This window comes from Lysobacter enzymogenes, assembly GCF_023617245.1.
GTDB lineage: Bacteria > Pseudomonadota > Gammaproteobacteria > Xanthomonadales > Xanthomonadaceae > Lysobacter > Lysobacter yananisis.
Genome location: NZ_CP067396.1, coordinates 3,877,627 through 3,992,969, shown reverse-complemented (window position 1 = coordinate 3,992,969; position 115,343 = coordinate 3,877,627). Strand labels below are relative to the sequence as shown.

The following is a 115,343-nucleotide window of genomic DNA, read 5'->3' as shown; positions in this document are numbered from 1 at the left end:
GGCGTTGCTTTTACTTTCGCTTTACGGCTGCCGGGACAGCGTCATGATAGTGTGAGTGGACTGGCCTATAACTATTATCGTGATTACGATCCTGCTTTAGGCCGATACGTACAGAGCGACCCAATTGGGCTGGCCGGCGGGCTGTCCACCTATGCTTATGCGCATGCGTCCCCCTTGACTAGAGTCGATCCATTAGGGCTCGAGGATTTTGATGAGTGTCGGTCGAGGCTTGAACTCGATGCAGCAATGGCACAGACGAGGATGCCTTACGATTTTTTCGGCGCCGCCAAGACCATTAATGTTCTGCGGAATCATCGTGCTGGCGGTAGGTTCGATTACAAGGTCAATAATCAGGATGATACCTTCGCGTTGAGTGGTGTTAAATATGCGGCCGATGCTTTTGGGAATTTTGTCGCCGGGTATATGTCTGCGTGGTACGGGCTCGGGGGCTATCAGGCCACGCGAGTGGTCGGAATTTATTTCGATTACTTGGATGAAGATGGGTTTGGCTGGGATTTGGATAGTGTGGATGATATAAATGATGGCTATCGATTGGGCGTTAAAGAGATTTTAACCGGAAGACGAGAAGATTGTGGCTGCGGAGGTTGATAATGGAAATTGCCATATCTGTGATCCTTGCTGTGGCGTCTCTCTTTGTTTCGACTAGAGTTCGTAGTGACTTGGGGCGCTTAGGCTTTGTGGGTGGAGTTGTATTATGGGCATTTTTTGTTGTTTTTATTTATGCTGATGGGGTTGTGCGCGCCGCTATCGCCTCCGAAGGAGTGGGGAAGAATGCGTCCACACCGTTTGTGGCTGGTATATTGAAGTTGTATGGAAACTTGGAAGGCGTTGGGGTGTGTTTGCTTCTTTGTGTGGCAACGCTTGCAGTGCTGGCGATTGTTCCCAGGCCGTCTAAAGCTTCTTGATTATCTTTGTTGCTTCATGTCCGGCGATGCTTGCTGGCAAAACGCAATCTTGATTGTTTGCTCTGATCACAATAAAACAGGTGAGGCCCCGGCAGCGGGGCCTTTCTTTGTCGCCGCTCATCGCATGCTGACCATCGCGTTGAGTCCGTTATGACGCGACTAAGCTTCTCTCGATCTGCCGCGCCCACAAGCGGAACACGCAAGCGAGCGCACGGCGACGGGACTGTTCGGGCTTGCGAACGTCGGGTGAGCGCGTGGCAGGATCGATGGTATCGGCGATGCACACCAGTTCATCGTGGAACTTCTGCAGTTCCAGATAAGCATCCAGAGGCAGCACAACGCTGTCCGCGCTGAGGGCGGACGGGGATTTGCGTGGCATAAGCGGCGCTCCATTCCATGAGCCATGCAGCCGCCTGCGCGGATTCGCAGGCGGGAAGTCGGGAGGCTAGAAACCGCGCGTAAGCGGCGGGCGTATTCCCCTTGCGGGTGTTGTATTGGCCGCCCTCCCGGCGCATGACGAATACGCCGGGCGCACCTGCGAGCTGCAGGCGCAAAAAAAACCACCGGTTCTAACGGGGGCGTCACACGAGGAATTTCTAGACTCCGCGTGCGGATTGGTTCTGCACGAGAGTTGCTGTCGATAGGACAGCGTCGCATTCAGCCGGTAGCGGAGCGGTACGTCTTCTTGGCGAACAAGAACCAAATCGTCGGCCACAGATAGAACGGCAACATGTGTCCGCTGAATCCCCGGGCCTGTCGCACCACCGCCTCGCGATACTGTTGCGCGGTGAGTTCCCGGATCACGCGTCCGTGTTCCTGCAACACATACCTGCCGTCGGAAACTTCGGGCGAGCCGTTGGATACGACACTCACAAGAAAGTTGAGCCCCGCATACACGAATACTGCGATGAGCACGGCGATCGCCCACCAGGGCAGTTCGCCGGGCAGGCCGACGATGTTGCGTTGCTCCGGCGGGGTGCGGTAGGTCTGGAGCACCAACGGTGCGAATACCACCGGCAGGGCCAGCGGCAGCAGATGTACGCCGCCGGGCAGGTCCAGGGTGTAACCCCAGAACGTTCGCAGGTGCACGATCAGGCTCGCTGCGAAGCCACACAAGGCCAGCGCACCGAAAAAAGCGTCCAGATGCTTTCTCACGCGCTGGCCTCCCCGGCGATCGATACGAGATGCGAAGCTAGCGCTGCGGCATTGCGCCGAGCAGCTCGCGGCTGGGCTGGGCCGGCGTGCCGGACCGGCCGCGCACTGACGCGGCCTTACTCGACCGCCAACCCTTCCACCTTCTGCCACCCGCGCGGCAACAACCCGCCGCGGGTCGCGCGTGCGCCCAGGTACGTATCGAGATCCTTGAACGACAAACTCATCGTCCGCGCCCCCGACTTCACGCTCAGGGTCTGCCCCGGCGCCACCACCGCCACCGCGACCACGCGCTCGGTGCCGAGCTTGGCCTTGGGGATGTCGATGATCTTGTTGCCCTTGCCCTTGTCGAGTTCCGGCAGCTCCGCGACCGGGAACGCGAGCAGGTGGCCGACGTTGGTCACCGCGACCACGCGGTCTTGCTCGACGTCGCCGATCTGCGCCGGTTGCAGGACCTTGGCGTTCGGGGTCAGCGACAGCATCGCCTTGCCGGCCTTGTTGCGGCCGGTGAGGTTCTCGAAGCGGGTGACGAAGCCGTAGCCATGGGAGCTGGAGAGCACGAAGCGGTGGTCGTTGTCGCCGGCGGCCAAGGCTTGGAACGACGCGCCGGCGGCAGGCGAGAACCGCCCGGTCAGCGGCTCGCCGTTGCCGCGCGCGGACGGCAGGCCGTGGATCAGGGTCGAATAAGCGCGGCCGGTCGAATCCAGGAACGCGACCTGCTGGGTGCTGCGCCCGCGCACCGCCGCGAGCAGGCTGTCGCCGTCGCGGTAGCTCAGCGTGGACGCGTCGATCTCGTGGCCCTTGGCCGCGCGCACCCAGCCCTTTTCGCTGACCACCACGGTCATCGGTTCGCTGGCGACCAGTTCGGTTTCCGACAGCGCCTGCGCGGCGTTGCGCGAGACCAGCGGCGAGCGGCGGGCGTCGCCGAACTTCTTGGCGTCGGCCAGCAGTTCGTCCTTGATCAGCTTCTTGAGCTTGGCCTTGCTGGCGAGGGTGGCGATCAGTTGCTCGCGTTCCTTCTCCAGCTCGGCCTGCTCGCCGCGGATCTTCATCTCTTCCAGCCGCGCCAGCTGGCGCAGGCGGGTTTCCAGGATGTAGTCGGTCTGCTCTTCGCTGAGGTCGAAGCGCTTCATCAGCACCGGACGCGGTTCGTCCTCGCTGCGGATGATGCGGATGACTTCGTCGAGGTTGAGGAACGCGACCAGCAAGCCCTGCAACAGGTGCAGGCGGCGCTCGACCTTCTCCAGCCGGTGGTTCAGGCGGCGGGTGACGGTGTCGGCGCGGAAGCTCAGCCATTCGCTCAGGAACGCCTTCAGGCCCTTGACCTGCGGTCGGCCGTCCAGGCCGATGACGTTGAAGTTGACGCGGAAGCTGCGTTCCAGGTCGGTGGTCGCGAACAGGTGGCCCATCAGCTGGTCGGCGTCGACGCGGTTGGAGCGCGGCACCAGCACGATCCGGGTCGGATTGGCGTGGTCGGACTCGTCGCGGATGTCTTCCAGCCACGGCAGCTTCTTGGCCCGCATCTGGGTGGCGATCTGCTCGATCACCTTGCCCGGCGAGGTCTGGTAGGGCAGGGCGGTGATCACCAGGTTGCTGCCGTCCTTCTCGAACACGGCGCGGGCGCGCACGCTGCCGAGGCCGGTTTCGTACATCTGCAGCAGGTCGGCGCGCGGCGTGATGATCTCGGCGGCGGTCGGATAGTCCGGGCCGAGCACGTGCTCGCACAGGTCGCGGGTGGTCGCGTCCGGGTCGTCGAGCAGGCGCACGCAGGCGCTGACGACTTCGTTCAAGTTGTGCGGCGGCACGTCGGTGGCCATGCCCACGGCGATGCCGGTGGTGCCGTTGAGCAGCAGGTGCGGCAGCCGCGCCGGCATCCAGGTCGGTTCTTCCAGGGTGCCGTCGAAGTTCGGGTCCCAGTCCACCGTGCCCTGGCCGAGCTCGCCCAGCAGCACTTCGGCCAGCGGGGTCAGCTTGGACTCGGTGTAGCGCATCGCCGCGAACGACTTGGGATCGTCGGTCGAGCCGAAGTTGCCCTGGCCCTCGACCAGCGGATAGCGGTAGGAGAACGGCTGCGCCATCAACACCATCGCTTCGTAGCAGGCGCTGTCGCCGTGCGGATGGTATTTGCCGATCACGTCGCCGACGGTGCGGGCCGACTTCTTCGGCTTGGACTGGGCGTTCAGGCCCAGCTCGCTCATGGCGTAGATGATGCGGCGCTGGACCGGCTTGAGGCCGTCGCCCAGGAACGGCAGGGCGCGATCCAGGACCACGTACATCGAGTAGTCCAGGTAGGCGCGTTCGGCGTATTCGCGCAGCGGGATCTGTTCGAAGCCGTGGAACGCCGTACGTACGGAATCTGTCATCTGAAGCTGGCAACCGGGTGGGGCAGAGCCCCGGATTCTACCCGGGGACAGGTCGCAGGAGGTGCGACGGGGGTGAAGGGAGCGGCGGCCCGAGGCTCGTGTGGGAGGGGCTTCAGCCCCGAGGCTGTGGTGCCGGATCGCCGCGACCTTAGCGCAAGGCGTCGGGGCTGAAGCCCCTCCCACAACAGCCCGGCCATGCCAACCGGCGGCCTGCGCAGGCGCTATCCTCAGCGCCTGACCACCGGAACCCGCCCATGCCCCAGCGCCGTCCGTCCCCGCGTCCGCTCGCCGTCGCCGCGTTCAGCGCCGTCCTCGCCGCCGCCTGCGCGCCGAGCCCGGCCGCGCCGCGCACCGACGCGCCGGTCTATTCCTACAAGGTGGTCGCGCGCTACCCGCACGACTCGCTGGCCTTCACCCAGGGGCTGATCTGGAAGGACGGGCACCTGTACGAGAGCACCGGCCTCAACGGCCGCTCCTCGCTGCGCAAGGTCAAGCTGGAGAACGGCCAGGTGCTGCAGCGCCGCGACCTGCCGGCCGAGGTGTTCGGCGAGGGCCTGACCGACCGCGGCGAGCAGTTGCTGATGCTGACCTGGACCAACGGCAGCGGTTACGTGTTCAACCGCGGCGACTTCTCGCCCGCGGGTACGTTCGCCTATGCCGGCGAGGGTTGGGGCCTGACCCGCTCGGCCGACACCGTCTACATGAGCGACGGCAGCGCGCAGCTGCGCCTGCTCGACCCGGCCACGCTGCGCGAGCGCTCGCGCATCCGGGTCACCGACAACGGCCGCGCGGTCGACCAGCTCAACGAGCTGGAGTGGGTCAAGGGCGAGATCTACGCCAACGTCTGGCAGACCGACCTGATCGCCCGCATCGATCCCAAGACCGGCCACGTGCGCGGCTGGATCGACCTGTCCGGCCTGCTGCAAGGGCACGGCACCAGCGTGCGCGGGTCCGACGTGCTCAACGGCATCGCCTACGACGCCAAGGGCGACCGCCTGTTCGTGACCGGCAAGCTGTGGCCGAACCTGTTCCAGATCGAGCTGGTGCCGCCGGCGAAACCCGCGCCCAGGCGCTGACGCCGCCGGCGCTCGCGCCTCAGCCGCGCAGGCGGTCGCCTTCGCGCACGTAGACCGAGCCGGCGAAGCGCGGATGCGCGGCTTGCACGTCCTGCAACAGCCGGTGTTCGACGCCGAAGAAGCGCAGTATCGAATTCCACGGCTGCGCCAGCAGCTCGATCCGGCCGTCGCGGAAGAAGCACAGCTCGTCCGCGCACAGTTCCGGATCGGTGGAATGCCAGTGGTTGAAGCCGGTGCGGCCGAGCAGATACGCGGTGTAGGCGGTGAATTCGCATACCTGCAGATCGTAGGTCTCGCCGTCGATCTGCGTCGCGGGCATCGCCTGCGCCGTTTCCAGTTCCAGGGTGCGGGCGATGCCGCTGCGCAGGAAGTCCTCGCTGCCCGCGCCGACCCGGATGCCGAAACCGAAGCCGAATCCGATCCGGTCGTAGCGACCGGCCAGCACCGGCGCGAGCGCGCGCCAGGTGGCGTCGGGCAGGCGCGCCCAGGCGCGCAGGCGGCCGTCGCCGTCGAACGCCGGGTCGACCACCAAGGTGGCGTCGACCTGCCAGGGCGCGCGCTGGGAAGCGCCGGAGGCTTCGCTCATGCGCATGCCGGCGCGCGTGTTGCGCGCAGCGGCCGCCGCCGCGGCGGCGCGGGCCGGTCGAACGAGGCGGGAGACGATGGCGGGCGCATGCCCGGATGCTAACCCAGCCCGGCGCGGCGAACGGCGGCGGCGACCCCGGCGCGATGTGCAGCCGCTAACCGCGTCGCAACGATCGCGCCCGCATCGGCGCCGGCAACGGCCGGCAGCTGACGAATTTGTCAGCGCGGCGACAGCGTGGCGTAGGCCCCGGGCGCCTACAGTCCGTGCATGGTCCGCGTTCTCCCCTCGCGGGCCATGGGCGGCGTTTCCCTCCAAGGGCGCCGCCTTCCTTCTTCGCGTTGCGGGCCGCCTGCCGCCGTGCCGGCGCCCGCCCGGACGGCGCCGGACGCGAGCCGGCCCGGACGGGGTTAGGATGCCCGCAGGTCCCCGTCCACCGCCATCGCCCATGAAGCCGCACCGTCCATGAAGTTGCTGATCGTCGAGGACGAAGCCAAGACCGCCGACTACCTGCGCGACGGACTGGCCGAACAGGGCTGGAGCGTGGACGTGGCCCGCGACGGCAACAGCGGCCTGCACCTGGCGCGCGAGTTCGACTACGACGTGATCGTGCTCGACGTGATGCTGCCGGGCCTGGACGGCTTCAGCGTGCTGCGCGAACTGCGCCTGCGCAAGCAGACCCCGGTGATCATGCTGACCGCGCGCGACCGCATCGACGACCGCGTGCACGGCCTAGGCGCCGGCGCCGACGACTATCTGGTGAAACCCTTTTCCTTCATCGAACTGCTGGCGCGGCTGCAGGCGCTGGTGCGTCGCGGGCGCCAGCAGGAATCCACCGAGCTCAACATCGGCGACCTGCAGATCAACCTGCTCGCGCGCCGCGCCTTCCGCGACGGCAACCGCCTGGACCTGACCGGCAAGGAGTTCGCGTTGCTGGCGCTGCTGGCCCAGCGCCGCGGCCAGATCCTGTCCAAGACGGTGATCGCCGCGCAGGTGTGGGACATCAACTTCGACAGCAACACCAACGTGGTGGAAGTGGCGATCAAGCGCTTGCGGGCGAAGATCGACGGGCCGTTCCGCAACAAGCTGCTGCATACCGTGCGCGGCATGGGCTACGTGCTGGAGACGCGCGAGGACGAGGACGCCGCCAACGCGAGGCCGCCGGCGTGACGCCCTGGCGCGAACTGCCGATCGCCCGGCGCCTGGCGGCGATGTTCGCCGGCGCCGCGCTGCTGGTGTTCGCCCTGGTCGGCATCGCCCTGTACCAGGTGTTGCAGACCCAGATCGTGCGTTACCAGCACGCGGAGCTGGAAACCAAGCTGCGCTACGTCGCCGGCAGCGTCAACGCCTGCGAGTTGCGCGAACGCTGGCACAAGGTCGAGGACAAGGTCGACAGCCTGGTGTCGAGCGATCGCAGCACCAAGGTGTGGGCCTGGAGCGACAGCGCCTTGTTCCGGATCGGTGCGGGCGCGCCGCCGGTCGAGGCGGCGCGCGGCGCGGCCGACCGCGGCATGGGCCGCTTGTGGCTGGCCGACAGCGACGCGCCGTACCGGGTGCTGGCGCAGACGATCCCGGCCAAGGGCGAACGGCCGCCGGTGCGGATCTGGGTGGCGATCGACTCGCAGCCCTACCGCGCCGCGCTGCGCAGCTTCGCTTTCGCCCTAGTCGCGCTGGGCCTGGGCGGCGCCGCGCTGGTCGCGCTGCTCGGCCACTGGATCGCCCAGGTCGGCCTGCGCCCGCTGCAGCGCCTGTCGTCGGACGCGCAACGGCTGAGCCCGAGCAACCTGTCGCAGCGCTTGCAGCCGACCGACCTGCCGCCGGAACTCGGCCGCGTGGCGGGCGCGTTCAACGGCGCGCTCGACCGACTGGAGGCGGCCTACACCCGGTTGGAGGCCTTCAACGCCGACGTCGCCCACGAACTGCGCACCCCGCTGACCAACCTGATGGGCCAGACCCAGGTCGCGTTGCAGCGCCCGCGCGAGGCGCAGCGGTTGACCGAGGTGCTGACTTCGAACCTGGAAGAACTCGAACGCATGCGCGGCATCGTCAACGACATGCTGTTCCTGTCGCGCGCGGGGCAGGGCGACATCGCCCTGGACCGGGTGTGCGTGCCGCTGGCGGCGGAAGTGGCCAAGACCGGCGAGTTCCTCGAATACCTGTTGGAAGAAGCGGGCATGCGCCTGCGCATCGACGGCGCCGCCGACGCCTGGATCGACACCTCGCTGTTCCGCCGGGCGATGACCAACCTGCTGCACAACGCGGTGCAGCACGCCACCCCGGGCTCGGAGATCGTGGTGGAAGTGCGTTGCGGCGAGGCCGTCCCCGGCGACTGCGGCAGCGGCGCCAGCGTGGCGGTGCGCAACGAGGGCAAGTGCGTGGAACCGCAGCACCTGGTGCGGATGTTCGACCGCTTCTACCGCGTCGACGAAGCGCGCGAACACCGCGGCGAACGCCATCACGGCCTGGGCCTGTCGATCGTCAAGGCGATCGCATCGCTGCATGGCGGCAACGTATTTGCCAACAGCGGCGAGGGCCGCACGACGGTGGGCTTCAGCCTCGCGGCGCCGTAGCCGCGTTCGAATCGGCAAGACTTCGCAAGAGCCCAACGGAACACTCATCCGGCCATTCCGGCGAAAGCCGGAATCCATTTCGATCTTGCTGTTGCTGTTACAACTGCCGTTGCTAGTGCTCGCCCCCGAGCTCGATGCAGTCGTCCCGCAGCCCCGGAGGGCGTGCGCATGGATGCGCACGCGCGCCATGGGGCAGGATGCCCCTTATGGCGCGGCCCCGCGCCCCTGTCGAGCCATAGTGGCTCTTGATCCGAAAAAACAAGGCCTTTTCTTTGGTTGCTGGTCTCTAACCTCAAGTGCATCACCTCAGTGAGGCACTGTGAATGGGTCAGCAGTATTCGCATCTGAGCGCAGAAGAGCGCGGGGCCATCATGGTCTTGATCGCCCAAGGGGCGAGCGGACGGCAAATCGCCCAGACGTTGGGTCGGGCGCAAAGCACAATTGCTCGCGAGTTGCGCCGTAATGGGTTTCGGTCCCATTCGGGGCCGCCGCTGCGCGGACGCCCTCGTTTCGACCCTGGCTACGATGCGACCCGGGCGGGCCGGCGGGCCCAGCGACTGCGGCGACGGGCGCGGGTGCGCCGCAAGCTGCGACGCGACACCGTGCTGTGGCGACGCGTGCGCTATTGGCTGGAACGGTGCTGGTCGCCGCAACAGATTGCCGACAAACTGCGGGATCTGTACCCGGACCGGCCCTGGCTGCGCGTGTCGCACGAAACGATCTATACCGCGATTTATGCGATGCCGCGCGGCGAATTGCGCCGCCAGGTGACCCGTCTGCTGCGGCAGGGGCGCAAGTCCGGCCGCCGCACGCGCCAGGGAAGCGACGCCCGCGGCCATCTGCCGGATCTGCCCAACATCCGCCTGCGGCCGCCGGCCGCGCATGAGCGCCTGATGCCGGGGCATTGGGAGGGCGACCTGATCGTGGGCGCGCACAACCGCTCGGCGATTGGGGTATTGGTCTGCCGCCGCACCTTGTACGTCAAGCTGGTCAAGCTCGCCGACGCGACCGCGCACACGGTGCTGGAGGCCTTCAGCTCGGCGTTCGAAGGCGTGCCGGAAAGTTTGAAGAAGACCTTGACCTACGACCAGGGCAAGGAAATGGCATCGCATCGGCAGTTGAGCGAACGCACTGGTTTAGCGATCTACTTCGCCGACCCCCATAGCCCGTGGCAACGCGGAACCTGCGAAAACACCAACGGCTTGTTGCGGCAATACTTTCCCAAGGGCACCGATCTGTCGGTGCATTCTGCGCAGCGCCTCAAAGAGGTGGCGTGGGAAATGAACAACCGCCCCCGCCGTAGCCTGGGCAGGCGCTCGCCCGTCGAGGTGCTCTATGAGGAACTCAAAAACCCGCGGGCGCAGGGTGATGCACTTGGACATTGACTCCGCCGTTACTTTCTTTGTGGCTTCAGACAAAGAAAGTGACCCGGCCGCTTGCGGACGGAAGCCCTTGATCTTCGCTTGTCGTCACAAGTAGGCACACGCAAAGACGAACCCCACCGCGGCACGCCCCCTGTAGGAGCGGCGCAAGCCGCGACCGCGCCATCGCATTTGCGGCGAAAGTTTCATCGTAGTTGCGTTGTCGCGGTCGCGGCTCGCGCCGCTCCTACAGTCGGATACGCATCCTCACGGCCGTCATTCCGGCGAAAGCCGGAACCCATGTTGACGTTGCTGCTGCTTTCGCCGTTACCGATATTTCGCGCGACGACAAGCGAACATCAAAAGCTTTCGTCCGCAAGCGGCCGAGCTACTTTCTTTTGTCAGCGCGACAAAAGAAAGTAGCCAAAGAAAAACGCTTGTTTAAGGGCAAAAGCCACCAAGTCCAGCGCCTTGCGCGGGGCTGCGCCATAAGGGACATCCTGTCCCATGGCGCACGCGCGCATTCATGCGCGCGCCCTTCGGGGCTGCGGAACGTGGGCCTCGGTTGGGGCTGCGTCCAAGCCAAGAGCAACGGCAACGGCAAACGCAACGGCAAAATGGATTCCGGCTTTCGCCGGAATGACGAGGTGCGAGGAGGCGGGAGAAAGGGCGGAACCAGGGGCGGAACCAGGCAGCGGAACCGCATCGCGTCGATCGGATCGCGGCGCGCGCGATCCGCAAACCGCCGCCCCACGCCTCAGCGATGCAGATCGCCCGACGCTTCCGGCTGATAGCGCAGCCCCAACACCCGCAAGGACGCGGTCCGGCCGCCCGGCAGCGGCCAATCGATCCGCGCGCCCACGCGCAGGCCGAGCAGGGCGGTGCCCACCGGGGCCAGGATCGAGATGCGTCCCGCGCCGCCGTCGGCGTCGCGCGGATAGACCAGCGCGGCTTCGTGTTCCTCGCCGCTGGCCTCGTCGATGAAGCGGATCACCGAGTTCATGGTGATCACGTCGTCCGGCATCTGCGCCGGCTCGCGCAGTTGCGCGCGTTCGAGTTCGCGGCGCAGGCCGCTGGTGTCCAGGCCGGCGGCCTGCGGGGTGTCCAACAGTTCTTCCAGTCGTTCGCAATCCAGGCGCGAGACGATCAGCGGCGGCGGCAGGCCGGAGGGGTGGGGCAGGTGGCGGTCGTTCATCGCAGGCTCCAAAGCAAGAGCGGGCGGCGCACGCGCGCCGCCCGCGAAGGATGTGGCCGGACCATAGCTCGCGGCCGCGCGCGCTTCAAGCCGCGCGCGCCGCGGCCGCGGCGCTGCATCCGCGGGCCGCGCCGGACCGTATCGATCTGCAACCCCGGCCGCGCCCGCCGCTCGACTCCGCCATGCCCCTTGTGTCCGCCGCCTGCCGCCCGTTGCCGAGCCCGAGCCCGTTCGCGGCCGGCTTCGGCGCGGCCGCGGCGGCGCCGGACGGTCGTGCGGATTTGCCGAATCCGCTGGCAAGCTGGCTAGAATCCCCGCATTCGCGCGCCGTTGCGGCGCGCATCACCGAGGCGCAGATGACCGAATCCACGGCCACGCAGTCCGGACTACCCGCTGCCGGCGACGACGCGGCCGCGCAATTGCTCGGCGCGATCGCGCGCGGCGACCGCGCCGCGTTCGAGCGGCTCTACCGCGACACCTCCGCGCGCCTGTTCGGCGTGTGCCTGCGCCTGCTGCCCGAGCGCGCCGAGGCCGAGGACGTGCTGCAGGAGGTCTACGCCACGGTCTGGCGCAAGGCCGGCCAGTTCGACGCCGGCCGCGCCAGCGCCGCGGTGTGGCTGGCGATGATCGCGCGCAACAAGGCCATCGACCGTCTGCGCGCGATGCCGGCGCTGCGGCGCGCGCCGCTGGAACTGTCGGAGGAACTCGCCGACGCCGCGCCCACGCCCGCGGCGCAGGCCGAGCGCCTGGACGAACGCGAACGCCTGCGGCGTTGCCTGGACGAGCTCGACGCGCGTCGCCGCGATCTGATCCGCACCGCGTTCTTCGAAGGCTGCACCTACGAGGAACTGGCCCAGCGCAGCGGCTCGCCGTTGGGCAGCGTCAAGAGCTGGATCAGGCGCGGCCTGATCCAGCTGCGCGCCTGCCTGGAGCGCTGAGCCATGGACATCCGCGAACACGATATCGACCGCGAGCCGCCCGGCGCCGATGTGCAGGCAGGCGAGTATGTGCTCGGCGTTTTGGACGAGCGCGAACGCCGGCTGGCGGAATTGCGCGTGGAAACCGATCCGGCGTTCGCCCGCCTGGTCGGCGACTGGCAGCGCCGCCTGGCCGCGCTGATCGAGGAGATCGAACCGGTCGCCGCGCCCGCGCAGCTGTGGCCGCGCCTGCGCGTGCGCCTGGGCTGGTCGCCGGTGCAGAGCGAACGGCCGCGCGGGCTGTGGCACAGCGCCGGTTTCTGGCGCGGCGCCGCCGCCGCGGCCGCGGCGGCGGCGGTGGTGGCGTGGTGGAGCGGCCGCGCGCCGGCGCCGGGCCCGGTCGCGCCGCCGGTCGCGGTCGCGCCGTCGCCGCAGGTGATCGAGCACCAGCCGGCGTTCCCGGTGACCCGCCTGGCCCGCGACGACGGCAGCGCCGGCTGGCTGGCCTCGATCGACCTGCGCCACGCCAAGGTCATGACCATGGCGGTGCCGACGCCGGAAGACCCGCAGGGCCGCGTCGCCGAGCTGTGGCTGATTCCGAAGGGCGAGGCGCCGCGTTCGCTGGGCCTGATCTCGACCGAGTGGGCCGATTCGCTGAAGGTCTCGCCGGAGGCGCTGTCCAAGCTCGCCGCCGGCGCGACCCTGGCGATCACCCTGGAGCCGCCGGGCGGCGCGCCGCACGGGGTGCCGACCGGGCCGATCGTGGCCAAGGGCAACATCGCGTTGTGATGCGCGCGGGCGCCCGGGCCCGCGCGCGTCGCCTGCGCGCCCGTCGGCGCGCGGGCGCGAGCGGCCCGCGAAGGGCGGCGCGACGGCGGTCCGGGGATGCGATGGCGTGCGCTGCGGGCTGCAAAAAAAATTTCAAATAACCGTTGACAGTCGAGTCGCCGCAACGCAACATACGCCTCCTCGCAGCGGCGCCGGTTCATCGGCAACGACGCGGAAGGCCCAGGTGGCGGAATTGGTAGACGCACTAGTTTCAGGTACTAGCGGGTAAAACCGTGGAGGTTCGAGTCCTCTCCTGGGCACCACTACATAGCTTCGACGCATCGCGACGAAGCGCAACGAGAACCCCGCGAAAGCGGGGTTTTTCGTTTCCGGCGCCGGCGGGTCCGACGCCGCGGGCCCAGCCTGAACGAGGCGGGCGCAACCAGTCAGGTCTCCGACTTCCGGCTGAAGCGGCGGCGCCGGCGAGCGGGTCAACTGTCGACGGGCGGGCAATACTTGACCGCTTAGCGCACGCTCCGGCCCCGGCCCGACCCGGTCCGGCCCCAGGGGCCGCAGCGCGAGGCGCGCCCGCGACGCGGGCGCGTCCGGACTCCCAGCTCCGTGGTTATGACCGACATCCTGCTCATCGAAGACGACGAACGCCTCGGCTCGCTGGTGGCCCATTACCTGGGCAAGCACGGCTACGACGTCGCCCTGGAAACCGACGGCGCGCGCGCGGTCGCCGCGATCCTGGAACTGCAACCGGCGGTGGTGCTGCTGGACGTGTCGCTGCCCGGCCAGGACGGGTTCGAGATCTGCCGGGCGGTGCGTTCGCGCTACGCCGGGGTGATCTGCATGCTCACCGCGCGCACCGACGACATCGACCAGGTGCTGGGGCTGGAACTGGGCGCGGACGACTACATCGGCAAGCCGATCGAACCGCGCGTGTTGTTGGCGCGGCTGCGCGCGCACCTGCGCCGCGACCACGCCGCGCGCCACGGCGGCAAGGTGATGCGCTTCGGCCAGTTGCGCATCGACTGCGAGACCCGCGAGGCGACCCTGCGCGAGAGCCGCATCGACCTGACCACGGCCGAGTTCGACTTGTTGGTGTTGCTGGCCGGCCGCGCCGGCCAGATCCTCAGCCGCGACGACCTGCTGCAGACCTTGCGCGGCATCCAGTTCGACGGCCTGGACCGCTCCATCGATGCGCGCATCTCGCGCCTGCGGCGCAAGCTCGGCGATCTCGCCGAGGAACCCGAGCGGATCAAGACCGTGCGCGGCAAGGGTTACCTGTTCAACCGGGCCGCGTGGGAATGAGCGCGCCGGGCTGGACCGCCACGCTGGTGCGGCGATGGTGGCCGCGCCGGCCGGCGCCGGCGCGGCACGGCCACTTCGGCCTGTTCGTGCGCTATTACCTGATCGTGGTGCTGATCTACGCGGTGGTCGTGGTCGGCGGCATCTCGGCGTGGCTGTGCATCACCGACGAGAACAGCCGCGCTTACGGCGAGGCGCAACTGCGCGGCACCCATTACCTGATCGAACAGCGCTACCTGGAGACGCCGCGCGAGGACTGGCCGGCGCTGGGGCGCGAGCTCAGCGAACGCTTCGCCTACCCGGTGCGGCTGGCGTCGCTGGCGGAACTGCGCGAGAGCCTGACCGCGCGCGAATGGCAGCGCCTGCAGCGCGGCGACGTGGTGATGGAGAGCGAGGACGAGGCCTACACCTACCAGCGCCTGCCCGGCACCGACCAGGCCGTGGCGCTGGGCGATTTCGACGATGTGATGGTGCAGGGCGTGCCGTGGAGCGAACTGGATCTGATCGATTCGATCGTGATCCTAGCGATGTACTTCCTCGCCATCGCGCTGCCGCTGTATTTCCTGGTCTACCGTTTCTGGCGCGACCTGCGCCGCCTGCGCACCACCGCCGAGGCGTTGAGCGCGGGCGAACTGGACGCGCGCGCGCCGGAGGTGACCACGCAGTTGGTCAACCCGCTGGGCCACGCGCTCAACCACATGGCCGGGCAGGTGCAGCAGGTGCTGGAGAGCCAGCGCATCCTGGCCCAGGCGGTGGCGCACGAGATCCGCACGCCGCTGGCGCGCATGCGCTTCGGCCTGGAGATGTTGGAACAGGCCGGCGGCGACGACGAACGCGCGCACCTGCGCGAGGGCCTGGAGACCGACATCCAGCGCCTGGAGCACCTGGCCGCGCACAGCGTGGCCTATGCGCGGATCGGGCGCATGGTCGGGATCGAACGCGAGCCGGTGCCGGTGGCCGCGTTGCTGGCCGACCTGGCCGATGTGTTCGAACCCGAGCCGCCGCTGATGCTGAGTTTCGACGGCGGCGGCGTGGACTGCCTGCCGGCCAACCGCGAAGCGCTGGAACTGGCCTTGCGCAATCTCATCGCCAACGCCCTGCGCCATGCGCGCATGCGCGTGGCGGTGAGCGTGGCGCGCGCCGGCGACGGCTACGCGCTGCAGGTCGACGACGACGGCGAGGGCGTGCCCGAAGCCGATCGCGAGCGCGTGTTCCAACCCTTCGCCCAGTTGCGCAAGCACCCGGAAGGCTTCGGCCTGGGGCTGGCGCTGGTGCGGGTGATCGCGGAAAAGCACGGCGGCCGCGCCAGCGTCGCCGATTCGGCGCTGGGCGGCGCGAGTTTCCGCATCGATCTGCCGGCGCAGTAAGCGCAGCGGAATGTTTCGACGGCATCCTGCGCTGCGCTGGCGAGTAGCGCCGGCGGGCTGCGGCCTGCGCGAGAACGCACGGATTCGGATAGTCTGGTCGCGCACAGGCTCGACGTCGATGTCGGCATCGGCATCGGCATCGGCCTCGGCTTCGCGCCAGCGCGTCCGGGCCGGAGCCGTACGACCCGCGCGCGAGTTCGATTGCGCCGTCGGTCGATCCTCGCTGCGGGCGTTCGCGCTTGCGGCCCCGATCCTCGATCGCCGCCGCCCCACGGCCCGGTAACACTCCGTTACCGAGCGTCGCCGGTGGTCACGCGCGCACCCAGATACTGCAACTGACGCCGCGCTTGCCTGCGCCGAACATGGCTCCGTCCCCACACGACGGAGTTCCACCCGCATGCAACGTACGCTGTCCGCGCTCGCCGCCGCCGCGATCGCCTTCACCCTGTCCACCGCCGCAAACGCCCAGGGCGCCGGCGAACGCGAGGGCTTCTACGCCTACGGCGGCGTCGGCGCCGCGACCACCCAATGGGACGCCAAGCGTTCCGCGCTGCCGGCAGGGCAGAAGCGCAGCCAGGACAAGGGCAGCACCAGCTTCGTGCTCGGCGGCGGCTATCGCTTCAACCGCTACTTCGCCGTGGAAGGCTCCTACCACGACCTGTTCGGCGAGGTCAGCCGCCGCGGCCTGGGCGACTACGACACCCGTTCGCTGCAGCTCAGCGCGCTCGGCATCCTGCCGATCGGCGAGCGTTTCGAGATCTTCGGCAAGGCCTCCGTCGGCCGCGCGCGCAACGAGTTCACCCCGGTGCGCGGCGCCGTCGGCCTGGGCAAGGCCAGCGAAACCGTCAACATCGCCGCGCTCGGCGTCGGCGCGAACTACCACTTCACCGACCAGTTCGCCCTGCGCCTGGACGTGACCGGGCTGAGCAAGGCCGACAGCGCGTTCCGCCGCAAGGCCGGCGCCGACGACATCAAGACCGGCGAAGCCACCTTGAGCGTGATGTACCGCTTCTGACCCGCCCCGTCGGCGCGAGCGGGCCGCCTCCGCTCGCGCCGCGACCGACCCTGCCGAGCCCACGACCATGACCACGACGCCGTCGATGCCGTTTCGCACTCGCGCCCGCCGCCTCGCGGGCAGGCCCGCATGAGCGGCCTGGCCGGACTCTGGCGCGCGCAGCCGGATTGGGAAGACGATCGCCTGCGCTATTGCATGCGCTCGATGATCCACGCGCTGCATCACCGCGGCCCGCGCGCGCATGCGCTGTGGAGCGACTGCGCCGCCGGCGTCGCCTTGGCCCATTGCCGCGAGCGCGACGGCCTGGCCCAGCCGGTGGCCAGCGCCGACGGCCGCTACCTGCTGAGCCTGGACGGCGCGCTGTACGCGCGCGAAGCGCTGCACCGCGAGCTGGTCGCGCTGGACGCGGTCGACGCGCACGCCGGCGACGCCGAACTGATGCTCGCCGCGATCGTGCGCTGGGGCCTGCGCCGCGCGCTGAGCCGCTGCGACGGCGCGTTCGCGCTGAGCCTGTGGGACCGGCAGGAACGCCAGCTGTGGCTGGCCCGCGACCGGATCGGCGAGCGGCCGCTGTACTACGGCTGGATCGACGGCGACTTCGCCTACGGCTCCGAACTCAAGGCGTTGCACCGCCATCCCGGCTTCGACGCGCCGGTCGACCGCGATGCGCTGAGCCTGCTGCTGCGCTACGACTACATTCCCGCGCCGTTCTCGATCCATCGCGGCGTGTTCAAGCTCGCTCCCGGCGGCGTGCTGCGCATGACCGCGCAGGCGCTGCGCGCCGGCGCCGGCGCGCACCGGCCCGCGCACGACGTCCAGACCTACTGGTGCGCGCGCCAGCGCATGACCGAGGCGGTCGAACTGCGCGGCGACATCGGCGCCGACGAAGCCGTCGACCAGCTGGAAATCCTGCTGCAACAGGCGGTGTCCGCGCGCATGCGCGCGCCGGCCGCGGTCGGCGCGTTCCTGTCCGGCGGCACCGATTCCTCGCTGGTGACGGCGATGATGCAGGCGCAGTCGTCCACGCCGGTCGACAGCTACGCGATCGGCTTCGACGACGACCGCCACGACGAGAGCGACTGGGCGCGCGCGGTGGCGCGCGCGCTGGGCACCCGCCACACCGAGCACCGCGTCGGCGGTCGCGAGGCGCTGGAGGCGATCGACCGGTTGCCGCAGGTGTGGTGCGAGCCGTTCGCCGATTCCTCGCAGGTGCCGACCCTGATCGCCAGCGAGCTGGTCGCGCGGCGCACGCCGGTGGCGCTGACCGGCGACGGCGGCGACGAACTGTTCTTCGGACACTCGGCCTATTGCCGCGCGTTGCGCAACGCGCGCTGGAACCAGCGCCTGCCGGCGTCGCTGCGGCGGCTGGCGCCGCGCCGCGGCGGCGATGAGGCCGAGCGCGCGCGCCTGGGCGGGTTCGGCGCGCTGTGGGCGGAGCTGCGCGCGCAGACGGTCGAGGACCACTACCTGCAGCGCGTTTCGCGCTGGCGCGACCCCGCCGCGGCGGTGCCGGGCGCGCGCGAGCCGGCGACGGCGTTCCTCGATCCGCAGGCCTACCTGCCGGTCGGCGACGCGGCCGACCGGGTGCAGTTCCTGGATTTCCGCATGGACCTGCCCAACGGCATCCTGACCAAGATCGACCGCGCCGGCAGCGCCTGCGGCCTGGAGACGCGCTCGCCGCTGCTGGACCGCAGCGTGATCGAGTTCGCCTGGTCGCTGCCGACCGCGCTCAAGCACCATCGCGGCGAGCAGAAGTACGTGCTCAAGCGCCTGCTCGAACGCTATCTGCCGCACAAGCTGATCTACCGGCCCAAGACCGGTTTCGGCGCGCCGGTCGCGCGCTGGCTGCGCGGGCCGCTGCGCGAGTGGGCCGAGGGCCTGCTGGACGAATCGCGCCTGCGCCGCGAAGGCCATTTCGACCCGCGCGCGATCCGCGCGGTGTGGACCGGGTTCCAGGCCGGCGAGCGCAAGTGGCACACCCATCTGTGGAACGTGCTGATGTTCCAGGCTTGGCTGGAGCGGCACCGCTTCGCCGCCGAGCCGATGCCGGCGGCGGTCGCGCTCGATGCGGTGGTCGAACAGGTCGCGCCGGCGCGGGCGCGGCTCGCGGCGCTGGAGAGCGCCGCCGGCTGACGCGGCGCTTTGCGCTTCGGCCGCGTGCTTCGGCCGCTTGCGGCGACGGCGCGCCGATAGCGGATCGCGCTTGCGACGAGGGTCGTATCGGCGTGCCGATGATCTATGCGTGCCGTCGGTTCTCACTGAGCGTGCCGATTCGGTGAGGATCGTTCGCACCCACTGATGTTCGAATCCGCATGCGCGCATCGCGCGCTTGTCGCGGCGATTTTTCCGGTGCTAGCGTTCGGGCGAAACCTCGCCGGACAGGCTGTGTTCGATCCCGGCGCGCGCGAAGGCGGGGCTCGCTCGGGGAGTCGGACATGAAGCAAATCCACTACGCCGCGTGGGCGCTGATGCTGCTGTTCGCGGCGGGCGCGCATGCGCAGGACTGCGCAGGCGCTCGCGCGCGGAACGATCCCGGCTGCGCGCGCAGCCCTGTCGCGCGCGTCGCGCATTGGGAAAGCCGCTGGGGCGCGTTCGCGCTCGACGAAGCCGCCGGACTGGGCGCGGCGAGCGGCGAACGCAGCAAGCCGTCGGCCGAACGCGCGGCGCTGGCGGCGTGCAAGCGCAAGGGCGGCCGCAAGTGCGCGCTGATGCTGAGCTTCGCCGACCAGTGCGGGGCGCTGATCGCGGCCGACCGGGGATCGAGCGTCGCGGTTTCGCCGACGGCGCAGGCGGCGACCGAACTGGGACTGTCGATCTGCAGGCGCGGCGGGCTCAGCGGTTGCCGGCCCTATCACGCGCAATGCAGCCCGGCGCAGTGGGTGGAGTGAGCGCGCCGGCGCCGCTCGCGCAGCGGCGGCGACGCGTGCGAGATCGCGCCGCCCGGCTGGCCGCGCCGGCCCGCCGGCGGCATCATGGCCGGCCCTCATCGCACGACCGCCGCCGCATGGACTCCCTCGCCCTGATGCGCAGTTTCCGCCGGGTGGTCGAACTCGGCAGCTTCGCCCGCGCCGCCGACGATCTGGCCCTGTCGGCGGCCGGCCTGAGCAAGCAGGTGCGGCAGCTGGAAGCGCGCCTGGGCACGGTGCTGCTGCAGCGGACCACCCGGCGCATGAGCCTGACCGACGGCGGCCGGCTGTATTACGCCGAATGCTGCCGCCTGCTCGACGAGATCGACGCGCTGGAACAGCGCATGCGTGCAGGCTCCGAACGCGTGGACGGCCTGCTGCGGATCAACGCGCCGCTGTCGTTCGGGCTGTGCGTGCTGTCGCCGCTGCTGAGCCGGTTCCTGGCCGCGCATCCGCACCTGCGCCTGGATCTGGCGCTGGACGACCGCGTCGTCGATCTGGTCGGCGAGGGCTTCGACGTGGCGGTGCGCTTGCGTTCGGAGCTGGAGGATTCCAGCCTGGTCGCGCGCCGCCTGGGCCAGGTCGAACAACTGCTGTGCGCGGCGCCGTCCTACCTGCAGCGCCACGGCGAGCCGCGCACGCCGCAGGAACTGTGCGGGCACGCGCTGCTGGGCTACAGCCTGTCGCAGTCGCCGCGCGCGTGGCAGCTGCAGGGCGCCGATGGCGCCAGCGAATTCACCCTGCCGGCGCCGCGGGTGGCGGCCAACAACAGCCTGTTGCTGCGCGACCTGCTGGTCGACGGTCACGGCGTGGGCAGCCTGCCGGCGTTCGTGGCCGCGCCGGCGATCGCCGCCGACCGCCTGCGCGAACTGTTGCCGCGCCATCGCCAGCCGCCGCGTCACGTGCACGCGGTCTACGCCACCGGCCGCCTGCTGCCGGCCAAGGTGCGCGCCTTCGTCGATTTCCTCGGCGACGAACTGCCGGCCGCGCTGGCCGCGGATTGCTGAGCGCCAGCGAACAGTCCCTGCACCCGGCGCGGCTGTTTCGCCCGCGCCGCGGCGCCCATGCTGTTTGCACGCGGCCAAGGCGCCGCCCGATCCGCGCCGCACCGGCGCGAACGCATGGAGATTCCCGATGAACGTCCCCCGCAGCCTCGCCGCCGTCGCGCTGGCGCTGGCCCTGTCCCCGCTCGCGTCCGCCTCCGCCGCCGAAGTCGGCCGCAGCCCCTGGGGCGCCGACGACCAGATCGGCCGGCTCAACCTGATCACCGAACAGTCGCGCGCGGCCGTGCTCGGCCGCCTGCGCGGCGGCAAGGTCTACGATCTGGCCACCGAGTACTTCATCGGCATGCCGAGCTGGCAAGCGGCCGGCGATCCGCACTACCAGTTCTGGATGACCCACACCCCGCGCGGCACCCGGGTCGACGATCCGATGCAGGTCGGCGCAGCGATGAACGCCCACACCAGCTACACCGGCAGCGCGTTCTCGATGTACAGCCACACCGGCACCCATATCGACGCGCTCAACCACTTCGGCGTCGGCGGGCGGATCTGGAACGGTTTCGAAGCCGACCGGCACCTCGGCGACCGCGGCTGGAACAAGGCCGGGATCGAGAAATTCCCGCCGCTGGTCGCGCGCGGGGTGATGCTCGACATCGCCGCGGCCAAGGGCGTGGACATGCTGCCCGACCAGTACCGCATCACCCGCCAGGACCTGCGCGAAGCGCTGGACAAGCAGAAGACCCAGTTGCAGCGCGGCGACATCGTGCTGATCCGCACCGGCCGGATGAAGCTGTTCGAGCGAGCCGACGCCTATATCGCCCAGCCGCCGGGCCTGGGCATCGACGCGGCGCGCTATCTGGTCGAAGAAGCTGGGGCGATGGTGCTCGGCGCCGACAATCTGAGCCTGGAAACCTTCCCGTCGGAAGTGCAGGGCGAGTACGTGCCGCTGCACACCTACCTGCTGGCGCAGCACGGCGTGCCGATCATCGAGCTGATCGCGCTGGACGAACTTTCGCGCGACCGCGTCTACGAGTTCGCCTTCATCGGCGGGCCGCTGAAGATCCGCGGCGGCGACGCGGCGCCGTTGCGGCCGATCGCGATCCCGCTGCGCTGAGCTTCGACGGCGCGGCGCGACATCGCGGGGCCGCCGTGGGCCCCGCGATGTCGTGTCCGCGCGAACGCTTACTGCGGGCAGGATTCCTGCAGCTCGTAGTACTGCAGTTCCGACGGCGCCACGCCCCAGCCGCTGCCCTGGACCAGGCCGGCGGCATCGGCGTAGGACAGGTTGATGCTCACGCCGGGAAAGTCGCCGACGCTGAGGGTGGCGGAGAGGCTCTTGGCGCCGGCGGTGGCGTTGTAGGCGTCCACCGCGGTCTTGAACCGCGACAGCGCCACCGAGTTGCTGGTGAAGGTGCGCAGCGAGCTCAGATCCAGCGCGAACGCGTACTGCACGTTGGTCGGGCCGTAGCGGTTGACCGCGCTCGGCACGACGATGGGCTTGCTGCTCCAGTAGTGGTTGATCACGCGCAGGTTGCAGGTGCCGGCCTGGGGGAACCCGGTCGGCGCGTTGAGGCGGCCGAGCGAGGTCCAGCCGGAGGCGAGGGCGCCGTGGCTGGCCAAGGCCAGCGCGCAGAACAGGGCGAAACGCTTGAGGTTCATGAGACTCCTTGTCGGAACTGGGGAAGGGCGCGCCGTGTCGCCGGCGACGCCCGCCGCGGTCGCGCAGCGATCCGTCGGCGCGCCCATTAACGCTTGCGCGCGTCTTGCAGGGTCGGACGCGATCGGAGTGCGGCGCGCCGGCGATCGGGCCGGGCGCGGCGTCCGTCGGCGCCGGCCAGGGCGGCGGCATCGGCGCTTGTGCGAAGCGAGCCTGGCCGCGGCGGCCAGCGGACATTGCAGAATCGGCGATGCGGGCGTCCGCCGCACGACCGCGCCGCGACACGCGGCCGCGGCATGGCGACGGTCGTCGCGATAACGCGCGCGGCCCCGCGTTTTCTGCGCCTGTCAGACCCGCGCGCGTCTCGCTCCCGACACGTCCCGGTAACGCCGGCGGCGCCAAGATGGCCCGCAGCAATGGCGCCCGCATTCGCGATGCGCCGGCACCCAACACGAGCCGGGATCGCGCCTGGGCCCGGCCGGGAGACGAAGATGCGCAGCGCACGGCGTTCCCAATCGCAACTGATCGCCATCGGCCAGCACGCGCCGTGGGTGATCGCCAGCCGGCTCGGCGCGATCTCGCGCGCGGCGTCGGCACCGAGCGCGCGCGATGTGCGCGAACTGCAGCGCATGGTCGACGAAAAATGGCTGGCGCTCGGCGACGCCTGGTGGCAGATGTCGATGCAGTGGTGGCAGTGGCAGGCCGGCTGGTGGTTGCGCCCGCAACCCTGGCTGGGCCCGGCCGGCGACGATCCGCTGCGCTGGTGGCGCGAGGCGGCGCGCGCCGGCGACGCGGTGTTGGCCAGCGGATTGCGGCCGGTCGCGCGAACGGTCGCACACAACCGGCGGCGGCTGGCGGCGCGGTCCTGACGCGGCTGCGCCGCGCGGATCGCGCCCGGCGCCGCGGCTTCACACTTCGACACGATTCGCTTGCCGTCGCGGCAACGCCGGCGGCGCTACCCTGCAGCTTCCGCGACCGCGGGTCGCGACGAAGCCGAGGCCGCGCCATGCCCGTCCAGGTCTGCCCGTTCCTGATGTTCGCCGGCCGATGCGAGGCCGCGATGAACCTCTATGTCTCGCTGATCCCCGACAGCCGCATTCTCGAGGTGCGCCGCTACGGCCCGGGCGAGCAGGGGCCCGAGGGCTCGGTGATGGTCGCCAGCTTCGCCCTCGGCGACCTGACCGTGATGTGCAGCGACAGCCCGGTCGAGCACGCCTTCGACTTCACTCCGTCGAGCTCGCTGTTCGTGACCTGCGAGTCGCGCGAACAGCTCGACGTCCTGGCGCAGGCGCTGGGCGAGGGCGGCAAGGTGCTGATGCCGCTGGACAATTACGGCTTCAGCCAGCGATTCGCCTGGGTACAGGACCGCTTCGGAGTGTCGTGGCAGCTCAACCTGGACTGATGCGCCCAGGCCAGTGCGGGTGCACGCGCGCGGCCGCCTGCGCGGCCGCGCGGCGCGGTCGGGCCTCAGAACTGGAAGTAGATGAACGGGTTGAACCCGCTTTCCACCACCGAGATGCAGGCCAGGAAGTACAACACCGCGCAGTAGACCGGCATCAGCGCCGGCGTCTTGAAGCTGAAGCTGCGCAGCTTGTCGAAGGTCGGGCGGCCGATCAGGCAGATCAACGCGGCCAGGGCCAGCAGGAACAGGATCTTGGGATTGGCCAGCATCCGGTTGGCCTCGACCCACAGCGGCACCGACGGTTCCAGCCCGAACATGGCCTTGAGCAGCTTGCCGGTGGTGGCCAGGTCCTTGGAGCGGAACGGCACCCACAACAGGGTCACCAGCGCGAACACCCACAGGTTCGCCGCCGGCAGGTTCTGCAGGCGCAGCAGCTTGGCGCGCTCCAGCACCAGCAGCAGGCCGTGGCCCAGGCCCCAGACCAGGAAGGTGTAGGCCGCGCCGTGCCACAGGCCGCACAGCACGAAGATCACCAGCAGGTTGAAGTAGGTGCGCTGGGCGCTGCCGCGATTGCCGCCGAGCGGGATGTAGAGGTAGTCGCGGAACCAGCGCGACAGGGTCATGTGCCAGCGCCGCCAGAACTCGGTCACGCTGTGCGAGGTGTAGGGGCGGTCGAAGTTCTGCGGGAAGCGGAAGCCCATCATCCGCGCCATGCCGATCGCCATGTCGGTGTAGCCGGAGAAGTCGAAGTAGATCTGGAAGGAGTAGCACAGCGCGGCCAGCCACGCCGAATAGGTCGACAGGTGCAGGTCGCCGGAGTGGACCACGTCGACCACCGAACCCAGCGGGTCGGCGATCAGGATCTTCTTGGCCAGGCCGACGATGAAGATCAGCAGGCCCCAGTACACGTCGCGGCCGACCAGGCCGCGGCGCTCGATGCCCAGCTGCGACTTGATCTCGGCGAAGCGCACGATCGGCCCGGCGACCAGATGCGGGAACAGGAAGATGTAGATCGCGAACTTGGCGACGCTGCGCTCGGCCGGGATGTGGCGCTGGTAGACGTCGACCAGGTAGGAAATGAAGTGGAAGCTGTAGAACGAGATGCCCAGCGGCAGGATCCAGCCGAGCTTGGCCGGATCGAACGCGGCCATCGGGCCGAGGAAGTCGGCGGCGATCTGGGCGAAGAACACCAGGTACTTGAACAGCAGCAGCGGGATCAGGTTCATCGCCACGCCCAGCCACAGCGCCAGCCGGTCGGCCGGCAGCGCGCCGATGCGGCGATCGCGCAAGCGCTCGATCAGGTGGCTCAGCGCCCAGTTGGCGGCGACCAGGCCCAGCGGCAGCAGCGTGAACGGGCCCGCGCCCAGCGCGTAGAACAGCACGCTCGACAGCAGGATCCAGGCGTTGCGCAGCGCGCGCGGCAACAGGAAATACAAGCCGAAGAACAGCGGGAAGAAAACGAACAGGAAAGCGGGAGACGAGAAGACCATCGGCGTTCGGCGGCTGGAAGACGGAAGAAGTGGCGGGTTACGAAGCGAACACCGACCACGCCGGAGAGATGTCGAGCAGCTGGATGATCAGGTACTTGCAGCCGCGCGCGCGGGCCGTTTCCGGCGCCTGCAGCACCGAGCCGTTGCGGTCGAAACGGGTGAAGGATTCGAAGTGGTCGCCCAGGCCGACCCGGACCATGCCGTCGGAGAAGCTGTTGCCGAACAGGCAGGTGTTGGGCAGCAGCCCCTTGCCCGGCAGGCTGTCGGTGTCGAACTCCAGCCCGGTCTCGGCGGTGCTGCGCGCGTTGTAGACGTGGAAGTCGGCCCAGTTCTTCTTGACCCCGGGCTCCACCAGCGGCTTGGCGTGCAGCAGCGCGGCGAAGCGCATGTCGCTGCCGACGTACGGCGTTTCCTCGACTTCCAGCGGGTAGGCCCATTGCTTGGGCGAACCCTCCAGCTTGGCGATGCGCGCGACCACGTCCATCGCCACCAGCCGCGCGCTCAGGTCGGTCCAGTGGAAATCCTGGCGGAAGAACAGCGGGAAGTTGGACTGCTCGGCGCGCATCAGCGCGTAGAGATCGACGAACTGCAGCTGCGGCGTCTGCTTGAGCCGGTTGTAGAACGCGAAGAAGCGCGAGGGCTGCGGCAGGCGCGGGGCGAAGAACGGCAGCCGGCTCTGGTCGAAGTGCGCGCGCTGCAGCGGCGCGATCCAGATCACGGTGACGCCCTGGGCGCGCGCGCGCTGGTCGAAGGCGGCCACGCCGTTGCGGGTCTTCTCGATCGCCTCGTCGGTGGCGAACAGGCGCTCGGCCGCCGGCAGCTCGTTGTCGAGCAGGTTGCGGCCGTAGATTTCGCGGCGCTTGCCGAAGTAGACCCGGCTGGAGGAGCGGAACAGCGAGTAATCGAGCTGGTTCTTCAGCCGGATCATCAGGCTGCGGTAGGCGAGGTTGTCGTTGAACCAGCGGTCGACGGCGACATAGTTCTTGTCGATCGCGAGCGCGCCGCCTTCCCAGGCGCTCGGGAACTCGGCGAGCTTGCGCAGTTCCTGCACCTTCTCCACATCCGGCGGCTGCTTGCGCAGGGTCAGCACGGCCGGGACCAGGCTGGCGGCGAAGATCGCCGCGCAGAACGCGAACTGCAGCGCCGTGCGAAGCTTGAGGCGGGAGGCCGAACGCAGCGGGCCGGCGGTTTCGGCGTTGTACGACATCGCCTTCCTAATGCATGGGGGAGCGCGCCGGGGCGCGGTGCTCCGTAGGTCCGTAAAGAGTGTTTTGCAGTCACACCCCGTGTGCCCGCGGTGCGCATCATAGCGCAGGGGCGGACCGGTCTAGGCGCGGTCCGGCCGAGCCGGCCGCGGCCAGCGGCCCGGAGCGGGTATGCGATCCATGGGAGAGGGCGTCGCCGGCGTTTCGCGGCGCTTTCGGCACCCCGGTCTCAGTTCCGTCCGGGCGCTACGCCGGCGCGACCGCGCGCGATGCCCGGCTGCGGCGCCGCGCGGGACGCGCGCAAACCGCGCAAACAAAAAGGCCGACGATCGCTCGTCGGCCTTTTCGTGAATCGAGTGGTGGAGCCAGGGAGGATCGAACTCCCGACCTCGTCATTGCGAACGACGCGCTCTCCCAGCTGAGCTATGGCCCCACATGAAACTGAGGCGGCAAGTTTAGCGGGCCTGCGGCGGGCGCGCTAGCCCCGAGGCGAAAATTCGCGCTGGCGCCCGGCTCGCCGCAACGGCCTCGCGGCTCAGGCGGCGCCGCCCGGCGCGGCCAGCAGCGGCGCCAGCGCCGGTTCCAGCGCGGCGCGGCGCCAGCCGGACAGGGCCTCGGGCCATTCGCCGTGGTCGAGCAATGCCTCCAGCCAGCGGCGCGAGGCCAGCACGCCGTCGGGCAGGCCGAGCGCGGCGCTGCGGCCGGCCACGGCCTCCTGCAACTGGCGCAGGCGCTGTTTGTCGCGGGTCTCGGCGACGCCGGCGTCGGGCGCCTGCGCTTCGTCGGCCAGCGGCGTGGACAGCGCGGTCCAGATCGCCTCGACCAGCTTGCGCGGAGCCTTGGGGTGGCTCTCGATCTGGCGCTGCAGCGCGTCGCGGTCGGCCGGCGCCTGGCGGGCGATGGCCACGGCCAATTCGTTGTCGAGGATCCAGCTGCGCGGCTTGTCGCTGTCGCGGGCATAGCCGTCGCGCCAGCGCAGCAGCCGCAGCAGGCGCCGCTGCGCGGCCGCGTCGAGGAACTGGGCGCTGCGCATCGACAGGTGCGGCCAGCGCTCGGGCGCCTCGTTCTCGGCGTTGACCACGGTGCGCGCGGCGTCCTCGGCCAGCCACTGCTGCCGGCCGAGCTGGGCGAGCAGGCCGTCGAGCGCGTCGTGCATGGCGAACAGGTGGCGCACGTCGTCGGCGGCGTAGTCCAGCTGCGACGGCGACAGCGGCCGGCGCATCCAGTCCGAGCGGGTCTCGCCCTTGGGCAGGGCCACGCCGGTGAGCTGTTCGACCAGTTTCTGGTAGCCCAGGCCGCCGCCGATGCCGGCCAGCGCCGCGGCCTGCTGGGTGTCGAACAAGGGCTTGGGCACCACGCCGCAGGCGTGCTTGAACGCGACCAGATCCTCGCTCGGGCTGTGCACCAGCTTGAGGATGGCGGTGTCGGCCAGGATCGGCGCCAGCGCCTGGGTCATGCCGGGGCGCAGCGGATCGACCAGCAGGATCGTCGGCTCGTCCTCGCCTTCGCGCTCGATCGCGATCTGCACCAGGGCCAGCTGCGGCCAGTAGGTGCGTTCGCGGATGAACTCGGTGTCGAGCCCGATGCGCGCGGGCCGGGTGTCGAAATGCGCTTGCAGCGCGGCGGGGGTGTTGATCCAGACGGGCATGGGCGGCGAGCGGGAAGCGGAGTCGGCCGGGTCGGGGCCCGGGCGGGCGACAATAGCTCAAATCGCGTGGGGAAGCCGGAACGGCCGGGAAAAAACCGCAAATCGCCTGCGAAATCGCGCGTCGCGGGCTTTGCCGATCCGGTCGCGGCCGCGCCCGCGGCCGGCCGCGGGCGCCGTCGATTCCCGGCGGCGGCCGCTGAGACGATATGCTGCGCGGGTCTTCGCATCCCCCGCAGAGGCCGCAGGTTTGCGCGCAACTCACTGGACCCGCACGCTGATCCTGGGCCTGGCCTGTGCCGGGCTGCTGTGCGGCTGCGGCGAGCGCGAGCGCCGCGCCGACGCGCAAACCGCGCCGCGCCAGCCGATCGTGACGGTCAGCGCCGACCAGGCGGTCTCGCCGGTGCCGCCGTGGCGGCCGCCGGCGGTGGCGGTCGACGAGGACAATCAAGCCGCGCTGCGCAAGCGCGCCGACGCCGCGCTCAAGGCCGGCGACCTCTACGCCAGCGCCGATTCGGCGATCCCGCTGTACCTGGCCCTGCGCGCCTTCGCCCCCGCCGACCGCGCCATCGCCATCGGCCTGGACCGGGCGGTGGCGCTGCTGCTGGCCGAGGGCGACGGTGCGCTCAAGCGCATCGACGAGGAACCGCTGGCGCTGCGCGACGCGCACCGGGCCGCGGCGGTGGCGCGCGCGGTGGCGCCGGAGCACCGCAAGGTCGAGGCGTTCCTGGAACGGCTCGACGCCGCCGACCAGGCCCAGGAGGCCGACCGCCTCGGCGAGGAAGCGCTCAACGCCGGCAACATCGGCGAGGACGGCCAGGCCGGCGGCGCGCTCGCGCATTTCCGCGCCGCGCTGGAGTCGCGCCCGCGCGATGCGCGCGCGCAGCAGGGCATCGCCGCTGCCGAAAGCGCGTTGATCCGCCGCGCCGAACTGGCCGCCGACCGCGACGACTACGCCGGCGCCGAGCGCTGGCTGGCCAAGGCCGCGCTGGTGCGGCCGAAGATGCAGACCGCTTCCGACGCCCAGGGCCGCATCGCCGAGCAGCGCCAGCAGCGCATCCGCCGCCTGCGCGACGAGGGCATCGCGTTGCTGCCCAAGCTGCGCGGCATCGACGACGCGCGCGGCGTGCTGGCGACCCTGCTGCGGATCGCGCCGCCCGGCGACCCGGCCGCGGCCGAGCTGCGCGAGCGGATCGAACTGGCCACCCACTACGGCCTGTTCCGCCCCGGCCAGGTGTTCACCGACGCCACCGACCAGGGCGGGCGCGGCCCGCAGATGGTGGTGATCCCGCACGGCGCGTTCCGCATGGGCGCCGAAGCGGGCGAGGCCGATTCCAGCGACGCCGAGCGGCCGCTGCGCAATATCCGCTTCGAGCGCGGCCTGGCGGTGTCGCGCTACGAGATCACCGTCGGCGAGTTCCGCCGCTTCATGAACGCCAGCAAGCATCGCGCCCGCGCCAGCCGCCGCGGTTACTCCATCGCCTACGACGAGCGCAGCGGCAACCTGGTGCGGCGCGGCGGCGTGGACTGGAGTTCCGACTACGCCGGCAAGCCCGCCGCCGACAACCTGCCGGTGGTCCACGTCAGCGCCAAGGACGCCACCGCCTACGCCGAGTGGCTGTCGGCCACCACCGGCCAGCGTTACCGCCTGCCCAGCGAGGCCGAGTACGAATTCGCGCTGCGCGCCGGCACCCAGGGCCGCTATCCCTGGGGCGACGGCGCGCCGCCGGCCAAGGCCGGCAACCTCACCGGCGCGCTCGACGTCTCGCCCAGCGGACGGCGCTGGCGCAACGCCTTCCCCGGCTACGGCGACGGCGCCTGGGGTCCGGCGCCGGTCGGCAGCTACGCGGCCAATGCATTCGGCCTTCACGACATGGGCGGCAATGTCAGCGAGTGGGTGGCCGACTGCTGGCACGACAACTACCGGCGCGCGCCGCGCGACGGCGCGGCATGGTTCAACCCCGGCTGCCGCACGCGGGTGTTCCGCGGCGGCGCCTGGTCGAGTTCGCCGGCGCAGTCGCGCGCGGCGTGGCGGCAGGGCAGCAGCGCCGACACCACCAACGGGCGCCTGGGCTTCCGCGTGGTGCGCGATATCTGATTTGATGTCCGCGCGCGCGGCGCGGCGGCGAAAGCGGAAGCGGCAGGGGCGGCGAGGCGCGGGCGGGCAGGCGGCACAATGTTGGCGAACGGCCACGGCGCGCGCCGGGGGCGGATTTCAAGCGACGGATCGAGGCGGCGACGCCCGGCATTTTCGGGAGCAGGCGGATGAGAGTGGACCCTTACGGCAACCAGGCCCGGGGCGGGCGGCGCGGGTTCGGCGGATTCCGCTGGTGGATCCTGTTGCTGTTCGGCCTGTACGCGGCGTGGTCGTGGTTCGGCAGCGCCAAGACCGATCCCTACACCGGCGAGACCGCGCACTACGGCACCAGCGCCGACGAGGAAGTGCAGCTCGGCGAGCAGGCCTTCGTGCAGGTGCTCAACGACGCCAACTCGCAGCGCGCGCTGCTGCCGTCGAGCGCGCCGCAGAGCCAGGCGGTCAGCCAGATCGCCCAGCGCCTGATCGACAAGGTGCCGCAGGTGACACAGGCGCTGGCGAAACAGAACAACCAGGAAGCGCCGACCGACTACCGCAGCTTCAAGTGGAGCGTGGCGGTGATCAACTCGCAGGAGGCCAACGCCTTCTGCCTGCCCGGCGGCAAGATGGCGGTCTACACCGGCCTGTTCCCGGTGACCCAGAACGACGACGCGCTGGCGGTGGTGATGGGCCACGAGATCGCCCACGCGCTGTTGCGCCACGGTTCGCAGCGCATGGCCCAGCAGAAGCTGGTGCAGCTCGGCCAGGTCGCCGCGGGCGCCGCGGTCGGCGGGATGGACCCGCAACAGCAGCAGATGATCATGGGCGCGCTCGGCGCCGGCGCGCAGTACGGGCTGGTGTTGCCGTACGGGCGCAACCACGAGACCCAGGCCGACAAGGTCGGGCTGATGCTGGCCGCGGCCGCGTGCTACGACCCGCGCCAGGCGGTGCCGCTGTGGCAGCGCATGTCCCAGCTCGGCGGCGGGCAGCGGCCGGCGGAATTCGCTTCGACCCATCCGGACCCGGCCAACCGCATCCAGGCGCTGCAGCAGCTGATGCCGGCGGCGCTGGAGTTCTATCAGGCCAATTGCGCGAACAAGCCGCTGGCTGCGCGCTGAGGCGGGGCGTCGCCGCGACGGCCGCCACAAGCACCAACGAGACAACCATCGCCGTCATTCCGGCGAAAGCCGGAACCCATTTTGATCTTGCGGTTGTTTTTGCTTGCCGCGATGGAGCCTGAAGCAACAGCAAAGTCAAAATGGGTTCCGGCTTTCGCCGGAATGACGGCAATGAGGCAACGGTGCGGTGAGGCAACGGTGCAAGGACGCGACGACGCAGGCGGCGGACGAGGCGAGTGAACGCGGCCGCGTCGAAGCGACTTCGCGACGGCGCCCGAATCCGGCCGCTCAAAAACTCATGAAGCTCAAAAACTCATGAACAAGCCGCCGTTGACCGGAATGTTCGCGCCGGTGATGAACCCGGCGTCGTCCGCGGTCAGGAACTCCACCGTGCGCGCGATCTCGCTCGGCTTGCCCAGCCGCCCGACCGGTATCGACTCGACGATCTTGCTGCGGATCTCTTCCGGCACCGCCGCCACCATCGCCGTCTCGCAATAGCCCGGCGACACCGAATTCACCGTCACGCCCTTGCGCGCGACCTCGCGCGCCAGCGCCATGGTGAAGCCGTGCATGCCGGCCTTGGCCGCGCAGTAGTTGGTCTGGCCGAACTGGCCGGTCTGGCCGTTGACCGAGCTGATGTTGACGATGCGGCCGAAGCCGCGCCCGGCCATCGCGTCCACCGTGTGCCGACACAGGTTGAACACGCCGTCGAGATTGACGTTGAGCACCTCGTCCCAGGCGCGCTTGTCCATCTTGCGCAGGCTGCCGTCGCGGGTGATGCCGGCGGCGTTGACCAGGATGTCGATGCCGCCGTCGCGTCCGGCGATGCGCTCCACCGCCGCGCCGCAGTCGTCGAAGTCGCCGACGTCGGCGGCTTCGAAGCGAATGTCGTGGCCTTGGGTCAGCTGTGCGAATTCGGCGATGCGCTGCGCGCGCGCGCCCAGGTCCAGCGCGATCACGCGGCGGCCGGCGCGGGCCAGGGCCAGGCAGATCTCGCTGCCGAGCCCGCCGATGCCGCCGCTGACCACGGCGATGCGTTTTTCCATGCGATTACCCCAAGCGAAGGCGCGCCCGCGATGAAGGCGCTTAGCGGTCGGACGATGCCGTCAGGGCCGGCGAAGCGGCGACGGCGCGCGGGCGCGGACGCGGATCTGCGCGAGCGCTGGCGAGTCGTGGAGCGCCGCTGTGCGCGCGGCGCGGCGGCAGCGGCGTCCTCCCCAGGACGCCGGCCCGCGCGCGCGCCGGCGCACGCGGACGCAGGCGCGGCTCAACGCTCGCGCTTGCCGGGTTCGGTGCCGCCGGGGCCGGGGCCGGGCTTGGGCTTGGGCGTGACCGGCTGGCCGACGCTGCCCGACAGGTTCTGCTGGAATTCCTTCCACATGTTGAGGTTGCGCTCGGTGAGCTGGTTCATCATCGCCCACGGCGTCTGCCCGAGCATGCCGCCCATCTGGTTGCGGAACTGCTGCTGCTGGTCGAGGAACAGCTGCATCGAGCGTTCCAGGTAGTTGCCCATGAAGCCCTGCAGCGAATCGCCGTAGAAACGGATGATCTGGCTCAGCAACTGGGTCGACAGCACCGGGTCGCCGTCCTGCTCGTGCTCGGCGATGATCTGCAGCAACACCTGCCGGGTCAGGTCGTCGCCGGAGCGGGCGTCGCGGACTTCGAACTCCTCGCCGTCCACGATCAGCTGGCGCACGTCTTCGATGGTGATGTAGCTGGAGATCTCGGTGTCGTAGAGACGACGGTTCGGATACTTCTTGATGACGCGAGTCGAGGCCATTGAGCTTTGGCTCTAAAAACGTGGTGCCTTGCAGCATGGCGCAGGGCGGCGGGCCTTGCAACAGTTGGCGGGAACGGCGCCCGGCGGGCGTCGCGGCGGCTCCGCCGGCGCTCGCGCGCGAGCCGGCGGAATTCCCTGAAAAACGCGGAAAAAGGCCGTGCGGCACGGTCGTGCGGACGCGTGCGCGGCGCGCGGGAGCGGGGATGTACGGTTCACGATGGCGGCCGTTGCGCGGCCTTCGCCGCGTCGGTTGCGCGGACGGCCGCTTGCGGCGCAAGACCTGAACGGGGCTGCGGCGCGGGCGGCCGAAGCGGGCGTGCGCTGCGCGCGCCTGGGATCGAAGTTCGCCGGAGCGAGTTACACGGCTCGGCGCCTGCGATCGAAGCGTGTCGCAGGCAGCGCGTGTCGCAGAGGAAGCGAGCGACCGGCCGCGGCGAGCGCGGCCGGTCCGCAGCGACGGCGGGCCGTCACCAACCCATGTACTGGCCGCCGTTGGCCGAGAGGTTGGCGCCGGTGATCCAGCCGGCTTCGTCGGGGATGAAGAAGCCCACCGCGTAGGCGATCTCTTCCGGCGAGCCGAGGCGGCCGGTCGGGATCTGGGCGATGATCTTGTTGCGCACGTCCTCGGGCACCGCCATGACCATGTCGGTGGCGATGTAGCCCGGCGACACGGTGTTCACGGTGATGCCGAACTTGGCGTTTTCCTGCGCCAGCGAAATGGTGAAGCCGTGCATGCCGGCCTTGGCCGCGGCGTAGTTGGCCTGGCCGTACTGGCCTTTCTGGCCGTTGATCGAGCTGATCTGCACGATCCGGCCCCACTTGCGCTCGCGCATGCCCTCGATCACCGGACGGGTGACGTTGAAGCAGGAGTTGAGGTTGGTGTCGATGACCTCGGTCCACTGCTGCGGCGTCATCCGGTGGAAGGTGGTGTCGCGGGTGATGCCGGCGTTGTTGACCAGGATGTCGACCGGGCCGAGCTGGCGTTCGACCTCGCGCACCAGCGCTTCGGCGTGCTCGGGCGAGGCCACGTCGCCGTGGGCGATGGCGACGTCGAACCCCTGTTCCTTCATCTGCGCCTGCCAGGCGCGCCCCTTGGCCTCGTCTCGATAATTGGTCGCGACCTTGTGCCCCAACTTGGCGAGGCGCTGGACGATCGAGGTGCCGATGCCACCGGTACCGCCGGTGACGAGTGCAACGCGTGACTGCATATGCTGAGCTCTCCATGGCCGCAAAAGGGCGGTCGCGTACCGATTCTAGACAGCATTGGCGTCGGGATCGTTGTGCATCGCGGCGAGACCTGAAGCGGCCTGCGGAATCTGTGCCGGATTGAACGAATCGCGCGCCGCGCGCAGCAGTTGCGTGACAGTTTCCACCGCAACCAGCGCCCGCGCGTCCTGTCCGAGCGCGGCCCAGGCGGCGCGCAGCGCCGGCAGCGGATCGGCCGGGTCCAGCGGATGGGCGGCCTCGGACTTCGACAGTTTGCGGCCGTGCGCGTCGAGCAGCAGCGGCAGGTGGGCGTAGCGCGGCGTCGGCAGGCGCAGCGCGCGTTGCAGCAGGATCTGGCGCGCGGTGGAATCGAGCAGGTCGGCGCCGCGCACCACGTCGGTGACGCCTTGTTCGGCGTCGTCGACCACCACCGCCAACTGGTAGGCCCAGTGGCCGTCGGCGCGGCGCAGGACGAAGTCGCCGACCTCGCGCGCCACGTCCTGGCGCTGGCGGCCGAGCAGCAGGTCGTCGAATTCGACGACCGCGCCGTCGGCGACGCGCAGGCGCACCGCCGGCTGCGGCGCGGCGTGGCCGGGGCGCGGGCCGTGGGCCACGCAGCGCCGGTGCACGCCGCCGCTGGCGGCCAGGTCGCTGCGGCTGCAGTGGCAGGCGAAGGCCAGGTCCTGCGCGAGCAGGCGATCCAGCGCGGCCTGGTATTGCGCATGGCGGCGGCTCTGGCGCAGCACCGGCAGGTCGCTGTCGAGGCCGAACGCGGCCAGCGCGTCGAGTTGGCGCTGCGCGGCGCCGGGAACTTCGCGCGGCGGGTCGAGGTCTTCGATACGCACCAGCCATTCGCCGCCGGCGCGCCGCGCCAGCAACCAACTGGCGAACGCGGCCAGCAGCGAACCGGCGTGCAGGTCGCCGGTGGGCGAGGGCGCGAAGCGGCCGCGATACGCGGGCGTCGCGGCTTCGCTGTCGCCGTTGTCGCCGTCGATGGAATGTTTATGTCCGGACAATGAACGAAAACCCGTGGCGCTGCGGTGGTCGTGCGGATTCTCGTTGAATTAACGCGCGCTTCGCCACATTTCCACATCAACGGCGTCGGCCAGACCGGCGCCATGCCCGCACAGGGCACGCCCGACAGGGATCGTCGAACACCAGGGCCGCGCGGGCGCGCGGCTCCGTCGCCAGGGCCGCGCGCAGCGGCTCCAGCGCCCAGACGAAGACGATAAGACCATGTTCAAACGCATAGCCCTGTTCCTCGCCACCAACCTGGCCGTCCTGGTCCTGCTCGGCATCGTCATGTCGGTGCTGCAGAACGTGTTCGGCATCCGCCTGGGCAACAACGGCGCGATCCTGGTCATGGCCGCGGTGTTCGGTTTCGGCGGTTCGCTGATCTCGCTGCTGATGTCCAAGTGGGTGGCCAAGAAATCCACCGGCGCCTACGTGATCGAGCAGCCGCGCAACGAGACCGAGCAGTGGCTGGTCGCCACCGTGCGTCGCCAGGCCCAGGCCGCCGGCATCGGCATGCCGGAAGTGGCGATCTACGACGCGCCGGAAATCAACGCCTTCGCCACCGGCGCCAACCGCAACAACTCGCTGGTCGCGGTGTCGACCGGCCTGATCCGGGCGATGACCCGCGACGAGGCCGAGGCAGTGCTGGCGCATGAGGTCAGCCACGTCGCCAACGGCGACATGGTCACCATGGCGCTGATCCAGGGCGTGCTCAACACCTTCGTGCTGGTCGCCGCGCGCATCGTCGGCGGCTGGATCGACGCGATGATGAGCGGCAACCGCGAAGGCGGCGGCCGCGGCCTGTTCTACTTCGTCACCGTGTTCGCGCTCGACATCGTGTTCGGCCTGCTCGCCAGCATGATCGCGATGGCGTTCTCGCGTTACCGCGAGTTCCGCGCCGACGCCGGCGGCGCGCGCCTGGCCGGCCGCGAGAAGATGATCGCCGCGCTCAAGCGCCTGTCGCTGACCTACGGCGAGAGCACCCTGCCGAACCAGGTCCAGGCCTTCGGCATCAGCGGCGCGGTCGGCCACGGCCTGTCCAAGCTGATGCGCAGCCATCCGCCGCTGGAGGAGCGCATCCAGGCCCTGATCGACGCTCCGCAGGAGCGCGCCAGCGGCTCGGCCGTGGTCCGCTGATCGCCGCGGCCCGCGCAACGAAAAAGCCCGCCGACCGGCGGGCTTTTTCTTGTTCGGCTTGCGGGCTTTTCGAAGGAAGCCGGCCCGGAGAGAGCGGATCGGCGAGCGCGGCCAACCGGGCCTTTCCGATTCCGCGCTCGCGGCCTTACTGGAAGTCGTAATCCATCTCCGGCCCCGCCGCGGCCAGGAAATGCCCCTGCGCGTAGTCGATCCCGGCCGCGAACAGCAGGCTCATGCTGGCCGCGTCCTGGACGAACTCGGCGATGGTCTGCCGGCCCAGTTCGCGCGCCTTCTCGGCGATCTCGCGCACGCGCTGCTGATGGTCGGGGTGGCTGGTCAGGTCTTCCATGTAGCCGCGGTCGATCTTGAGGAAGGCCGCGTCGAAATGGTTGAGCAACTGGAACGAATTGAGCCCGGCGCCGAACTGCTCCAGCCCCACGCGCACGCCGTAGTGGTAGACCCGCGACTGGAACTCCTGCGCCGCGCGCAGGTTGGTGAACACCTTCGACTCGGGCAACTGCAGCACCAGCAGCTTGCCGTCGGCGCCGTGCTTGGCCAGTTGTTCGACGATGTGCTGCTGCAGGCTCTCGTCCTGCAGCGAGGCCTGGGTGATCTTGACCAGCAAGGTCGTGCGCTTGCCCTGACGCATGCGCTCGCCGATCACCTGGATCGCCTTGCCGACGACCCAGCGGTCGATCTCCCACAGCAGGCCGTGTTCCTCGGCGATCTGCAGGAACGACAGCGGCTGGACCAGCTCGCTGCCGTCGTCCGGACCCGCGCTCTGCATGCGCAGGTAGGCCTCGTACATCTCGATCGGCTCGCCGTGCAGGTTGATCAGCGGCTGGTAGTTCATGACGAAGCGGTCGGCGTCGAGCGCGTCGCGGATGCGCGCGACCCAGGCGGCGATGCGCTCTTCCTCGGCGCGGTCGGCCGCGCCGGGGTCGAACAACTCGCTGCGGTTGCCGCCGATGTCGGCCGCCGACTGCAGGCATTGGCTGGCCTTGCCCAGCACCGCGGTGACGCTGGCGATCTTCTCGCCGATCTGCACGCCGCCGATGCTGGCGGTCGCGCTCAGGGCGAGCTGGCCGGCTTCGATCACGCGTTCGGAGAACGCCGCGCGCAGCCGCTCGGCCAGGTCGGAGGTGTGCTGGTGGTCGCTGCGCAGGGTCAGCACCGCGAACTGGTGCTCGCCGAAGCGCGCGGCCACGTCGTCGGCGCCGATCGCCTCGCGCAGGCGCTGGCCGCAGGCGGCGATCAGCTGGTCGGCCTGGTCCAGGCCGATTTCCTGCAGCAGCTGGTTGTAGTGGTCCGGCTCGACCAGCAGCAGGCCGTGGTGGGCGTCGCCGTGGGCGGCGTCGGCGACCGCGTCCTCGAGCTGGCGCAGGAAGGTCGCGCGGTTGAGCAGGCCGGTGACCTGGTCGCGCTGGCGCAGCGCTTCGACCTCGCGCGCCAGTTCCGGATCGATCTCCTGCCGGCGCAGCACCACCTGCAGGCAGTGCTCGCCCTCGTAGGTGGCCGGAGTGAACTCCATCACCGCCGGGAATGCGTTGCCGTCGAGGGTGCGGGCCTGGGTCTCGTAGCTCGGCGGCGGCGGCTCGCCCTTGCTGAGCTGCTTGAGCAGTTGCTTGAAGCCGTCGACCTGGCCGGGCGCGACCAGGTCGAGCAGGGACATGCCCTCGATGTCCTCGAACGATTCGAAGCCGAACATCTCCAGGTACGCCGCGTTGGCGCGGATGTGCATGCCTTCGTGGATGTAGGCGATGGGATCGCGCGAGGAGTCGATCAGCGCGTCGCAGCGGCGTTCGGTCTCGCGCACCTGGGCCTCGAGCTTGCGCAGCGAGCGGCGCGCTTCCAGGTCGGCCCATTCCGAGCGCACCCGGTGCTGCAGGTGGCCGATGTTGGAGCGCAGGACGATGCCGCGCGCGCCGATCTCCATGATCCCGAGCAGGGCGGTCTCGTCGACGGCTTCCATCATCACCAGCACCGGCAAGTCCTTGCCGCTGGCGTCGACCGCCTGCATCAGCTTGGCCAGCGAGACGTGGCGCGAGTTGCGCGCGGCCAGGACCAGATCCGGCGGGTGCTGCAGGATCAGCGCGGCCAGCTCCTGTTCGCTTTCCGGGCGCGTGGGCCGCACCGCGATGCCGCTGTTGCGCAGCGCGCTGACGATGGCTTCGGCCGCCTCCACGCTGTCGTCGACGATCAGCAAGCGCAGCACCATGTCTTTGCCGAATTGCATTCACCACCTCCGTGGGCCGGTTTTATGACACGAAGCGCCGGCCTCGTCCACGCGGGGACGAGAATCTGTGACCCGTTGTAGGGTTCGAACACGCCACGGATGCGAAGCTGATCGACTTTGCGCGCGCGCCAAGCCGCAACCTGCGGCGTTCCCCATCAAACCCCAGCCAGATTACAACCTTACAACGGACGCTTGCCCGGGTCGCCTGCCACTTCGCGCACCAGCTTGGGCACCAGATACCCCGACAGGCGCGCGGCCAGCGCCCGGTGCAGCGCGCGCGCGTCCTCGTCGGCGACTTCGAAGTGGGCCGCGCCCTGCACGCGGTCGAGCTGGTGCAGGTAGTAGGGCAGCACGCCGGCCTGGTGGCTGCGTTCGCTCAGCGCGGCCAGCGCCTCGACGCTGTCGTTGACGCCGCGCAGCAGCACCGCTTGGTTGAGCAAGGTCGCGCCGGCGTCGCGCAGGCGCCGCATGGCGGCGTCCACCGACGCGTCGAATTCGTTGGCGTGATTGGCGTGCAGCACCACCGCGACCGGCCACGGCAGCGCCGCCAGCCACGCCGTCAGCGCCGCGTCGACGCGTTCGGGCAGCACGATCGGCAGGCGGGTGTGCACGCGCAGGCGCTTGAGGTGCGGCACCGCTTGCAGGGCGTCGGTGAGCTCGGCCAGCTTCGGCGTGGCCAGCGACCAGGGGTCGCCGCCGGACAGGATCACCTCGTCGATGTCCGGATCGGCGGCGATCGCCGCCACCGCCTCGCGCCAGCCGGCCGCGGCCGCGGTCTCCTCGGCGTAGGGGAAGTGGCGGCGGAAGCAGTAGCGGCAGTTGACCGCGCAGCTGCCGGTGGCGATCAGCAGGGCGCGGCCGCGGTACTTGCGGATGACCCCGTGGCCGGCCTTGGCCGCGCCGTCGCCGACCGCGTCCAGGTCGAAACCGGGCATCGGCCGCATTTCCTCGTCCAACGGCAGGACCTGGCGCAGCAGCGGGTCGGCCGGGTCGCCGGGGCGCATGCGCGCGACGAAGCCGCGCGGGACCCGCAGCGGGAACTGCGCCGCGGCCTGGGCGGACACCCCCAGCGCGCGCGGGTCCAGCCCCAGCAGGCCCAGCAGCTCGCCCGGGTCGCGCACCGCGTCGCGCCACAGCGCCTGCCAGCGCGGCGGCGCGGCGGCGCCCTGGGCGGGGGCCGGGTGCGAGAGGGGATGCGCAGCAGGTATCATGCGGGGCTAGCCTTCAGGGTTCCGATCGCGGTGCCCGGGTCCCGCAGCGGCGGTTTCGCCGCGGACGGGGCCGGCGCAGCCCGACATTCTAGCCTTCCCCGCGCCGCCTGGCGGCCGCGGGGCCGCGTCCGGTCCCGGACGGGGGCCGGCGCGGGAGCGGCGCCGACGACGGCGGCTGGACGTCCGCGGCCCCGCGCCGCGACGGCCGGAACCTCATTCACCGACACAAATCAATTCGCAGGGAGTTTCACCATGGCCACCCTTGGCATGAACGACGTGAAGAACGGTCAGAAGATCCTGGTCAACAACGATCCGTGCATCATCACCGAGACCGAGTACGTCAAGCCGGGCAAGGGCCAGGCGTTCACCCGCGTCAAGTACCGCAGCATCAAGTCCGGCCGCGTGGTCGAAATGACCATGAAGGCGACCGACAGCGTCGAGCAGGCCGACGTGGTCGACACCGACATGCAGTACCTGTACTCCGACGGCGAGTACTGGCACTTCATGAACCAGGAGTCGTTCGAGCAGGTGCAGGCCGACAAGGCCGGCATGGCCGGCGCCGACAAGTGGCTCAAGGGCGAGGAAGAGTGCGTGGTGACCCTGTGGAACGGCACCCCGATCGCGGTCCAGCCGCCGAACTTCGTCGAGCTGAAGATCGTCGAGACCGATCCGGGCGTGCGCGGCGACACCTCCGGCGGCGGCGGCAAGCCGGCGACCCTGGAAACCGGCGCGGTGGTGCGCGTGCCGCTGTTCGTCGGCCAGGAAGAAGTGATCAAGGTCGACACCCGCTCGGGCGAGTACGTCAGCCGGGTGAAGTGACGCATCGGCCCGTGGCCGCCTTGGCGGCCACGGCTTTGCCGATGCGTCATCCTGGCGAAAGCCAGGATCCATTTTGCTGTTGCGGTTGTTTTCGCCTTTGTCGTTTCCAGGCAAGAAAAGCGACGGCAAAATGGATTCCGGCTTTCGCCGGAATGACGGTTTTGAAGGCGCGCGGTTTCGAGGTGGTGCGGCGGAGCTGCGCGGCTAGCGTCGCGATCCACACACAACCCGCTCCCGCTCCCGCGCCAGCGCGGCGAGTCGCGACACCCAAGGCGACACCTGAACGCGGCCGGCACCTGTGGCCGCGTTTTCGCAACACCCGGCCGGCCCGGCCACGGGGCGGCGTCCCCCCTGCGGCCCGAACACCGGCCCAAACCAGCGAGCAGCGCCGATGACCTCCGAACACCAGCCCGTTCCCTGCGACCTGTCCATCGAAGCGGGCTGGGTGGTGCCGGTCGAGCCGCATGCGGTGGTGCTGGAGCACCATGCGGTGATCGTCGACAAGGGCGTCATCGCCGACGTGCTGCCGATCGCGCAGGCGCGCCAGCGCTACGCGCCGGCGCAGACCGTCGGCCGGCCCGAGTCGGCGCTGATCCCGGGCCTGGTCAACGCCCATACCCACAACCCGATGACCCTGTTGCGCGGCATCGCCGACGACTTGCCGCTGATGGAATGGCTGCAAGGCCACATCTGGCCGGTCGAGGCGGCGGTGATCGGGCCGCAGTTCGTCGAGGACGGGATCGCCCTGTCGATCGCCGAGATGCTGCGCGGCGGCACCACCTGCGCCAACGAGAACTACTTCTTCCCCGACGTGCAGGCCGCGGTCTACAAGCGCCACGGCTTCCGCGCCCGGGTCGGCCTGCCGGTGATCGATTTCCCGACCGCCTGGGCCAAGACCTCGGACGAATACTTCGACCGCGCCGGCGAGGTGCACGACCTGTGGCGCGACGACGCGCTGGTCGCGACCGCGTTCGCGCCGCACGCGCCGTACACGGTCAGCGACGCGAACTTCGAGCGCATCCGCATGCTGGCCGACCAGTTGGATCTGCCGATCCACCTGCACACCCACGAGACCGCGCAGGAGATCGCCGATTCGATCAAGCAGTACGGGCAGCGCCCCCTGGCGCGCCTGGATCGGCTGGGCTTGGTCAGCGACCGCCTGATCGCGGTGCACATGACCCAGCTCACCGACGCCGAGATCGAGCTGTGCGCGCAGCGCGGCGTCAGCGTGGTGCATTGCCCCGAATCCAACCTCAAGCTGGCCTCGGGCTTCTGTCCGGCCTGCAAGCTGCACCACGCCGGGGTCAACCTCGCCATCGGCACCGACGGCTGCGCCAGCAACAACGATCTGGACATGTTCGGCGAGACCCGCACCGCGGCGATCCTGGCCAAGGCGGTGGCCAACGACGCCAAGGCGCTGGATGCGTTCAGCGCGTTGCGCGCGGCCACCCTCGGCGGCGCCAAGGCGCTGGGCTTCGACGCCAAGATCGGTTCGATCGAGGTCGGCAAGCAGGCCGACCTGGTCTGCGTCGACCTGGGCCAGCTGGAGACCCAGCCGGTGCACCACGTGGTCTCGCAGCTGATCTACGCGACCGGCCGCCACCAGGTCGGCGACGTGTGGATCGCCGGCAAGGCCAAGCTGCGCGAGCGCGTGTTGGTCGACATGGACACCGCCGCGCTGGTCGCCAACGCGCGCCAGTGGCGCGAGCGCATCGCCGCGATCGCGCGGTGAGCGCGACGGGGCGGTAGCCGGGACGCGAACCGCGATGGTCCGCACGGCCTGCGGCGCTGCGACGCAGTGCGTTCACGCCGGTGGCCGCGGACCTGCTTCACACTAGGCACACGGCACACCGGCCGCGCGCACCGCGCGCGCGGCGACAGAACGAGCAGGCAGGCATGAGCAGCGCAGCAAGCAACGCACCGCACGAGAACGGCGCCGACGGCGCCCCCGGCCGCGACAACTTCAGCCAGGCCGAACTGGACAAGTTCGGCGCCCTCGCCAACCGCTGGTGGGACCCGCAGGGGCCGCAGAAGCCGCTGCACGCGCTCAACCCGGTGCGGCTGGACTACGTGGCCCGGCGCGCGCCCTTGCGCGACGCGCTGGCGCTCGACGTCGGTTGCGGCGGCGGCTTGCTGAGCGAGGCGCTGGCCGCGTCCGGCGCCCAGGTCACCGCGATCGACCTCGCGCCGGAACTGATCAAGGTCGCCAAGCTGCACCGCCTGGAGACCGGGGTTGGCGTCGATTACCGGCTGCAGTCGGTGGAGTCGCTGGCGCAGGAGATGCCGGCGCGCTTCGACCTGATCACCTGCATGGAAATGCTCGAACACGTGCCCGACCCGCGCGCGATCGTGCGCGCTTGCGCCGCCGCGCTGAAGCCCGGCGGACGCCTGTTCCTGTCGACCTTGAACCGCACGCCGGCGGCGTTCGCGCTGGCGATCGTCGGCGCCGAGTACCTGACCCGGCTGGTGCCGCGCGGCACCCATCAGTACCGCGACTTCATCAAGCCGTCCGAGCTGGCCGGGTGGCTGCGCGAGGCCGGCCTGCAACTGGAGGACGTCAGCGGCCTGATGTACGAGCCCTGGCGCAACGCCGCGCGCATCGTCCCGCGCGCCGACGTGAACTACCTGGTCTGCGCGTTCAAGCCCGCCGACGCCCAGGACGCCGCGGCATGAGCGCGGCGCCCGCGGCCGCCTTTCCGCAGGCGGCGTTGTTCGACCTCGACGGCACCTTGCTCGACAGCGCGCCGGACATGCTCGCCGCCGCCAACGCGATGCGCGCCGCGCGCGGGCGCGGGCCGATGCCGCTGGAAGCGCTGCGCCCGCACGTGTCCAAGGGCGCGCGGGCGATGCTCGGCGCGGCCTTCGCCGATGTCGATGCGGGCGAACGCGAAACCTGGGTGCCCGAGTTCCTCGACACCTACGAACGCGAACTCGGCCTGCACGGGGCGCCGTTCCCCGGCGTGGAAGCGATGCTGGCGGCGCTGGAGGCCGCGGGCCGGCCGTGGGGCATCGTCACCAACAAGCCCGAATACCTGGCGCGCAAGCTGATGCCGCTGCTGGGCTGGGACACCCGTTGCGCGGTGCTGATCGGCGGCGACACCCTGGCCGCGCGCAAGCCCGACCCGCTGCCGCTGACGGTGGCCGCGCAGCGCATCGGCGTCGAGCCGGGCGCCTGCGCCTACGTCGGCGACGACGAGCGCGACATCCTTGCCGCGCGCGCCGCCGGCATGCCTTCGGTGGTGGCGCTGTGGGGCTACCGCCTGGAACTGGACGATCCGATCGCCTGGCAGGGCGACGTCCTGGTCGACGACCCGGCCGCGCTGGCCACCGCGGACGCCTGGCCGGCGACGCGATGAAGGCCGCCATGAACGCGCCTGCCGCCGAGGACCCGCCGCACCAGCATCCCGCCCCGGGCCAGCCCGCCCCGGGCCAGCCCGCGCAGGGCCAGCCCGTCCAGGGCCAGCCCAATCAGGAGCAGGCGCTGCAGGACTTCGCCGGCAAATGGCGCGCGCGCTGGCCGGAATGGTCGGTGGCCGAAGTGTTCGTGCCGCGCGCCCAGCGCGGGGTCGCGGTGGCCTGGGCGGCGCTGCAGCAGGAACTGACCGACGCGGCCTGGGGCGGCACCGACGCCTTGCCCGGCGAGGCCAAGCTCGGCTGGTGGATGGAAGAACTGCAAGGCTGGCGCCAGGGCCGGCGCCGGCATCCGCTGGGCCTGGCCCTGCAGCGCCAGGACGCGCCGTGGGCGGCGCTGGCCGCGAGCCTGCCGGGCCTGCGCGACAGCCGCGAACGCCCCGGCGACCGCGGCGAGGCCTTCGACGGCCTGCTGCCGCTGGCCCAGGCCTGCGCGGCGATCGACGCGTCCCTGTTCGACCCGGTGCCCGGACAACTGCCCGAGACGGCGGTGCCGGCGATCCAGTCCTCGCTGCTGGAGGCCCGGCTGGTGCTGCAGGGCGACGCGGCGGTGCCGCTGAGCGTGGTCGCCCGGGCGATGGCGCGGCCCGGCGAGGGCGCGGCGGTGGAATGGAGCCGCGAACTGCTGGCGCAGTGGCCCGAGCGCTTCGGCGCGACCGTGCCGCGACGGCTATGGACCGCGCTGGCGCATACCCGCCTGCAGCGCGGCGACGCGGCCCGGCCGCTGTCGCCGTGGACCGCGCTGCTGGCGGCCTGGCGCGGCGCCCGCAACTGACCGTTGCAAGGCGGGGCCGGGGCAGGCCGGGGCGCCGCCGGTAGAATGGCGAGGTTGCGTAACCCTCACGCGCCCCCACTTTCAGCGTTGTGAATACTCCTTTCGTACCCACTCGTTCGAGCCTGCCCGATGTCGCCTTCGACGCCGCCGCCGCGGCGCGTCCGCTGGACTGGGTCGGCATGTCCCATATCGCCCTGCCGCTGCGCATCGCCGGCGCCGACGGCGCCGTCATCCAGGTGCCGGCCTCGGTCGACGTCGCGGTCAACCTGCGCGACGCCAACGCCCGCGGCATCCACATGTCGCGCATGTACCTGCACCTGCAGAACGCCTTCGCCAGCGAGTCGGTCACCCCGGCCGGCCTGCGCCGGGTGCTGCAGAGCCTGATCGAAGGGCAGGGCGGCATCTCCAGCGCGGCGCGCCTGGTCCTGCGCTACGAGCAACTGCTGCTGCGTCCGGCCCTGGCCAGCGCCAACGCCGGCTGGAAGCGCTATCCGGTCGAGATCGACGCGCGTCTGCTCGACGGCCACCTGCAGCTCGGCCTGCGTTTCGCGGTCGAATACTCCAGCACTTGCCCGGCCTCGGCGGCGCTGTCGCGCCAGCTCAACGCCGAGCGCTTCGTCGCCGATTTCGCCGCCGCCCACCCGCTGTCCACCGCCGTGGTCGGCGAGTGGCTGGCCTCCGAGCGCGGTCTGGCCGCGACTCCGCACGCCCAGCGCAGCCGCGCCGACGTGCGCGTGGAGCTGCGCCCGGCCTTCGACGAACTGCCGCTGACCGCGCTGATCGACGCGCTGGAAGCCGCGCTCGCCACGCCGGTGCAGACCGCGGTCAAGCGCGAGGACGAGCAGGCCTTCGCCCGCCTCAACGCCGAGAACCTGATGTTCTGCGAAGACGCCGCGCGCCGGGTCGCCGCGGCGCTGTCGACGGACCCGCGGATCGAGCGCTTCGACGCCGAAGTAGCGCATTTCGAAAGCCTGCATGCGCACGACGCGGTCGCGCGCGTGACCGGGCACGGCGCGCGCGAGTAAGCGCGCCGGACGCATCGACGGCGGCCGCGACGACTGCGTCGTGGCCGCTTCGTCCTCGAGCCCGCGCGCGCCGATGCCGCGTGCGCGGCGCCGGCATCGAAGCGCCGGCATCGAACCGTTTCGACCGTAGCGCCGGATAGCGAAACGCCGGTCCGCACCGGGCTGCGCGCGAAAAACGGCGGCCTGGAATCAAGCGGCCTTGGCGCCCCGAACAAGGCCGCGCCGCGCTCGCCATCGCCGCGCGATCGCCGTCGCCAACTGTCGTTTTTGCCGGCGGCGGCGCCGGGGCGCGCCGGTGTAGGATCGCGGCCGAAGCCGGCCGCGTGGCGCGGCAATGCGCGGAGGCGTGTGCGCCAGCACAATTTCAAGGTGGAAACCGTGATCGCCCCCTGCACCGGAATGCAGCCCCCTTGGGCTATGCTCGGCACAGCAGACTGGTGACCGGAAGGGGCATGGGGACACCCTGGCGTGGTAGCTGGCGCGGCTGGATGGCCGTGCTCGCGTTGTGGGCGGTGGCGACGATCGCGTCGGCGCAGTCCATCGTCCTGCCTCCGGTCGCCGCGATGTCCGCGGCCGCTGCGTCGGCCGGCGCGGCCGTGCCCGCGCCTTCGTCCGAACCGCTCGTCGCCAAGCCGCTGCTGTCCGCGGCGCTGGCCGCCGCCGCCGCGCCGCCTTCCGCCGCGCAGGCCGCGCGCGAAGCCTTCGATCCCGTCGGCTACCGCGCGCCGTCGCTGAGCCTGTCGCGGCTGGCCCAGGGCGACCCGGTGCCGGCGCGGGTGCTGGCCGGCGAGTTCGACGGCCGTTTCGAGGCGGTGTCCGGCAACCTGGTCTGGGGCAGCAAGGGCGAGCCGCGCTGGTGGCGGATCGTGGTCAACCAGGACGTGGACCCCGCGGTCGCCCCGCAACTCACCATCGACCGGCCCTCGCGGCGCGAGATCGAACTGTGGCGGCCCGGCGACGAACTGCCGCTGCGGCGCTCGATCTACGGCCCCGACATCGATCTCAACCACTCCACCCGGATGATCGTGTTCCCGCTGCCCAAGGGGCTGCGCAAGGGCGACGCGCTGTACCTGCGCATGCTCGCCGCCGACGTGCTGTCGTCGCAGGTGGAGGTCGAGCCGCTGGCCAAGGTCCAGCGCGAGGACATGATGCACGTCGGCCTGCGCAGCGTGGTGCTGACCGCGATGGGCGTGGTAGCGGTGCTGGCGTTCGGGTTCTGGATCGGCCTGCGCGAGCGCGGCTACGCCTACCTCGGGCTCACCTTGATCCTGCAGATACTGACGTTGACCTCCGACGGCGGCGAGATGCGGGTGGTGCCGTGGCTCAAGGACATAGCCCCGGACACCCGCACCAACATCGTGCTGACCACGGCCGCGGTGCTGGCGAGCATCCGCTTCCTGATCTTCTTCCTCGGCCTGCGCACGACCCAGCCGCGCGTGACCCGGGCGCTGGACTGGTGCAGCTACTCGCTCGGCGCGCTGATCGTGGTGAGCCTGTTCCGCACCTGGAAGTACAGCGCGCTGTACGGCAACCTCAACCTGCTGCTGGTGCTCGCGCTGATCCTCTACGCGACCGTGGTGGCGGTGTGGCGGCGCCAGCGCGAGGCCTATTTCCTGCTGCTGGCGTGGCTGCCGCTGATGGTGTTGCTGGTGATCCTGGTCGGCGCCAACCACGAGTGGTGGCCGGAGTTCGCCTGGCTCGAATACACCTTCCCGGTCGGCCTCGCGTTCGGCGGCCTGGGCCTGCTGCTGGGCCTGACCTCGAAGCTGCAACAGTTGCGCCGCGACCGCGACACCGCCAACCGCCTGGCCACCTACGACAGCCTGACCGGGGCGATGACCCGCGCGGCGATCTCGCAGAGCCTGCGCAGCGCGGTGGAGAGCGCGCATCGCTCGCAGCGGCCGCTGTCGGTGGTGTTCTTCGACATCGACCACTTCAAGCGCATCAACGACGAGCACGGTCACCGGGTCGGCGACGAGACCCTGCGCATCGTCGCCCTGCGCACGCGCAACCGCTTGCGCGCCTACGATCTGTTCGGCCGCTACGGCGGCGACGAGGTGCTGGTGGTGCTGGCCGACACCTACCTGCGCGACGCGGCGCGGGTGGCCGAGCACCTGCGCGAATCGGTCAGCGGCAGCCCGCTGTCGATCGACGGCCGCCTGCTGCCGGTGAGCCTGAGCCTGGGCGTGGCCGAACTGCAGCCGGGCGAGACGCCCGAGCAACTGCTCGAACGCGCCGACGCGGCCTTGTACGCGAGCAAGTCCGCCGGCCGCGACCGGGTCACCGCGCACGGCAGCGAGAGCGAACACGAGGTGGTCTCTTGACCCCCGAAGGCGGCGCCGTACCGGTGCCGCTGCGGACCGGCGACGTCCTGCTGCTGCGAGCGCGCGGCCCGCTGGCGGCGCTGACCGCGTGGTTCGGCGAGAGCCGCTTCGACCACGTCGCCCTGGTCGGGCGCGCGGGCTACCTGATCGAAACCGGCCCCGGCGGGGTGGTCGAGCGCGCGCTGGCCGAGCGTCTGGCCGACCCGGAGCTGATCGAAGCGCAGGCGCGGCGCCCGCTGGCGGCGCAGCGGCCGTTGCAGGACGCCGACCGCATCGCCGTGCTCGCCCACGCCCTGTCGCTGCGCAGCCCGGCCTTCGCCGGCGATCCGCTGGCCGCGCTCGGCCGCGCCGCGGCCCTGCGCGACCGCGCGTTGCCCGACTCGGCCCCGCTGCGCGCGGTGCTGTGCGAAGCGCTGCTGCACGCCGCCGGCGACAACGCCGGGGCGATGAGCGCGAGCGAATTCGTCTACCGCTGCCTGGCCGAAAACCCGGCGCAACCGCGCGCGTGCCTGGCGCCGCTGCTGCCGGCCGCATCGCCGCCGGCGCTGGCGTTTCCCGAACTGGACTGGGAGGCGTTGTGGCGGCAAGTCGCGCCGTGGCTGCGCGCGCCGCGGCGCGAAGCCTTGGGCATGGACGCAGGCGGCGCCATCGCCGCCGGTCTCGCCGCCGGCCCCGAGCAACTCGAACACGCCCAGGCCCTGGCGCGCCAGCGCCTGGGCTTGATGGAGCGCGGCAACGCCTTGCTCGCGCACGCCGGCCCGCGCCAGCCCAACCCCAAGTGCGTGCGCCTGCGCGAACTGGAACAGTCGCCGTCGCTGCAACCGCTGGCGACGTTGCGCGAACCTGCCGCGTAACGCTGGCGGCGCCTGGCTGGTTCCCTGTAGCAGCGGCGCAAGCTGCGACCGCGCCAATGCAATGTCGATCAGTGCTGCCGGTAGCCGCTAGAACCGCGCCGCAGCGCATTCGGACTTTCGGAGCGACCTGTAACCCCGCGGTCGCGGCTCGCGCCGCTCCTACAGGGCGAGCCCGATGTAGGCGATCTACCAGTAGGAGCGGCGCAAGCCGCGACCGCGCCAATGCAACGTCGACGAACGCTGCCCGCAGCCGCTAGAACCGCGCCGCCGACTCAGTTCCTTCGGCCCACGACGCTCAAGGCGCGGTTTTCGCCCGCTCCAGCACCAGCAGCGGATCGATCCGCACGTCGAACCAGTTCATGCCCCAATGCAGATGCGGCCCGGTCGCGCGGCCGGTCGCGCCGACCGCGCCGATGACCTGGCCCTGGGCGATGCGGTCGCCGACCTTGGCGTCGATCCGCGACAGGTGCAGGAAGTTCGAGCTGATGCCGTGGCCGTGGTCGAGCAGCACGGTGCCGCCGGTCAGGTATAGGTCCGGGGCGGCGAAGGTGATCACGCCGGCGGCCGGCGCTTTCACTGGCGTGCCGGTGGGCGCGGCGATGTCCATGCCGGAATGGCCGGAGCCCTTCTTGCCGTTGTACACGCGCTGGTTGCCGAAGCGGCCGCTGATGCGGCCTTGCACCGGCCACTGGAACGGCTGGGCGAAGTCGGGGCGTTCGTCGTCGCGCGCGCGCGCGGCGGTCACCTGGGCCTGTTCGCGCTCGATCCGCGCGGCGATCTCCGGCGGCGGATTGACCGTCTTGGGCGGGACGCCCTGGATGTATTCGGTCGGAAAGTCGCGCGGCGTCACCGCGATGGCCGCGCGTTGCGGCGTACCGCCGGGCGCCTGCACTTCGACGCTGAGCGGGCCGGTCGCGTCGCGGCCGACGCCGAACACCACGCTGCCGTACGGCGTGACCCGCAATTGCCGGCCGCCGTAGCGCACCACGCTGCCGGGCGGGACCTTGCCGATTACCATCGCGCCCTGCGGCACCGAAGCGGGAAACACCGTGCGCCCATCGGCGCTCGCGCCGGCGGTGGGCGCGGTCTCGGCGGCCGTGTCCGGGATCGTGCCGGACGCGACCACCTGCGCCGACGCCGACGCGACCGGCGCCAGCGTCGCGGCCGCAACCGCCAGCGCGGCCGCGCGCAGCGCAATCCTCATCGGGCGAACGCCAGGCGCTGGCCGTTCGGCGCGCCGACCAGCGACACGCCGTCCCAGGCCAGCTGCCCGTTGACCCAGGTCGAAGCGATGCGGCTGCGGAAGGTGCGGCCCTCGAACGGCGACCAGCCGCACTTGGACAGCACGTCCTCGCGCGCCACCGTGTACGGCGCGTCGTCGATCAGCACCAGGTCGGCGAAATAGCCTTCGCGCAGGAAGCCGCGGTGCTCGACGTCGAACAGCTTGGCCGGCGCGTGGGCGAACTTGTCGACCACCTGCGCGGTGCTCAGCCGGCCTTCGTGCACCAGTTCCAGCGCCGCGTTGAGCGCGAACTGCACCAGCGGCAAACCGCTCGGCGCCGAGGTGTACGGACGCGCCTTTTCTTCCAGCGTGTGCGGGGCATGGTCGGTGGCGAGCACGTCGATCACGTCGCTGGCGACCGCGCGGATCAGCGCCTCGCGGTCGGCCGGGTCCTTGATCGCCGGATTGCACTTGATCAAATGGCCGAGCTTCTCGTAATCGTCGCGGTCGAAGCGCAGGAAATGGATGCAGGTCTCGGCGGTGATGCGCTTGCCCTCGATCGGGCCGGGCTGGAACAGCGCCAGTTCGTCGGCGGTGCTGATGTGCAGCACGTGCAGGCGGGTGTTGTGCTTGCGCGCCAGCGAGATCGCCAGCTCGGTCGACTTCTTGCACGCCTCGCGCGAGCGGATGTCGGGATGGAAGCGCGCCGGAATGTCGTCGCCGTACTGCGCCTTGTAGCGCGCCAGCTCGGCGTCGATCATCGGCGTGTCTTCGCAGTGGGTGATGATCGGCGTGGGCACGTCGCGGAAGATCGCGTCCAGCGTCACCGGATCGTCGACCAGCATGTTGCCGGTCGACGCGCCCATGAACACCTTCACGCCCGGCGCGGTGCGCGGGTCCAGCGACTGGATCGCGGCGAGGTTGTCGTTGCTGGCGCCGAGGTAGAAGCCGAAGTTGCCCCAGGCGCGACCGGCGGCGCGGCGGTACTTGTCTTCCAGCGCGGCCGCGTCGAGGGTCGGCGGGCTGGTGTTGGGCATGTCCATGAACGTGGTCAGCCCGCCGGCGACCGCGGCGGCCGATTCGGTGGCCATGTCGGCCTTGTATTCCATGCCCGGTTCGCGGAAGTGGACCTGGTCGTCGATCATGCCCGGCAGCAGGCGGCGGCCGCGCGCGTCGATGACGGTCTCGCCGGCGCGCGCCGACAGTCCCGCGCCTATTTCGGCGATGCGTTCGCCGTCGATGCGCAGGTCGCCGTCGTACTCGCGTCCTTCGTTGACCAGGCGGGCGTTGACGATCAGGGTCGATGGCATGAGCAGTGTCCAGGGTCGGAGGCGGGGGAGGCGGCGGCGTCCTCGGTGCCGGGCACCGGGTCGTAGCCGCCGGGATGCAGCGGGTGGCAGCGCGCCAGCCGCTTGGCGGTGAGCCAGCTGCCCTTGAGCGCGCCGTAGTGCGCGATCGCCGTCATCGAATACGACGAACAGCTCGGGTGGAAGCGGCAGCGCTGGCCGAGCAAGGGGCTGATCCAGCGTTTGTAGCCGCGCAGCAGGACGAGGAGAAGGCGGGCGATCACGTTTCCTTAATGCCGGCAACGGTAGTGACGGTGCGGGGACGCAGCGTGGCGAAAGCCCCGCGCAGGGACGCATTTTACCCCCGCGATCGGCCATCGGCGGAGCCCGCGCGATGCGGTTGCCGAGGGTGCCCGGGCAGGGTATAACAGCGCGCTTTCCCCAAAACAAGGCAAGTGCAAGACGAAGGTCCGCCGCGGCGCGAAACGCAAAGCCGTGCCGTCCGGGCCGGGCGAAAACCGGCCGTGCGCCGGATTTCACTTGCGGTCATCGAGCGCATGTGCATTTGATGGCCGGGTGGGTCATGCTTGGCCCGCGATGCCGCCGGACCGCGTCCGTCGGCGCCCTCAGGGAATAGAAGGACAAGCCTGTCGTGGCAGTGAAAAAACCTGCGAAGAAGGCCGCCAAGGCCGTCAACAAGACCGTGAAGCCGGCCGCGAAGAAGGTGGCCAAGCCGGCACCGAAGACGGCGGCCAAGGCGCCGACCAAGGTCGCGGCGAAGAAGGTGGCGGCCAAGGCGCCGGCCAAGGCGGCGAAGAAGACGGTCGCGGCCAAGCCGGTCGCGAAGAAGGCGGCTCCGGCGCCGGCCAAGAAGGCGCCGGCCAAGCCCGCGCCGGCCACGGCGAAGAAGCCGGCGGCCGCGCCCGCCGCGGCCAAGAAGGGCGCGGCGGCCAAGCCGCAGGTGCCGATCAAGGACACGAACAAGCCGCAGGTGCCGGTCAAGGATCCGCCGGCCAAGCAGGCGCCGACGAAGGATTCGGGCGCCAAAACGCCCAAGGCGGCGCCGGCAAAAGAGGCGCCGATCAAGGAAACCGCACTCGCCAAGGCCGGCGTTAAAAAAGTTGAAGCGAAATTGCCGCAAGCTGACAAGACGAAACCTGCGCAAGCCGCAGCCAAAACCCCACCGCAGTCTGTTCCGCCGGCCGCTCCGGCGTCCGCAGCGAAACAGGCCGACAGCATCATCTCCGACCAAAGCAAGAACACAGTGACCCAGACAGCATCCAGCAACCGTCCGGCCGGCAAGGTCGCCGTGGCGGTGACCACCAAGACGCCGGCGTCGCCCGCGCCGAAAACCAAGGTCAAGGTCGTTCCGTACAAGAACGATCCCACCACCGGCCGTCCGATCGTGCCGGAAGGCTACAAGCCGACCGCGGACGAGGAGTACATGAATCCGCTGCAACTCGAATATTTCCGCCAGCGTCTGCTGCAATGGCGCGCGGATCTGGTCGAGGAGTCCAAGCAGACCATCGAGAACCTCAAGGACGAAGTGCGCGACGTCGGCGACGAGGCCGAGCGCGCCACCCGCGAGACCGAGAACTCGCTGGAACTGCGCACCCGCGACCGTTACCGCAAGCTGATCAGCAAGATCGACAGCACGCTCAAGCGGGTGGATTCGGGCGATTACGGTTTCTGCGTCGATACCGGCGAAGACATCGGCCTGGACCGCCTGGAAGCGCGTCTCACCGCCGAGCGCACGATCGACGCGCAAGAGCGTTGGGAGCACATGCAGAAGCAGATGGGCGACTGACCCATCGGCTCGCAGCATCGCGATGAAAGCCCGGCTTCGGTCGGGCTTTTTCGTTTTCGGCGAGGCGAGGGCCCGGGGCGCGAGCGGCGGCGTAGGCGGTGGGCCGATCGGGCCGCGCCCACGTGCGCGCCTGCCGCCATTGCGGTGAACGCGGGCAGGGCTTTGGAGTCGTGTCGCGGTGAAGCCCTGGATGCCCGCGTTCGCGGGCATGACGGCAGGCGAGTGCCGCGGCAGCTAGGTTTCGCGGCAGTGGGTCGTCCCGGGGACGCCCCGGATTCCGCGTGCATCGCACTGGCGAGCGGGTTCTGCGCGCCATGTCCGGCAGCCGCGGCCGCGAACCGCCAGGATCGGTCCACGCCGCGCGCTCGCCGCGCAGGCACGCTGTCCTCTTTCCGCCGCCGGAGCCCGCCGTGAACGACCGCCCAGCCGACCCGCGCCACCTCGAATTCATGCGCCAAGCCCTGGCCCTGGCGCGCGCCAACGCCGCCGCCGGCGGCCGTCCGTTCGGCGCGGTGCTGGTGCGCGACGGGCAGGTGCTCGCGCGCGCGGTCAACCGCATCCTCGACACCGGCGACCCGACCGCACACGCCGAACTGCTGGCGATCCGCGAGGCCGCGCACGCGCTCGGCCTGACCCGGCTGGAAGGCTGCACGATCTACGCCAGCGGCCATCCTTGCCCGATGTGCCTGGCGGCGATGCACCTGGCCGGGATCGAGGCCGCGTACTACGCCTATTCGAACGAGGACGGCGAACCGTTCGGCCTGTCCACCGCCGCGGTCTACGCGCAGATGGCGTTGCCGCCGGCGCGGCAGCGCCTGCCGCTGCGGCAGTTGCGGCCGGAAGCGGAAGACGGCCTGTACGCGCAGTGGGCGCAGCGCGGCTGAGGCGCGCCGCGCGGCGAATGCGGCTAGGATGCCGCAACCGCCAGGAGAACCCGCACATGGAACAAGCCGTCCTGATCTTCGGTGTGTTGCTGGCGCTGGGCTGGAACGCCTTGCTGTTGTACTGGTCGCGCGGCTACTTGCGCTACGCCGCGGTGGCGATGTTCGCGCTGAACCTGCTGATCGGCTCGCCGCTGTTCGGCGTGATCGGCTGGAACCTGGCCAGCCAGGACGTCGATACGAATTACGTCGAGGGTTACGGCGACGTGCTGGTCGCCGTCATCGTGGGCCTGGCCAATGGCGTGGTGGCGCTGGTCGGCGCGATCGCGGTCGCGCTGCGCAAGGCGCCGGCCGCCGCGGCCAACGATACGCGTGAAAACCGGCGCGACCCGCCGCGCTGAGCGCCGACGCCGGCCTTACTGCAGATCGCGCAAATCCAGCCGGCGCAGCTTCGGCGCCAACTTCGCGGTCGCGCCGACGACGGCCAGGGTCATGCAGCCGCCGAAGATCACCGACGGCACCAGCCCCATCAGCTTGGCCGCCAGCCCCGATTCGAACGCGCCCAGCTCGTTCGACGAGCCGATGAAGATGCCGTTGATCGACGACACCCGCCCGCGCATCTCGTCGGGCGTGGACAGTTGCAGGATGGTCGAGCGCAGCACCACCGACACGCCGTCGCACATGCCCGACAGCATCAGCATCGCCGCCGACAGCCAGAACTCGCGCGACAGGGCGAAGCCGACGATGCACAGGCCGAAGCCGGCCACCGCCCACAGCAGCAGGCGCCCGGCGTGCTTCTGCGGCGGATGCCGGGCCAGCCACAGGCCCATCAGCACCGCGCCGGCGGCCGGCGCCGCGCGCAGCACGCCCAGCGCTTCGGGGCCGTAATGCAGCACGTCGTGGATGAAGGCCGGCAGCAGCGCGACCGCGCCGCCGAACAGCACCGAGAACATGTCCAGCGCCTGCGCGCCGAGCACGACCTGATTGTTGAACACGAAGCGCAGGCCTTCGCCGATGCTTTGGAACACCGGCGCGCGCTCGGCCGGCGGCGGCGGTTCGGTCACGCGCAGGCTGACGATGGCGATCGCCGCGGCCAGCGCGAACGCCGCCGCGACCAGGTAGGCCGAGGTCTTGCCGCCCCAGGCGACCAGCACGCCGCCCAGCGCCGGCCCCATCACCAGTCCGGTCTGCATCACCACGCTGCTGACGCCCGCGCCGCGGGCGAAGTGCTCGCGCTTGAGCACGCGCGCGAACAGCGACATGTACACCGGCGACAGGAACGCGCGCACCACGCCGTTGATGGCGATGGCGGCGAAGATGGTGAAGGTGCCGATGCCGAACGCGCCCGCCGGCAGGGTGCCGCTGGCGACGCCGGCCAGCATCAGCGTGGTCACCAGCAGGCCCAGGCAGGCGAACATGCCGAGCTTGCGCCGCGGCAGGTGGTCGACCGCGTAGCCGGCGAACAGGGCGAAGCAGAAGTAGGGAACGACCTCGGTCAGGCCGATCATGCCCAGCGCGAGCGGATCGCGGGTGAGCTCGTAGACGTGCCAGCCGACGGTCACCGCGACGATCTGGTAGGACAGCATCGCCAGCAGGCGATAGACCAGCAGGCCGACGAAGCCGGGATTGCGCAGCAGTTGCGAGGCGCTGACCGGGCCGCCCGCGTCGGGGTCCTGGGGACGGTCGGCGCGGGCGGCGGCTTCGCTCACAAGCGGCGTTGGGCCTGGTCGCGGATGTAGGCCAGCAGCGCGGCCAGCCCGTTGCTGCGGGTCGGCGAGAGGTGCTTGGCCAGGCCGATGTCGGCGATGTAGTCGGCCGAGGTGGCGACGATCTCGGCCGCGCTGCGGCCCGAGTACACCCGCAACGCCAGGTAGATCAGGCCCGAGACGATGGCCGAGTCGCTGATCGCGTGGAAGTCGAGCCGGGCGGCGTCGCCGTCGACCGCGATCCAGACCATCGACTGGCAGCCCAGCAGGCGGTAGTCCTCGGTCTTGTAGGCCTCCGGCAGGTCCGGCAGCTTGCGGCCGAGGTCGATCAGGTACTGGTAGCGCTCGGACCAGTCGCCGAAGAAGGCGAACTCGTCGCGGATCGCGGCCTGGGCCTCGGCGGCGGTGGGTTCGAGCGGGAACGGCGAAGCGGGGAGGGCGGGGGCGTTCATCGGTTCGTTAGGTGGCGGCGCGGGTCGGGCGGGACAAGGGCCGGATTCTCAGGAGCGGGCTTGCCAGGGGCGGCCCGCTTCGCGGCCGGGCCCCCGACGGCAGGCCTCTCTCGACGGCAGGCCCCTGGCGGCCGGCTCCTCAGGAGTCGGCCGCCTCGGTCTTCTGCGGCTCCGGACGCTTGCGCACCCAGCGCACGCCCTGCGGCGTGTCTTCGAGCAGGATGTTCTCGTCGGCGAGCTGCTGGCGGATCGCGTCGGCGCGGGCGAAGTCGCGCGCCTGCTTGGCCGCGGTGCGCTCCTCGACCAGGGCCTGGATGCGTTCGTCGTCCTGGTCGCCGGCGGCGCCGGCGAACCACGCCGCCGGGTCCTGCTGCAGCAGGCCCAGGGCCAGGCCGGCGCCGAGCAGCTCGCGCTTGAGCCGGGCCTTGTCGCCCGGATCGGCGGCCTTGCGCGCTTCGGCGGCGATGCGCGCGATCTCGGCCAGCGCCTGCGGCGTGCCCAGGTCGTCGTTCAGCGCCGCCTCGATCTGCGCCGGGATGGCGATCGCGCCGGCGTCGACGTCGGCCAGCTCGCGCAGCGTGCCGTAGAGCCGGTCCAGGGTGCGCGCGCATTGCTCGATCAGCTTCGGCGACCAGTCCAGCGGCTGCCGGTAATGCGCCGACAGCAGCGCATAGCGCAGCGCCTCGGCCGGATGCTTGGCCAGCAGCTCGTGCACGGTCTCGATGTTGCCGCGCGACTTGGCCATCTTCTCGCCGTCGAAGGTGAGCATGCCGTTGTGCAGCCAGAACCGCGCGAAGGTCTTGCCGCCGTGCGCGCACTCGCTCTGCGCGATCTCGTTCTCGTGGTGCGGGAACATCAGATCGTTGCCGCCGGCGTGGATGTCGATGGTCTCGCCGAGGTGGGCGGCGGCCATCGCCGAGCACTCGATGTGCCAGCCCGGGCGGCCGCGGCCCCAGGGCGAGTCCCAGCCCGGCAGGTCGCCGGTGGAGGGCTTCCACAGCACGAAGTCGCCGGCGTCGCGCTTGTACGGCGCGACCTCGATGCGCGCGCCGGCGCGCATGTCGTCGATGTCGCGGCGCGAGAGCTTGCCGTAGTCGGGGTAGCTCTCGATCGAGAACAGCACGTGGCCCTCGGCCGGGTAAGCGTGGCCGCTGGCGACCAGGCCCTCGATCATCGTCACGATTTCGCCGATGTGCGCGGTCGCGGCCGGCTCGATGTCCGGCAGGCGCACGCCCAGCGCGCTCATGTCATCGCGGTAGATCGCGGCGAAGCGCTCGGTGATGGCCGAGATCGGCACCTGCTGCTCGGCCGCGGCGGCGTTGATCTTGTCGTCCACGTCGGTGATGTTGCGGGCGTAGGCCAGCGCGCCGTAGCGGCGGCGCAGCAGGCCGGCCAGCACGTCGAACACCACCGGCCCGCGGGCGTTGCCGATGTGGGCGTAGTTGTAGACCGTGGGGCCGCAGACATACATGGTCGGGCGGGCCGGATCCAGCGGGACGAAGGCTTCGACCTGTCGCGACAGGCTGTTGTAGAGATGCAGGCTCATGGACGGAAGGCTTGGGTTCGGGTTCATTCTAGCGGCCGCGCGCGCTGCGCGGGCCGGCGGGGCGAACATTTCCCGGCCGCGGCGCGGACCTGCGCGGGCTGGGCTGGGCCCGGGCGGCCGTGGGGATCTGCGCGGTTCGGCCCGGTCCGGCGCGGCGCGGGCGCCCGGCGAGCGCGACGCGACGCCGCCGGGCGCACCGCGGGGCGGGGCCTAAAGGCGGGATTCAGGCCGTCCCGGCAGACTGCTCTTACACTTTATTCACGAATCCCTCCGCGCGAGCCCGATGAAACGACTCCTCCTGCAGGTCCCGATCCTGGCGCTGTCCGGCGCCGTGGCGGTCCTGTGGGCGGCGCCCGCGCCGGCGCAGCAGCACACCACCGTGCTGCAGGCCGAGAACGTGCGCTTCGACTACGCCCAGGTGCTGCGGGTGACTCCGGTCTACCAGACCCTGCGCGCGACCACGGTCGAGCAGCAGTGCGACCCGGAAGCCGGCGACAAGAGCGATTCGCGCTTCCAGCGGGTGCTGGGCACGGTGCGCGAGGCCCTGGGCCGCGAGCGCGACCCCAAGCCCAGCACCGGCGAGAACTGCCGCCCGGTACCGGTGGAGCGCGAGTTCCGCCGCCCCATCGCCTACGACGTGGACTACGTCTACAAAGGCGCGCGATTCCGATCGCGCTTGCCCGAGGACCCGGGCAACAAGCTCAAGGTCCGGGTCGCGGTCACCCCGGTGGTGGCGCCGATCAGCACCTCGCGCTGAAGCCCTCGCGTCCCGAAGCCCTCGCGTCCCGAGTCCCTCGCGTCCCGAAGCCCGCGCAGTCCGTCCGCCCCGCCGCTTGGCGGGGTTCGCATTTGCGGCGCGCGCGGCTTGCGCCCACGGCCGGCGCGTGCGAGCATTCGCGGCCTCATGAACCCGAACTACGCCGACGCCGACATCCTGACCTCCGCCTACATGGCGGCGGGCATGACTTCGCGCGCGCGCCGACCGTTGCCCTGCCAATCCGCTGGGTGACGGATCGCGCCGTCGTTCGTGTAACAAGCTGCACACACGAGAAGCCCAGCCTAGCGCTGGGCTTTTTTGTTTTTGGCCTCGCGCATCGCCCGGGTTCCCCTCATTCCCTCGCTCCACCCCTAACGGACCGCCGAACGACGATGAAGCACTTCCTCAACACCCAGGACTGGTCGCGCGCCGACCTCGACGCGCTGCTGGCGCAGGCCGCCGCGTTCAAGCGCAACAAGCTCGGCGACCAGCTGAAAGGAAAGTCCATCGCGCTGGTGTTCTTCAATCCGTCCATGCGCACCCGCACCAGCTTCGAGCTGGGCGCGTTCCAGCTCGGCGCGCACGCGATCGTGCTGCAGCCGGGCAAGGACGCGTGGCCGATCGAGTTCGACCTGGGCACGGTGATGGACAGCGACACCGAGGAGCACATCGCCGAAGTGGCGCGGGTGCTGGGCCGCTACGTCGACCTGATCGGCGTGCGCGCGTTCCCGAAGTTCGTCGACTGGGCCTACGACCGCCAGGACGTCGTGCTCAAGGCCTTCGCCAAGTATTCGCCGGTGCCGGTCATCAACATGGAGACCATCACCCATCCCTGCCAGGAGCTCGCCCACGCGCTGGCCCTGCAGGAGCGCTTCGGCACCACCGACCTGCGCGGCAAGAAGTACGTGCTGACCTGGACCTACCACCCCAAGCCGCTGAACACCGCGGTCGCCAACTCGGCGCTGACCATCGCCACCCGCCTCGGCATGGACGTGACCCTGCTGTGCCCGACCCCGGACTACGTGCTCGACGAGCGCTACATGGGCTGGGCCGAGCAGAACGTCGCCGAAAGCGGCGGCTCGCTCAAGGTCAGCCACGACATCGACAGCGCCTACAAGGACGCCGACGTGGTCTACGCCAAGAGCTGGGGCGCGCTGCCGTATTTCGGCAACTGGGGCCCGGAAAAGCCGATCCGCGAGCAGTACAAGCACTTCATCGTCGACGAAGCCAAGATGGCGCTGACCGACAACGGCGTGTTCAGCCACTGCCTGCCGCTGCGCCGCAACGTCAAGGCCACCGACGGCGTGATGGATTCGCCGAACTGCATCGCGATCGAGGAAGCCGAGAACCGCCTGCACGTGCAGAAGGCGGTCATGGCCGCTTTGATCTAGGAGCGAGCGGAGAGGAGTGAGGAGTGAGCAAAAGCAATCGCTCGCTTCCGTCGGCCTCTTCGCGCTCCAGCTTCCGCTCACTCCTCACTCCTCTCCGCTCACTTCTCCCCCGGACCTCCCCATGACCGACCGCGCCATCGTCCTCGCCTTCTCCGGCGGCCTCGACACCAGCTTCTGCGTGCCCTACCTGCAAGAGCGCGGCTGGGCCGTGCATACCGTGTTCGCCGACACCGGCGGCGTCGACGACGAGGAACGCGCTTTCATCGAGCAGCGCGCCGCCGAACTCGGCGTGGCCAGCCACGTCACCGTCGACGGCGGTCCGGCGATCTGGTCGGGCTTCGTCAAGCCGTTCGTGTGGGCCGGCGAGGGCTACCAGGGCCAGTACCCGCTGCTGGTGTCGGATCGTTACCTGATCGTCGAAGCCGCGCTCGCGCGCGCCGCCGAACTGGGCACCAAGGCGATCGCGCACGGCTGCACCGGCATGGGCAACGATCAGGTCCGCTTCGACCTGGCGGTGAAGGCGCTGGGCGATTACGAGATCGTCGCGCCGATCCGCGAAATCCAGAAAGAGCACACCGAAGTCCGCGCCTACGAGCAGAAGTACCTGGAAGAGCGCGGCTTCGGCGTGCGCGCCAAGCAGAAGGCCTACACGATCAACGAGAACCTGCTCGGCCTGACCATGTCCGGCGGCGAGATCGACCGCTGGCAGGCGCCGGGCGAGGGCGCGGTGGGCTGGTGCAAGCCGCGCGCGCAGTGGCCGAGCGAAGCGCTGCGGGTCAAGCTGACGTTCGAGAACGGCGAAGCCGTGGCGCTGGACGGCGAGAAGATCGACGGCCACAAGCTGCTGGCCAAGCTCAATGCGCTGTTCGCGCAGTACGGCGTGGGGCGCGGCCTCTACACCGGCGACACCACCATCGGCCTGAAGGGCCGCATCATCTTCGAAGCGCCGGGCCTGATCGCGCTGCTGACCGCGCACCGCGCGCTCGAAGAAGCGGTGCTGAGCAAGCAGCAGAACCGCTTCAAGCCGGACGTGGCGCGCAAGTGGGTGGAGCTTGTGTACGAAGGCTTCTACCACGACCCGCTCAAGACCGACCTGGAAGCCTTCCTGGCCAGCTCGCAGGGCACGGTCAACGGCGAGGTGGTGCTGGAGACCAACGGCGGCACCGTCAATGCGGTGGCCATCGAGTCCAAGCACATCCTCAACGCCAAGGGCGCGACCTACGCCCAGGCCGCCGACTGGGGCGTGGCCGAGGCCGAAGGCTTCATCAAGCTGTTCGGCATGAGCAGCACGCTGTGGGCGGAGATCAATCGCAAGAGCTGACGCTCTTGCTAGGAGTGAGCGGGGAGGAGTGAGGAGTGAGCGTAAAAGCTGCTCTGCTTCTGTTTTAGCTCACTCCTCACTCCTCTGCGCTCACTTCTCTTCCGCCATGCAAGCGAAAGACTCGAACCCGACCATGCTCCCCGAAGTCCTCAAACATCTCCAAGCCCTGGTGTCCTACGACACCCGCAACCCGCCGCGCGAGATCGGCACCGGCGGCATTTTCGACTACCTGCGCAGCCAGCTGCCGGGCTTCCGCATCGAGGTGACCGACTTCGGCGCCGGCGCGGTGTCGATGCTGGCCGTGCGCGGCAATCCGCGCCGGTTGTTCAACGTGCATCTGGACACGGTGCCGTCCTCGGAAGCCTGGAGCGCGGACCCGCATACGCTGCGGGTGACCGAAGATCGCGCCATCGGCCTGGGCGCCTGTGACATCAAGGGCGCCGCCGCGTGCTTGCTGGCCGCCGCCGCCGTTACCGACGGCGACGCCGCGTTCCTATTCTCCACCGACGAAGAAGCCAACGACGCGCGCTGCATCGCCGGTTTCCTCGCCACCAGCCACGGTTTCAGCGAGGCCATCGTCGCCGAGCCGACCCAGTGCGAAGCGGTGCTGGCGCATCGCGGCATCAGCTCGGTGCTGTTGAAGTTCCGCGGCGTCGCCGGCCACGCCTCCGGCGCCAACGCCATGCAGGCCAGCGCGCTGCACCAGGCGGTGCGCTGGGGCGGCAAGGCACTGGACTACGTCGAAGCGCAATCGCACCAGCGCTTCGGCGGCCTGACCGGGCTGCGCTTCAACATCGGCCGGGTCGAAGGCGGGATCAAGGCCAACATGATCGCGCCCAGCGCCGAGCTGCGCTTCGGCTTCCGTCCGCTGCCGTCGCAGTCCATCGACGGCCTGCACGAGCTGTTCGGCACGCTCAGCGACGCCGGCATCATCGAGCGCTACGAAGAAACCTTCCGCGGCCCGCCGCTGCCGGGCGGCGACGTCGCCGACGCCGAGAACCGGCGCCTGGAAGCGCGCGACCTCGCCGACGCGCTGAACCTGCCGATCGGCAATGCGGTGGACTTCTGGACCGAGGCCTCGCTGTTCTCGGCCGGCGGCCTGACCGCCATCGTCTACGGTCCCGGCGACATCGCCCAGGCGCACACCGCCGACGAATGGGTCGCGCTGGACCAACTCGAACGCTACGCGCGCAGCGTGGCGCGGATCATCGGGAGCCAGGCGCAATGAGCGTCTCCATGGACAACCACCTGCAGACCCGCCAGACCATCGTGCGGCTGCTGTCGAGCATGGCCTCGGCCAAGGAAATCTCGCAGTACCTCAAGCGTTTTTCCCAGCTCGACTCCAAGCGCTTCGCGGTGGTCAAGGTCGGCGGCGCGGTGCTGCGCGACGACCTCGCCGCGCTGACTTCGTCGCTGGCGTTCCTGCAGGACGTGGGCCTGACCCCGATCGTCATCCACGGCGCCGGCCCGCAGCTCGATGAGGAATTGTCGGCCGCCGGCATCGTCAAGCAGACCGTCGGCGGCCTGCGCGTGACCTCGCCCGAGGCGTTGGCGATCGTGCGCCGGGTGTTCCAGTCGCAGAACCTCAAGCTGGTCGAGGCGCTGCAGTCCGGCGACGGCCGCGCGACCTCGATCATCTCCGGCGTGTTCGAAGCCGAATTCCTCGACCGCGACACGTACGGCTTGGTCGGCGAAGTGAAGAAGGTCAACCTCGCGCCGATCGAAGCCAGCCTGCAGGCCGGCTCGATCCCGGTCATCGCCAGCCTCGGCGAAACCCCCGGCGGCCAGATCCTCAACATCAACGCCGACTTCGCCGCCAACGAACTGGTGCAGGTGCTGCAGCCGTACAAGATCGTGTTCCTGACCGGCACCGGCGGCCTGCTCGACGACAACGGCCGGGTGATCGACTCGATCAACCTGTCGACCGAGTACGAGCACCTGATCCAGCAGCCTTGGATCAACGGCGGCATGAAGGTCAAGATCGAGCAGATCAAGGACCTGCTGGACAAGCTGCCGCTGACCTCGTCGGTGTCGATCACCAAGCCGTCGGAACTGGCCAAGGAACTGTTCACCCACAAGGGCTCGGGCACCCTCGTGCGGCGCGGCGAACGGGTGCTGCAGGCGTCGCGTTGGGACGAACTGGACCTGACGCGCCTGCGCGGCCTGATCGACTCCGCGTTCGGGCGCAAGCTGGTCGATGGCTATTTCGAAAACACCCGGCTCAAGCAGGCCTACGTCAGCGAGAACTACCGCGCCGCGATCGTGCTGATCGAGGCCGAGGGCCGCACGTATCTCGATAAATTCGCCGTATTGGACGACGCCCAGGGCGAAGGCCTCGGCCGCGCGGTGTGGCAGGTGATGCGCGAGCAGAATCCCAGCGTGTTCTGGCGCTCGCGCCACGGCAATGCGGTCAATCCGTTCTATTACTCCGAATCCGACGGCTGCCTGAAGCAGGAGAAGTGGAAGGTGTTCTGGTACGGCATGGACGGCTTCGACGAGATCGCCGCCTGCGTCGAATACGCGGGCCGGCGCACGCCGACGCTGGAGGACTGAGATGGCCGGCAACGAAGCCTGGAGCCTGCAGCCGCGCCTGAGCGGCGAACACGTGACGCTGGAGCCGCTGGGCTGCGCCCATGCCGACGGCCTGCGCGCGGCGCTGGCCGGCGGCGAGCTGGCCAAGGCCTGGTACACCAACGTGCCGGCGCCGGAGGGCGTGGACGGCTACATCGAGGCCGCGCTGGCGATGCAGCAGCGCGGCGCCGCGTGGGCCTTCGCCGTGCTCGACGCGCGCGGCGAGGTCGTCGGCAGCACCCGCTACTACGACATGGACGCGGCGGTGCCGCGCGTCCAGATCGGTTACACCTTCTACGCCCCGCGGGTGCAGCGCACCGGGCTGAACACCCAGGCCAAGCAGTTGCTGCTGGGACATGCGTTCGAAACCCTGGGCTGCATTGCGGTAGGCTTCGAGACCAGTTGGTTCAACCTGGCCTCGCGCACCGCGATCGCGCGCCTGGGCGCCAAGCAGGACGGCGTGCTGCGCAACCATCGCCGCCACGCCGACGGCAGCCCGCGCGACACGGTCGCGTTCTCGATCATCGATACGGAGTGGCCGGCGGTGAAGCGCAGCCTGCAATACAAACTCGACCAGCACTCGAACGGAGCGGCGCATGGCTAAGACCATCGGCATCGTGGGCGCGCGCGGACACGTCGGCGCCGACCTGGTCCGGCTGATCGCCGCGCATCCGCAGTTCGAGCTGGCGTTCGTGTCCTCGCGCGAACTGGCCGGCCAGAAACTCGCCGACCATATTCCCGAATACGCGGCCAAGAATCCCGAGCTGCGCTACAGCGCGCCCAGCCACGAAGAACTGCCCGGCCTGGGCGCCGACGCGGTGGTGCTGGCGTTGCCCAACGGCAAGGCCGCCGATTGCGTGGCGGCGTTCGATGCGGCCGGCGCCGACCCGGTCATCATCGACCTGTCGGCCGATTACCGCTTCGACGACCACTGGTACTACGGCCTGCCCGAACTGACCCGCGCCGGCTTCCACGGCCAGCGCCGGATCAGCAATCCCGGCTGCTACGCCAGCGCCATGCAACTGGCGATCGCGCCGCTGCTCAACGTACTGGAAGGGCCGGTGCAGTGCTTCGGCGTGTCCGGCTATTCCGGCGCCGGCACCACGCCTTCGGACAAGAACGACCCCGAAAAGCTGCGCGACAACCTGATGCCGTACGCGCTGACCGGGCACCTGCACGAGCGCGAAGTGACCCGCCACCTCGGCCATCCGGTGGAGTTCATGCCGCATGTCGCGCCGCACTTCCGCGGCCTCACCGTGACCTCGAACCTGCACCTGTCGCGGCGCTTCGAGCGCGAGGAACTGGTCGAGCACTACCACCGCCACTACGACGGCGAGCCGCTGGTCAACGTGACCGACGCGGCGCCGTGGGTCAGCGACATCGCCGGCAAGCACCACGTCGATGTCGGCGGCTTCGCGCTGTCCGAGGACGGCCGCCGCGTGGTCGTGGTGTCGACGCTGGACAACCTGCTCAAGGGCGCGGCGACCCAGGCGCTACAGAACCTCAACCTGGCCTTCGGCCACGACGAACGCACCGGGATCGACGCGCACCCGCGACCGCGACCGTGACGCCGTCGCCGCCTCTTTCTGAGGAAAGGGGCAGGGGATTCGTCCCGGCCGCCGCATGCGCCGAACCCGAAGCGGGCCGCGGCCGGCCGAATCCCCCCAGGCTCCCTTGCGCGCAAGGGAACACCCGGTAAAGCCGCCGTCGCGGCCCCGCGTTCGGAGTAGAGCCATGCGTCTGTCGCGCTATTTGTTGCCCACCCTGAAGGAAAACCCCGCCGAGGCGCAGATCGCCTCGCACCGCCTGATGCTGCGCGCCGGCCTGATCCGGCAAGAGGCCGCCGGCATCTACTCCTGGCTGCCGGCCGGCCTGCGCACGCTGCGCAAGATCGAAGCCATCGTGCGCGAGGAAATGAACCGCGCCGGCGCGCTGGAACTGCTGATGCCGACCCTGCAGTTGGCCGACCTGTGGCGCGAAAGCGGCCGCTACGACGCCTACGGCCCGGAAATGCTGCGCATCCGCGACCGCCACGAGCGCGAGCTGTTGTACGGGCCCACCAACGAGGACATGGTCACCGCGATCTTCCGCGCCAACGTGAAGAGCTATCGCGCGCTGCCGATGAACCTCTACCACGTGCAGTGGAAGTTCCGCGACGAGCAGCGTCCGCGCTTCGGGGTGATGCGCGGGCGCGAGTTCCTGATGAAGGACGCGTACTCGTTCGACGTCGACGAAGCCGCCGCGCGCCGTTCCTACCAGCGCATGTTCGTCGCCTACCTGCGCACCTTCGCCCGCATGGGCATCCGCGCGATCCCGATGCGCGCCGAAACCGGCCCCATCGGCGGCGACCTTTCGCACGAGTTCCTGGTGCTGGCGCAGACCGGCGAATCGGCGGTGTACTGCGACAAGGCCGTGCTCGACCTGCCGATTCCCGGCGCCGGCGTCGATTACGACGGCGACCTCGACCCGATCGTGCGCCAGTGGACCGCGCCGTACGCCGCGACCGAGGACGTGCACGACTTCGAACGCTTCGAGCGCGAAGTGCCGGCCGAGCGCCGCCTGCAGACGCGCGGCATCGAAGTCGGCCAGGTGTTCTACTTCGGCACCAAGTACTCCGCGCCGATGAAGGCGCTGGTGACCGGCCCCGACGGCGGCGACAAGCCCATCCACGGCGGTTCCTACGGCATCGGCGTGTCGCGCTTGCTCGGCGCGATCATCGAAGCCGGGCACGACGATGCCGGCATCGTCTGGCCCGACGCGGTGGCGCCGTTCAACGTCGGCATCGTGAACCTCGACCCGGGCGACGCGCAGATCGATGAACTCTGCGCCGGCGTGCACGGCGCGCTGGAGGCGATGGGCCTGGACGCGCTGCACGACGACACCGACGAGCGCCCCGGGGTGAAGTTCGCGCGCATGGACCTGCTCGGCCTGCCGTGGCAGCTGATCGTCGGGCGTCGCGGCTTGAGCCAGGGCACGGTCGAACTCAAGCGCCGCGCCACCGGCGAGCGGCTGACGCTGGCGCCGTACGACGCCGTCGCGCATATCGGTAGATGCCTAGAAAATAGCGGAGAGGAGTGAGAAGCGAGCGAAAGCCGCCTTTTTCCTTCTCACTTCTCACTCTTCTCCGCTCACTCCTCATCCATCTTCTTTCAGAACTCCGCGAGCGCCCCCCATGTCCGATCTCCTCTGGCAAAAACCCGGCGTCAAGGTAGACGCGCGCATCCAGAACTTCCTCGCCGGCGAGGACGTGATCCTCGACCGCGAGTTCTTCGCGTTCGACATCCAGGCCAGCCGCGCGCATGCGCAGGGGCTGCAGCAGATCGGCATCCTCAGCGCCGGGGAACTCGACGGCCTGTCGCGCGAGCTCGACACGCTGGCCGAGGACTTCCAGGCCGGCCGCTTCGTCCTCGACGAGCGCTTCGAAGACGGCCATTCGGCGATCGAAGGCCGCCTGATCGAACGCCTCGGCGACGCCGGCCGCAAGATCCACACCGGGCGCAGCCGCAACGACCAGATCCTGGTCGCCACCCGCCTGTGGCTCAAGGACCGGCTGGCGCGCACGTACGCGCTGTGCGTGGAGACCGCGCAGGTCGCGCTGGCGCGCGCCGAGGCCGAACGCGACCTGCCGCTGCCGGGCTACACCCATCTGCAGCGCGCCGTGGTCTCCAGCGCCGGCATGTGGTGGGCGGCCTGGGCCGAGGGCTTCATCGACAACGCGGTGCGCGCGCGGCAGTCGCTGGAGTGGGTCGACGCCAATCCGCTCGGCAGCGCCGCCGGTTACGGCGTCAACCTGCCGCTGGCGCGCGACCACACCACCGCCGCGCTCGGCTTCGGCCGCATGCAGGTGGCCGCGGCCTATGCCCAGCTTTCGCGCGGCAAGTTCGAACTCGGCGCGATCGACGCGCTGGCGACCGCTTTGCTCGACCTGCGCCGCCTCGCCTGGGACCTGAGCCTGTTCACCAGCGCCGAATTCGGCTTCGTCGCGCTGCCGGCCGAATACACCACCGGCAGTTCGATCATGCCGAACAAGCGCAACCCCGACGTGATCGAACTCATGCGCGCCAGCTACGCCGCGGTCGCCGCCGCGCGCACCGAGATCGAGAACCTGCTGTCGCTGCCTTCGGGCTATCACCGCGATCTGCAGTTCTCCAAGGGCGCGATCTTCCACGCCTTCGGCCGCGGCCTGGGCGCGCTGGAACTGCTGCCCGACCTGCTGCGCAACCTGGAATGGAAGCCGCAGGCGATGCGCGCCGCGCTCGATCCGTCGATGTACGCCACCGACCTCGCCGTCGATCTGGCCCGCCAGGGCCTGCCGTTCCGCGACGCCTACAAGCAGGCCGCCGATCCGGCGCGTTGGGCCCAGGGCGATCCGGAAGCGAGCCTGGCCGCGCGGGTCTCGCCCGGCGCCGCCGCCGACCTGCGTCTGGACGTCCTGCAAACGCGCCTGAGATCGCTGACATGAGCGCGGCGGCCGCGGACTTCGCCGCGCAGCCGTTGCCGCCGTGGCGCCGCGCCGTGCTCAAGGTCGGCAGCAGTCTGCTGGCCGGCTTCGAGGGCGGCGGCCTCGATTCGCGCTACGCCGCGGGCCTGGCGCGCTTCATCGAAAGCGCGCGCGAACAACAGCGCGAAGTGGTGCTGGTCTCGTCCGGCGCGGTCGCCGCCGGCCGCAGCCGCATTGCCGCCGGCGGCGACGGATTGGTGCTGCGGCAGGCGCTGGCCTCGCTCGGCCAGGCCTCGCTGATCGCGTTCTGGCAGCAGTTGTCGAGCGTGCCGGTGGCGCAGGTGCTGCTGACCCACGACGACCTGCGCAACCGCCGCCGCTACCTCAACGCCCGCGCCTCGCTGCGCGAACTGCTGCGGCTCGGCGCGCTGCCGGTCATCAACGAAAACGACACCGTCGCCGTCGACGAGCTCAAGCTCGGCGACAACGACAACCTCGCCGCCGCGGTGGCCTCGCTGGTCGATGCCGACCTGCTGCTGATCGCCACCGACATCGGCGGCCTCTACAGCGGCCACCCGCAGCGCGATCCGAACGCGCGCCCGATCGAACGCGTCGCCGTCGTCACCCCCGAGCTTTTGCTCGCCGCCAGCGGCGGCGCCGGCGCGCTCGGCACCGGCGGCATGCGCACCAAGCTCGAAGCCGCGGCCAAGGCCGCCACCGCCGGCGTCGCCACCGCGCTGTTCTGCGGACGCGACAACGACGTCGTCGAGGCGCTGGCCCGCGACACCCTGCACGGCACCCTGGTGTCGGCGCAGAACGACCGCCTGCGCGCGCGCAAGCAATGGCTGCGCCACGCCCCGGCCAGCGGCGGCCTGCGCATCGACGCCGGCGCCGCCAACGCCCTGCGCGTGCGCGGCGCCTCGCTGCTGCCCGGCGGCGTGGTCGCGGTGGAGGGCGAGTTCCGCCGCGGCGACGTGGTCGAGCTGCGCGTGGCCGAAGGCGGCGAAGCGGTCGGGCGCGGGCTGGTGCAGTACAACTCGGCCGAGCTCGGGCGGATCAAGGGCCGGCACAGTCGCGATATCGAAGCCGTGCTTGGCTTCCGTTATGGCGAATCGGTGGTGCATCGCGACGATCTGGTGATGTTGGGCGGCCGCGCCGCCGATCCCCATGCCGTGGATTCGGGCGGAAACGAACCGGCGTCCGGGCCGGCAACCGACGAGGTTTCGCAATGAGCGGTTACGTACGCACCCTGGCCGAACGCGCCCGCGAGGCCTCGCTGCTCCTGGCCGCGCTCGACGGCGCCGAGCGCGCCGCGCTGATCGCGGCGATGGCCGAACAACTCGACGCGCAACGCGATGCCATCCTGGCCGCCAACGCCGACGACGTCGCCCGTGGCGAAGCCGCCGGCCTCAGCGCCGCGATGCTCGACCGCCTGCGCCTGGACCCGCAACGCCTGGGCGCCATCGCCGGCGCACTGCGCGAAGTGGCCGCGCAAGCCGATCCGCTCGACGGCGTCACCCGCAGCGAAACCCGCGCCAACGGTCTGGTCATCGAACGCAAACGCGTGCCGCTGGGCCTGATCGCGATGATCTACGAATCGCGCCCCAACGTGACCGCCGACGCGGCCGCGCTGTGCCTGAAGGCCGGCAACGCCGTGCTGCTGCGCGGCGGCTCGGAAGCGCGCGCCAGCAACGCCGCCATCGCCGCCGCCTTGCATGCGGCGCTGCGCGAACGCGGGCTGCCCGTCGCCGCGGTGTCGCTGATCGAGGACACCGCGCGCGAACACGTGCTGGAACTGCTGCAGCTGTCCGACCTGATCGATCTGGCGATCCCGCGCGGCGGCGAGAGCCTGATCCGCTTCGTCGCCGAACACGCGCGGGTGCCGGTGATCAAGCACTACAAGGGCGTCTGCCACCTCTACGTGGACCGCGCCGCCGATCTCGATCTCGCGGTGAACCTGCTGGTGGACGGCAAGGCCTCGCGCCCGGGCGTGTGCAACGCGCTGGAAACGCTGCTGGTGCACCGCGACATCGCCGCCGCCTTCGTGCCGCGCGCGCTGGCGGCGCTGTCCGGCCGCGGCGTGCAGGTGCGCGGCTGCGAGCGCGTCCGCGCATTGGCGGGCGAGGGCGGTTTCGACGTGGCGGCGGCCGACGACGGCGACTACGCCGCCGAGTACCTCGACCTCATCATCGCCGCGCGCGTGGTCGACGACCTCGACCAAGCCCTGGCCCACATCGCCCGATACGGCTCCGACCACACCGAAGTGATCGCCACCGCCGACCCCGCCACCGCCGACGCCTTCGTCCGCCGCACCCGCAGCTCGGCGGTGATGGTCAACGCGTCCTCGCGCTTCAACGACGGCGGGCAACTGGGCCTCGGCGCCGAGATCGGCATCTCCACCACGCGCCTGCACGCCTACGGGCCGATGGGCGTCGAGTCGCTGACCATCGAGCGCTTCGTGGTGCGCGGGGCAGGGCAGGTGCGCCACCCGGAATCGCTGGAGCGCTAAACCCGCCTGGCCCCCTTGTAGGAGCGGCGCGAGCCGCGACCGCGGGGTTGCCAGCTTGCGCCGCAAGCGATCATTCGCAGTCGCGGCTCGCGCCGCTCCTACAGGGAGCGGCCCGGCTGCACGGCCACCGGCCGCACCGTCAGACACTGGCTGACCGTCCCGACCAAGCCCCGCTCGTCGTGGACCCAGCTATGGGTCAGCCCGATCCCATCGGGCCCGAAGCTCACCGAGGTATCGAACCCGATCCACGCGCCGACCGGCGCGCGCAACAGATGCGCGGTGAGATCGAGATTGGGAAACACCGCCCGCTCCGGCGCGACCCGCGGCGTCGCGCCGTTGGCGATGTCGACCAAGCCCAGCAAGCGCGCCGTCGGGCTGACGGTTTCGCCCTTCAGCAAGGCGATATCGGTATCGACCCAGAACACGCCGCGTCCCGGCGCCTGCTCGCGCCGGCGCGCGCGCACGCTGCGCACGAAACCGCCCGGCCACACGCTGCCGAAGTCCCACGGCGGCAGTTGCTCGGGCGCAGGAAGCGGCGGTTCCGGCGTACCGGCCAAGGCGGCGGTGTCGGTGCGGGCCAACAGCCACGCGTGCAGCACGACCGCGGTGCGTCCGCCGTGCACGATGCGCGCTTCCACCCGTTCGATGGTCCGGCCGGGCCGGATCACCTCCAGTTCGACCTCGAAAGGCGCCATCGGCAGCACGCCGTGAATGTCGAAGCACAGCCGGCCGAGAGCGAGGCCGTCGTCGCGGCGCTGGTCGCGGTGCCGCTCGATCAGATGCGTCAGCAAGCCGAACGCCGGCGCGATGTGCTGCTCGCACGGGTTCCAGCCGCCGCCCACGTGGGCGCTGGGCGCGAAACGCAGCCCGCCGAGCGGTTCGAAGTACCAGGGTGTGTCGTCGTCGTGCGGGCGGTCTGCGGCGCTCATGGGGATGCTCAGGACTGAAACGAAAGCGTGCGCCCCGCGGCCGGCCTCGGACGTGGAGCGGTCTATACTCGGCCCGGATCATCGCATCGGGGCATCGGCTATGCGAACCGCCATCGATGGCTTTCCCGCGCTGCGCGCGTGGCGGGATGCCGGCGAATTCATCGTCGTGCGCGGCCGGCGCATCTATTGCCGCCGCGCCGGAGCGGGGCCGCGGCTGTTGCTGATTCATGGCTTTCCGACCAGCAGCCTGGATTGGGCGCCGATCTGGCCGTTGCTGGCTTCGCGCTTCGAGGTGCTGGCCTTCGATCTGCTGGGTCTGGGCTTTTCCGACAAACCTCGCGGCCACGACTACTGCGTGCGCGAGCAGGCGGACCTGGCCGAAGCGGTCGCGCGGCATTACGGCTGGGATGCCGCTTTCGTGTTGGCCCACGATTACGGCGATACGGTCGCGCAGGAACTGCTCGCCCGCAACGGCGAGGACGCCGCGCTGCGCATCCTTCGCCTGTGCCTGCTCAACGGCGGGCTGTTCCCGGAAACCCATCGCGCGCGCGCGATCCAGCGATTGCTCGCGTCGCCGCTCGGCCCCGCCTTGGTCGGGCTGATGAGCCGCCGCGGTTTCGGCCGCAGTCTCAAGGCCTTGTTCTCGCCGACGCGGATGCTCAGCGAGGCCGCGGTCGATGAGTACTGGGCCTTGCTGCGGCACGACGGCGGCCTCGACGCGGTGCCGTCGCTGCTGGGTTACATGGCCGAGCGCCGACAGCAACGTTCGCGCTGGGTCGGCGCGCTGCAAACGGCCGACGCGTCCCTGCGCTTGATCTGCGGCGCGGTCGATCCCGTCAGCGGGCTGCATATGGCCGAGCGTTACCGGCAACTCGTCGCGCGCGCGGACGTCGTCGTGCTGGACGACGTCGGTCACTTCCCGCAGCTCGAAGATCCGCAACGGGTGTTCGCCGCGGCCGCCGGCTTTTTTCTCGACGACGGCGCGCCGGCCGGCGGGTGATGCGCTGCGGCATTCTGCGCCAGGGCCCGCACCGGCTTGGGCGATGGATCGGGCCTGGATAGCGTCCCCGGATCGTTCTCGCCGACAGGCCGTCGATGGATTCATCGCCGACCGGTCGCGGCCGGTTTTTCCGTCTCTGACAAAGCCGGCTGCGCCAGTCGCAGGGCGCAAGACGAAAAAATGTAATTAAGCGTCATTCTGAGCAGCAGCCTGCTTTTCCGGGCGTGTCGTAAGGGTTTTCAACGAATTTAGAGTTCGGTTGACGCCCTGGAAACACCACTGTAGTGTCCGGCCGATGGATGAAATGGGTATAGGGTAAGGAGAACCCGTGCTAGTGAGTGCGCCCTCGAACGACGCGACCGTCGCAGTGCCGGACACCAGTGCCGGACATGCCGACTTCCCGCTGACGGACATGCAACGCCTGCTCGTCGTGAGCGCTTCCGACGGCATGGAATACGCGTTGCATCCGCACCTCTACTTCGAGGTGGAACGCCCCGGTCTCGATATCGATCGCTTCGTGTCCGCGATCGCGCGCGTGATCGAACGCCATCGGCGCAACATCGTCGCGGTGACGCCGGAACTGCGCTTGCGCCAGGTCGATGAAGTCGCGCCGCCTCGCGTACCGGTCTGGGACCTGCGCGGGCTGTCCGAACTGGCGACGACGCAGGGGCTGATGCAAGTCCGGCACCGGATGTCGAACCAGCCGCTGCCGATGGATCGCTGGCCGTGGCTCGACTTCCAGCTGACCCGATACGGCGACGGCGACGTGCGCCTGCACGTCAACTTCAGCAACCTGTTTCTCGATCAATCTTCCGGGCTGCGCCTGCTGTCGGAGATCGAGCAGTACTACGCGAACCCGAATCTCGAACTGCCCGCCGATCGCGTGGGAATCGCGGAGGTTTCGCTAGCCTTGGCGCAGCGGCACGAGGCCGCCGATCGCGCGCGCGCCTATTGGGCCGAACGCGTGGCGACGCTGCCCGCGCCGCCCGACCTGCCGATCGCGCGCATCCACGGAAACCCGGGCTTGAACCGGCGCCGTCTGGTGGTCGACGCAGCGACCTGGAACGCCTTCACCGCCGGCGCCGGCGCGCACGGCATGAGCCCGACGACGGCGTTGCTCGCGGTGTACGGCGAGATCGTCGCGCGGTTCAGCGGCTCGCGCCATTTCATCCTCAACCAGATGATCACGCGCCGCCTGCTGCGGCGGATTCCGGGCGCCGAGTCGGTGCTGGGCAATCTCGGCGCGATCTATCCGCTCGAATTCGATTGGCGCGGCTCGGCGTCGCTGCAGGAACGCGCGCGCCGCCTGCAGGCGACGATCATCGGCGATCTCGGACGCACCGATTGGTCGGGCGTCGATGTGCTCGAAGCCTTGAACGCCCGCCACCGCTCGCAAGGCCGGGCCGCGTGTCCGTTCGTGGTCTCTTCGGGCCTGGCGGGCGGCGAGCAAGAGGAATTCGGCTACAGCAAGCTCGCGACGCCGCAGGTGCTGCTCGATCACCAGTTCTTCGCGCTGCGCGGCGGCCGCGTCGAAATCCTCTGGGACGTGGTGGAAGCCGCGTTCCCCGCCGGTTTCATCGATGCGTTCTGCGATGCGCACGAAGCGCTGATACGCACTCTGGCCGCTAACCCGGACGGGTGGGTCGCGACGACGACGCTGGTGGCCCCGACGCCCGCCGCGAAAGCCTGTCCCACCCGGCCGTTGTATCCGGGGTGCCTGTCGGACGGGCTGAAGGTCGCGGCGTCCGTCGCGCCCGAGCGCACGGCGGTGGTGTGCGGCGACGACGCGCTGAGCTACGGCCAACTGGCCGCGGCCGCCGAATCGTTGGCGAAGCGGTTGTGCGCGCGCGGCGTTCGTCCCGGCGACCGCGTCGCCATCGTCCTCGCCAAGGGCGTCGCGCAGACGACCGCGGTCTACGCAGCGCTGCTGGCGGGCGCCGCGTACGTGCCGATCGATCCGGCGTGGCCGCCGCGGCGCATCGATCAACTGGTCGCCGACATCGGTGCGGCAGCCATCCTCGGTGCCGACGATGGCGAGCGTCACGGCGTGCCCGTCATCGGGGTTCGCGACGCCGCCGCCGCTTCCGCGGCCGCGGCCGTGGCCTGCGCGGGCGTCGACTTGCCCGCCGACCTCGATCCGTCCGCGCTGGCCTACGTCATCTACACCTCCGGATCGACCGGACAGCCCAAGGGCGTCGCGCTCGACCACCGCGGGCCGGTCAACACGATTCTCGACGTCAACGACGCGTTCGGCATCGTCGCGGAAGACGTGCTGTTCGGAGTGTCGTCGCTGTCGTTCGATCTGTCGGTCTACGACCTCTTCGGCGCGGCGATGGCGGGCGCGACGCTGGTCCTGCCCGATCCCGCCGACCACAGCCCGCACGCCTGGCTGGCGGCGATGCTCGAACGCCACGTCACGGTGTGGAATTCGGCGCCGCCGCTGATGCAGTTGTTGGTCGATGTCGCGCGCGCCGAAGGCGTGCAGCTGCCCGCGCTGCGCCTGGTGATGCTGTCCGGCGACTGGATCGCGCTGTCTCTGCCCGACGACATCAAGGCGATCGCGCCGAACGCGAAGGTGGTCAGCCTCGGCGGCGCGACGGAAGCATCCATCTGGTCGATCTTGCATCCCATCGAGGCGGTCGATCCGAAGTGGCGCAGCATCCCTTATGGACGGCCGATGGCGAACCAGCCGTGGTACGTGCTGGACGAGCAGGGCGATGAGACGCCGGCCTGGACCACCGGGCAGCTGCATATCGGCGGGATCGGCCTGGCGCAGGGCTATTGGGGCGATCCCGACAAGACCGCGGCCGCGTTCGTGGCGCGCCGCGCCACCGGCGAGCGGATCTATCGCACCGGCGATCTCGGCCGCCTGCTGCCCGACGGCAACATCGAGCTGATCGGGCGCATCGACGCGCAATGCAAGATCCAGGGGCATCGCGTCGAGCCCGGCGAAGTCGAGCACGTGCTGGCCGCCGATCCGCGGGTCAAGGATGCGGTCGTACTCGTGGCCGGCGAGGCCAAGCAGAAGCAGCTGCGCGCGTTCGTCGTTCTGCACGACGGAGCCTGCGGCGACGGCGAATCCATTCGCGCCGGCCTGGTGGACCGGCTGCCGAGCTATCTGGTTCCGGCGCACATCGCCGTCGTCGCCAGCCTGCCGGTCACCGCCAACGGAAAACTCGACCGCGCCGCGCTGCTCGCGCTCGCCGAACCGGCGGCCGATGTCGGCGTGGCCTACGTCGCGCCGCGCACCGAGCTGGAGCGCTCGATCGTCGCGATATGGAAAGAAGTGCTGGGCGTGGAGACCATCGGCGTCGACGACGATTTCTTCAGCCTCGGCGGGCAGTCGTTCACCGCGTTGCGCGCGGTCGCGGCGCTGCGTTCGCGGGCCAAGGTCAACGTTTCCCTCGGCGGGCTGATCGAGTCGCGCACGGTCGCGCGCCTGGCCAGCCTGGCCTCGGGGCAGCGGCTGTCCAACGCGCTGGTGCCGCTGCACGCCGCGGCCGGGCCGGCGTTGTTCATGGTGCATCCGGCCGGCGGATCGGTCGCGGCCTACCGCGACCTGGCGCGCGAACTCGACCGCGCCAGCTTCGGGCTCGCGGCGAGCGAACCGTTGCCGGCCACCATCGCGGCCTTGGCTCAGGGGTATGTGGCCGCAGTGCGCGCCGCGGCGTCCGGGCCGTACACGATCCTGGGATGGTCGTCGGGCGCGGTGATCGCGCTCGAGATGGTCGCGCAACTCGAAGCGGCCGGGGAGCGGGTGGCGCAGCTGGTCGTGTTCGACGCGCCCGCGCCGACCGACCCGCCCCCGGGCCCTGTCGACGAGGCGACCTTGCAGGACTGGTTCCGCGAAGACACGGCCGGCGCCGACCTGCTCGCCGCCGAACTGCATCATGTCTATCCGGTGTTCGCGCAGATCGTGAATGCGTGCCGCAGCTACTCGCCGCCCGTCGTGGCCGCGGACGTGGCGCTGATCCGCGCCCGCGACGGGCGGGTCAGCGAATACGCGGGGCATCCAGATGAAGCGGCGGCCGATTGGGGCTGGTCCGCGCGCACCCGCGGCACGGTCGCCACGCGCATCGTCGCGGGCACCCACCACAGTCTGTTCGGTGAGCAGCACCTCGCCGAGGTGGTGGCCGCGCTTCGGGAGCTCGTTCGATGAGCCGCCTGCGCTGCGCTCGGCGCTCGCACCCCCGCGTATCCGCGCCGCTGTCCGCGCCAACGCTATCCGCGCCGGCGCTCGTACGCGCCGGCGTCGTGGAGTGACCATGCCAAGTTCGAATCCCTCCGCCGGCAGCGGCGACCTGCCCAGCGACATCGACGTCGTCGTGATCGGCGCGGGCCAGGCCGGCCTCGCCGTAGGACATACGCTCAAGCAAGCGGGCGTCGACTTCGTCATCCTCGACGCCGCCAGCGAACTCGGCGTTTCCTGGACGAATCGCTGGGACTCGTTGCGGCTGTTCACCTCCGCGCAGTTCTCCGGCCTGCCCGGGCTGCCGTTTCCCGGCGATCCGGATCGATACCCCGCCAAGGACGAAGTGCCGGACTACTTCCGAACCTACGCGGCGACGTTCGCGCTGCCGATCCATCTCGGCACGCCGGTGACTTCGGTCGGCCGCTCCGGCGACGGCTTCAGCGTGACCACGCCGGTCGGCCGCATCGCCGCGCGCCAGGTCGTCGCCGCGGTCGGCGCGTTCCAGACGCCGGCCGTTCCCGGGTTCTCGCAACGGCTGGCGCCGTCGGTGGCGCAACTGCATTCGCACGCCTACCGCAATCCCGGGCAGATTCCCGCCGGGCCGGTCGCCGTGGTCGGTTCGGCGAACTCGGGCCTGCAGATCGCGGCCGAACTGTCGGCCACCCACGAGGTCGTGGTCTGCAAGGGCCGCAGGCAGCCGCGCTTGCCGCAGCGGATCCTGGGCAAGGACGCGTTCTGGTGGCTGTCCAAATCCGGCATCCTGCGCCTGCCGACGAACACGCCGCTGGCGCGGCGATTGGCGATGCCCGATCCGATCGTCGACACGAAAAGCGGCGGACCCGCGCGTAGCGTCCGCTACGCGGCGCGCGCCGTCGACGCCGCGGGCACGCAGCTGGTCACCGCCGACGGCCAGCGGCTCGACGTATCGACCGTGCTATGGGCGACCGGCTACCGCAACGAGTGGCCGTGGCTGGACGCGGAACTGCTCGGCGCGGACGGACAGCCGCCGCACGACGCGGGCATCGGCGCGTCCGGATTGCATTTCGTCGGCCTGTACCGGATGCGCAACCGCGGCTCGGCGCTGCTCGGCTTCGTCGGCCGCGATGCGCAACGCGTCGGCGCGGCGGTCGCGCGACGCAGCAAGCGCTGAGCTTCGGCTCGGCCCAGCGGCTCAGCCCAGCGGCTCAGGCTGCCATTCGTTGACCATCTGGTCGTAGCTCGCGTAATCCGGTTCCAGGCCCGCGGCGACGATCTCCCACAGCATCTCGTCCGTGCCGCCGCCGATCCGCGCCATCTTCACGTCGCGCCACCAACGGCCGAGCGGCGATTCCGTCTCCAGCACGCCGGCGCTGCCGAAGATGTGCATGCACTCGGACATCACCTCGCAGCCCAGCCGAACCGCGGTGACTTTCGCGGCCGAGCACGAGCGTACGTTGAAGCCGGCGGCGTTGGCGATCAGGCCGTTCAAGGCCAAGCGCATCATGTCGACCCGCGCCTGCAGGTCGGCGATCCGCAGGCGCAAGGCCTGATGGTCGAACAGCGCGACGCCGAAGGTCTTGCGCCGCTTCATCCGCGCCACCGTCACGCCCAGCGCCAGATGGCAGGCGCCGAGAATCTGCGCCGCCATCGCGAAGCGTTCCTGGGCCAAGGCCCAGCTGAGCACGGCCAAGCCGGTGCCGGGGCGGGCGATCATCATCTCGGCCGGTACCCAGGTGTCGAAGAACACCGGCGCGGTGCTGATGCTGCGGGCGCCGACGGTGTCGAAGGCCTTGCCGACGCGAAGCTGCGAGGTCGGCACCAGGAACAGCGCGAGATCGTCGCGGCCCGCGTGGCTCTCGTCGATGCCGCGCAGCGCCAGCACGATGTGGTCGGCCACCGGCGAGGGCGACGCCATCTTCTTGTGGCCGCGCAGGCGATAGCCGCCTTCCTCGCGGACGGCCGTCGAGCTGAGCCCGAGCATGTCCGAGCCCGCGCCGGCCTCGGTCGCGGAGATGCACAGCACGGCCTGGCCCGCGATCGCCTGGTCGGCGACATCGCGCAGCGCTTGCGAACGGCCGAAGCGGCGCAGCATCGCGATCGCCGAGTCGTGCAGGGTCACCGCCGAGGCGATGCCGCCGGCGCCGAGCCGGCCGAACCGCTCGGACAGCGCCAACGTGTGTTCCAGCGCGGGCACCGGGCGCTCCTGCCACTTCGCCGCGAAGATGCCCTCGCGGCCGAGCAATTCGATGATGCCTCGGGGGAACAGGCCGGCCGCTTCGGCATCCTCGACCAGCCGGCGGGTCGACTCCCGCGCCAGGATCGCGTCGAGATGGTCCTTGAATGCGGCGATATCGGAAAACGCTGATTCCATCTGCAAGGTCATGGCGAGCCGACCGATTCCTGTTGTCGTTGACTGTTCGCGCCGTGAAGCATCGCCAGTTCGGTTTCGACGATGGCGATGGTGGCGGAGCGCTTCGGTTTTCCCGACGGCGTTTTCGGCAAGGTGCGCGGCGGGACCACCGAGACCAGCCGCGGGCTGACGCCGAAGGCCGCATACACCGCGTCCGAGACGTCGCTCTTGATCCGCGCGCTGGATTCGGTGTCGGCGCTGTCGCCGGCTTCGACCACGACCGCGAACTCTTCGCGTATTCCCGCGGCGGCGAGCGCGACCGCGATCGCGTTGCCCTGGCGCACGCCGTCGACGCGGCAGGCCGCGCGCTCGATATCGCCGGGGAAGATGTTGCGGCCCGCCACGATGATCATGTCCTTCAACCGGCCGCAGACGACGACCTCGCCGGTTTCGGTGACATAACCCATGTCGCCGGTGCTGAACCATCCGTCGTCGCCGAGCAGCGATCGCTTGCCGCTGGGCGTGAGGTAATAGCGCGAGACGGCATCGCCGCGGATCTTGAGTTCGCCGACCGTGCGGACCTTGGCGCTGTCGCCGTCGCCGACGCGGATTTCGATGCCAGGCACCGGCTTGCCCAGTTTGGCCAGACGGCGTGCGGCCTGATCCGCGCTGATCGCCGCATGCGACTCGCGTTCGATCGCCGCCTGGTCGACCGCGTCGAACTGCACGCCCGCGCCGGTCTCGGAGAACGAGATCGCGAGCGTGGCTTCCGCCATTCCGTACGCGGCGACGAAGGCGGTGGAATCGAGCCCGAACCGGGCGCCGGTTTCGAGCACCGCGGCGACGGTCGCGTGATCGACGGGTTCCGCGCCGCTGAGCGCGAAGCGCAGCGACGAGAGGTCGAACGCGCCGTCGGCCGCCGCGCGCAGGTAGCGCGCGAGCAGGGCGTAGGCGAAGTTCGGCCCCGCAGTCATGGTCCCGCGATATTTCGAGATCAACGACGGCCACAGCCGCGGCGAGCGCAGGAATTCGCCGGGCGCCGCGCACACCGCCTCCGCGCCGACCTGCATGGGCAGGACCAGGAACCCGATCATGCCCATGTCGTGGAACAGCGGCAGCCAGCTCACCAGCACATCGTCACGCGGATCGAGCTTGGACGCGCTGACCATCGCCGCCGCGTTCTCGTGCAGGTTCCGATGCGAGATCGCCACCGCCTTGGGCAGCCCGGTCGAGCCCGAGGTCAGTTGCAGGAAGGCGATGTCGTCCTCGCCGCACTCGAGCGGTTCGAGCGCCGCGCCTTCGGCCAGCGCGTCGGCGGATACGACGGGTGCGGCCTTGGCTTCGAACAGCGGCATCGTGCGTGCGAACACGTCGCCGACGACGACCAGCTTCGCGCCGATCATGTCCAGCACCGCGAAGGTGTCCTCGGCCCAGGCGTCGAGGTCCGCCCGCGGGCCGGGCTGATGCAGCATCGTCACCGACGCCCCGCGCATCCAGATGGCCTGGATGGTCGGCGCGATGCCGGCGGGCTCGCCCATCAGCACGCCGACCGCGTCGCCGGGATTCACGCCGGCCGCCGCGAGCGTGCCGGCCATGCGGCGCGCGATCCCGTGGATCTCCTGCCAGGTGCGTCGGACAGGCCGATGCGGCTCGCCCGTGACCAGGCCTTTGCCGGACGCGGGCGCGGCGACGAATACGTCGTGGGTGAATCGGCTCATGGTTCGATCGGTCCTTGATCTTCCGGTGTCGCGCGGCCGGCGACGGAGAATCTGCGTCCGTGCGACCGGAGGGCTTTATTGCGCGGGGACTGCGGACGCGGCGGGCAGCGCGGCGCCGGCGGCCGCGACGCGGTCGCGGGTCTGTTCGATGAGCCGGGCCACGTCGCCGACCGTCTTGCAGACGATGAGCTCTTCCTGGCGCAGCGTCACCCCCAGCTTTTCCTCGATCGACACCAGGCCGATGGCGAAAGCGATGGAGTCGAACCCCAATTCGCCGATCAACGAGGCGCCCGGATGGACACGGGCGGGGTCGATCGCGAGTTCGTCCCGGAACACTTCCACGAGGGTGTCGTAGGCGGTCGTTTCAGACATGAATCACTCCTTTGAATTCATACTTTGAGCGTAACACAGGTGTGAATCGCATCCAGCTTGCTACGTCGCGAGGCACAACGCGCTTTGTGCCGATTCTCAAAAATGGATCGGCGGCCACAGTTCGCTAAAAGCGAAATCGTTACGGGGCTCGCTGGACTCGGTGGATCGCGCATCGGCGCTCGCCCCGGGGCCGCAATAGCGGCGGCTGTCGTGGGAGGGCCTTCAGGCCCGACGCTTTCCGATCAGCGCAGCGCGATACAGCGACGCCGAGTACCAAAGCGGCCTCCGAGCGGCCACACGCACCGCGCCGCATCGCCCCGATCGATTACGGCAACCGCATTCCGCCAGCGACGCCTCGTCGTTCCAGCGATCGCCGGCATAGCGGCAACGCTTGCTGCTGCGGAAATGCCCACCACAGACGAAGAAACGCAAGAGGCCGGCGAGGGCGGCCTCGCGACATCGCTGAAGTTCGTCGCGCGCCCGGGCTGGACTCGACGATGCGCGGGCCGTCGGCCCGCGCGGGCGCGCCGCGCGCCTCAGCGCCAGCGACGCCGGCGCTTGGCGCCCGCCTCGCGCGAACTCCCGGACGCAGACTCGCTCTTGCAGGCAAGACACACGCGGCCATAGCCGCCAGCCCCGTCCTTCAGCGCCGGATCGAAGAACTCGGCCTGCTCCTTGATCTTGCCGCAGCGCGAGCAGGGCTTGAGCTCCTTGCTCGCCAATCCGGCCGCCTGCGACTGCACCTGGCTGACCGCTTCGGAGCGGTGCTCGCCCAAGGCGATCTCGACCAAGCGATCCAGCCGCTCGGACAATGTCGCGACGGCATCGTCGCCGAGGTTGAAGCGGTTGATGCGCAGGAAACGGTAGCCGTAGCTCTCCAGGGTCAGCTGGCGCTCCACGTCGGCCTCGTGCAGGTAACGCTCGTGGTTGCCGATGTGGATGTGCTTGCCTTTCTGGAAGTGATGCTCGAAGCCGTCGTACTCGATCACGATCTGGATCGGCCCCTTGGGCGACTGATACGTCACCAGGAAGTCCACGCGCCAGGCCGGATGCTGGTAGGTGGGATCGAGTTGCTTGAGGTAGGCGCCGACCTCGAACTGGGCGAACACGTCGATGTCGTCCAGATGCTGTTGATAGAACGGCGTCTGGTGCAGCCACTCCAGCACCCGGGCTTCCATCGGGCTGGACGGATCGACGTCCTGCGCATCGGGCAGGCGCGCGGCCCGGTCGAGCACATTGGCGTAATGGTGCAGCGCCTGACCGATAGCGCCGCGATACTCGCCCAGCGGCTTGGAGTGGACGAACCACACCATCTCCTGGGCGCGGCTGAAGCCGACGTTGAGGCGCTGCACCTTGAGCTTTTCCTCGACCGCCTGCTGCGCATCGGTCAGCTCGACCGGGAACACGTAGTTCAGCGCGTCGTGCTCGGCGGTGGCCACCATCGAATAGAAGATGATGTTGCGTTCCTCGCCCTGGCAGCTGTCGAAGGTCATGACCTTGAGCTTGAGCAGGCGTTCGAACTCCGCGCCGCGGGCGTGGCTGAAAAGCCGCTTGGACAGATAGGTCTGTTGCTCGCGGAACGGGGTGATGACGCCGACCGTCGGCGGGTCTTCTTCCTCGATCAGTTCCAGCAGCCGCTCCAGGATGAAATCCGCCTCGGCCTCGTTGGTGCCGCGCGTGGTCTTCTTGTCGGCGGTATCGACCCGGTCGAAACGGATGACTTCGTCGACCGGCACGCCGCGGATCTTGATGGCCTGCAACTGGTGGCCGTAGAAAGTCCCCGACGAATAGCCGATCAGTTCCTGATAGGAGCGGAAGTGCTTGCGCAGCATCACCGAGTACGACGCCGCGTGATTGCAGAACTCCAGGATCGAGCGCTTCACGTCGAACATCGACAGGCGCTGCAGGGCGTCGGCCGCGTCGCTGACGTTGGCGCGGAAGTAGTGGGTCAGCTCGCCGCGGTACTTCTCGTTCTGCTCGATGCTGGCGTTGGACGACTTGACGTTGGAGAACTGCTTGTCGTCGCCCAGCACCACCACCTTGCGCGCGCGCAGCAGCGCCGGCAGCGCCTGCGCCACCGACACCTGCGAGGCTTCGTCGATCACCACCACATCGAACAGGTCCGGCGCCAGCGGCATGAATTCGCCGAACTCGCGGATGCTGGCGATGATGACCGGAAAGCTCTCGCGCACCTGGCCGAACTTCTCTTCCGGGAACTTCTGCCGGCTGGAGATCACCCCCGCCAACGCGCGCGCATCGGAGCGGTAGTTGTCCATGAAGCTGATCAGCCGGCCGTCCACGTGCGAGTTCATGACCGAGGTGTTCAGCCGTTCCAGCTGGGTCTTGGTGCCCACGTAATCGATCTGCGGCGCCGCGGCGAACGCTTCGCGCGTGCGCAGCCAGCCGGCCAGGAAGCGGATCGCCAGCGGCCACAGGCGCGCATCGTCCTTCGGGCGTTCCAGTAAGGTGTCGAGAATGGCCGGGTCGATGCGGCGGAGCAGGGCGAAAGCCTGCGCCGCGCCGGCCGCGGCCGGGTCCACCGGCCGCGCCGTCGCCAGCCAGCGGTACGCCGCCGGGAACGCCTGCTCCTGGCCCTGCGCGGCCAGCTTCAGCCGCAGCGCGTTGCCGGCCGCGGCGACCGCCTGCAAGCGCGCGACCGAGGGCTTCAGCAGCAGCGGCTGCGACACCGGCAGCAGGTTGATCTGGCGCTCCAGCTCGCGCACGGCGCCGCCGCGGAACAGATAGCCGAACACCGGCATGCGCAGCTGTTGATAGGTCACCAGCACGCTGCCGAGCACCCGCAGTTGGTCGGCGTCCAACTGTTCGAAACACGCCCACGGCGTCGAGCCGGCGTCCTTGGCGAAGTCGGCCAGCGCCAGTTCCAGGTTCAAACGGTCCCAGAGCGTGGCCGCGGAGTGGTCGCGCTCGTCGAAGACCTCGACCAGATACGCTTCCAGACCCGGCAGTCCGGGCGCGAGCGCGTCTAGTTCGGCCTGCAGGCGCGCGTCCTTGCAGCGGCGCAGTTGCTCCAGCAGCGCCGGATGCAGCTGCGCCAGCTGGGCCTCGTCCTCGTGCATGGCCTGCACCGCCGCCAGCTCGATCGCGCCCAGCGCGGTCACCGTCTGCGCGATCTGCTGCTTCAGGTCCGCGGCCTTGGCCTGCCGCTCGGCTTCCAGGCGCGCCTGATTGGCCTTCATCGCCTTGGCGTACGCGCCGATCTGGCTGATGGTCTGGTTCGAGGTCAGTTTCTTGAAGTTCGCCGCCTGCTGGCCCAGGCGCAGCAGCGGATTCGGGAAGTCCGGATCGTGGCGCACCCGCGACATGGCTTCCGACAGCTTGTCGTAGACCACGTCCAGCGCCTCGGTCTTGTCCGACAGCACCAAGCACGAGCGGTGATTGAACGCGCAATCGGCGGCGATGGCGGTGATGGTGTGGCTCTTGCCGGTGCCCGGCGGCCCGGCCACGACAACGATCTTGCCCTCGGGGTGGCGCACCGCCAGCAGCACCTTGCGCTGTTCCTCGTTCAGCGGGATCGGCGAGTCGTAGACCACGCGCTCGACCATCGGCAGCGCGTCCCACTGCGCCTCGACCTCGGCGGCGATGGACTTCGGGTTCTCGCGCAGCACGCCGCCGACGATGCCCTCGAACAGATCGACCACGCTCGAGCCGCCCTTGTTGAGCGCGTCCAGGATCTCTTCGTAATCGTTGATGAGCGCCTCGTCCGCGCGCTCGAACGCCGCCAAGTACAGCGCGCTCGACAGCCCCACCTGGGCCGTGGCCGCATCCTGCGCGGAGGACGACAGTTCGATCTCGCCACCGAGGTCCATCGCATTGGCCACGCGGCGGAACAGCAGGCGCGCTTCCTCGTACACCGACTGTTCCGGCTTGAGGTAGGTGATGCGCTCGGGAATCGGCGACACCCAGGCGCGGTTGAGGCCGGCGGCCAATTCCTGCAACACGAAGTCGATCGCCTTGCGGTTCGCGTACAGGTGATTGACCAGCTTGAGCTTGTAGCCGGCGCCGCTGGGATCGCGCTGCACCTCGATCGGCAGGAAAAACAGCGGGTACTGCGTGCCCTTGAACTTCACCGCGCCGAGGTACAGGTACAACTGCAGGTTGTCGCTGGTGGCGACATAGGTTTCCAGATCGCGGAATTCCAGATAGGCATCGGCGGCGACGAAACCCTCGAAGAACGCGATCAAGGCCTGGCGCGTCCCCTCCAACGTCAGGAACTGCGGGATCGCCTCCAGCAGCGGCGCCGGCTCCTGCGTGGCCAGCAATCTGGCCAGTTGCTCGGGCAGTATCCGCGACAGGTCCGAACAGACCCGCTCGACCAGATCGCGCTCGGCCGCGTGCAGCGAATCCACCACCCAATAGGCCTGCGTGCGCAGCGGCCCGTCCAGATGCGCGATCAGCGGCCGGATGATGTGCTCGGACGCCTTGTCGGCCAAATGCTGCTGCACCCCCTCGACCCACAACTCCGGGTCCTGCACCGCGCTGGCGTACGTGCTGACCGCCAACGCGCCGACCTCATGCCCCACCACCTCGATGGCGGAGGCCGGAATCGCGTTGACCTGCTCCTCGATCACCTTGCGCAACACCGGGCTGATCGGCCGCACGTACTTGCGCGGCGCGATGTTCAGCGCCAGATCGTCCCCGCTGGGCCGGCTCAGCAGCGCCCACAGATCGCGATCCAGATTGGGGTAGGGCGAGGTGCGCAACCCCGAACGGAACCCGCTGTCCGACGTCAGCACGATCCGCCGGCGCGGCGCCTGCTGGCGCTTGAAATCCGAATCGAGAAAATCGCGGAAATACTGACTGACCCGCGAGGCGATCGGCCTCAGGTGGGATTTCAAGGCATCCATTGCATGCACCGCCGTTATGGAGCTAGCCGCCGTCATGAAGCCAGCCGCCGTTATGGAGCGAGCGGCCCACCAGCGGACGATCCCTGGCCATGCGCGCGGTCCCCGTTCTTGGGGGAAATGCTACCGCGATTTTCCGTATTGAGGCCTGACGCGGCGTGGCGTTGGGTCGCGCCCATGCACCCGCCGCGCCACTATCGGCCGCCCCCTGTAGGAGCGGCGCGAGCCGCGACCGCGGACTTAACCGTTCGCGCCGTCACGATCTGCCGAATCGACCGCCACCCGACCGCTCAGGAAACTACTGCTCGCAACGTGCGCTCAGCCGTCGGCTCCGATTGTCGTGGATAGTCCATAGTCAGCGTTTCCCTGATCGAAAGCCCTGCGCCGCATGCCAATGGACACACATCTGCCGAGAGCACTGCGATTTGAGCCGATGGTTCAAATAATCCCCCGGTTTCCTGCACGGGTATCCTTGATGCTGGAACTGGAGTTGCGCACTGTGGAATAGCGCCGTCGCCCATCCCCGCTGTTGCATTGATCAAAAAGATCGAATGGAAACTATCTTCTCTAGGCCGTTTCAGCGCTGGACCCGCCACGCAAGCCTTGGGTTGACTTGGCTCGCCCTGACCGCCTGTGCGCAACCACCTGCCCAAGCCTCATCGGACCAGCCCAAGGACGCCTCCATGACCGCGACGAGCCAAGTTCCCACCGGAGGCGACGCTGCGGCCGAAAAGGTCGCAGCGCAGTTCGACCGTATCGCCGCGCAATCGTCCGCCACGGGCGCGTCTGCGCCTACGCAGCCGGCGGCTGCCGCACCTGAGGGGCCGTCCTTGCAGCCCAACGAATGGATCGCGCGCATTTTTCAGCTTGTCGATGGCCTCAAGTCGCCGAGCGACTTGGAACCGGCCCAGGTCGCCAGAACCATTGGCCTGAGCCTGCACCTGGCCGGCAGCGAGCAAGCGGCCCGGGGAGCCTTGGGAGAGCAGGGCGCTTACGCGCTTTGGGTCAACACGCTTTACCGGGAGCGCCCAGGAAAATGGACGGCCGGGTTGTCCCAGGAGCCCCGCGCCGGCCAAGCGGGGTGCCTGTTCCCCCTCGAACGATTGCGCAACCACCTCAGCGACCACGGCTACAGCGCGAACGAGGGCGTGCGTCAGCGCGACGGCGGCGAACGCACCTTGTATCGTTCTGCGCCGACCGCCGACGGGATCGTTTTCGTGGTTTCGGCCCAGTTGGCGCCCGCAGGCGGAGAGTGCATACAGGAGATCCGGATCAACGCCAATACGCCTGAGGACGAGGCGTGAGCCAGTTGCGGTAAGAGATTCGTTTGATCAATCGTAGTTACCGTCCAAGGCGGTCAACGGCGTGCCAGTCGCGACGGATTGGTGCTGCGCCAGATATCGTTCGTAGAGCATGATTGTCCACTGCGCGATGATCTGCGCCAGTAGGCCGTAATTGATCTAGCTATAGTTGGAGCCCTTGCCGGCTGGTGCGCTCAGTGGTTGTATTTTTTTCGGTCTAGATTGACGCTTCATCTTTGTAAGGTGGTTGCGTTACATCTTTATCGTTAATTATCTCGCTTCTTGCCTGTTGGGTGGTTGTGTCAATACTTTGTTTAACAACCGTCGAAATCGCCTCGGTGTTTCGCGCGGTGGGGGCGTTAATTGTTGCCTCCGTCTGATCTTGAAGGGAGAGAGGTACGCCTCCTGCAACACAACTCATTGTCGCCATATAGCCAGACCAATCGCCTTTGTCAGCGGGGTAGATCGGAACTACACGCCCACGTACGCCATCAAGGAATCGCTTCATCTGTGGTGGAGATGCGAAGTATGCGCTGGCGCGGTCTTCGGCTTGAAGTGCATTGGAGTAAAAGATGGTCTTAGATCGTTTGGAGGACGAAGGGTCGTTTGTCTGGTACGCGATATCTTCAAGTTCTCCTTCTAAGAATCGCCCTAAAATGTACTCGTCAACAACGGGAACTCCCAAGGCAGGAATTCCCACATGCGTACCTGTGCTCACTACGATCAAGGGAACGATCTTGAAATTCTCGGTTAGCTCTATGTCTAGGTTCCTCATTTCAGTAATGAAAGCAAGGCGGTTGTCTTCAATTGCTTTTGTCTTGCGTAATATTTGTTTGGCGGCGCCGATTACTGTTTTACGGTGCATGGAGATCCCCTTGGCGTCAGAGGGTTCGAGGATGCATTTGGCTTCTGCTATGAATACGGTGTTGCCGATGGAAAATGTTAAATCGATTTGTTCGTCGCGACTATTAGGTGGTCTGAACGTGTAGTCCGCCTGGATGCATTTCGCTACGGGTGACAATAATTTTGATTTCTCGATGGTCTCGGTAACTAATTCCCTGATGTGACGCTCAAATGCGGCCCCTCTTTTGCTCAGATCTACGCCGGCTTGCCGCATCCATACATCAACTAAACGCCTTAGGTTGGGATGCACAATGGCCGAGAAGACGGGCGTTACAGTATCCGTCCCAACAGGAACAAGCGGCTGCGCCCATATTTCTTGCCCGGGTTCACCCCGAAAGGTGAAAAAATCGACTATCCGTCTGCCTTCATGTTCTTTAATGCCGATCGCTACGGTCATTGCCTCGACAAGAGCACCTATCTGCAATGTTGGCGCGTATTCAGGCAGCCAAGTGTGCGCTTTGTCCTTTCCGATGTTGAGAGGATGTTTTTCGTTTAGAGATTGAGCCAGTAGCTGTGCAGTGCGGGATAAAACCGTCCATGCGTCAATTAATGTGGACAATGTTAGCCCCTGAAGCGACTCTTGGCGTTCCTTCAGCAACTCGCCGTAATAGGGTTCCGTGGCATATCCGCGTAGTATAAAAATTTCCTCGATTATTTCTGTTGAGGTGCCCAATCTGGAAATCTTGATGACTTGATGCTTGCCGCGCCGTTCGATTCCACAGACTTCTCGAATCCTTAATTGCGCACCTTTGGAAAGTGCTTCTCGCTGATACTGGGACGCCATTAGTGCAAAAGCAGTTGATAGAGACGTGCGGCGAGCTAGCCCAATGTGGTAAGCACGGTGAGCATCGATATCCTGCGGTAGAAACATCTTCCCCTGCTCCTTCTCTACCATTCGGTAGCTATTCCAGAGGCAGTCGTCCCAAATGTCTTCGGTAAAGCGATACAGGATGCCTAGATTAAGCTCGTAGCTAACTTCTCTCCACTGAACTTGGTTCATCCGAGGGTTTCCCGCGAGACTAGGCTTCGCTTGTAAGACAACTCGGATTGGTAGTTCGATGCCATCAACGAGGCCTTCTACTATTTCGTTTGGTGACCAATCAAATCCCCCGTGCAGACTAATTTTTACGCCTGCCATTTCTTCTAGGGCGTAGATATCCCCCGAATCCTTCTCCCGGTTGGTTTGGAATTTTTCAATCGCAAGCTTGGTTTTGTCACGCATGACGAAGAAGTCATGATTCGAGATCGCCACGAATGCTCGTAGCTTGGTTGTGGCGGATATTTCGTTAGATGAGGATAGCTTTAGTGTCGAGCGAATCGCATGAAGTTTTTTATGGATGGCTAGCCCGGCGGCATGCGTGTTGTAGTCAATAGCATCCGGCGTAGGTAGATTATTGAACGCGTGGGTCCAGCTGTCCGTTGTGAATGCCCGCCTCAATGGTCCGGCTATATCACCGTTGCGTACGCGCTTTGTAAACTCTCCCATCTTCTTCTCCTGTGCTTCGTCTGTCATTCAATGTGCCAGAGGCGCTTAAGTGTGTGTCCGTATATCAAATATAAATTACCTTTGCGTGCGATTAATTCGGTATATGTGCCGAGAACTTTCACCCATTGGAACGAAAGCTAGTGCCGCCTGTCACGATGGGATGTTCTTTGCAGAGATACGTGTTAGACCGACGAAATCGGACTTGTCTCATTGACATGTATAGTCAGGCCCCACACAGTTGTAGCCAAGGAGCGTCGAAACTCCTCAAACAGCGGAACCCACCTCCGACAATCGGTGGGTTTTTCATGCCCGCAGTCTGGGTATGGCCGGCGCTGCGTCCTGCGTCGGGAGGGCGGCTAATACAACACCCGAAAGGGGAATAAGCCCGCCGTCTGTTTGCGGTTTCGAACCTCCCGACACCCCGCCGGTCGCGCAACGCGCCGTGCGGGTTCCTACCCAAGGACAGGAGTACCGCATATGCCCCGCAAGCCCGAAAGCACACCTCCGCAAGAAGGCGTGGTGATGCCCGTCGACGCGTTCAAAGCTCTTTCCGCGTTCCAGCAGGAACTGCACGGCATCGTGCGGACCTTGCAACCCGAGGTGTTGATCGAGATCGGTTATCCCGCCGGGCAGGACCACCGGCTGCTGCGTGAGGTGTTCCAGGCGCTGGCCCGGCGGCTGGATCCGGTGATGGACGCTTGTGTCTGGTCGCCCGTCGGGGATGACGGGGCCGGGCCAGGTGCGTCGCGGCGCTTGCACTGAAGTAAACGCGCCTTGCCCCGAGGGTGGGCAAGGCGGTCGCAAGGGGGCGGGTGTCGCCGTCCCACCGCTGAGCTCGGTCTCCGGCCCGTATCGCTGCATTCGCAACCTAAATCGCTTCGCGCGCAAGCCGAAAAGCGTCGCGCGCGGGGCGTTTCGGCTTGCCCGCGAACCGTTTCCGGTCGCCCGCGAGTCACGCCCGCCCATTCGCAAGCCCGCGCATCCCGGCTGCAAGGCGGTGCGCCTTGCGCGCAACCTGCCGATTCTTGTGCGCCACACTTCGCACCTTGCGTTCGCAAAGTGCAAAGCCTTGCGCGCAACCGGTTCTGCTTGCGCGCAAGCCATGACGGCTTGCGCTTGCTGTGGCAAGGCTTGCGCGCAAGGCGTTGTGGCTTGCGGGCGCAACGCTTGGGGTGTTGCGCGCAAGCCGCAGGTGTTGCGGTTGGTGCGCGCGGGCTTGCGCTTGGGTGTTCGCGGGCCACGCGCAAGGCGCGAGGGCTTGCCGTTGAGCCGCGATGGCTTGCGTTCGAGCCGCCGCGGCTTGCGCGCGCGGCTCTAGGCTGCGCGGGCCGGCCGCTACGGCCGGCGCGTATCCCCCGACTGCCAAGGATTGCCATGAGCCAGAACCTGATCGACCTGACCCTGTCCCCCGAATCGCTCGCCGCCATCGACGAGGCGCTGGCGGTGCTGGAAACCCACCTCGCTGGGCTGGTGGCGCTGCCGCTGGAGCAGCGCCGCCAGCTGACCAAGATGGGCGACAAGTCCGAGGCGTTCTGCCGCCAGGCGGTGAACGTGATGAACGAGAATCCCGGCATCCTGCCGCGCAATTTCGAGGTGGAGGCGCTGCGCCGCGATCTGGTCTTGCTCGATACGCTGCGTCCGCGCGAGCTGCGCCTGACCCGCCTGCACGAGCGCGTGCGCGATACCGAAACCGCGCTGGGCAGCGATCTGATGACCAACAGCCTTGAGGGTTATGCCTTCCTCAAAATCGCCGGCAAGAGCGAGGGGTTGGAGGCGCTGCGGCAGATGCTGTCGGCGCGGTTCAACCGCACCTCGGCGAAGCGGGCCGAGCCGCCGGGCGAGGCGTCGCGCGCCTGATCCGCCGTCCGCTGGAGAAAGGCCCCGCATCGAGCGGGGCCTTTCTGCTTTCAGGCAGGCGGACTGCGCCGACGCGCGGCGCTCAGCCGCAAAAGATCGCCACGATCCCGTTCGGCGTCGAGCGTTGCTCCGACATCACCCCGACGAACTCCGGCGTGTAGCAGACGTCGCGCAGCGGCGCGTGGTTGCGGTCGTCGATGCCGGGGGCGATGCCGCGGTCGCTGGCGTAGAACTGGCAGTAGGCCTGGATCGGGGCGCCGTGTTTGCGGTAGGCCTGCATCGCGATATAGAAGCCTTCCAGCGATTCGTAGCCGACGCCGCCGAACAGGGCGAAGCCCACGCACGGGTAATTCTTCTTGTCGACCGGGTTCATGATCGTCTTGGCCGCGGGAATGGTGGTGGCCAGCGGCAGTACGTTGGGCTGGCCGTTCGGGCCGAAGCGGAACTGCACGTGGTCGAGGTCGGTGTTGGCGGTGTTGAACAGCACGCCTTGCAGGTGCAGCTTGATGTCGAACAGTTCGATCAGGTCCAGCACCAGCGTGTACAGGCTGATGCCGATGCCGATTTCGGTCTCCGCCGCGCCGGCGATGCCTTCGATCAGGTCGATGGCGAAGCTGTTGCCCGGGTCGTTGGGATTGTTGGGGATGTCGGGCAGGGTGTAATCGCGGGTGGAGACGATGCCGGTCTTGTCCTGGTAGGCCTTCAGCAGGGCCATCGTGTCGGCGCCGGGGCCCAGCCCGCGCTTGAAGTCCTGGTGGGCGGCGGTCAGGGTTTCGAGAAAGTGGACGACGGCGCCGGGCGCCGCGGCCGGGCTCTTCAGGCCTTCGGTCAGCGCCTGGTAGGCGGCGCTTTGGGTGTTGAGCCAGGTGATGTGGGAGTACTGGCAATCCGGCAGGCTCATGGGCGCGTTCCTTTGAAGGCGAGGGGTGTTGGGGCGAAATCCTGTCCAACCAACGCAGCTCGGGCGTCGGAGCGGTCAGCTCTGGTGTGGGGGCGGGGCCGACCCTTCGCCTAAGCACCGTTGGCTGCGCGAGCGGTAGGCGGCCGAAGCGAGGAAGATCGCCAGCATCCTGCGGACCATGACTGGATCACGGCGAATCCCGATATATACGAAGGGATCAAGGCGTTGCCGCTGGCGTTCCAGCGATGCCCGTGCGGTAAGCGACAGGCGAGTCATGGCGGTTGAATGCGATGGCGCCGCGGGCCGGAGGCATGCGACGATTCCAGCGACGGCGGCATCTCATTGGGGAGTTCCGCCACGCCTGGGAGGGCGAATGCTGCGATCCATCTTGATGCCGGCGTGGGTCGCCGGCGCGTTGCTTTGCGCAACCGCCGTTGCGGCGGCGCCTTCCGCTCCGTCGGTGCCTTATGCCCTGAGCGCAGCCGTGGCCGACGATCCGGCGCGCCTGGACGCCGCGATGCCGGCGCTGGCGCGGCAGTTGCTCGCCGACTATCGCGACGACGACCGCAGCCGCGATCTCAACCAGCGTTTCCGCCTGCAATTGGTGGCCGGCGACTACGCCGCGGCCGAGCGCAGCCTGGAGGAATTGTCGGCCACCGCCACCCAGGGGCCGGTGCCGGTGCGGCCGAACTTCGCTCAATACCGGCTGTATGCGCGCGCCAAGGCGTTGCAGGCGGGCGAGGGGCTGGACTTCGGCGCGGCGCTGACCCGCGCGTTCGCTGAGACGGTGACGCCGATGGACGACCGCAGCGCTGGCGTGGCGATGCGGGTGTTGAATTTCGAAGCGTCGGATATTCCGCGCCAGCGGCGCGCGCTGGTCGATGCGTTGGCGCCGCTGCGCAAGCAGCCGGCGCTGGACCGTGCCGCGGCGCTGGCGTTGGTTCGCAGTTACCAGATCGAGCGCAGCTATGCGGCGATGACGCCGCTGTTGCCGGCGCTGACGGCCGCGGACGACGCGCGGCGCTATGCGATCGAGCGCGAGGTGGCGGTGACCACGCCCGACGGCGCCACGGTCTGCGCGACGGTGGTGCGTCCGCTCAACGCCGCCGCGCGCTTGCCGACGCTGTTGAACTTCACCATCTACGCCGATCCCAGCACCACGCTCAACGAGGCGCGGCGGTCGGCGTCCAACGGCTATGTCGGCGTCACCGGCACCAGCCGCGGCAAGGGCTGCAGCACCGATAAGGCGGTTCCGTACGAGCACGACGGCGACGATGCCGCGGCGCTGATCGACTGGATCGCGGCGCAGCCGTGGAGCGACGGGCGCGTGGGCATGTACGGCGGCAGCTACGAGGGCTTCACCCAGTGGGCGACGGCCAAGCGCCGGCCAAAGGCGCTCAAGGCGCTGATGCCGTCGGTGACCGGCGCGCCCGGACTGGACGTGCCGATGGAGGGCGGCATCTTCTACGGCTTCCAGTATTACTGGCCGTTCTATGTCGCCAACAACCGCCAGCTGGACACCGCCGCGATGGAGGATTACCCGCGCTGGCAGCGCATGTACCAGCAGTGGTACGTCAGCGGGCGGCCGTATCGCGAGCTGCCGCAGATCGACGGCACGCCGAATCCGATCTACCTGCGCTGGCTGTCGCATCCGGACTACGACGCGTACTGGCAGGCGATGATCCCCTATCGCGACGAATTCGCCGCGCTGGATCTGCCGGTGCTGACCACCACCGGCTATTACGACGGCGCGCAGATCGGCGCGCTGTATTACCTGCGCGAGCATTACCGCTATCGCCCGCAGGCCGAGCACTACCTGGTGATCGGGCCGTACAACCACGTCAGCGGCCAGCGCGGTACGGTCGCCACCGGCGACAGCCTGCGCGGCTACACGCTCGATCCGCAGGCACAGCTCGACATCGGCGTGCTGCGTTACCAGTGGTTCGATTACGTGTTCAAGGGCGCGCCCAAGCCGGCGCTGCTGGCCGACCGGATCAATTATCAGGTGATGGGCGCCAACGAGTGGAAGCACGCGCCGTCGCTGGCGGCGATGGCGCAGCGGCGGCAGAAGTTCTATCTCGGCGCGACGGCCGGCAGCGACAGCCGTTATGCGTTCCTGGCGCAGGCCCCAGCATCCGATGCGTTCGCCGAGCAGGTCATCGACCTGCGCGACCGTCGCGACGCCGAACGCATCGTGCCCGGCGGCGGCATCGTCGATGCGGACCTGGATACCGCCGAGAGCGTGGTGTTCGTCAGCGAGCCGTTCGCGCAGGCCGAGGAATTCAGCGGCCTGTTCTCGGGCCGGCTGGAGGCGAGCACGAACAAGCGCGATTTCGACTTCAACATCTCGCTGTACGAGCTGATGCCCGACCGGCGCTACTTCGAGCTGTCGCGTTACCAGTCGCGCGCCAGCTACGTGGACGACGTCAGCCGCCGCAAACTGCTGGAGCCGGACCGTCGCACCGTGCTGAACTTCGAAGCCGGCCGCGCCACCAGCAAGCGCATGCAGGCCGGCAGCCGTCTGGTCGCGGTGGTCAGCGTGCTGCGCAATCCGCAGCAAGAGATCAACTACGGCAGCGGCAAGGCGGTGGCGGCGGAAAGCATCGCCGACGCCGGCGAGCCGATGCGGGTGCGCTGGTATGGCGGGAGCTATCTGGAGATTCCGCTGAGCCGCTGAGCGCGCCGCGCCGCGCGAGCGCAACGGCCCGTCGGGGCCGTTGCGCGGGTCGCGATCGCGCCGACGGCGTCAGTTCACCCGTCCGGTCGAGGCGGCCCCGTTGTTCGCGTTGTAGAACAAGATGCCGTTGGGCGTGTAGGTCGCGCGGTTCCAGCCCAGGGTGAAGGCGCCGGGCGCATAGGTGACCAAATGGGTGAAGATGCCGGCGCTGTTGAGGGTGCCGATCGCGCCGGCGCCGGTCTGCGCGTTGTAGAACAGCAGGCCGTTGGGGGTGGAGACGATGCTGCTCCAGCCGGTGGCGAAGGTGCCGGCGGGATAGTCGCGGATGTTGATGTAGTTGCCGCTGGGGTCGATCCGGCCGACCGCGGCGGCGCCGTTCTGGGCGTTGTAGAAGAACAGGCCGACGGGCGTTTCGGCGACGGTGCTCCAGCCGGTGCCGAACGAGCCGGCCTGCCACGAGCGCAGGGTGGTGAACGACTGCGCCTGCGCCTGTTGCGCCGGCAGCGCCAGCGCCAACGGGACCAGCACCAGCGCCAGCCAGCGGCTCTTGTTCGCGATCGCGTTCGAGATGTTCATTTTCGTCCTTTCCATGGGAGGGGCGCGGCGGCGAGGAAGTCTCGCGTCGCGGTGCCGGCCCGGGCGCGCTCGCCGCGCGGCACCGGCGGATTCCAGCGCGCCGCCGCGCGCGCGGCAAACGACCCTCGCGACTGCTCAGATGTGGCGTGATCGCGCGCGCACGGACGCTGAAAAGGTTGGCGAAAACGCGGTGTCGGTTAGCGATGCGGAAACCCGCGCGACGGCGTGTGCGTCGCAGGATCGGGCGCGATGATCGGCGGTCGCGCGGCGCGCGCCCGAGCCGGACTCGGACCCGGACCCGGACCCGGCGTCAGGGCGCGAAGGTCGGTTCGGTGCGGACGTAGGACGTCCAGACATCGGCGCCCAGTTCGCCGGACAGCCGCGCGATGAGGCCCTGGGTGCGTTCGCGCAGTTGCGCGACCTGGCGCGCCAGTTCCGCCCGCGGCACGCACAGCGCGGCGAGGGCTTCGTCTTCGTCGGGGTCGCGTTGCAACAGGTACACCGCATCGCCCTGGGCGTGGATCTGCACTTCCCAGCCTTGGTCCGCATCGTCGTGGACGGGGCCGGATTCGATCTCCACCAAGGCTTTCAACACGCGGTCGATCTCGGCGTAGCTGTCGTACCAGGGGAAGGCGATGTGCGCCTGCTGTTGCGAGTTCCACAGCCACAGCCGCAGCCAGAAATAGTGGCGGATGGAATTGAACGGCCGCTGGTGATGGCGGGCGAGGCGCACGATCTGCCGGTAGTACGCCGCCAGTTCCGCTTCGTGTCCCAGCGCTTCGGCGCTTCGGACCATCGACGGCGAGACCAATGCGATCGCCGGCGGCGCGAGCTTTTCCGCCAGCCGCTCGTAATCGGACGGATCGGACACCCGGTCGGGGCCGTAGTAGAAACGGTCCTGGATCTGGAAGCACACCTCTGCTTCCAGCGAGGGGAGGTTGCGGGTTTGCGAGAGCCAAGCGGGCATGCGTGCTGACCTGCGAATCGGTGGGGCCTGGGCCGGGTGGTTCTGAGGCGTTGCGGCTGGGCCGGTAGGCCGATACGCGCAAGTGTCGGCGACCGGGTTGCGATATTCAACGCAGGAGCGCGATGCCGCGCTTGGACCGTTGTTCTGACGTGGGTGCGGCGCGAATGGGTGCGATGTGAGAGCGCCTAGCGCTTGCGCGGAATCACCGCGGGCGAGCGCTCGTGTATCGCACGGAAATAGTTGAAGTAGCGCATGGCGTACTCGTTGCCGGCGGGGGCGGAGGCGGACATTCTCGGCCACAGGCCGTCGAAGCCGATTTTGCGCAGCAGGCGCGCATATTCCTTGAATTCGCGCGGAGTGTTGCCCGCGGCCAGCATGTCCGCGACGCGGTATCTGATTCGAGTCTTGAGCGCGTCCGGCAACTCGCAGCCTCTCAAGGCTCGCGCAGCGCGGCTCTTCAGTATCCGGCCGAACGGGAAGCGAGCGTCCTGTTCGATGAACTCGACGCCCAAGACCATACAGGCCGGGTCCCCGGCTGCGATCCCTTCGATGACGGGTTCCATGATCGGATAGATCCGGATCGTATCCGCCGTGCGGTCAGTCAAGGGCTCGAGTGCGCGAGACGCCTGGATCTTCAACCGGGCGCAATGCTTCAGATATCGCGACTGGACCGCTTCTACGCTCCAGTCGCCGCTCCCGTTGTAGTTGCGAATCGGCATCAGGCGGTGAGGATGGGGCGGCCCTGCATCGTATGGGATATCGGGTCCACGACGCGTCCATTGCTCGGCGGACAAACGGCGCTGCGGCTTATGTCGTGGCGGGCTTCGCGGCGCCTGTCGCAGGGAGGCACGTCCACGCCAGAACCGCGGCGGCTAGCAATACCCCTGCAGCGACGTGGCAGACGGTCCGAAGACCGACGCCCAGGCCGCCGTCGCCGATCAACAACAACCCGCACACCGCCACCCCCAGCGCCGCGCCGGTCTGCCGCGATGCATTGAGCACCGCCGCCGCCGTCGCCGACAGCGAGCGTTCGACGCTGGCCAGCACCAGCGTGGTGGTCGCCGGCATCGCCAGCCCCATGCCGGCGGGGATCGCGATGAACGCGGGCAGGATCCAGGCGTAGTGGTCGCCGGGCGCGAGCCGGCTCAGCCAGGCGAAGCCGGCGGCGCACAGCAACAGCCCGAGCAGCAGCGCGAAGCGGAAGCCGCGCCGGGCCAGCAGCCGGCCGCTGAGCAGGTTGGCGGCGATGAAGGACGCGGCCAGCGGTACGTAGGCGAGGCCGGCCTGGAACGGGGTGTAGCCGGCGCGCTGTTGCAGGTACAGGCTCATCGCGAACAGCAGGGCGTAGTAGGCGACGGCCACGGCGATGGCGGTCAGCAGGGCGATGCTGAGGCCGGGCAGGCGGAACAAGGCCAGCGGCAGCATCGGTTCGTGGGTTCGCGATTCCACCGCGAAGGCGAGGGCGCAGACGATGGCGGTGGCGGCGGCGCCGAGCACGATCGGATGGCCGGGGCCGAGGCGCGGCAGTTCGATGATCGCGGCGATCAGCCCGGCCAATGCGGCGACGGCCAGCAGTTGTCCGGCGATGTCGAAACGGCGCTCCGGCCGGCGCGGGGTTTCGGCGATGCGCCAGGCCAGGGCGATGCCGATCGCGCAGATCGGAAGGTTGACGAGGAAGATGCTGCGCCAGCCCAGCGATTGCAGCAGCGCGCCGCCGGCGACCGAGCCCAGGGTCGCGGCGACGGCGCCGGACGCGGTCCACACGGCCATGGCGCGCGCGCGTTTGGGCGGGTCGTGGGCGAAGGCGTGGTTGAGCAGCGCGAGCGAGGACGGGACCATCAGCGCGGCGAACAGGCCTTGGCCCGCGCGCGCGGCGATCAGTTGCGCGGCGCTGGCGGCGAGGCCGCAGCCGAGCGAGGCGAGCAGGAAACCGCCGAGGCCGAGCAGGAAGCTGCGGCGCGCGCCGATGCGGTCGCTCAGCGCGCCGGCCGACAGCAGCAACGCGGCGAACATCAGGGTGTAGGCGTCCATCACCCATTGCAGGTCGGGCAGCTCGCTGGCGAGGTCCGCGGCCAGCGTCGGCAGCGCCAGGTTGACGATGGTGACGTCGAGTTGCACGACCATGAACCCGAAGCACGCGGCCAGCAGGGTCAGGCCGGGCAGGCGGGCGGCGGTGCGCGGCGCGGCTTGGGCAGCGGCGTTCATGGCGCGGTGTCCTGGGTGGACGATGGGGACGACCAGACCACGTCGACGTGGCCGCGCACCGGCGCCTTGCCGGTGGCGTCGATCACTTTCATCGCCACCCGCAGGCGGCCGCCGGCGCCGGCGCAGGCCGCGCCGATCTGCGCCGGGTCGATGCAGGCCTGCGCTTGCACGTCGCCGCGCAGCGGCGCGCGGAAGTCGGCGTGGACGCTCTTGACCAGCAGCCGCGCGCCGCGCGGCAGGTGTTGCGCGACCACCAGCGCGGCGGCGTATTCGCCGGCCACGCTCGCCGCCATCGCGTGCACGGCGCCGGCGCGATTGCGCAGGCTGCGGTGGTTCGCGGCGCCGATGCTGATCCGGCACGGGGCGATGTGGACGATGCGCAGGCGGTGGGTGTGGAAGTAGCGGCTCTGCCGGCCCAGCGCGGTGGACACGATGCGGTAGCGCCACGCTTCGGGCAGGAACGCGAGCCGCCGCAGCGATCCGGACAGGTCGCCGAGCAGGCGTTCGTGCCAGCTGCGCATCGCCACCGCCGGTCAGCCGCGCCGCATCAGCGCGCGGCATTTCCAGTGCAGGTAGTGGATCAGCGCCCACACCCCGGTGAAGAAGGCTTTTTCCTCGCCGCCCTGGAGCGCGTGGCGCAGGTGCAGTTCCTGCAGCGCCAGCAGGTAGCGGAACCAGCCGAACACCTGGCAGTAGGTCCAGTCCCGGTCGCTGCAGCCGGTGGCGGTGAAGTAGCGTTCGACGAGTTCGTCGCGGCTGGGCATGCCGGGCAGGTGCGAGGGCTGCCATTGGTAGCGGCGCATCAGCGGGTGGTCGCCGGGTTCGATCCAGTACGACAGCACGATGCCCAGGTCCATCAGCGGGTCGCCGAGGCCGGCGAATTCCCAATCCAGCACGGCGCGGATGCGGCTCGGGCAGTCGCGGTCGAAGACCAGGTTGTCGAGCCGCCAGTCGTTGTGCAGCAGGCAGGCGGGTTGGCGCGCGGGAGCGCGGTCGATCAGCCATTGCCCCATCGCGCGCAGGTCGGGCGTGTGCCAGGTCTTGAGGCGGGCGTGGCGGCCCAGCCAGTGGGTCAGCAGCTTGCGCAGGTGATGGGCGCTGGGCGGCGCGAGCACGGTGTCGCTCAGGCCCAGCGCGCGCGGATCGATGCGGTGCAGTTGGATGAGTGTGTCGAGGAAGTTCGTGCAGGCTTGCCGGGCCTGGTCCGCGCTCAGCGCCGTATCCGCGAACGAGCGCCGGCGCGGCACCAGGCCGGGCACGTGGGCCATGAGGTAGAACGGCGCGCCGGCGACGGCCGGGTCGGCGCACAGGCGCAGCATCGCGGGCACCGGGTAATGCGCGGCGAGCGCGGTTTGCAGCAGGAATTCGCGGCGCATGCGCTGCAGGCCGCCGTGCGCTTGCAACGGCCGGCGCAGCACCAGGTCGTGAGTGTCGTAGCGCAGGCGGTAGGTGAGGTGCGACATGCCGCCGGCGAGGCGTTGCGGCTGCGGCCAGCCGCCGACGTCGACGCCTTGCTCGCGCAACCAGCGGGTGACCGCCGCGGCCAGGACGGCGTCCTGCGGCAGCGATGCGGCGGCGATGCGCGGGGCGGGTTCGACGGGCTGCGCGCAAGCGAGCGGGTTGGGGTAGGGGACGACCGCCATCTCGATCCATCGGCTGCGGGCCTTCGCGCTTGGGCGAACCGTAGCCCGCGGCTTTCGCGGTCGTCGTGACTGCGCTCACAACGGTCGGGTTCCTCACGCCGGCTCACGCGCAAGCACGCCGCGCGTCGCGGTTCGCGCGTTGCGGCCGGCACGGATCGCGAGGCCGGCGCGCGGTGCGCGGACCGGTCGCGCGGCGCGCTTGCGCGCGAGCCGGCGCATCGGCGCCCGCGCTCGCGCGCCGCGGCCCGCCGCCGTCACTGGCCGGGCTTGAACTCCACCGGCACGAACACCACCGCCGCCACCGGCTTGCCGTCGCGCACCGCCGGCGAGAACTTCCAGCGCCGCACCGTGTCGACCGCGGCGCGGTCGAGCGCGCGATAGCCGCTGCGGCGGCTGATTTCGACCTTGGTCGCATCGCCCTGGGCCGAGACCTGCACGCGCAAGGTCACCAGCCCGCCTTCCCATTGGCGCAACGCATCGAGCGGGTAGGCCGGTTTCGGGCTGAAGCCGGGCAGCGGCTTGGGCCGGGCGTTGTCGGCGGCGGGCTTGCGCCGCGCGCGCGCTTCGTTGTCGCGGCGCTTCTTGGCTTCGCGCGCTTGCTGGGCGGTGGCGGTTTGCGGATCGCTCGCGGCGGGCGCGGCGTCGTCCGCCGCCGCTTCGTCGCCGGCCTTGGTGGCGGGATCGACGAAACGCGAGCCTTCCTCGCCGTCGCCCAGAGCCGGGCGGTCCAGGCCCGGCGCGCCTTCCAGGCCGTGCACCGGCGCCGAAGTTTCGATCTGGCGGTAGCCGTGCGAGACCACGATCAGCACGCCGATCACCAGCGCGATCGCGCCCAGCGCCACGGCCAATAGCCAGGTGTTGCCGGGCGCGGCGGCGGTGCGCGTGAAGCGCGGCTTGGGCGCCAGCGGCGGGAACGGGTGCTGTGCGGGCGGGGTCGGCGTCACCGCGGTCACGCCCAGCGGCACGGCGTGGTTGGGGTCCATGTGCAGCACGCTGATCCGGCCGGCGTTGAGCGCTTGCGCGACTTCGTCGCTGGCGCCCAGCGCCTGCGCGACTTCGTCGATGGCGACGTCGGCCAGGCGGCTGCGGCGTTCGCCGTCGCGTCCGGCGAAGCGCCAGCGGTTGTACTCGGCCCAGATCAGCAGCAGCGCCACCACCGCGGCGGCGGTGGCCGGCAGGATCAGCATCAGGAACGGGTCGACTTCGTGGGTGCGCAGGTACAGCTCGGACGCGACGGTGCGGATGCCGAGCAGCCACAGCACCAGGGTCAGCACCGGCATCCACAAATACAGGTACACCAGCCAGAACGCGCCGGTGACCACGCCCCACAGCGTGCGCGGCAGCGGATGCTGCATCGCCGGTTTCTGGATCAGGCGCGAGTCGTGTTTGTGCGAGACCGGCTTTGCGGTGTCGTCGGGTTTGGGCGGCGCGGCCGGCGGCGCGGCGGTGCTGTGGCTGGGGCGGCTGAAGCCCTCGGCGGCGCGGCCGGTGCCGGCGCCGCGCGGCGGCGCCGCGCTGCCGTTGTTGTCGCCATTGGGGGTGTCGCCGCCGGTGCCGGGCGTGCGCTCGTTGCCGTTGCTCATCGCAGCCCCCGGTCCGGGCTGACCCAGGTCGCGCGGGTGCCGCGGCGCTTGAGCAGCGCCTTGGGCACCGCGGTGACGGTGGTGAAGAAGCTCAACAGCCAATAGGCCATCGGGTACCAGATCATCCAGTAGTAGTTGCGGCCCACCCCGGTTTCGTAGCGGCGGTCGATGATGATGCTGGCGGCGAACTGCAGCAGGCAGATCAGCGCCAGGATCACGCCGTGCCACGACGGCAGCAGGGTGGTCACGCGCAGCTGCGGCGGCAGGTCGACGAACAGGCCGATCGCCCACAGCGCCATGATCAGCGCCATGATGTAGGCCCAGGCGACGCTGGCCACGTACTCGGCCATCACCGCCCACATGCGCCGCTTGCGCCATGAGAACAGGTCGCGGCTGTGGCGCATCAGCACCTCGACGCCGCCCTGGGCCCAGCGCAGGCGCTGTTTCCACAGGCCCTTGAGCGTTTCGGGCATCAGGATGAAGCACATCGCGTTGGGTTCGTAGCGGATGTCCCAGTGGTCGAGCTGCAGGCGCCAGCTGATGTCGATGTCCTCGGTCACCATGCTGTCGGACCAGTAGCCGATGCGGTGCAGGGCGCTGCGCCGGAACGCGCAGATCACCCCGGACACGGTGAAGATGCGGCCGTACACGCGCTGGGCGCGCTTGATCATGCCGATGATCGAGGAGAACTCGCCGACCTGCAGACGGCCCAGCAAGGTCGAGCGGTTGCGGATGCGCGGGTTGCCGGTGACCGCGCCGACGCGCGCGCCCGAGATCAGGTGCCAGACCATCCAGTGGGTCGCGTACTCGTCGAGCAGCGCGTCGCCGTCGATGCACACCAGGTATTCCGAGCGCGCGGCCAGCGCGCCCATGCGCATGGCGTTGGCCTTGCCCAGGTTGCGGTCGAGGTGGACCACGCGCAGGCGCGGGTGGATCGCGGCGAGGCGGTTGAGCTGCTCGCCGGTGTCGTCGCGGCTGCCGTCGTTGATCGCGATGACCTCGAAGTCCGGGTAGCGCTGGGCCAGCGCGGCGCCGAGGGTCTCGTGGACGTGGTCGCCTTCGTTGTGGCAGGGGATCAGGATGCTGACGAACGGCGCCGCGTCCAGCGGCGGCGGGTCGGTGCGGCCGCGCGAGGCGCGCTCGCGGCGGAAGTAGTAGTACAGCCCGCCGGCGATCCAGAAGAACGACATCACGATCGGATAGAAGAACGCGAACTGGAACAGCGCGGTCAGCACGGGGCTGGTGGTTGGGTTCATGGCGGGGCGACGCTCCCTCGGCGGCGGCCGGTCCTGGCCGCGCGCCGTTGGTGGATTCGAAGAGGCGGTCTGCTGTGGGCGGGCTGCTCTGGTGGGCGGTTCAGCGGCCTACTTCTCGATGTAAGGGAAGCCGCGCGCGGACAGGATCTCGCGCGCGTCGGAGGTGGATGGGCGGTCGGCGATGAAGTCGTCCGGGTACCACGCCAGGTGGCGCGCGCCGTCGGCCTGCAGGCGGTGGACGATGCGCTTGAGCTGCGCGGCCGGGATCGGCTTGCTGTTGTCGCGCCAGTCCACGGTCTGCAGCTCGAAGATGGTGCGCGACAGGCCGCGCGGCGAGGCTTTCACCTTGGCCACCAACTGGTCGATCCAGCGCTGCGGGTCGCGGCTGTTCTCCATCCACGGCATCGCCATCACCGCGGTGTAGTCGTAGGCGTTGTTGAACGCGGCCAGGTCCTGGGCGAACCAGGCTTCGCTCTTGGGCTGCAGCACCGGGCCGGCGAACAGGTTGCGCACGGTGATCAGCTTCGGCCGCCACTTGCCGGCGGCGCGGGTCAGCGCATGGGTGAAGTCGATCAGCGCCTGGGTGCGCGCGGCCGGCGCGTCGGGGGCGATGCCGCGCAGTTCGTCGTCGCGCAGCAGGGCGTCGTCGTGGAACAGCAGGCCCTCGGTGTAGCCGCTGACGGCGAGGTCTTCGTAGATCTGCGCGACGATCTCGCGGGTGCGCGGGTCGAACGGATTGAGGCGGTGGGTCTCGGCCGGGTTGCTGGCCTTGATCGCCAGTTGCGCGTCCAGCGCCTTGTCCGGCAGTTCGAAGCCGAGCACCGGCAGCCACGCGAACACCTTGACGTTGGCGCGGGTCTTGAGCTGCCAGGCGACGCGGTTGTACAGGTCCGCGCGCATCGGCAGCTGGCGGTTGGGGAAGTACATCGCGTCGGCCGAGCCGTTGCCGTCGGGGTCGGCGAAGGCCTGCAGGAACACGTGGCTGGGGCCGACCTGCTTGACCCGCTCGATCAGCTTGTCGAGGTTGCGCGCCTGCTGCGCCGGGTCGGCGTCGTAGACGTAGTCCAGGTCGACCTGCAGCGCGCGCACGCCGTCGAGTTCCTCGTCGTGGCGCAGTTCGTAGGTGAGGTCCTTGACCGTGGGGTTGTCGAACACCAGCAGGCGGGCGAGGCCGTGCAGGTCGCGGCCGACGGTCTGGTGGCGGCCTTCCAGGTCGAAGGTGACGGTCATGCCGAGCTTGTCGGCGAGGTCGTTGGTCTGGCTGTTGTAGGCCGCGTACGGCCACACCACCGACTGCGGCGACACGCCGAGTTCGCGCTTGATCTTGTCGGCGCTGGCGGCCAGGTCGCGGCGCACGCGTTCCAGGTACTGTGCCTCGGTCTCGTAGCGCTGCGCCTTGGCGTCCCATTCGCGGGTGATCGCCGCCGGCATGGTGTTGCCTTGCGGGTTGGAGGTGATGCCGCGGTGCAGGTTGTCGCTGTGCGAGGCGATCTCGATCAGGCCCGAAGCCTGCATCTCGCGCAACTGGTCCCAGGTGACGAAGTCGTCGTGGGTGAACATGCGCGGGCCGTAGTCGACCTGCTGGTCGCGCGGCAGGTCGACCCAGCCGGTCACCACCGCCATCAGCGCCGGGTAGTTGTACGCGCGCAGCAGCGGGAACACGTGGGTGTAGATGCTGCGCAGGCCGTCGTCGAAGGTCAGCAGCACCGCCTTGGGCGGCAGCTTCTTCTCGCCGCGCGAGGCTTTGATCACATCGCTCAGCGCGACCGGGTGGTAGCCGTGGCCGGCCAGCCAGTCCAGGTGCGCGGCGAAGTTCTGGGTGCTGACCGCGTAGGCGTCGGGGTCGCCCTTGCGCGCGACGTCGTCGCGCACGTCGTGGTAGCTCAGCACCAGCAATTGGTCGCCGCGGTTCTCGCGTTGCGCGGCTTCGGCGGCGCTGTAGTCCTTGTCCTCGGGCGCCTGCGCGGCGGGCGCGGCGAGGGCGGCCAGCGGCAGCGCCAGCAGCGCGGCGGCGAAGGCGCGGCGCAGCGCGGCGCGGACGGATGCGTGGCTCATGATCATTGTTCACCCCAGCGGAAACTCAGGTCGAAACCCAGGCGGTCTTCGCGGATGCCGTCGTAGACCGGGCGCGACCAGTTCACGCCGTAATCCAGCACCCGGCCGGTGCCGAAGCGCCATTCGTGTTCGTAGCGCACCTGCGGCACCCAGTGGCTGCCGAAGTTCTCCTGCCAATAAGGCCCGGCCTGCACGGTCAGGCGCTGGCGGAAGTGGCGCTCGTAGCGGCGCCAGGCCAGGTGGTCGATGCGCAGGCCGAGGTTGAGCGAGCCGTCGCGGCTGGGGTTGAAGTAGGGAATGTCGGCGCCGGTGCGGCTGGCGCGGCTGGCGTAGACGTCGGCCAGGCCGTCGATCAGCAGGTGCGGGCGGGTGTACAGGCGCTGCGCGCCGCTGAGGCCGAACGCGGTGCGGGTGTTGTCGTCGCTGTAGCGCAGTTGCTGCGCGGTCGCCGCCAGCGAGCTGCGCTCGCTCGGGGTCCAGCGCAGGCCCAGGCTCAGCGCGTCGGCGTGCAGGCCGGCGCGGCGCGCCTGCAGCGAGGCGTCCGGCGTGGTCGCGTACCACGCGGCGGTGCCTTGCAGGACGTCGCTGAAGCGCCAGCCGGCATCGAGGTAATAGCCGGTGCGGTCGCCGCTGGGCAGCCAGCGGTCGTTGCTGCGGTCCACGCCGAAGCCGACGGTCAGGCGGTCGTAGGCGTACAGCGCGCCGACGCCGGCGCGGCGGTCGTGCACGCGGTCCTTGCCGGCGCCGTTTTCATAGTCGGCCCAGGCGTCCTGCGCGTGCGCGGTCAGGCGCCAGCGGTCGCCGATCAGGGGGCTGGCGACTTCGACCTTGTGGGTCGCGTCGCGCGAACCCAGCGGCGAGGCGGTGGCGCCGCGGTCGCCGTCGGAATCGCTGCGGCCGAACGTGGTGGAGACCTGCCATTGCCAGCCCAGGCGGCTGTCCCAGGAGCGCCCCATCTGCTCGACCTGGACGTCGCGCGCGCGGTTTTGCAGCAGTTCGTCGTGGATCGGCCGGGCCAGGTCGACGCGGTTGTGTTCGAGCAGGCCGCCGACCTGGCCGACGCGCGCGGACACGTTGGTCGGTTCCAGGGTCTGGGCGATGCGGAAGCGTTCCAGCGCGCGGTCGGTCCAGCCGCGCTTTTGGTACAGCACGCCCAGGTCGGACTGCAGGCCGGAATTGCTCGGGCCGATCCGGGCCATCTGCTCCAGGCGCCGTTGCGCGCCGACCGTGTCTTCGCCGTACAGGCCGATCATCGCCTGCTGGCTGTCGGCGTCGTAGTGGCGCCAGTTCTGGTGGCTTTGCTTGGCGCCGGGCACGCGCACGAACGCCGGCTGCGCCTGCTTGATCTTTTCCAGCTGCGCGTCGGCGTCGGCGAAGCGCTCGCTTTCCGAATAGGCATAGGCCAGCTGCAACTGCGAGTCTTCGTCCTCGGGCCACTGCCGGGTGACTGTCTCCAGCACCGTCGCGGCTTCTTCCGGATGCTTGGCCGCGAGCAGCGACTGGCCGACCTTGGCCAGCGCGTACATCGGGATCTCGACGTTCTCGGCCTGCAGCGCGCGATAGCGCTCGACCACCTCGGCGTGGCGCTCCAGGTGGTTGAGCATGATCAGTTCGTCGAAGCGCGTGCGCAGGTCGGCGCGCTGCTGCTCCGGCGTCTGCGCGGCGCGTTGCTGCGCGAGCAGGTCGCGCGCCTGGCGCATCTCGTCCAGGCGCTGTGTCTCGCTCTGCGGATAGCCGGTGCCCCACAGCACCCGGCGGGCGAAGCGGTCGGCGTTCAGACGCTGGTGCTCGGCGGCGTCGAACAACTGCGGCCGGGCCTGGGCCAGCGTCCAGGCGCGCTCGGCGCCGCCGAGATCGGCCAGGGTCAGCACCTGCAGCCGGTACAGACGGTCGTCGCCGGGGCGCGCGGCCTGGGCCGCTTCGATCCGGCCCAGCGCGGGCAGCCATTGCCGTTGCGCGCGCAGACGCTCGATCTCCGGGATGGGATCGTCGGGGGAGGGCTGCGAATTATGACGTGTTGCGGCAAAAACTGACGTTGAAGGGCAGGTTGCGATCACCGCCGCGAGCGCGACGGCGAGGGCAATAGGACGCTGTATCGGCATGGGGACCGGGTTCCGTTGAGGACGGGCACGAACAGGGTGGCTCAAAAAATGTGAAGAAAATCACAGTTTGAGACGTTGACGCAAAAGCTGTGCCAAGTAGGTGAGGGCGGCGTCGGGTTGTCGTAATTCAAGCCGTTGTTTTGATTGTATTTTTATCCGGTGAAGAGGGTGTCGATCATGCTGCGCCGCGGTTTGACAATGCGCTTTTAGATCGATTCAAATCGAATGAATGCGGGGTGGCGGCGGCGATCGTGCCGTTCGGTGAGGAGGCGCGGATGTCGGAAGTGCTCAGGTCGAAAGTGCGGATTTCGGCGGGCTCGCTGCTGCCGGCGTTGCGGGCATGCAACGCGGCCGTGGCTGCTCCGATAAGGCGCAGCCCAGCGGCGGAAACGCGCCCAGGCCGGCGCGCGGTCGTCACGGCGACGCTGCTGGCGGCGGCCTTGGCCGCGATGTCGAGCGCGCATGCCGTGGGCAAGACGCGCGGCTTCTGGAGTTCGTTCGAACCCGCCGAACCGGCGCCGTCGCTGATCGCCGACAGCGCGCCGCGCCTGGTCGCGGCCGGCGGACCGCCCGCGGCCGCGGCGCTGACCGCCAAGCCCGATGCCGGCTTCACCGGCCTGCGCTCGCTGCGTTTCGACGGCAGCGGCGGCGGCGAGCAGCGCGCGCTGGTGTTCGAGGTCGATGTTCCGGTCGGCAAGGACAGCGAGCTGTCCTATCGGCTGTTCCCGCTGTCGGCGCGGCAACTGGATGCGAAGGCGGGCCAGCTCGACGACCTGCGCTACGCCTCCACCTTCGTCGCCCTCGATCTGGAGTTCGACGATGGCAGCCGCTTGTCCCAGCTCAAGGCGACCGATCGCTACGGCTTCGCGCTGAGCGCGCGCGGCCAGGGCGAGGCGCGGCTGCTGTATCCGGACCAGTGGAACGCGGTCGCCGCGCGCATCGGCGAGGTCGCCGCCGGCAAGCGCGTGCGCCGGATCGTGCTGGTCCACGACGGCGCGCTCGGCGCGCGTTACGGCGGTTACCTCGACGATGTGCGGATCGAGCCGGCGCGCGCGCGCAAGGACAAGGAGCTCGACAAGCTCGCCGCCAAGCATCCCAGCGAATTCGTCGACACCCGTCGCGGCAGCAATTCCAACGCGCGCTTCTCGCGCGGCAACAACTTCCCGGCGGTGGCGTTGCCGCATGGCTTCAATTTCTGGACCCCGACCACCAACGCCGGCTCGCACTGGATCTACCAGTACCAGGAGCGCAACGGCGAGGCCAACCGTCCGCGCCTGGAAGCGCTGGCGTTGTCGCACGAGCCCAGCCCGTGGATGGGCGACCGCCAGGCGTTCCACATCCTGCCGGCGCCCGGCGAGGGTGCGGTCGAGTTCGACCGCGGCAAGCGTGCGCTGAGCTTCGGTCACGATCAGGAGACCGCGCGTCCGGATTACTACCGGGTGCGCTTCGACAACGGCATGGTCGCCGAGATGACCCCGACCGACCACGCCGCGATGCTGCGTTTCACCTTCCCCGGCGCCAGCGGGCGGCTGTTGTTCGACCAGCGCGACGAGCACGGCGACATCGTCCTGGATCGCGAGGCCGGCACGCTCAGCGGCTGGACCGAGAACAAGAGCAAGCTCTCCGCCGGCGCGGGGCGGTTGTATTTCCATGCGCGCTTCGACCGGCCGGTGCGCGAAGGCGAGCGGCTGCCGCGCGCGGCCGGGCGCGACCGCGTCTCGGCGTGGTACGGCTTCGAGCTGGGCCGCGGCCGCCAGGTGACGATGCGCATCGCCACCTCGCTGATCTCGCTGCAGCAGGCGCAGCGCAATCTGGAACTGGAGATCGGCGAAGACGACGACTTCGAGCGCGTGCGCGAACGCGCACAGGCGGCGTGGGACGCGCAGTTGGGCCTCGTCCAGGTCGGCGGCGCGCCCGAGCACGAGCGGGTCACGCTGTATTCCAATCTCTATCGCCTGTTCCTGTATCCCAACAACGCCAGCGAGAACACCGGCAGCGCGCAGCAGCCGCGCTGGCAGTACGCGAGCCCGTTCGTGCCGGCGCCGGCCGACAGCACCGCCGAGCGCAGCGGCGCGCGCATCGTCGACGGGCGGGTCTACGTCAACAACGGTTTCTGGGACACCTACCGCACCGCCTGGCCGGCCTATGTGCTGCTGACGCCGACGCGCGCCGGCGAGATGATCGACGGCTTCGTCCAGCAATACCGCGACGGCGGCTGGATCGCGCGCTGGTCCTCGCCGGGCTACGCCGACCTGATGGTCGGCACCAGTTCGGACGTGGCCTTCGCCGACGCCTGGCTCAAGGGCGTGCGCAATTTCGACGTGCGCGGCTTCTATCAATCGGCGATCCGCAACGCGGCCACGGTCAGCCCGTTGGCCGGCGCCGGGCGCAAGGGCATCGAGCGCGCGCTGTTCCGCGGCTACACCGACACCAGCGCCGACGAGGGGCTGTCGTGGTCGATGGACGGCTACATCAACGACTTCGCCATCGGCCAGTTGGCCGGCGCATTGGCGAGCGAGGCCGGCGCCGACGATCCGTACCGCGCGCTCTACGCCGACGACGCGGCCTATTACCGCAACCGCGCGCTCGGCTACGTCAACCTGTTCCATCCGCGCCTGGGCTTCTTCGTCGGCCGCCACCGCGACGGCCGCTGGCGCTACACCGACAGCGAATTCGAACCGACCCGCTGGGGCGGCGACTACACCGAGACCAACGCCTGGAACATGGCCTTCCACGCGCCGCAGGACGGCGCCGGGTTGGCGTCGCTGTACGGCGGCCGCACCGCGCTGGGCAACAAGCTCGACCTGTTCTTCGCCACCCCGGGCACGTTCGAGACCGGCAGCTACGGCGGCGTCATCCACGAAATGCTGGAAGCGCGCGACGTGCGCATGGGCCAGTACGGCCACAGCAACCAGCCCTCGCACCACATTCCGTACATGTACGCGATGGCCGGGCAGCCGTGGCGGATCCAGGAGAAAGTGCGCGACATCATGGACCGGCTGTACGCCGGCAGCGAGATCGGCCAGGGCTATCCGGGCGACGAGGACAACGGCGAGATGTCGGCGTGGTGGCTGTTCAGCGCCGCCGGTTTCTACCCGCTGCGGATGGGCTCGCCGGAGTACGTGATCGGCGCGCCGCGCTTCGAACGCATGAGCATCGCCCTGGAGAACGGCAAGCGGATCGAGATCCTCGCGCCGGGCGTGAGCGCGCGCAATCGCTACGTGCAGTCGCTGAAGATCGACGGCGAGCCGTGGGAGCGGCTGACCCTGCCGCACGCGCGGCTGGCGCAGGGCGCGTTGCTGGAGTTCCGGATGGGGCCGATCCCGTCGAACTGGGGCAGCGCGGCGCAGGCGCTGCCCGAATCGCTGAGCGCCGACGGCGAACCGCCACGCCCTTGGCGCGATCTGGCGCGGCGCGACAACGCCAGCGTCGCCGGCTTGAACGCCAAGCAGACCGCGGCGCTGTTCGACGACGACGCCACCACGTCGGCGCGCCTGAACGCGCCGATGCCGCTGTTGGCGTGGAACTTCAAGACGCCGGCGACGGTGCGGCTGTACACGCTGACCTCGTCCGACAAGCCCGGCGACGCCGCGGCCTGGGCCTTGCAGGGTTCCAACGACGGCCAGCAGTGGACCACGCTGGACGAGCGCCGCGACCAGGCGTTCGCGTGGCGGCGGCAGACCCGCGCGTTCGCGATCGCTGCGCCGGCGGCGTATGCGCGTTATCGGCTGCGGCTGGTGGGCGAGGGCGCGGGCGGGATCGAACTGGCCGAGGTCGAGTTGCTGGGCGAGGCGAAGTAGATCGCGCCGCAAGCGTGAAAGTTCGCGGTCGCGGCTCGCGCCGCTCCTACATGGGCGACCTGTAGGAGCGGCGCAAGCCGCGACCGCGCCAATACGACCGCCGACGCCGCTGCGATAGCCGATGCCGCTGGAACCGCCGACGCCGCGAGCCCCCGCGAACCCGCCATGACCTCCCGCGTGACCCACCGCGCGCTTTAACGCCGAACCGCCACCCACGTCGCAGCCCGTGCCCGCGCGCGCTGCGAAAGCTTCCCGGCGCGTCCCGTTTCCTGCCCGCAACGGTCCTACGCCGCCGCGCGCCGCGGCGCTAAGGTCGAGACGCGAACGCTCATGCCAGGCGCGCCGCCATCGCGCGATGCGCCGTCCGTGCGGCTGCGGCGTCCGCGCAGGCCTTTCGTCGATCAGTCCGGCCTGCCCGCTCACGCATCGCTGGCGCGTCCGCGCGGCGCGCCGGCCCCTTCGCGGATGTCTCCGCACACGAGGCCGACATGGACACGATGGAACGTAGCTCTTCCGGTTCGCGCCGCCGCGCTTTGGCGCTGGCGATTTCCCTGCTGCTGGCCGCGCCGCTCGCCCAGGCGCAGAACTTCGAGGCCTATTACGGCGATCCCGAGCCGGCCGATTCGGGCTGGGACGTGAAGGCGACCCGCGCCTGCGGCCCGGGTTCGATCACCGTCGGCACCCGCCTGGCCGGCGACACCCAACTGGCCCAGCTCAGCCGCGCCGACGACAACGGCAACCTGATCTGGCAGGCGGCCTACTACATCGGCGGCAGCAAGCGCAGCCGCGGCGAGGCGGTGATCGAACTCAGCAGCGGCCGCGGCTTCGCCGTCACCGGCGCGGTCCAGTACGGCGACGGCAGCGACCGCATCTACGTGCTGCAGGTCGATTGCGAAGGCCGGCCGGCCTGGACCAGCGTGCTCGGCAACCGGGTCGAAGGCCAGAACGCGGTCGGGCTGGACCTGATCGAGAGCGCGCCGGACCGCGGCGATACCTTGTACCTGGTCGGCGAGGAAACCAGCCGCGACGCGCGCCGCAAGTTCGGCCGCATCGCGCGGCTGGACGCCGGCGGCGGGCTGCTGTGGAACCAGTTCTACGACGGCGGCTCGCGCTGGCCGGAGGTGCGCCTGCGCGCGCTCGCGCAGAACGTCGCCGCGACCGGGCTCGCCGACGACCTGGTGGTGGCCGGCAACACCACCAACGGCGCCGGCCTGATGGGCGCGCTGTTGCTGCGCACCGACGCAGGCGGCGCGCCGGTGTGCGCGAGCACGCTCAACAACGCCGACAAGCTGCACGGCCTGTTCCATGGCATCGCCGCGCTGCGCGCGCCGGGTTACTTCGGCCAGTCGGCGCTGGTCGGCCTGCAGTCCAATCCCGCCGACGGCGCCACCCAGGTCTATCTGGCGCGGTTCGAATCGGCCGGCTGCAAGGTGCTGGCGCAGGCGTTCTGGTCCGATCCCAAGACCACCTCGATCCGCGCCTACGACGTGGTCGAAGCGCTGGACCGCAGCAGCGACGACAGCCTCCTGGCGATCGCCGCGACCCGCGGCGCGCCCGAGTTCGGCGCCGCCCTCGGCGCGCGCACTTCGACCCTGCTGCCGGCGGCGACGCCGTACTACTTCGGCGCCGGGCGCGAGATGCTGGTGTCGATCGACCTCAAGGCGCCGGACCGTCTGCTGCTGGCCGGCAGCACCTTCATCGACCGCGACGGCGGCGGCGATCCGCAGGATGTGTATCTGGTGCAGACCGACCCGGCCGGCGCCACCACCTGCGCGGTTCCGTGGCAGCCCAGGGCCGGGCGCCTGGCCTATACGCCGCAGAACGTGTCGCTGAAGCCGATCCTGATCGACGCCTACGAGCGGGTCGGCACCGAGCCGGTCGGGACCGGCGGCCAGGGCTATGCCTGCAAGCCCGATCCCAAGCGCCTGGCCGGCGCCGAGGCGCCCGCGTGCGCGCGCGCGCCGAGCGGAGCGAAGACCGCGTCCTGAGGCGCGCTCAGTGGTTGGCCGTGCCGCCGCTGGCGAGCGGCGGCGCGGTCGCTGGGTCCTGCGCGCGCTGCGGCGCGCGGCGTCGCAGGCGCAACAGGTGCGGCGCGGCCGCGAGCGCGGCCAGCGCCGTGGCCGCGGCGAGCGCGTGCGCGGCGCCGCTCCAGCGCAGGCGATCCACCGCCAGGCCGACGGCGAGCGAGGACAGCGGCATCGCGCCCATGGTCGCGGCCGAGAACCAGGTCATCTCGCGGCCCATGCGGCGCGGATCGGCGCTGCGCTGCAGCCACGACAGCGAACGGATGCCGTAGTGGTTCGAGGCCGCGGCGAGCGCGCCGAAGCCGAGCAACGCCGCCACCAGCGCGACGCCCTTGGGCGCGTCGGCCGCGACGCCGAGCAGGGCGTAGGCGCAGGCGGCGCCGATCCAGCACAGCACCACGCCGCGCAGGGTGTCGGCGATCTCCGTCGGCACCCGCCGCGCGGCGGCCGAGGCGGCCAGGGCGATACCGGCGAACTGGGCGGCGTAGATCGCCAGATAGGCCGGATCGCGGCGTTGCACGAGCAGCACCGGCAGCAGGATCTGCACCGGTCCGAACGCGAGCACGGTGCTGGCGAGCAGATAAAGGTAGTAGCTGCGCGGAATGTCGCGGGCGGCGCGTGGCGGCGGATTCGCGGCCGACATCGGCGCCGCCGCCGGCGTAGCCGGATCGCGTCCGCGCGCCGGCCCGCGCCGGCGCAGCGCCGCCAGCAGCGGCAGCGACGCGGCCACGCACAGCGCATCCAGCGCGAATGCCGCGGCCAGCGCGTGCGGGCCGGAAGAGGCCAGGATCAGGCCGCCGGCGAGCATCGGCATCGCCATCATCGCCACGCTGGAGGCGACCGCGAACACCGCGTTGGCCGGCGCCAGCAGGCCGCGGCGCAGGTACAGCCCGAAGCAGGCGCGGCCGGCGGGGTAAGCCACCGCCCACACCAGTCCGCCGATCAGGGCCAGCGCGTAGATCAGCGGCAGGGTGATGGCCTGGGTCCAGGTGGCGACGGCGAGCGTGGCGTTGATCAGCACATACGCGGCGCGGCACCACCACAGCAGGCGAGCGGGGTCGATGCGGTCGAGCGCGCCGCGAAAGCAGAACAGCAACAGCAGGCTCGGCAGCGCCTCGATCGCCGCGGTCGCGCCGAGGTCGAGCGCGCGGCCGCTCAGGCGCATGACCAGGAACGGCAGCGCGATCAGGGTGAACGCGGCGCCGAAGGTGGTGATCAGGTTGTCGAGCAGCAGCCAGCGCGGGCGCGGGTCGCGCCGGCCGATCCGCCACAGCCGCGCGGCCGGACGCTTCCGGCGCGTGCGCATCCGGGCGCGCTCAGCCGCGCGCCGCGCGGCGCAGGAAGAACAGCTCGCCTTCGCGCACCGTCGCCAGCCCGAACGCGGCGGCGATGGCTTCGAGCTTGTCCGCGTCCAGGCGCCACACCGGCTCGACGTCGTCCACGCCGACGTCCAGCGTCCACTGCATGCCCTGCCAATGGGTGAGCACGAAACCCTGCGGCCGCAACAGCCGCGTCAGCGCGTCGAAATAGCGTTCGAGGTGGCGCTGGCAACAGGCGAAGCTGGCCAGGTTGTTGTCGAGGATGCAGTCGAAGCTGGCCGCGGCGAAGCGCTCGCCGAACTCCATGCCGTGCTTGTTGAGCAGGTGCACGCGGTAGTCGTGCAGGCCCAGCGATTGGGCGTGCTCGAACTCGCCGCGGGCGACGGTCACCGAGACCACCCGCGCGCGGCCGTCGAGCAAGCGCGCGACCGAGGAATTGCCGGTGCCCACGTGCAACACGTCGGCGCCGTCCAGGGACGCGCCTTGCAGCCAGCGATTG

92 protein-coding genes, 2 tRNA genes and 1 pseudogene (2 of these 95 only partly in view) are annotated in these 115,343 nt (G+C 69.5%); 53 read left to right on the top strand and 42 right to left on the bottom strand.

Annotated features, from left to right (window positions below; translation table 11 throughout):
* Together JHW41_RS16305 and JHW41_RS16300 are read left to right on the top strand one after the other, a co-directional pair.
* On the top strand, positions 1-609 hold the final stretch of the coding sequence (locus JHW41_RS16305; protein ID WP_250443498.1) for an RHS repeat-associated core domain-containing protein. The gene continues 4,077 nt to the left of window position 1, outside the view; only the last 609 of its 4,686 coding nucleotides appear in the window; its start codon lies beyond the left edge, outside the window; the stop codon is at positions 607-609.
* A gap of 2 nt (positions 610-611) precedes the next feature.
* Positions 612-926 carry a hypothetical protein gene (locus JHW41_RS16300; protein WP_139381927.1) on the top strand — a complete coding sequence of 105 codons (315 nt, stop codon included), beginning with the start codon at positions 612-614 and terminating at the stop codon, positions 924-926.
* Positions 927-1,074: 148 nt separating this feature from the next.
* Here JHW41_RS16300 and JHW41_RS16295 read toward each other — a convergent pair whose 3' ends face one another.
* The 3 genes from JHW41_RS16295 to parC form a co-directional block, all read right to left on the bottom strand.
* Entirely contained in the window at positions 1,075-1,305 is a 231-nt protein-coding gene (locus JHW41_RS16295; RefSeq protein ID WP_250443495.1) for an XAC0095 family protein, read from the bottom strand.
* Positions 1,306-1,583: 278 nt separating this feature from the next.
* Positions 1,584-2,081 carry a hypothetical protein gene (locus JHW41_RS16290; RefSeq protein WP_139381929.1) on the bottom strand — a complete coding sequence of 166 codons (498 nt, stop codon included), beginning with the start codon at positions 2,079-2,081 and terminating at the stop codon, positions 1,584-1,586.
* A gap of 116 nt (positions 2,082-2,197) precedes the next feature.
* Complete coding sequence (gene parC / locus JHW41_RS16285) at positions 2,198-4,441, bottom strand: DNA topoisomerase IV subunit A (RefSeq protein ID WP_250443493.1); 2,244 nt, start codon at positions 4,439-4,441, stop codon at positions 2,198-2,200.
* 136 nt (positions 4,442-4,577) lie between these two features.
* Here parC and JHW41_RS27165 point away from each other — a divergent pair, with 136 nt between their 5' ends.
* Positions 4,578-4,679 carry a DUF6053 domain-containing protein gene (locus JHW41_RS27165; protein ID WP_428995556.1) on the top strand — a complete coding sequence of 34 codons (102 nt, stop codon included), beginning with the start codon at positions 4,578-4,580 and terminating at the stop codon, positions 4,677-4,679.
* A gap of 16 nt (positions 4,680-4,695) precedes the next feature.
* The gene (locus tag JHW41_RS16280; protein ID WP_250443489.1) at positions 4,696-5,517 is read left to right on the top strand and encodes a glutaminyl-peptide cyclotransferase; all 822 of its coding nucleotides are present in this window, start codon (positions 4,696-4,698) and stop codon (positions 5,515-5,517) included.
* Between the two features lie 19 nt (positions 5,518-5,536).
* On the opposite strand, the gene JHW41_RS16275 is transcribed toward JHW41_RS16280, so the two are convergent.
* Positions 5,537-6,103 (bottom strand): hypothetical protein, encoded by a 567-nt coding sequence (locus tag JHW41_RS16275; RefSeq protein WP_250443486.1) that lies wholly within the window; start codon positions 6,101-6,103, stop codon positions 5,537-5,539.
* A 462-nt stretch (positions 6,104-6,565) separates the two neighbouring features.
* On the opposite strand from JHW41_RS16275, the gene JHW41_RS16270 reads away from it, so the two are divergent.
* From JHW41_RS16270 to JHW41_RS16260, 3 genes are all read left to right on the top strand, one after another.
* Entirely contained in the window at positions 6,566-7,270 is a 705-nt protein-coding gene (locus tag JHW41_RS16270; RefSeq protein ID WP_250443483.1) for a heavy metal response regulator transcription factor, read from the top strand.
* Positions 7,267-8,670, top strand: coding sequence for a heavy metal sensor histidine kinase (locus JHW41_RS16265; RefSeq protein ID WP_250443479.1), 1,404 nt, complete (start codon positions 7,267-7,269; stop codon positions 8,668-8,670). The genes JHW41_RS16270 and JHW41_RS16265 overlap by 4 nt, the downstream gene beginning before the upstream one ends.
* A gap of 323 nt (positions 8,671-8,993) precedes the next feature.
* Complete coding sequence (locus tag JHW41_RS16260) at positions 8,994-10,055, top strand: IS30 family transposase (RefSeq protein ID WP_057945874.1); 1,062 nt, start codon at positions 8,994-8,996, stop codon at positions 10,053-10,055.
* A 733-nt stretch (positions 10,056-10,788) separates the two neighbouring features.
* Here the strand turns inward: JHW41_RS16260 and rnk are convergent.
* Positions 10,789-11,226, bottom strand: coding sequence for a nucleoside diphosphate kinase regulator (gene rnk, locus JHW41_RS16255; protein ID WP_057947046.1), 438 nt, complete (start codon positions 11,224-11,226; stop codon positions 10,789-10,791).
* A 356-nt stretch (positions 11,227-11,582) separates the two neighbouring features.
* On the opposite strand from rnk, the gene JHW41_RS16250 reads away from it, so the two are divergent.
* The 10 genes and pseudogenes from JHW41_RS16250 (at position 11,583) to JHW41_RS16205 (ending at position 21,628) form a co-directional block, all read left to right on the top strand.
* Complete coding sequence (locus JHW41_RS16250) at positions 11,583-12,164, top strand: sigma-70 family RNA polymerase sigma factor (RefSeq protein WP_057950045.1); 582 nt, start codon at positions 11,583-11,585, stop codon at positions 12,162-12,164.
* Between the two features lie 3 nt (positions 12,165-12,167).
* Entirely contained in the window at positions 12,168-12,932 is a 765-nt protein-coding gene (locus tag JHW41_RS16245; RefSeq protein WP_250443475.1) for an anti-sigma factor, read from the top strand.
* 217 nt (positions 12,933-13,149) lie between these two features.
* Positions 13,150-13,234: transfer RNA gene (locus tag JHW41_RS16240), tRNA-Leu, on the top strand.
* Positions 13,235-13,538: 304 nt separating this feature from the next.
* The gene (locus JHW41_RS16235; protein ID WP_078999965.1) at positions 13,539-14,228 is read left to right on the top strand and encodes a winged helix-turn-helix domain-containing protein; all 690 of its coding nucleotides are present in this window, start codon (positions 13,539-13,541) and stop codon (positions 14,226-14,228) included.
* Positions 14,225-15,592 carry an ATP-binding protein gene (locus JHW41_RS16230; RefSeq protein WP_250443471.1) on the top strand — a complete coding sequence of 456 codons (1,368 nt, stop codon included), beginning with the start codon at positions 14,225-14,227 and terminating at the stop codon, positions 15,590-15,592. Before JHW41_RS16235 ends, JHW41_RS16230 begins: the two co-directional genes overlap by 4 nt.
* A gap of 397 nt (positions 15,593-15,989) precedes the next feature.
* A complete protein-coding gene (locus JHW41_RS16225) occupies positions 15,990-16,607 on the top strand; it encodes a porin family protein (protein ID WP_250443469.1) in 618 nt (205 codons plus the stop codon).
* A gap of 129 nt (positions 16,608-16,736) precedes the next feature.
* Positions 16,737-18,620 (top strand): annotated as a pseudogene (gene asnB / locus JHW41_RS16220) (asparagine synthase (glutamine-hydrolyzing)); the annotation flags it as partial.
* 299 nt (positions 18,621-18,919) lie between these two features.
* Positions 18,920-19,495, top strand: coding sequence for a DUF4189 domain-containing protein (locus JHW41_RS16215; RefSeq protein WP_250443463.1), 576 nt, complete (start codon positions 18,920-18,922; stop codon positions 19,493-19,495).
* 116 nt (positions 19,496-19,611) lie between these two features.
* Complete coding sequence (locus JHW41_RS16210) at positions 19,612-20,520, top strand: LysR family transcriptional regulator (protein WP_078999970.1); 909 nt, start codon at positions 19,612-19,614, stop codon at positions 20,518-20,520.
* A 127-nt stretch (positions 20,521-20,647) separates the two neighbouring features.
* The gene (locus JHW41_RS16205; RefSeq protein WP_250443460.1) at positions 20,648-21,628 is read left to right on the top strand and encodes a cyclase family protein; all 981 of its coding nucleotides are present in this window, start codon (positions 20,648-20,650) and stop codon (positions 21,626-21,628) included.
* Positions 21,629-21,696: 68 nt separating this feature from the next.
* Here JHW41_RS16205 and JHW41_RS16200 read toward each other — a convergent pair whose 3' ends face one another.
* Positions 21,697-22,173, bottom strand: a complete 477-nt coding sequence (locus JHW41_RS16200) for a hypothetical protein (protein WP_250443458.1) — start codon at positions 22,171-22,173, stop codon at positions 21,697-21,699.
* A 489-nt stretch (positions 22,174-22,662) separates the two neighbouring features.
* Here JHW41_RS16200 and JHW41_RS16195 point away from each other — a divergent pair, with 489 nt between their 5' ends.
* Positions 22,663-23,040: a hypothetical protein gene (locus JHW41_RS16195; protein WP_057947055.1), complete on the top strand. Its 378-nt coding sequence runs from the start codon at positions 22,663-22,665 to the stop codon at positions 23,038-23,040.
* A gap of 137 nt (positions 23,041-23,177) precedes the next feature.
* On the top strand, positions 23,178-23,573 hold the full coding sequence (locus JHW41_RS16190) for a VOC family protein (RefSeq protein ID WP_057947056.1): 396 nt from the start codon (positions 23,178-23,180) through the stop codon (positions 23,571-23,573).
* Between the two features lie 65 nt (positions 23,574-23,638).
* Here JHW41_RS16190 and JHW41_RS16185 read toward each other — a convergent pair whose 3' ends face one another.
* The 4 genes from JHW41_RS16185 to rnd all read right to left on the bottom strand — a co-directional run bounded on the left by JHW41_RS16185 (position 23,639) and on the right by rnd (position 27,916).
* Positions 23,639-25,063: an MBOAT family O-acyltransferase gene (locus JHW41_RS16185; protein ID WP_057947057.1), complete on the bottom strand. Its 1,425-nt coding sequence runs from the start codon at positions 25,061-25,063 to the stop codon at positions 23,639-23,641.
* A gap of 37 nt (positions 25,064-25,100) precedes the next feature.
* A complete protein-coding gene (locus JHW41_RS16180) occupies positions 25,101-26,270 on the bottom strand; it encodes an alginate O-acetyltransferase AlgX-related protein (protein WP_250443455.1) in 1,170 nt (389 codons plus the stop codon).
* Positions 26,271-26,625: 355 nt separating this feature from the next.
* Positions 26,626-26,701: transfer RNA gene (locus tag JHW41_RS16175), tRNA-Ala, on the bottom strand.
* Between the two features lie 102 nt (positions 26,702-26,803).
* Positions 26,804-27,916: a ribonuclease D gene (gene rnd / locus JHW41_RS16170; protein ID WP_250443453.1), complete on the bottom strand. Its 1,113-nt coding sequence runs from the start codon at positions 27,914-27,916 to the stop codon at positions 26,804-26,806.
* Between the two features lie 247 nt (positions 27,917-28,163).
* Between rnd and JHW41_RS16165 the strand changes: the two genes are divergently transcribed.
* A complete protein-coding gene (locus JHW41_RS16165; protein ID WP_250443450.1) occupies positions 28,164-30,011 on the top strand; it encodes a formylglycine-generating enzyme family protein in 1,848 nt (615 codons plus the stop codon).
* 167 nt (positions 30,012-30,178) lie between these two features.
* Positions 30,179-31,105, top strand: coding sequence for a M48 family metallopeptidase (locus JHW41_RS16160; RefSeq protein WP_057947060.1), 927 nt, complete (start codon positions 30,179-30,181; stop codon positions 31,103-31,105).
* A 305-nt stretch (positions 31,106-31,410) separates the two neighbouring features.
* On the opposite strand, the gene phbB (JHW41_RS16155) is transcribed toward JHW41_RS16160, so the two are convergent.
* The 4 genes from phbB (JHW41_RS16155) to gluQRS form a co-directional block, all read right to left on the bottom strand.
* The gene (gene phbB / locus JHW41_RS16155) at positions 31,411-32,151 is read right to left on the bottom strand and encodes an acetoacetyl-CoA reductase (protein WP_250443447.1); all 741 of its coding nucleotides are present in this window, start codon (positions 32,149-32,151) and stop codon (positions 31,411-31,413) included.
* Between the two features lie 221 nt (positions 32,152-32,372).
* Positions 32,373-32,885 carry a polyhydroxyalkanoate synthesis repressor PhaR gene (gene phaR, locus JHW41_RS16150; protein WP_057947062.1) on the bottom strand — a complete coding sequence of 171 codons (513 nt, stop codon included), beginning with the start codon at positions 32,883-32,885 and terminating at the stop codon, positions 32,373-32,375.
* A 467-nt stretch (positions 32,886-33,352) separates the two neighbouring features.
* Complete coding sequence (phbB, locus tag JHW41_RS16145) at positions 33,353-34,093, bottom strand: acetoacetyl-CoA reductase (RefSeq protein WP_250443446.1); 741 nt, start codon at positions 34,091-34,093, stop codon at positions 33,353-33,355.
* Positions 34,094-34,138: 45 nt separating this feature from the next.
* Positions 34,139-35,086 carry a tRNA glutamyl-Q(34) synthetase GluQRS gene (gluQRS, locus tag JHW41_RS16140; protein ID WP_250451071.1) on the bottom strand — a complete coding sequence of 316 codons (948 nt, stop codon included), beginning with the start codon at positions 35,084-35,086 and terminating at the stop codon, positions 34,139-34,141.
* Between the two features lie 241 nt (positions 35,087-35,327).
* Between gluQRS and htpX the strand changes: the two genes are divergently transcribed.
* Positions 35,328-36,242, top strand: a complete 915-nt coding sequence (htpX, locus tag JHW41_RS16135) for a protease HtpX (protein ID WP_250443443.1) — start codon at positions 35,328-35,330, stop codon at positions 36,240-36,242.
* Between the two features lie 145 nt (positions 36,243-36,387).
* On the opposite strand, the gene JHW41_RS16130 is transcribed toward htpX, so the two are convergent.
* Together JHW41_RS16130 and epmB are read right to left on the bottom strand one after the other, a co-directional pair.
* A complete protein-coding gene (locus JHW41_RS16130; RefSeq protein ID WP_057947065.1) occupies positions 36,388-38,478 on the bottom strand; it encodes an EAL domain-containing response regulator in 2,091 nt (696 codons plus the stop codon).
* Between the two features lie 179 nt (positions 38,479-38,657).
* The gene (epmB, locus tag JHW41_RS16125) at positions 38,658-39,689 is read right to left on the bottom strand and encodes an EF-P beta-lysylation protein EpmB (RefSeq protein ID WP_250443440.1); all 1,032 of its coding nucleotides are present in this window, start codon (positions 39,687-39,689) and stop codon (positions 38,658-38,660) included.
* A 252-nt stretch (positions 39,690-39,941) separates the two neighbouring features.
* Between epmB and efp the strand changes: the two genes are divergently transcribed.
* The 8 genes from efp to JHW41_RS16085 all read left to right on the top strand — a co-directional run bounded on the left by efp (position 39,942) and on the right by JHW41_RS16085 (position 48,897).
* Entirely contained in the window at positions 39,942-40,508 is a 567-nt protein-coding gene (gene efp, locus JHW41_RS16120) for an elongation factor P (RefSeq protein WP_057947067.1), read from the top strand.
* Positions 40,509-40,899: 391 nt separating this feature from the next.
* Complete coding sequence (locus JHW41_RS16115; protein WP_250443437.1) at positions 40,900-42,240, top strand: TRZ/ATZ family hydrolase; 1,341 nt, start codon at positions 40,900-40,902, stop codon at positions 42,238-42,240.
* A 164-nt stretch (positions 42,241-42,404) separates the two neighbouring features.
* The gene (ubiG, locus tag JHW41_RS16110) at positions 42,405-43,181 is read left to right on the top strand and encodes a bifunctional 2-polyprenyl-6-hydroxyphenol methylase/3-demethylubiquinol 3-O-methyltransferase UbiG (protein WP_250443435.1); all 777 of its coding nucleotides are present in this window, start codon (positions 42,405-42,407) and stop codon (positions 43,179-43,181) included.
* Complete coding sequence (locus JHW41_RS16105) at positions 43,178-43,864, top strand: phosphoglycolate phosphatase (RefSeq protein WP_250443432.1); 687 nt, start codon at positions 43,178-43,180, stop codon at positions 43,862-43,864. The genes ubiG and JHW41_RS16105 overlap by 4 nt, the downstream gene beginning before the upstream one ends.
* 8 nt (positions 43,865-43,872) lie before the next feature.
* Positions 43,873-44,694, top strand: a complete 822-nt coding sequence (locus tag JHW41_RS16100) for a phytoene/squalene synthase family protein (protein WP_250443429.1) — start codon at positions 43,873-43,875, stop codon at positions 44,692-44,694.
* 89 nt (positions 44,695-44,783) lie between these two features.
* The gene (folE2, locus tag JHW41_RS16095; protein WP_250443426.1) at positions 44,784-45,719 is read left to right on the top strand and encodes a GTP cyclohydrolase FolE2; all 936 of its coding nucleotides are present in this window, start codon (positions 44,784-44,786) and stop codon (positions 45,717-45,719) included.
* Between the two features lie 452 nt (positions 45,720-46,171).
* Entirely contained in the window at positions 46,172-48,043 is a 1,872-nt protein-coding gene (locus tag JHW41_RS16090) for a sensor domain-containing diguanylate cyclase (RefSeq protein ID WP_078997925.1), read from the top strand.
* On the top strand, positions 48,040-48,897 hold the full coding sequence (locus tag JHW41_RS16085; protein ID WP_250443423.1) for a hypothetical protein: 858 nt from the start codon (positions 48,040-48,042) through the stop codon (positions 48,895-48,897). Before JHW41_RS16090 ends, JHW41_RS16085 begins: the two co-directional genes overlap by 4 nt.
* Positions 48,898-49,192: 295 nt before the next feature.
* On the opposite strand, the gene JHW41_RS16080 is transcribed toward JHW41_RS16085, so the two are convergent.
* The 3 genes from JHW41_RS16080 to yidD are packed head-to-tail and all read right to left on the bottom strand — an operon-like array spanning position 49,193 to position 51,689.
* Positions 49,193-50,101 (bottom strand): M23 family metallopeptidase, encoded by a 909-nt coding sequence (locus JHW41_RS16080; RefSeq protein WP_250443420.1) that lies wholly within the window; start codon positions 50,099-50,101, stop codon positions 49,193-49,195.
* Positions 50,098-51,429, bottom strand: a complete 1,332-nt coding sequence (locus JHW41_RS16075) for a dihydroorotase (RefSeq protein WP_250443417.1) — start codon at positions 51,427-51,429, stop codon at positions 50,098-50,100. The genes JHW41_RS16080 and JHW41_RS16075 overlap by 4 nt, the downstream gene beginning before the upstream one ends.
* Entirely contained in the window at positions 51,414-51,689 is a 276-nt protein-coding gene (gene yidD / locus JHW41_RS16070; RefSeq protein WP_057947076.1) for a membrane protein insertion efficiency factor YidD, read from the bottom strand. Before yidD ends, JHW41_RS16075 begins: the two co-directional genes overlap by 16 nt.
* 368 nt (positions 51,690-52,057) lie before the next feature.
* Between yidD and dksA the strand changes: the two genes are divergently transcribed.
* The 3 genes from dksA (at position 52,058) to JHW41_RS16055 (ending at position 54,494) form a co-directional block, all read left to right on the top strand.
* Positions 52,058-53,212, top strand: coding sequence for an RNA polymerase-binding protein DksA (gene dksA, locus JHW41_RS16065; protein ID WP_250443413.1), 1,155 nt, complete (start codon positions 52,058-52,060; stop codon positions 53,210-53,212).
* Between the two features lie 410 nt (positions 53,213-53,622).
* Positions 53,623-54,096, top strand: a complete 474-nt coding sequence (locus tag JHW41_RS16060; protein ID WP_250443410.1) for a nucleoside deaminase — start codon at positions 53,623-53,625, stop codon at positions 54,094-54,096.
* Between the two features lie 56 nt (positions 54,097-54,152).
* Complete coding sequence (locus JHW41_RS16055; protein WP_250443407.1) at positions 54,153-54,494, top strand: hypothetical protein; 342 nt, start codon at positions 54,153-54,155, stop codon at positions 54,492-54,494.
* A 15-nt stretch (positions 54,495-54,509) separates the two neighbouring features.
* On the opposite strand, the gene JHW41_RS16050 is transcribed toward JHW41_RS16055, so the two are convergent.
* The 3 genes from JHW41_RS16050 to cysS all read right to left on the bottom strand — a co-directional run bounded on the left by JHW41_RS16050 (position 54,510) and on the right by cysS (position 57,797).
* Positions 54,510-55,802: an MFS transporter gene (locus JHW41_RS16050; RefSeq protein ID WP_425606195.1), complete on the bottom strand. Its 1,293-nt coding sequence runs from the start codon at positions 55,800-55,802 to the stop codon at positions 54,510-54,512.
* The gene (locus JHW41_RS16045; RefSeq protein WP_057947079.1) at positions 55,799-56,251 is read right to left on the bottom strand and encodes a SufE family protein; all 453 of its coding nucleotides are present in this window, start codon (positions 56,249-56,251) and stop codon (positions 55,799-55,801) included. Before JHW41_RS16045 ends, JHW41_RS16050 begins: the two co-directional genes overlap by 4 nt.
* Before the next feature lie 139 nt (positions 56,252-56,390).
* Positions 56,391-57,797: a cysteine--tRNA ligase gene (cysS, locus tag JHW41_RS16040; protein WP_078997933.1), complete on the bottom strand. Its 1,407-nt coding sequence runs from the start codon at positions 57,795-57,797 to the stop codon at positions 56,391-56,393.
* A gap of 283 nt (positions 57,798-58,080) precedes the next feature.
* Between cysS and JHW41_RS16035 the strand changes: the two genes are divergently transcribed.
* The 11 genes from JHW41_RS16035 (at position 58,081) to JHW41_RS15985 (ending at position 70,787) form a co-directional block, all read left to right on the top strand.
* A complete protein-coding gene (locus tag JHW41_RS16035) occupies positions 58,081-58,554 on the top strand; it encodes a hypothetical protein (protein WP_057947081.1) in 474 nt (157 codons plus the stop codon).
* 392 nt (positions 58,555-58,946) lie between these two features.
* Entirely contained in the window at positions 58,947-59,945 is a 999-nt protein-coding gene (locus JHW41_RS16030; RefSeq protein WP_250443404.1) for an N-acetylornithine carbamoyltransferase, read from the top strand.
* A 121-nt stretch (positions 59,946-60,066) separates the two neighbouring features.
* On the top strand, positions 60,067-61,266 hold the full coding sequence (locus JHW41_RS16025) for an argininosuccinate synthase (RefSeq protein ID WP_057947083.1): 1,200 nt from the start codon (positions 60,067-60,069) through the stop codon (positions 61,264-61,266).
* A gap of 133 nt (positions 61,267-61,399) precedes the next feature.
* On the top strand, positions 61,400-62,494 hold the full coding sequence (locus JHW41_RS16020) for an acetylornithine deacetylase (protein ID WP_250443402.1): 1,095 nt from the start codon (positions 61,400-61,402) through the stop codon (positions 62,492-62,494).
* Complete coding sequence (locus tag JHW41_RS16015; protein ID WP_078997936.1) at positions 62,491-63,819, top strand: acetylglutamate kinase; 1,329 nt, start codon at positions 62,491-62,493, stop codon at positions 63,817-63,819. Before JHW41_RS16020 ends, JHW41_RS16015 begins: the two co-directional genes overlap by 4 nt.
* 1 nt (position 63,820) lies before the next feature.
* Entirely contained in the window at positions 63,821-64,441 is a 621-nt protein-coding gene (locus tag JHW41_RS16010) for a GNAT family N-acetyltransferase (protein ID WP_250443399.1), read from the top strand.
* A complete protein-coding gene (gene argC, locus JHW41_RS16005) occupies positions 64,434-65,405 on the top strand; it encodes an N-acetyl-gamma-glutamyl-phosphate reductase (RefSeq protein WP_250443395.1) in 972 nt (323 codons plus the stop codon). The genes JHW41_RS16010 and argC overlap by 8 nt, the downstream gene beginning before the upstream one ends.
* 166 nt (positions 65,406-65,571) lie before the next feature.
* The gene (gene proS / locus JHW41_RS16000) at positions 65,572-66,915 is read left to right on the top strand and encodes a proline--tRNA ligase (protein ID WP_250443392.1); all 1,344 of its coding nucleotides are present in this window, start codon (positions 65,572-65,574) and stop codon (positions 66,913-66,915) included.
* 94 nt (positions 66,916-67,009) lie between these two features.
* Positions 67,010-68,299, top strand: coding sequence for an argininosuccinate lyase (gene argH / locus JHW41_RS15995; protein WP_250443389.1), 1,290 nt, complete (start codon positions 67,010-67,012; stop codon positions 68,297-68,299).
* On the top strand, positions 68,296-69,510 hold the full coding sequence (gene proB, locus JHW41_RS15990; RefSeq protein ID WP_250443386.1) for a glutamate 5-kinase: 1,215 nt from the start codon (positions 68,296-68,298) through the stop codon (positions 69,508-69,510). Before argH ends, proB begins: the two co-directional genes overlap by 4 nt.
* The gene (locus JHW41_RS15985; RefSeq protein ID WP_250443384.1) at positions 69,507-70,787 is read left to right on the top strand and encodes a glutamate-5-semialdehyde dehydrogenase; all 1,281 of its coding nucleotides are present in this window, start codon (positions 69,507-69,509) and stop codon (positions 70,785-70,787) included. The genes proB and JHW41_RS15985 overlap by 4 nt, the downstream gene beginning before the upstream one ends.
* Before the next feature lie 98 nt (positions 70,788-70,885).
* Here JHW41_RS15985 and JHW41_RS15980 read toward each other — a convergent pair whose 3' ends face one another.
* Positions 70,886-71,716: a thioesterase family protein gene (locus tag JHW41_RS15980; protein WP_250443381.1), complete on the bottom strand. Its 831-nt coding sequence runs from the start codon at positions 71,714-71,716 to the stop codon at positions 70,886-70,888.
* Here JHW41_RS15980 and JHW41_RS15975 point away from each other — a divergent pair.
* The 3 genes from JHW41_RS15975 to JHW41_RS15965 all read left to right on the top strand — a co-directional run bounded on the left by JHW41_RS15975 (position 71,682) and on the right by JHW41_RS15965 (position 78,058).
* On the top strand, positions 71,682-72,716 hold the full coding sequence (locus JHW41_RS15975) for an alpha/beta fold hydrolase (protein ID WP_250443379.1): 1,035 nt from the start codon (positions 71,682-71,684) through the stop codon (positions 72,714-72,716). The genes JHW41_RS15980 and JHW41_RS15975 overlap by 35 nt on opposite strands.
* Before the next feature lie 412 nt (positions 72,717-73,128).
* A complete protein-coding gene (locus JHW41_RS15970; protein WP_250443377.1) occupies positions 73,129-76,875 on the top strand; it encodes a non-ribosomal peptide synthetase in 3,747 nt (1,248 codons plus the stop codon).
* Positions 76,876-76,981: 106 nt separating this feature from the next.
* Positions 76,982-78,058: a flavin-containing monooxygenase gene (locus JHW41_RS15965; protein ID WP_250443374.1), complete on the top strand. Its 1,077-nt coding sequence runs from the start codon at positions 76,982-76,984 to the stop codon at positions 78,056-78,058.
* A gap of 21 nt (positions 78,059-78,079) precedes the next feature.
* On the opposite strand, the gene JHW41_RS15960 is transcribed toward JHW41_RS15965, so the two are convergent.
* The 4 genes from JHW41_RS15960 to JHW41_RS15945 form a co-directional block, all read right to left on the bottom strand.
* On the bottom strand, positions 78,080-79,258 hold the full coding sequence (locus tag JHW41_RS15960; RefSeq protein ID WP_250443371.1) for an acyl-CoA dehydrogenase family protein: 1,179 nt from the start codon (positions 79,256-79,258) through the stop codon (positions 78,080-78,082).
* Between the two features lie 8 nt (positions 79,259-79,266).
* Positions 79,267-80,955, bottom strand: a complete 1,689-nt coding sequence (locus tag JHW41_RS15955) for a fatty acyl-AMP ligase (protein ID WP_250443368.1) — start codon at positions 80,953-80,955, stop codon at positions 79,267-79,269.
* A 75-nt stretch (positions 80,956-81,030) separates the two neighbouring features.
* Positions 81,031-81,327: an acyl carrier protein gene (locus JHW41_RS15950; protein WP_250443365.1), complete on the bottom strand. Its 297-nt coding sequence runs from the start codon at positions 81,325-81,327 to the stop codon at positions 81,031-81,033.
* A 536-nt stretch (positions 81,328-81,863) separates the two neighbouring features.
* Complete coding sequence (locus JHW41_RS15945; protein ID WP_250443363.1) at positions 81,864-86,183, bottom strand: AAA domain-containing protein; 4,320 nt, start codon at positions 86,181-86,183, stop codon at positions 81,864-81,866.
* Between the two features lie 689 nt (positions 86,184-86,872).
* Between JHW41_RS15945 and JHW41_RS15940 the strand changes: the two genes are divergently transcribed.
* Positions 86,873-87,493: a hypothetical protein gene (locus tag JHW41_RS15940; RefSeq protein WP_057947098.1), complete on the top strand. Its 621-nt coding sequence runs from the start codon at positions 86,873-86,875 to the stop codon at positions 87,491-87,493.
* Between the two features lie 214 nt (positions 87,494-87,707).
* On the opposite strand, the gene JHW41_RS15935 is transcribed toward JHW41_RS15940, so the two are convergent.
* Complete coding sequence (locus tag JHW41_RS15935; RefSeq protein WP_250443360.1) at positions 87,708-89,906, bottom strand: hypothetical protein; 2,199 nt, start codon at positions 89,904-89,906, stop codon at positions 87,708-87,710.
* Positions 89,907-90,356: 450 nt separating this feature from the next.
* Between JHW41_RS15935 and JHW41_RS15930 the strand changes: the two genes are divergently transcribed.
* Both JHW41_RS15930 and JHW41_RS15925 read left to right on the top strand, forming a co-directional pair.
* A complete protein-coding gene (locus JHW41_RS15930; RefSeq protein ID WP_250443357.1) occupies positions 90,357-90,641 on the top strand; it encodes a hypothetical protein in 285 nt (94 codons plus the stop codon).
* 612 nt (positions 90,642-91,253) lie between these two features.
* Positions 91,254-91,736 (top strand): hypothetical protein, encoded by a 483-nt coding sequence (locus tag JHW41_RS15925; protein WP_250443355.1) that lies wholly within the window; start codon positions 91,254-91,256, stop codon positions 91,734-91,736.
* Positions 91,737-91,818: 82 nt separating this feature from the next.
* Here the strand turns inward: JHW41_RS15925 and JHW41_RS15920 are convergent, their stop codons facing one another.
* The gene (locus JHW41_RS15920) at positions 91,819-92,637 is read right to left on the bottom strand and encodes a hypothetical protein (RefSeq protein ID WP_250443352.1); all 819 of its coding nucleotides are present in this window, start codon (positions 92,635-92,637) and stop codon (positions 91,819-91,821) included.
* 484 nt (positions 92,638-93,121) lie between these two features.
* Between JHW41_RS15920 and JHW41_RS15915 the strand changes: the two genes are divergently transcribed.
* Entirely contained in the window at positions 93,122-95,314 is a 2,193-nt protein-coding gene (locus tag JHW41_RS15915; RefSeq protein ID WP_250443349.1) for a CocE/NonD family hydrolase, read from the top strand.
* Positions 95,315-95,383: 69 nt separating this feature from the next.
* On the opposite strand, the gene JHW41_RS15910 is transcribed toward JHW41_RS15915, so the two are convergent.
* The 11 genes from JHW41_RS15910 to JHW41_RS15860 all read right to left on the bottom strand — a co-directional run bounded on the left by JHW41_RS15910 (position 95,384) and on the right by JHW41_RS15860 (position 108,176).
* Positions 95,384-95,890, bottom strand: a complete 507-nt coding sequence (locus JHW41_RS15910) for a hypothetical protein (protein WP_078997955.1) — start codon at positions 95,888-95,890, stop codon at positions 95,384-95,386.
* Positions 95,891-96,200: 310 nt separating this feature from the next.
* On the bottom strand, positions 96,201-96,857 hold the full coding sequence (locus JHW41_RS15905; RefSeq protein ID WP_250443346.1) for a hypothetical protein: 657 nt from the start codon (positions 96,855-96,857) through the stop codon (positions 96,201-96,203).
* Positions 96,858-97,042: 185 nt separating this feature from the next.
* Positions 97,043-97,576 (bottom strand): hypothetical protein, encoded by a 534-nt coding sequence (locus JHW41_RS15900; RefSeq protein WP_250443344.1) that lies wholly within the window; start codon positions 97,574-97,576, stop codon positions 97,043-97,045.
* Positions 97,577-97,664: 88 nt separating this feature from the next.
* Positions 97,665-99,062: an MFS transporter gene (locus tag JHW41_RS15895; protein WP_250443341.1), complete on the bottom strand. Its 1,398-nt coding sequence runs from the start codon at positions 99,060-99,062 to the stop codon at positions 97,665-97,667.
* Complete coding sequence (locus JHW41_RS15890) at positions 99,059-99,583, bottom strand: DUF4442 domain-containing protein (RefSeq protein WP_250443338.1); 525 nt, start codon at positions 99,581-99,583, stop codon at positions 99,059-99,061. The genes JHW41_RS15895 and JHW41_RS15890 overlap by 4 nt, the downstream gene beginning before the upstream one ends.
* Before the next feature lie 12 nt (positions 99,584-99,595).
* Entirely contained in the window at positions 99,596-100,705 is a 1,110-nt protein-coding gene (locus tag JHW41_RS15885) for a phosphotransferase family protein (RefSeq protein ID WP_250443335.1), read from the bottom strand.
* 254 nt (positions 100,706-100,959) lie between these two features.
* Positions 100,960-102,288: a poly-beta-1,6-N-acetyl-D-glucosamine biosynthesis protein PgaD gene (pgaD, locus tag JHW41_RS15880; RefSeq protein ID WP_250443333.1), complete on the bottom strand. Its 1,329-nt coding sequence runs from the start codon at positions 102,286-102,288 to the stop codon at positions 100,960-100,962.
* Positions 102,285-103,544, bottom strand: coding sequence for a poly-beta-1,6-N-acetyl-D-glucosamine synthase (gene pgaC / locus JHW41_RS15875; protein ID WP_057947108.1), 1,260 nt, complete (start codon positions 103,542-103,544; stop codon positions 102,285-102,287). Before pgaC ends, pgaD begins: the two co-directional genes overlap by 4 nt.
* Positions 103,545-103,652: 108 nt before the next feature.
* Complete coding sequence (gene pgaB, locus JHW41_RS15870) at positions 103,653-105,599, bottom strand: poly-beta-1,6-N-acetyl-D-glucosamine N-deacetylase PgaB (protein ID WP_250443330.1); 1,947 nt, start codon at positions 105,597-105,599, stop codon at positions 103,653-103,655.
* Positions 105,600-105,601: 2 nt separating this feature from the next.
* Entirely contained in the window at positions 105,602-107,701 is a 2,100-nt protein-coding gene (pgaA, locus tag JHW41_RS15865) for a poly-beta-1,6 N-acetyl-D-glucosamine export porin PgaA (protein WP_250443328.1), read from the bottom strand.
* A gap of 175 nt (positions 107,702-107,876) precedes the next feature.
* Positions 107,877-108,176: a hypothetical protein gene (locus JHW41_RS15860; RefSeq protein WP_250443325.1), complete on the bottom strand. Its 300-nt coding sequence runs from the start codon at positions 108,174-108,176 to the stop codon at positions 107,877-107,879.
* Here JHW41_RS15860 and JHW41_RS15855 point away from each other — a divergent pair.
* Positions 108,151-111,501, top strand: a complete 3,351-nt coding sequence (locus JHW41_RS15855) for a GH92 family glycosyl hydrolase (RefSeq protein WP_250443323.1) — start codon at positions 108,151-108,153, stop codon at positions 111,499-111,501. The two genes, JHW41_RS15860 and JHW41_RS15855, sit on opposite strands and share 26 nt — an antisense overlap.
* 488 nt (positions 111,502-111,989) lie before the next feature.
* Entirely contained in the window at positions 111,990-113,489 is a 1,500-nt protein-coding gene (locus JHW41_RS15850; protein ID WP_250443320.1) for a hypothetical protein, read from the top strand.
* Positions 113,490-113,496: 7 nt separating this feature from the next.
* Here JHW41_RS15850 and JHW41_RS15845 read toward each other — a convergent pair whose 3' ends face one another.
* Together JHW41_RS15845 and JHW41_RS15840 are read right to left on the bottom strand one after the other, a co-directional pair.
* Positions 113,497-114,831, bottom strand: coding sequence for an MFS transporter (locus JHW41_RS15845; protein ID WP_250443318.1), 1,335 nt, complete (start codon positions 114,829-114,831; stop codon positions 113,497-113,499).
* Between the two features lie 10 nt (positions 114,832-114,841).
* Positions 114,842-115,343, bottom strand: partial view of a methyltransferase domain-containing protein gene (locus JHW41_RS15840; RefSeq protein WP_250443314.1) — the 3' portion only. The gene runs 197 nt beyond the window's last position; the window shows 502 of its 699 coding nt (coding positions 198-699); its start codon lies beyond the right edge, outside the window — the gene reads right to left on this strand; its stop codon occupies positions 114,842-114,844.

Excerpts from the sequence above, each read along its gene's own strand:
- JHW41_RS15905 (WP_250443346.1), bottom strand. The coding sequence starts at position 96,857 with ATGCCCGCTTGGCTCTCGCAAACCCGCAACCTCCCCTCGCTGGAAGCA.
- JHW41_RS15970 (WP_250443377.1), top strand. The coding sequence starts at position 73,129 with ATGCAACGCCTGCTCGTCGTGAGCGCTTCCGACGGCATGGAATACGCG.
- JHW41_RS16215 (WP_250443463.1), top strand. The coding sequence starts at position 18,920 with ATGCGCGCATCGCGCGCTTGTCGCGGCGATTTTTCCGGTGCTAGCGTT.
- JHW41_RS15895 (WP_250443341.1), bottom strand. The coding sequence starts at position 99,062 with ATGAACGCCGCTGCCCAAGCCGCGCCGCGCACCGCCGCCCGCCTGCCC.
- cysS (WP_078997933.1), bottom strand. The coding sequence starts at position 57,797 with ATGAGCCTGCATCTCTACAACAGCCTGTCGCGACAGGTCGAAGCCTTC.
- JHW41_RS16205 (WP_250443460.1), top strand. The coding sequence starts at position 20,648 with ATGAACGTCCCCCGCAGCCTCGCCGCCGTCGCGCTGGCGCTGGCCCTG.
- JHW41_RS16295 (WP_250443495.1), bottom strand. The coding sequence starts at position 1,305 with ATGCCACGCAAATCCCCGTCCGCCCTCAGCGCGGACAGCGTTGTGCTG.
- phbB (WP_250443446.1), bottom strand. The coding sequence starts at position 34,093 with ATGCAGTCACGCGTTGCACTCGTCACCGGCGGTACCGGTGGCATCGGC.
- JHW41_RS15850 (WP_250443320.1), top strand. The coding sequence starts at position 111,990 with ATGGACACGATGGAACGTAGCTCTTCCGGTTCGCGCCGCCGCGCTTTG.
- JHW41_RS16185 (WP_057947057.1), bottom strand. The coding sequence starts at position 25,063 with ATGGTCTTCTCGTCTCCCGCTTTCCTGTTCGTTTTCTTCCCGCTGTTC.
- JHW41_RS15890 (WP_250443338.1), bottom strand. The coding sequence starts at position 99,583 with ATGCGCAGCTGGCACGAACGCCTGCTCGGCGACCTGTCCGGATCGCTG.
- JHW41_RS15920 (WP_250443352.1), bottom strand. The coding sequence starts at position 92,637 with ATGAGCCTGCCGGATTGCCAGTACTCCCACATCACCTGGCTCAACACC.
- JHW41_RS16260 (WP_057945874.1), top strand. The coding sequence starts at position 8,994 with ATGGGTCAGCAGTATTCGCATCTGAGCGCAGAAGAGCGCGGGGCCATC.
- phbB (WP_250443447.1), bottom strand. The coding sequence starts at position 32,151 with ATGGAAAAACGCATCGCCGTGGTCAGCGGCGGCATCGGCGGGCTCGGC.
- rnd (WP_250443453.1), bottom strand. The coding sequence starts at position 27,916 with ATGCCCGTCTGGATCAACACCCCCGCCGCGCTGCAAGCGCATTTCGAC.
- JHW41_RS16230 (WP_250443471.1), top strand. The coding sequence starts at position 14,225 with ATGAGCGCGCCGGGCTGGACCGCCACGCTGGTGCGGCGATGGTGGCCG.
- JHW41_RS16075 (WP_250443417.1), bottom strand. The coding sequence starts at position 51,429 with ATGCCATCGACCCTGATCGTCAACGCCCGCCTGGTCAACGAAGGACGC.
- JHW41_RS15965 (WP_250443374.1), top strand. The coding sequence starts at position 76,982 with ATGCCAAGTTCGAATCCCTCCGCCGGCAGCGGCGACCTGCCCAGCGAC.
- proS (WP_250443392.1), top strand. The coding sequence starts at position 65,572 with ATGCGTCTGTCGCGCTATTTGTTGCCCACCCTGAAGGAAAACCCCGCC.
- JHW41_RS16080 (WP_250443420.1), bottom strand. The coding sequence starts at position 50,101 with ATGAGGATTGCGCTGCGCGCGGCCGCGCTGGCGGTTGCGGCCGCGACG.
- JHW41_RS15985 (WP_250443384.1), top strand. The coding sequence starts at position 69,507 with ATGAGCGGTTACGTACGCACCCTGGCCGAACGCGCCCGCGAGGCCTCG.
- JHW41_RS16100 (WP_250443429.1), top strand. The coding sequence starts at position 43,873 with ATGAACGCGCCTGCCGCCGAGGACCCGCCGCACCAGCATCCCGCCCCG.
- pgaB (WP_250443330.1), bottom strand. The coding sequence starts at position 105,599 with ATGAGCCACGCATCCGTCCGCGCCGCGCTGCGCCGCGCCTTCGCCGCC.
- JHW41_RS15845 (WP_250443318.1), bottom strand. The coding sequence starts at position 114,831 with ATGCGCACGCGCCGGAAGCGTCCGGCCGCGCGGCTGTGGCGGATCGGC.
- JHW41_RS16015 (WP_078997936.1), top strand. The coding sequence starts at position 62,491 with ATGAGCGTCTCCATGGACAACCACCTGCAGACCCGCCAGACCATCGTG.
- JHW41_RS15855 (WP_250443323.1), top strand. The coding sequence starts at position 108,151 with ATGTCGAGCGCGCATGCCGTGGGCAAGACGCGCGGCTTCTGGAGTTCG.
- pgaC (WP_057947108.1), bottom strand. The coding sequence starts at position 103,544 with ATGAACCCAACCACCAGCCCCGTGCTGACCGCGCTGTTCCAGTTCGCG.
- JHW41_RS16105 (WP_250443432.1), top strand. The coding sequence starts at position 43,178 with ATGAGCGCGGCGCCCGCGGCCGCCTTTCCGCAGGCGGCGTTGTTCGAC.
- JHW41_RS16280 (WP_250443489.1), top strand. The coding sequence starts at position 4,696 with ATGCCCCAGCGCCGTCCGTCCCCGCGTCCGCTCGCCGTCGCCGCGTTC.
- JHW41_RS16160 (WP_057947060.1), top strand. The coding sequence starts at position 30,179 with ATGAGAGTGGACCCTTACGGCAACCAGGCCCGGGGCGGGCGGCGCGGG.
- JHW41_RS16030 (WP_250443404.1), top strand. The coding sequence starts at position 58,947 with ATGAAGCACTTCCTCAACACCCAGGACTGGTCGCGCGCCGACCTCGAC.
- JHW41_RS15885 (WP_250443335.1), bottom strand. The coding sequence starts at position 100,705 with ATGGCGGTCGTCCCCTACCCCAACCCGCTCGCTTGCGCGCAGCCCGTC.
- JHW41_RS16225 (WP_250443469.1), top strand. The coding sequence starts at position 15,990 with ATGCAACGTACGCTGTCCGCGCTCGCCGCCGCCGCGATCGCCTTCACC.
- JHW41_RS16270 (WP_250443483.1), top strand. The coding sequence starts at position 6,566 with ATGAAGTTGCTGATCGTCGAGGACGAAGCCAAGACCGCCGACTACCTG.
- JHW41_RS16200 (WP_250443458.1), bottom strand. The coding sequence starts at position 22,173 with ATGAACCTCAAGCGTTTCGCCCTGTTCTGCGCGCTGGCCTTGGCCAGC.
- phaR (WP_057947062.1), bottom strand. The coding sequence starts at position 32,885 with ATGGCCTCGACTCGCGTCATCAAGAAGTATCCGAACCGTCGTCTCTAC.
- JHW41_RS16115 (WP_250443437.1), top strand. The coding sequence starts at position 40,900 with ATGACCTCCGAACACCAGCCCGTTCCCTGCGACCTGTCCATCGAAGCG.
- htpX (WP_250443443.1), top strand. The coding sequence starts at position 35,328 with ATGTTCAAACGCATAGCCCTGTTCCTCGCCACCAACCTGGCCGTCCTG.
- parC (WP_250443493.1), bottom strand. The coding sequence starts at position 4,441 with ATGACAGATTCCGTACGTACGGCGTTCCACGGCTTCGAACAGATCCCG.
- argH (WP_250443389.1), top strand. The coding sequence starts at position 67,010 with ATGTCCGATCTCCTCTGGCAAAAACCCGGCGTCAAGGTAGACGCGCGC.
- JHW41_RS15910 (WP_078997955.1), bottom strand. The coding sequence starts at position 95,890 with ATGAACATCTCGAACGCGATCGCGAACAAGAGCCGCTGGCTGGCGCTG.
- pgaA (WP_250443328.1), bottom strand. The coding sequence starts at position 107,701 with ATGCCGATACAGCGTCCTATTGCCCTCGCCGTCGCGCTCGCGGCGGTG.
- proB (WP_250443386.1), top strand. The coding sequence starts at position 68,296 with ATGAGCGCGGCGGCCGCGGACTTCGCCGCGCAGCCGTTGCCGCCGTGG.
- epmB (WP_250443440.1), bottom strand. The coding sequence starts at position 39,689 with ATGATACCTGCTGCGCATCCCCTCTCGCACCCGGCCCCCGCCCAGGGC.
- JHW41_RS16055 (WP_250443407.1), top strand. The coding sequence starts at position 54,153 with ATGGAACAAGCCGTCCTGATCTTCGGTGTGTTGCTGGCGCTGGGCTGG.
- JHW41_RS16300 (WP_139381927.1), top strand. The coding sequence starts at position 612 with ATGGAAATTGCCATATCTGTGATCCTTGCTGTGGCGTCTCTCTTTGTT.
- efp (WP_057947067.1), top strand. The coding sequence starts at position 39,942 with ATGGCCACCCTTGGCATGAACGACGTGAAGAACGGTCAGAAGATCCTG.
- JHW41_RS16130 (WP_057947065.1), bottom strand. The coding sequence starts at position 38,478 with ATGCAATTCGGCAAAGACATGGTGCTGCGCTTGCTGATCGTCGACGAC.
- JHW41_RS16245 (WP_250443475.1), top strand. The coding sequence starts at position 12,168 with ATGGACATCCGCGAACACGATATCGACCGCGAGCCGCCCGGCGCCGAT.
- JHW41_RS16045 (WP_057947079.1), bottom strand. The coding sequence starts at position 56,251 with ATGAACGCCCCCGCCCTCCCCGCTTCGCCGTTCCCGCTCGAACCCACC.
- JHW41_RS15955 (WP_250443368.1), bottom strand. The coding sequence starts at position 80,955 with ATGAGCCGATTCACCCACGACGTATTCGTCGCCGCGCCCGCGTCCGGC.
- JHW41_RS16020 (WP_250443402.1), top strand. The coding sequence starts at position 61,400 with ATGCTCCCCGAAGTCCTCAAACATCTCCAAGCCCTGGTGTCCTACGAC.
- JHW41_RS16190 (WP_057947056.1), top strand. The coding sequence starts at position 23,178 with ATGCCCGTCCAGGTCTGCCCGTTCCTGATGTTCGCCGGCCGATGCGAG.
- JHW41_RS16235 (WP_078999965.1), top strand. The coding sequence starts at position 13,539 with ATGACCGACATCCTGCTCATCGAAGACGACGAACGCCTCGGCTCGCTG.
- rnk (WP_057947046.1), bottom strand. The coding sequence starts at position 11,226 with ATGAACGACCGCCACCTGCCCCACCCCTCCGGCCTGCCGCCGCCGCTG.
- JHW41_RS16180 (WP_250443455.1), bottom strand. The coding sequence starts at position 26,270 with ATGTCGTACAACGCCGAAACCGCCGGCCCGCTGCGTTCGGCCTCCCGC.
- JHW41_RS16210 (WP_078999970.1), top strand. The coding sequence starts at position 19,612 with ATGGACTCCCTCGCCCTGATGCGCAGTTTCCGCCGGGTGGTCGAACTC.
- JHW41_RS16025 (WP_057947083.1), top strand. The coding sequence starts at position 60,067 with ATGACCGACCGCGCCATCGTCCTCGCCTTCTCCGGCGGCCTCGACACC.
- JHW41_RS15900 (WP_250443344.1), bottom strand. The coding sequence starts at position 97,576 with ATGCCGATTCGCAACTACAACGGGAGCGGCGACTGGAGCGTAGAAGCG.
- ubiG (WP_250443435.1), top strand. The coding sequence starts at position 42,405 with ATGAGCAGCGCAGCAAGCAACGCACCGCACGAGAACGGCGCCGACGGC.
- pgaD (WP_250443333.1), bottom strand. The coding sequence starts at position 102,288 with ATGAGCAACGGCAACGAGCGCACGCCCGGCACCGGCGGCGACACCCCC.
- JHW41_RS16250 (WP_057950045.1), top strand. The coding sequence starts at position 11,583 with ATGACCGAATCCACGGCCACGCAGTCCGGACTACCCGCTGCCGGCGAC.
- JHW41_RS15950 (WP_250443365.1), bottom strand. The coding sequence starts at position 81,327 with ATGTCTGAAACGACCGCCTACGACACCCTCGTGGAAGTGTTCCGGGAC.
- JHW41_RS16275 (WP_250443486.1), bottom strand. The coding sequence starts at position 6,103 with ATGAGCGAAGCCTCCGGCGCTTCCCAGCGCGCGCCCTGGCAGGTCGAC.
- JHW41_RS15940 (WP_057947098.1), top strand. The coding sequence starts at position 86,873 with ATGACCGCGACGAGCCAAGTTCCCACCGGAGGCGACGCTGCGGCCGAA.
- JHW41_RS15925 (WP_250443355.1), top strand. The coding sequence starts at position 91,254 with ATGAGCCAGAACCTGATCGACCTGACCCTGTCCCCCGAATCGCTCGCC.
- argC (WP_250443395.1), top strand. The coding sequence starts at position 64,434 with ATGGCTAAGACCATCGGCATCGTGGGCGCGCGCGGACACGTCGGCGCC.
- JHW41_RS15935 (WP_250443360.1), bottom strand. The coding sequence starts at position 89,906 with ATGACAGACGAAGCACAGGAGAAGAAGATGGGAGAGTTTACAAAGCGC.
- JHW41_RS15980 (WP_250443381.1), bottom strand. The coding sequence starts at position 71,716 with ATGAGCGCCGCAGACCGCCCGCACGACGACGACACACCCTGGTACTTC.
- JHW41_RS16010 (WP_250443399.1), top strand. The coding sequence starts at position 63,821 with ATGGCCGGCAACGAAGCCTGGAGCCTGCAGCCGCGCCTGAGCGGCGAA.
- JHW41_RS15930 (WP_250443357.1), top strand. The coding sequence starts at position 90,357 with ATGCCCCGCAAGCCCGAAAGCACACCTCCGCAAGAAGGCGTGGTGATG.
- JHW41_RS15960 (WP_250443371.1), bottom strand. The coding sequence starts at position 79,258 with ATGGAATCAGCGTTTTCCGATATCGCCGCATTCAAGGACCATCTCGAC.
- JHW41_RS16035 (WP_057947081.1), top strand. The coding sequence starts at position 58,081 with ATGAAACGACTCCTCCTGCAGGTCCCGATCCTGGCGCTGTCCGGCGCC.
- JHW41_RS16195 (WP_057947055.1), top strand. The coding sequence starts at position 22,663 with ATGCGCAGCGCACGGCGTTCCCAATCGCAACTGATCGCCATCGGCCAG.
- JHW41_RS16090 (WP_078997925.1), top strand. The coding sequence starts at position 46,172 with ATGGGGACACCCTGGCGTGGTAGCTGGCGCGGCTGGATGGCCGTGCTC.